This is a genomic window from Flavobacterium hercynium (genome assembly GCF_002217285.1).
Taxonomy (GTDB): domain Bacteria; phylum Bacteroidota; class Bacteroidia; order Flavobacteriales; family Flavobacteriaceae; genus Flavobacterium; species Flavobacterium hercynium.
This window is the reverse complement of record NZ_MUGW01000026.1, coordinates 115,344-230,686: the sequence shown is the minus strand read 5'-3', so window position 1 is coordinate 230,686 and position 115,343 is coordinate 115,344. Positions and strand designations below refer to the sequence as shown.

85 protein-coding genes (2 of these 85 cut by a window edge) are annotated in these 115,343 nt (G+C 34.7%); 24 read left to right on the top strand and 61 right to left on the bottom strand.

Going from position 1 to position 115,343, the window contains the following annotated elements; genetic code table 11:
- The 4 genes in view from B0A66_RS13800 to B0A66_RS13785 are tightly spaced (at most 32 nt apart) and all read right to left on the bottom strand, a layout consistent with a single transcriptional unit that may run on beyond the window.
- Nucleotides 1-177: the start of an alpha/beta hydrolase gene (locus B0A66_RS13800; RefSeq protein WP_089050429.1), read on the bottom strand. 909 nt of this gene lie to the left of the window's left edge; 177 of the gene's 1,086 nt are visible here — the first part of the coding sequence; it begins with the start codon at nt 175-177; its stop codon lies beyond the left edge, outside the window.
- A 17-nt stretch (nt 178-194) separates the two neighbouring features.
- Nucleotides 195-638, bottom strand: a complete 444-nt coding sequence (locus B0A66_RS13795) for a nuclear transport factor 2 family protein (protein WP_089050428.1) — start codon at nt 636-638, stop codon at nt 195-197.
- A gap of 30 nt (nt 639-668) precedes the next feature.
- A complete protein-coding gene (locus B0A66_RS13790; protein ID WP_089050427.1) occupies nt 669-1,652 on the bottom strand; it encodes an aldo/keto reductase in 984 nt (327 codons plus the stop codon).
- Between the two features lie 32 nt (nt 1,653-1,684).
- The gene (locus B0A66_RS13785; RefSeq protein ID WP_089050426.1) at nt 1,685-2,536 is read right to left on the bottom strand and encodes an aldo/keto reductase; all 852 of its coding nucleotides are present in this window, start codon (nt 2,534-2,536) and stop codon (nt 1,685-1,687) included.
- Nucleotides 2,537-2,687: 151 nt separating this feature from the next.
- Here B0A66_RS13785 and B0A66_RS13780 point away from each other — a divergent pair, with 151 nt between their 5' ends.
- Nucleotides 2,688-3,584 carry a helix-turn-helix domain-containing protein gene (locus B0A66_RS13780; protein ID WP_089050425.1) on the top strand — a complete coding sequence of 299 codons (897 nt, stop codon included), beginning with the start codon at nt 2,688-2,690 and terminating at the stop codon, nt 3,582-3,584.
- Here B0A66_RS13780 and B0A66_RS13775 read toward each other — a convergent pair.
- From B0A66_RS13775 to B0A66_RS13765, 3 genes are read right to left on the bottom strand one after another with little or no spacing between them, the layout of a single operon-like run.
- Entirely contained in the window at nt 3,574-4,152 is a 579-nt protein-coding gene (locus B0A66_RS13775; protein WP_089050424.1) for an NAD(P)H-binding protein, read from the bottom strand. The two genes, B0A66_RS13780 and B0A66_RS13775, sit on opposite strands and share 11 nt — an antisense overlap.
- A 52-nt stretch (nt 4,153-4,204) precedes the next feature.
- Nucleotides 4,205-4,585: a nuclear transport factor 2 family protein gene (locus B0A66_RS13770; RefSeq protein WP_089050423.1), complete on the bottom strand. Its 381-nt coding sequence runs from the start codon at nt 4,583-4,585 to the stop codon at nt 4,205-4,207.
- A 14-nt stretch (nt 4,586-4,599) separates the two neighbouring features.
- Nucleotides 4,600-5,577: an aldo/keto reductase gene (locus B0A66_RS13765; protein ID WP_089050422.1), complete on the bottom strand. Its 978-nt coding sequence runs from the start codon at nt 5,575-5,577 to the stop codon at nt 4,600-4,602.
- Nucleotides 5,578-5,765: 188 nt separating this feature from the next.
- On the opposite strand from B0A66_RS13765, the gene B0A66_RS13760 reads away from it, so the two are divergent.
- Nucleotides 5,766-6,662 (top strand): helix-turn-helix domain-containing protein, encoded by an 897-nt coding sequence (locus B0A66_RS13760; protein WP_089050421.1) that lies wholly within the window; start codon nt 5,766-5,768, stop codon nt 6,660-6,662.
- Between the two features lie 81 nt (nt 6,663-6,743).
- On the opposite strand, the gene B0A66_RS13755 is transcribed toward B0A66_RS13760, so the two are convergent.
- Nucleotides 6,744-7,808: an NAD(P)H-dependent flavin oxidoreductase gene (locus B0A66_RS13755; RefSeq protein WP_089050420.1), complete on the bottom strand. Its 1,065-nt coding sequence runs from the start codon at nt 7,806-7,808 to the stop codon at nt 6,744-6,746.
- A gap of 149 nt (nt 7,809-7,957) precedes the next feature.
- On the opposite strand from B0A66_RS13755, the gene B0A66_RS13750 reads away from it, so the two are divergent.
- A complete protein-coding gene (locus tag B0A66_RS13750; RefSeq protein ID WP_089050419.1) occupies nt 7,958-8,680 on the top strand; it encodes a helix-turn-helix transcriptional regulator in 723 nt (240 codons plus the stop codon).
- Nucleotides 8,681-8,736: 56 nt separating this feature from the next.
- Complete coding sequence (locus tag B0A66_RS13745) at nt 8,737-9,276, top strand: VOC family protein (protein WP_208862584.1); 540 nt, start codon at nt 8,737-8,739, stop codon at nt 9,274-9,276.
- Between the two features lie 97 nt (nt 9,277-9,373).
- On the opposite strand, the gene B0A66_RS13740 is transcribed toward B0A66_RS13745, so the two are convergent.
- From B0A66_RS13740 to B0A66_RS13690, 11 genes are all read right to left on the bottom strand, one after another.
- The gene (locus tag B0A66_RS13740; protein ID WP_089050417.1) at nt 9,374-10,291 is read right to left on the bottom strand and encodes a helix-turn-helix domain-containing protein; all 918 of its coding nucleotides are present in this window, start codon (nt 10,289-10,291) and stop codon (nt 9,374-9,376) included.
- A gap of 48 nt (nt 10,292-10,339) precedes the next feature.
- Nucleotides 10,340-11,239, bottom strand: coding sequence for an SDR family oxidoreductase (locus tag B0A66_RS13735; protein WP_089050416.1), 900 nt, complete (start codon nt 11,237-11,239; stop codon nt 10,340-10,342).
- 133 nt (nt 11,240-11,372) lie between these two features.
- Nucleotides 11,373-12,056, bottom strand: coding sequence for a 3-keto-disaccharide hydrolase (locus tag B0A66_RS13730; protein ID WP_089050448.1), 684 nt, complete (start codon nt 12,054-12,056; stop codon nt 11,373-11,375).
- A gap of 122 nt (nt 12,057-12,178) precedes the next feature.
- Nucleotides 12,179-15,424 (bottom strand): TIM-barrel domain-containing protein, encoded by a 3,246-nt coding sequence (locus B0A66_RS13725; protein ID WP_165766618.1) that lies wholly within the window; start codon nt 15,422-15,424, stop codon nt 12,179-12,181.
- Between the two features lie 74 nt (nt 15,425-15,498).
- On the bottom strand, nt 15,499-17,628 hold the full coding sequence (locus tag B0A66_RS13720; RefSeq protein WP_089050414.1) for an RICIN domain-containing protein: 2,130 nt from the start codon (nt 17,626-17,628) through the stop codon (nt 15,499-15,501).
- 66 nt (nt 17,629-17,694) lie between these two features.
- A complete protein-coding gene (locus tag B0A66_RS13715; protein ID WP_089050413.1) occupies nt 17,695-18,858 on the bottom strand; it encodes a SusF/SusE family outer membrane protein in 1,164 nt (387 codons plus the stop codon).
- A gap of 17 nt (nt 18,859-18,875) precedes the next feature.
- Entirely contained in the window at nt 18,876-20,768 is a 1,893-nt protein-coding gene (locus B0A66_RS13710) for a RagB/SusD family nutrient uptake outer membrane protein (RefSeq protein ID WP_089050412.1), read from the bottom strand.
- 19 nt (nt 20,769-20,787) lie between these two features.
- Entirely contained in the window at nt 20,788-23,928 is a 3,141-nt protein-coding gene (locus tag B0A66_RS13705; protein ID WP_089050411.1) for a SusC/RagA family TonB-linked outer membrane protein, read from the bottom strand.
- 434 nt (nt 23,929-24,362) lie between these two features.
- Nucleotides 24,363-25,346 carry a glycoside hydrolase family 43 protein gene (locus B0A66_RS13700; RefSeq protein ID WP_089050410.1) on the bottom strand — a complete coding sequence of 328 codons (984 nt, stop codon included), beginning with the start codon at nt 25,344-25,346 and terminating at the stop codon, nt 24,363-24,365.
- A gap of 43 nt (nt 25,347-25,389) precedes the next feature.
- On the bottom strand, nt 25,390-27,747 hold the full coding sequence (locus B0A66_RS13695) for a GH92 family glycosyl hydrolase (RefSeq protein ID WP_089050409.1): 2,358 nt from the start codon (nt 27,745-27,747) through the stop codon (nt 25,390-25,392).
- A 44-nt stretch (nt 27,748-27,791) separates the two neighbouring features.
- A complete protein-coding gene (locus B0A66_RS13690; protein ID WP_089050408.1) occupies nt 27,792-29,957 on the bottom strand; it encodes a TIM-barrel domain-containing protein in 2,166 nt (721 codons plus the stop codon).
- 466 nt (nt 29,958-30,423) lie between these two features.
- Here B0A66_RS13690 and B0A66_RS13685 point away from each other — a divergent pair, with 466 nt between their 5' ends.
- A complete protein-coding gene (locus B0A66_RS13685) occupies nt 30,424-34,377 on the top strand; it encodes a hybrid sensor histidine kinase/response regulator transcription factor (RefSeq protein WP_089050407.1) in 3,954 nt (1,317 codons plus the stop codon).
- A 73-nt stretch (nt 34,378-34,450) separates the two neighbouring features.
- Here the strand turns inward: B0A66_RS13685 and B0A66_RS13680 are convergent, their stop codons facing one another.
- The 8 genes from B0A66_RS13680 to B0A66_RS13645 all read right to left on the bottom strand — a co-directional run bounded on the left by B0A66_RS13680 (nt 34,451) and on the right by B0A66_RS13645 (nt 47,990).
- Nucleotides 34,451-36,628 (bottom strand): GH92 family glycosyl hydrolase, encoded by a 2,178-nt coding sequence (locus B0A66_RS13680; RefSeq protein WP_089050406.1) that lies wholly within the window; start codon nt 36,626-36,628, stop codon nt 34,451-34,453.
- 29 nt (nt 36,629-36,657) lie between these two features.
- Entirely contained in the window at nt 36,658-38,088 is a 1,431-nt protein-coding gene (locus tag B0A66_RS13675) for a glycoside hydrolase family 125 protein (protein WP_089050405.1), read from the bottom strand.
- A gap of 164 nt (nt 38,089-38,252) precedes the next feature.
- Nucleotides 38,253-39,437, bottom strand: a complete 1,185-nt coding sequence (locus B0A66_RS13670; protein ID WP_089050404.1) for a glycoside hydrolase family 76 protein — start codon at nt 39,435-39,437, stop codon at nt 38,253-38,255.
- Between the two features lie 59 nt (nt 39,438-39,496).
- Nucleotides 39,497-40,621: a SusE domain-containing protein gene (locus B0A66_RS13665; RefSeq protein ID WP_089050403.1), complete on the bottom strand. Its 1,125-nt coding sequence runs from the start codon at nt 40,619-40,621 to the stop codon at nt 39,497-39,499.
- A gap of 30 nt (nt 40,622-40,651) precedes the next feature.
- Nucleotides 40,652-42,271, bottom strand: a complete 1,620-nt coding sequence (locus tag B0A66_RS13660) for a RagB/SusD family nutrient uptake outer membrane protein (protein ID WP_089050402.1) — start codon at nt 42,269-42,271, stop codon at nt 40,652-40,654.
- Nucleotides 42,272-42,283: 12 nt separating this feature from the next.
- Nucleotides 42,284-45,388: a SusC/RagA family TonB-linked outer membrane protein gene (locus tag B0A66_RS13655; RefSeq protein ID WP_089050401.1), complete on the bottom strand. Its 3,105-nt coding sequence runs from the start codon at nt 45,386-45,388 to the stop codon at nt 42,284-42,286.
- Nucleotides 45,389-45,881: 493 nt separating this feature from the next.
- On the bottom strand, nt 45,882-46,907 hold the full coding sequence (locus B0A66_RS13650; protein ID WP_089050400.1) for a LacI family DNA-binding transcriptional regulator: 1,026 nt from the start codon (nt 46,905-46,907) through the stop codon (nt 45,882-45,884).
- 138 nt (nt 46,908-47,045) lie between these two features.
- Nucleotides 47,046-47,990 (bottom strand): ROK family protein, encoded by a 945-nt coding sequence (locus B0A66_RS13645; protein ID WP_089050399.1) that lies wholly within the window; start codon nt 47,988-47,990, stop codon nt 47,046-47,048.
- A gap of 470 nt (nt 47,991-48,460) precedes the next feature.
- Between B0A66_RS13645 and B0A66_RS13640 the strand changes: the two genes are divergently transcribed.
- The 5 genes from B0A66_RS13640 to B0A66_RS13625 all read left to right on the top strand — a co-directional run bounded on the left by B0A66_RS13640 (nt 48,461) and on the right by B0A66_RS13625 (nt 51,204).
- A complete protein-coding gene (locus B0A66_RS13640) occupies nt 48,461-48,856 on the top strand; it encodes an ACT domain-containing protein (protein ID WP_089050398.1) in 396 nt (131 codons plus the stop codon).
- Between the two features lie 185 nt (nt 48,857-49,041).
- Nucleotides 49,042-49,623: an LOG family protein gene (locus tag B0A66_RS13635; RefSeq protein ID WP_089050397.1), complete on the top strand. Its 582-nt coding sequence runs from the start codon at nt 49,042-49,044 to the stop codon at nt 49,621-49,623.
- A gap of 6 nt (nt 49,624-49,629) precedes the next feature.
- Nucleotides 49,630-50,058 carry an NUDIX hydrolase gene (locus B0A66_RS13630; RefSeq protein ID WP_089050396.1) on the top strand — a complete coding sequence of 143 codons (429 nt, stop codon included), beginning with the start codon at nt 49,630-49,632 and terminating at the stop codon, nt 50,056-50,058.
- Between the two features lie 165 nt (nt 50,059-50,223).
- Entirely contained in the window at nt 50,224-50,394 is a 171-nt protein-coding gene (locus tag B0A66_RS22870) for a hypothetical protein (protein ID WP_165766617.1), read from the top strand.
- Nucleotides 50,395-50,397: 3 nt separating this feature from the next.
- Nucleotides 50,398-51,204 (top strand): hypothetical protein, encoded by an 807-nt coding sequence (locus B0A66_RS13625; RefSeq protein WP_089050395.1) that lies wholly within the window; start codon nt 50,398-50,400, stop codon nt 51,202-51,204.
- Nucleotides 51,205-51,268: 64 nt separating this feature from the next.
- Here B0A66_RS13625 and B0A66_RS13620 read toward each other — a convergent pair whose 3' ends face one another.
- Entirely contained in the window at nt 51,269-51,883 is a 615-nt protein-coding gene (locus tag B0A66_RS13620; RefSeq protein WP_089050394.1) for a hypothetical protein, read from the bottom strand.
- Nucleotides 51,884-52,214: 331 nt separating this feature from the next.
- On the opposite strand from B0A66_RS13620, the gene B0A66_RS13615 reads away from it, so the two are divergent.
- Together B0A66_RS13615 and B0A66_RS13610 are read left to right on the top strand one after the other, a co-directional pair.
- On the top strand, nt 52,215-53,210 hold the full coding sequence (locus B0A66_RS13615; RefSeq protein ID WP_089050393.1) for a serine hydrolase domain-containing protein: 996 nt from the start codon (nt 52,215-52,217) through the stop codon (nt 53,208-53,210).
- A gap of 159 nt (nt 53,211-53,369) precedes the next feature.
- The gene (locus B0A66_RS13610; RefSeq protein ID WP_089050392.1) at nt 53,370-54,044 is read left to right on the top strand and encodes a YceI family protein; all 675 of its coding nucleotides are present in this window, start codon (nt 53,370-53,372) and stop codon (nt 54,042-54,044) included.
- 86 nt (nt 54,045-54,130) lie between these two features.
- Here the strand turns inward: B0A66_RS13610 and B0A66_RS13605 are convergent, their stop codons facing one another.
- Together B0A66_RS13605 and B0A66_RS13600 are read right to left on the bottom strand one after the other, a co-directional pair.
- The gene (locus B0A66_RS13605) at nt 54,131-56,143 is read right to left on the bottom strand and encodes a BCCT family transporter (protein WP_089050391.1); all 2,013 of its coding nucleotides are present in this window, start codon (nt 56,141-56,143) and stop codon (nt 54,131-54,133) included.
- 293 nt (nt 56,144-56,436) lie between these two features.
- Entirely contained in the window at nt 56,437-56,802 is a 366-nt protein-coding gene (locus B0A66_RS13600; RefSeq protein ID WP_089050390.1) for a winged helix-turn-helix transcriptional regulator, read from the bottom strand.
- A 289-nt stretch (nt 56,803-57,091) separates the two neighbouring features.
- Here B0A66_RS13600 and B0A66_RS13595 point away from each other — a divergent pair, with 289 nt between their 5' ends.
- Complete coding sequence (locus tag B0A66_RS13595) at nt 57,092-58,009, top strand: ClpXP adapter SpxH family protein (RefSeq protein ID WP_089050447.1); 918 nt, start codon at nt 57,092-57,094, stop codon at nt 58,007-58,009.
- Between the two features lie 43 nt (nt 58,010-58,052).
- On the opposite strand, the gene B0A66_RS13590 is transcribed toward B0A66_RS13595, so the two are convergent.
- On the bottom strand, nt 58,053-58,379 hold the full coding sequence (locus B0A66_RS13590) for a winged helix-turn-helix transcriptional regulator (RefSeq protein ID WP_244283485.1): 327 nt from the start codon (nt 58,377-58,379) through the stop codon (nt 58,053-58,055).
- A 96-nt stretch (nt 58,380-58,475) separates the two neighbouring features.
- On the opposite strand from B0A66_RS13590, the gene B0A66_RS13585 reads away from it, so the two are divergent.
- Nucleotides 58,476-59,423 (top strand): MBL fold metallo-hydrolase, encoded by a 948-nt coding sequence (locus B0A66_RS13585; RefSeq protein ID WP_089050388.1) that lies wholly within the window; start codon nt 58,476-58,478, stop codon nt 59,421-59,423.
- A gap of 15 nt (nt 59,424-59,438) precedes the next feature.
- Here B0A66_RS13585 and B0A66_RS13580 read toward each other — a convergent pair whose 3' ends face one another.
- Nucleotides 59,439-59,999, bottom strand: coding sequence for a TetR/AcrR family transcriptional regulator (locus B0A66_RS13580; protein WP_089050387.1), 561 nt, complete (start codon nt 59,997-59,999; stop codon nt 59,439-59,441).
- 131 nt (nt 60,000-60,130) lie between these two features.
- On the opposite strand from B0A66_RS13580, the gene B0A66_RS13575 reads away from it, so the two are divergent.
- Nucleotides 60,131-60,670 (top strand): NAD(P)H-dependent oxidoreductase, encoded by a 540-nt coding sequence (locus B0A66_RS13575; protein WP_089050386.1) that lies wholly within the window; start codon nt 60,131-60,133, stop codon nt 60,668-60,670.
- Between the two features lie 229 nt (nt 60,671-60,899).
- On the opposite strand, the gene B0A66_RS13570 is transcribed toward B0A66_RS13575, so the two are convergent.
- The 10 genes from B0A66_RS13570 to B0A66_RS13525 form a co-directional block, all read right to left on the bottom strand.
- Entirely contained in the window at nt 60,900-61,205 is a 306-nt protein-coding gene (locus tag B0A66_RS13570) for a hypothetical protein (RefSeq protein ID WP_244283484.1), read from the bottom strand.
- A gap of 25 nt (nt 61,206-61,230) precedes the next feature.
- Nucleotides 61,231-62,589 carry a S41 family peptidase gene (locus B0A66_RS13565; protein WP_089050385.1) on the bottom strand — a complete coding sequence of 453 codons (1,359 nt, stop codon included), beginning with the start codon at nt 62,587-62,589 and terminating at the stop codon, nt 61,231-61,233.
- Nucleotides 62,590-62,644: 55 nt separating this feature from the next.
- On the bottom strand, nt 62,645-63,439 hold the full coding sequence (locus tag B0A66_RS13560) for a hypothetical protein (protein WP_089050384.1): 795 nt from the start codon (nt 63,437-63,439) through the stop codon (nt 62,645-62,647).
- Nucleotides 63,440-63,496: 57 nt separating this feature from the next.
- On the bottom strand, nt 63,497-64,357 hold the full coding sequence (locus tag B0A66_RS13555) for a T9SS-dependent choice-of-anchor J family protein (protein WP_089050383.1): 861 nt from the start codon (nt 64,355-64,357) through the stop codon (nt 63,497-63,499).
- Between the two features lie 68 nt (nt 64,358-64,425).
- Nucleotides 64,426-65,727: a hypothetical protein gene (locus B0A66_RS13550; protein ID WP_089050382.1), complete on the bottom strand. Its 1,302-nt coding sequence runs from the start codon at nt 65,725-65,727 to the stop codon at nt 64,426-64,428.
- A 431-nt stretch (nt 65,728-66,158) separates the two neighbouring features.
- Nucleotides 66,159-69,401 (bottom strand): TonB-dependent receptor, encoded by a 3,243-nt coding sequence (locus tag B0A66_RS13545; RefSeq protein ID WP_089050381.1) that lies wholly within the window; start codon nt 69,399-69,401, stop codon nt 66,159-66,161.
- A 129-nt stretch (nt 69,402-69,530) separates the two neighbouring features.
- The gene (locus B0A66_RS13540; RefSeq protein ID WP_089050380.1) at nt 69,531-70,385 is read right to left on the bottom strand and encodes a FecR family protein; all 855 of its coding nucleotides are present in this window, start codon (nt 70,383-70,385) and stop codon (nt 69,531-69,533) included.
- Between the two features lie 216 nt (nt 70,386-70,601).
- Entirely contained in the window at nt 70,602-71,180 is a 579-nt protein-coding gene (locus B0A66_RS13535) for an RNA polymerase sigma factor (RefSeq protein WP_089050379.1), read from the bottom strand.
- Between the two features lie 231 nt (nt 71,181-71,411).
- On the bottom strand, nt 71,412-73,670 hold the full coding sequence (locus B0A66_RS13530; protein WP_089050378.1) for a hypothetical protein: 2,259 nt from the start codon (nt 73,668-73,670) through the stop codon (nt 71,412-71,414).
- A 71-nt stretch (nt 73,671-73,741) separates the two neighbouring features.
- Nucleotides 73,742-74,149, bottom strand: coding sequence for an aegerolysin family protein (locus B0A66_RS13525; RefSeq protein WP_123868241.1), 408 nt, complete (start codon nt 74,147-74,149; stop codon nt 73,742-73,744).
- 361 nt (nt 74,150-74,510) lie between these two features.
- On the opposite strand from B0A66_RS13525, the gene B0A66_RS13520 reads away from it, so the two are divergent.
- A complete protein-coding gene (locus tag B0A66_RS13520) occupies nt 74,511-74,912 on the top strand; it encodes an acyl-CoA thioesterase (protein WP_089050376.1) in 402 nt (133 codons plus the stop codon).
- A 74-nt stretch (nt 74,913-74,986) separates the two neighbouring features.
- Here B0A66_RS13520 and B0A66_RS13515 read toward each other — a convergent pair whose 3' ends face one another.
- Complete coding sequence (locus B0A66_RS13515) at nt 74,987-75,172, bottom strand: hypothetical protein (RefSeq protein ID WP_089050375.1); 186 nt, start codon at nt 75,170-75,172, stop codon at nt 74,987-74,989.
- A gap of 412 nt (nt 75,173-75,584) precedes the next feature.
- Between B0A66_RS13515 and B0A66_RS13510 the strand changes: the two genes are divergently transcribed.
- From B0A66_RS13510 to B0A66_RS13495, 4 genes are all read left to right on the top strand, one after another.
- On the top strand, nt 75,585-78,899 hold the full coding sequence (locus B0A66_RS13510) for a TonB-dependent receptor (RefSeq protein WP_089050374.1): 3,315 nt from the start codon (nt 75,585-75,587) through the stop codon (nt 78,897-78,899).
- 607 nt (nt 78,900-79,506) lie between these two features.
- Nucleotides 79,507-80,334: a phosphatase PAP2 family protein gene (locus tag B0A66_RS13505; RefSeq protein WP_089050373.1), complete on the top strand. Its 828-nt coding sequence runs from the start codon at nt 79,507-79,509 to the stop codon at nt 80,332-80,334.
- On the top strand, nt 80,321-81,841 hold the full coding sequence (eptA, locus tag B0A66_RS13500) for a phosphoethanolamine--lipid A transferase EptA (RefSeq protein WP_089050372.1): 1,521 nt from the start codon (nt 80,321-80,323) through the stop codon (nt 81,839-81,841). Before B0A66_RS13505 ends, eptA begins: the two co-directional genes overlap by 14 nt.
- 274 nt (nt 81,842-82,115) lie before the next feature.
- Complete coding sequence (locus B0A66_RS13495) at nt 82,116-83,429, top strand: hypothetical protein (RefSeq protein WP_089050371.1); 1,314 nt, start codon at nt 82,116-82,118, stop codon at nt 83,427-83,429.
- A 94-nt stretch (nt 83,430-83,523) separates the two neighbouring features.
- Here the strand turns inward: B0A66_RS13495 and B0A66_RS13490 are convergent, their stop codons facing one another.
- From B0A66_RS13490 to B0A66_RS13460, 7 genes are all read right to left on the bottom strand, one after another.
- Complete coding sequence (locus B0A66_RS13490) at nt 83,524-84,933, bottom strand: efflux transporter outer membrane subunit (protein ID WP_089050370.1); 1,410 nt, start codon at nt 84,931-84,933, stop codon at nt 83,524-83,526.
- 2 nt (nt 84,934-84,935) lie between these two features.
- Complete coding sequence (locus B0A66_RS13485) at nt 84,936-88,091, bottom strand: efflux RND transporter permease subunit (protein ID WP_089050369.1); 3,156 nt, start codon at nt 88,089-88,091, stop codon at nt 84,936-84,938.
- Nucleotides 88,092-88,120: 29 nt separating this feature from the next.
- Nucleotides 88,121-89,260: an efflux RND transporter periplasmic adaptor subunit gene (locus B0A66_RS13480; RefSeq protein WP_089050368.1), complete on the bottom strand. Its 1,140-nt coding sequence runs from the start codon at nt 89,258-89,260 to the stop codon at nt 88,121-88,123.
- Between the two features lie 121 nt (nt 89,261-89,381).
- Entirely contained in the window at nt 89,382-90,137 is a 756-nt protein-coding gene (locus tag B0A66_RS13475; protein WP_089050367.1) for a LytR/AlgR family response regulator transcription factor, read from the bottom strand.
- 6 nt (nt 90,138-90,143) lie between these two features.
- Nucleotides 90,144-91,238, bottom strand: coding sequence for a sensor histidine kinase (locus tag B0A66_RS13470; RefSeq protein WP_089050366.1), 1,095 nt, complete (start codon nt 91,236-91,238; stop codon nt 90,144-90,146).
- A gap of 80 nt (nt 91,239-91,318) precedes the next feature.
- Complete coding sequence (locus B0A66_RS13465) at nt 91,319-92,365, bottom strand: beta-ketoacyl-ACP synthase III (RefSeq protein WP_089050365.1); 1,047 nt, start codon at nt 92,363-92,365, stop codon at nt 91,319-91,321.
- Nucleotides 92,366-92,537: 172 nt separating this feature from the next.
- Nucleotides 92,538-93,371: a universal stress protein gene (locus B0A66_RS13460; protein ID WP_089050364.1), complete on the bottom strand. Its 834-nt coding sequence runs from the start codon at nt 93,369-93,371 to the stop codon at nt 92,538-92,540.
- A gap of 1,319 nt (nt 93,372-94,690) precedes the next feature.
- On the opposite strand from B0A66_RS13460, the gene B0A66_RS13455 reads away from it, so the two are divergent.
- On the top strand, nt 94,691-95,512 hold the full coding sequence (locus tag B0A66_RS13455) for a helix-turn-helix domain-containing protein (RefSeq protein ID WP_089050363.1): 822 nt from the start codon (nt 94,691-94,693) through the stop codon (nt 95,510-95,512).
- Nucleotides 95,513-95,588: 76 nt separating this feature from the next.
- Nucleotides 95,589-96,794 (top strand): multidrug effflux MFS transporter, encoded by a 1,206-nt coding sequence (locus B0A66_RS13450; protein ID WP_089050362.1) that lies wholly within the window; start codon nt 95,589-95,591, stop codon nt 96,792-96,794.
- Nucleotides 96,795-96,802: 8 nt separating this feature from the next.
- Here the strand turns inward: B0A66_RS13450 and B0A66_RS13445 are convergent, their stop codons facing one another.
- The 6 genes from B0A66_RS13445 to B0A66_RS13425 all read right to left on the bottom strand — a co-directional run bounded on the left by B0A66_RS13445 (nt 96,803) and on the right by B0A66_RS13425 (nt 106,095).
- A complete protein-coding gene (locus B0A66_RS13445) occupies nt 96,803-98,755 on the bottom strand; it encodes a heavy metal translocating P-type ATPase (protein WP_089050361.1) in 1,953 nt (650 codons plus the stop codon).
- 54 nt (nt 98,756-98,809) lie between these two features.
- Entirely contained in the window at nt 98,810-99,229 is a 420-nt protein-coding gene (locus B0A66_RS13440) for a Fur family transcriptional regulator (protein WP_089050445.1), read from the bottom strand.
- A 126-nt stretch (nt 99,230-99,355) separates the two neighbouring features.
- Nucleotides 99,356-100,630 (bottom strand): efflux RND transporter periplasmic adaptor subunit, encoded by a 1,275-nt coding sequence (locus B0A66_RS13435; protein WP_089050360.1) that lies wholly within the window; start codon nt 100,628-100,630, stop codon nt 99,356-99,358.
- An 84-nt stretch (nt 100,631-100,714) separates the two neighbouring features.
- The gene (locus B0A66_RS13430; RefSeq protein WP_089050359.1) at nt 100,715-105,031 is read right to left on the bottom strand and encodes a CusA/CzcA family heavy metal efflux RND transporter; all 4,317 of its coding nucleotides are present in this window, start codon (nt 105,029-105,031) and stop codon (nt 100,715-100,717) included.
- A gap of 175 nt (nt 105,032-105,206) precedes the next feature.
- On the bottom strand, nt 105,207-105,530 hold the full coding sequence (locus B0A66_RS22735; protein WP_123868240.1) for a DUF6660 family protein: 324 nt from the start codon (nt 105,528-105,530) through the stop codon (nt 105,207-105,209).
- A 286-nt stretch (nt 105,531-105,816) separates the two neighbouring features.
- Nucleotides 105,817-106,095, bottom strand: coding sequence for a hypothetical protein (locus B0A66_RS13425; RefSeq protein ID WP_089050358.1), 279 nt, complete (start codon nt 106,093-106,095; stop codon nt 105,817-105,819).
- Between the two features lie 424 nt (nt 106,096-106,519).
- Here B0A66_RS13425 and B0A66_RS13420 point away from each other — a divergent pair, with 424 nt between their 5' ends.
- Nucleotides 106,520-106,762, top strand: coding sequence for a helix-turn-helix domain-containing protein (locus B0A66_RS13420; protein ID WP_089050357.1), 243 nt, complete (start codon nt 106,520-106,522; stop codon nt 106,760-106,762).
- A 5-nt stretch (nt 106,763-106,767) separates the two neighbouring features.
- On the opposite strand, the gene B0A66_RS13415 is transcribed toward B0A66_RS13420, so the two are convergent.
- Both B0A66_RS13415 and B0A66_RS13410 read right to left on the bottom strand, forming a co-directional pair.
- Nucleotides 106,768-108,618: an ATP-binding protein gene (locus B0A66_RS13415; protein ID WP_244283483.1), complete on the bottom strand. Its 1,851-nt coding sequence runs from the start codon at nt 108,616-108,618 to the stop codon at nt 106,768-106,770.
- A 260-nt stretch (nt 108,619-108,878) separates the two neighbouring features.
- On the bottom strand, nt 108,879-109,088 hold the full coding sequence (locus B0A66_RS13410) for a hypothetical protein (RefSeq protein ID WP_208862583.1): 210 nt from the start codon (nt 109,086-109,088) through the stop codon (nt 108,879-108,881).
- A 141-nt stretch (nt 109,089-109,229) separates the two neighbouring features.
- Here B0A66_RS13410 and B0A66_RS13405 point away from each other — a divergent pair, with 141 nt between their 5' ends.
- Entirely contained in the window at nt 109,230-109,898 is a 669-nt protein-coding gene (locus B0A66_RS13405; RefSeq protein ID WP_089050354.1) for a response regulator, read from the top strand.
- Nucleotides 109,899-109,991: 93 nt separating this feature from the next.
- Here the strand turns inward: B0A66_RS13405 and B0A66_RS13400 are convergent, their stop codons facing one another.
- The 3 genes in view from B0A66_RS13400 to B0A66_RS13390 are tightly spaced (at most 11 nt apart) and all read right to left on the bottom strand, a layout consistent with a single transcriptional unit that may run on beyond the window.
- Nucleotides 109,992-111,944: an alpha/beta fold hydrolase gene (locus B0A66_RS13400; protein ID WP_089050353.1), complete on the bottom strand. Its 1,953-nt coding sequence runs from the start codon at nt 111,942-111,944 to the stop codon at nt 109,992-109,994.
- An 11-nt stretch (nt 111,945-111,955) separates the two neighbouring features.
- Nucleotides 111,956-112,636: a 4'-phosphopantetheinyl transferase family protein gene (locus B0A66_RS13395; RefSeq protein WP_244283482.1), complete on the bottom strand. Its 681-nt coding sequence runs from the start codon at nt 112,634-112,636 to the stop codon at nt 111,956-111,958.
- Nucleotides 112,620-115,343 carry the 3' portion of a non-ribosomal peptide synthetase gene (locus B0A66_RS13390; RefSeq protein ID WP_089050352.1) on the bottom strand. Its footprint extends 1,734 nt past the window's final position, so only the last 2,724 of its 4,458 coding nucleotides appear in the window; its start codon lies beyond the right edge, outside the window; its stop codon occupies nt 112,620-112,622. Before B0A66_RS13390 ends, B0A66_RS13395 begins: the two co-directional genes overlap by 17 nt.

Here is a 115,343-nt window from a genome sequence, read left to right as displayed (position 1 = left end):
GTTATACGGATCAAATGTGCCTGGGTTCTCAATCATAGTTCCTCCCACAGCAAAGCTTCCCTGTTCTTCAATAATGAGTGGCTTTTGCTTTACTTTTTTTTGTGCTGAAAGTGATGAACTTGTCATAATCAGTGACAGGCATAAAACAGTCCAGCAAGTAATGATTTTATTATTCATCTTATTTTTTTTTAATTTTATTGTCCTGGTGTTATTAATTTAGTGAATGACAATGAACCTAGTTTCCAGTCATTATCACGCTTTATGTATACTTCTGTTACTATAAACGGATTGGTAACTTCATTGCCTCCTACTACAGCTAAAAGTGTGATTTTATTCAAAAGTATAGCCGTGTTATCCATAATGTTTACGGAAACTTCATGAATGTCAGCTTTCTTGTAATGAATTCCTCCACTTTTAATCACATTGATTTCCTGAGTCTTTCCCCAACTTCCGCCCATATGAACAAACACAGCTTTATCATCAAACAATGGTGTAAGTTTATTTACATTTTTATCAGCCATCCATTCCCATTTTTGCTTTGAAAGCTGAATTACTTCCTGTTCTGCAACAGTCTTTTGGGCAAAAGAATTGCTTGCGGCCAACATGAGTATAAGTAGTTTTGGAAATATCTTTTTCATAATGATAGTCGTTTTCAATTAGTATATTTTTTATTTACCAACTCTGTCTTGCAATTGCTGAGGATAACGTGCACCAACAATTTCTATATTTTTAAGTGCCAAATCAATATTACTTAGTTCTTCTTTGCTTAAATGAACTTTTGCTCCACCAATATTTTCTGTTAGACGATTCAACTTTGTAGTTCCTGGGATTGGAACGATCCAGGACTTTTGAGCCAATAACCAGGCTAAAGCAATTTGTGAAGCTGCCGCTCCTTTTTCTCCAGCAATTGATTTTACTAAATCTACCAATGTCTGATTGGCTTTTCTGTTTTCTTCAGAAAATCTTGGAACAATATTTCTAAAATCAGAAGCTTCAAATTTAGTTTCTTCGTTTATTGCTCCCGTCAGAAATCCTTTTCCTAAAGGACTAAAAGGGACAAAACCAATTCCCAATTCTTCTAAAGTTGGAATAATTTCTTTTTCTGGTTCACGGTAAAATAAAGAATATTCACTTTGCAATGCCGAAACATGTTGCACGCTGTGGGCTCTGCGAATGGTTTCTGCACTTGCTTCTGAAAGACCAAAGTATTTTACCTTACCTTCTTGTATTAAATCCTTTACGGTTCCGGCAACTTCTTCAATGGGTACATTAGGATCAACTCGATGCTGATAAAGCAAATCAATAGAATCTGTTCTTAATCTTTTAAGTGAAGCTTCAACTACTGCTCTGATTCTTGCAGGACTGCTATCTAAACCTTTTGTAGAATCTCCGTCCTGAAAACCAAATTTGGTTGCAATAATCACTTCTTTACGAAATGGTTCGAGTGCTTCTCCTACTACTTCTTCATTTACAAACGGACCGTAACATTCTGCAGTATCAAAAAAAGTAATACCTTGTTCAAATGCTGCTCTGATTAATGCAATTGCTTCACTTTTTTCCGTTGGCTTACCATAGCCAAAACTCAATCCCATGCAGCCTAACCCTAATGCAGATACTTCTAATCCTTTATTTCCTAAAACTCTCTTTTCCATTTTCTTAATTTTTAATAATTAAAATATATTTTTTACCTGCTTATTTTATATTCACTTAACCACTTCACCATATTTGGATCTCTGTGATCGAAAAAGAGACTCGCATTGGTATCTAAAGTTTGAACTGTGGTCATGTCTTCGTTTGATAGTTCAAAATCAAATATGTTGAAATTTTCTGCCATTCTTTCTTTACGAACCGTTTTCGGAATAACAACAACTCCTCTTTGAGTCAGCCATCTAAGAATAATCTGTGCTGTAGATTTATTGTGTTTTTGAGCAATTGCTTTTAAAATTTCATTCTGAAAAATTTCATTCTTTCCTTCAGCGAAAGGCCCCCATGATTCAATTTGAATATTATGCTCCTGAAGGAATTTTTGTGTTTCATTCTGCTGGTGAAAAGGATGCGTCTCTATTTGGTTTACCGCTGGAGCAAAACCAGTATTGGCAACTAAGTCCATTACTCTGTCAGGATGAAAGTTAGAAACGCCTATTGCTTTTATTTTTCCTTCGTGATACAATTCCTGCATGGCACGCCATGATCCGTAAACATCTCCATAAGGCTGATGAATCAGATACAAATCCAGATAATCTAATTGCAGAAGGTCTAAAGATTTTTGAAAAGCAGCTTTAGTATTTTCATAACCTGCATCACTTATCCAAAGTTTTGTGGTTACAAACATTTGTTCTCTTGCAATACCACTTTTTATAATAGCTTTTCCAACTGCTTCTTCATTCATATAAGAAGCCGCAGTATCAATTAATCTGTAACCCGTTTCAATTGCATCTAAAACAGCCTGCTCACATTCTGCCGCATCCTGCATTTGAAAGACACCAAACCCTAAAATGGGCATTTCTACACCATTGTTTAATTTTATATTGTACATTGTATATGATTTATAATTTTTGTATTACAAATTTCCGAACTTAATATGACGGTACTGGTATACAGATTACGGAATCTCCTACCAAGATTACTGATTCGAAACCTACTGGTTTTTTAAATAGCTAAATTTGTAGCATAAATAATGAAAAGATATGGAACAGGTATTTAACTTCGAAACTATTAGTGAATACAATGATTTTAATAATCATGAAACTTTGCATCCATTAGTTAGTATAATTGATTTTTCTAAAGCTAAACCAAGAACAGGTTCTAAAATGAATTTTGAACTTTATTGCATATTCCTAAAACAGGTAAAATGCGGGGATTTAAAATACGGTCGTAATTATTATGATTATCAGGAAGGAACCTTAGTTTTTGTATCACCAGGTCAGACGATCGATGTAGAAAATAAGATAGATTATTATCAGCCGGCAGGTCATGGGCTAGTTTTTCACTCCGATTTAATCCGCGGTACATCACTGGCAAAAAGTATTAGTGAATATAGTTTTTTCAGTTACAATACCAGTGAAGCGCTGCACCTATCAGAAAAAGAAAGACAACTTGTCCTGGACTGCTTCGCCAAAATCGAAATTGAATTAAAACAATCTATCGACAAACACAGCAAAAAACTTATAGCGTCTAATATTGAGCTGTTTTTTAATTACTGCGAAAGATTCTACGATAGGCAATTTATTACCAGAGATACTACCAATAAAAGCATTGTTGCCAAATTTGAAGAACTCTTAAACAGTTATTTTTCTTCTGAAAAACCTAATACAATAGGATTACCTTCCGTTGCTTACTATGCCGGTGAACTTAATTTATCACCTAATTATTTTGGTGACCTGATTAAAAAAGAAACCGGAAAATCTGCTCAGGAATACATTCAAAATAAAATTATTGATACTGCCAAAAACAAAATTTTTGATTCTTCAAAAACCATTAATGAGATCGCGTATGAATTAGGCTTTAAATATCCGCAGCATTTTACTCGTTTTTTCAAACAGCATGTTGGTAATACTCCTAATGAATACAGGATTATGAACTAGGTTTACTAATTCCTAAATTTTCATTTTTGTGTAAATCAGGCTGATCAATAATTTTAGAAATAAACAATGCAATACTTTTTCTGGAAATGGCTGATCCAGTTTCCGGAGTTCCTTTCTGCGTTAGCGCATAATCGATTTCATTTGTATTGGTAAACCAATCAGGTCGCAGAATAGTATACTCTAATCCGGAATTTTCAATAACATCTGCTAATTTTCTATACGGTACTAAAACAGGCTTTAAAGGTGTTTCGTAAATACCTATTGAACTTATTGCGATGATACGCCTAACATCATTTTCCTGCATTGATCTGACAATGTTTTTTATCATAGGTTCTAAATTTCCCGCAAGGTTTACATATACTACATCTTGTCCAGCAATAGCTTTTTTAACATCGTCGTACTTCATTGCATCACCTTCGATAATAGTGCAGTTCTCTGATTCATTTTTTGACAAACGGTTACTGCTTCTCAAAAATAAAGTTAGTTCAATGTTCCCAAGTTCTTTTATTGCTCCTATAACATACTTGGCGAGACTTCCTCCCGCCCCTATAATAATTACTTTTCTCATAAATACTTGTTTAATTAGTACTCCATTTTAATTTTTGGTACGAGATTATTATTTAAAATGTTGTTGCCACAGACTTCAGAATAATCCACTTATCATTCCTCTTTTCAAGTTGCATTGTTTGTTGCAAGCGCCAATTGTTCTGCATGCCCCAAATTTTGGCATCCAGCAGATTTTGACCAATAAATACAGCCTTTGCTCCATCAATTTTTACTGAAGTAGTAATTTCAGAAAACGAATAATATCTCATTGTTTCATTTTCAATTTCTGAAAACCATTCTTCCTTCGACTGAACATAACCAGTAATATGCGTCAGCGTAAAATTTCCATCTAAGATCTTACTCATTTCAACTGTATTTTTGTCAATCATTGACTGTGTCAGTTGGCGGGTCAGATCAAGAATTTTCTCGATATCATCTTCTACTTTATTAAACATATCTCTGGTTTTTATTATTCTTCAGATAAACCAAGTAAGCCTTCGTTTAGTCTCGCTCCCTGAAAAGTAATATTTGTAAGTCCATCTTCAATTTCCTGTAAATCTTTAATTGAAAGTTCTACCCCAACCGATTTGATATTATCCTCTAAAAATTCGATTTTATCCATTCCCGGAATCGGTACTATAAACGATTTTTGAGCTAAAAGCCAAGCCAATGCTATTTGAACAGGCGTAGCGTTTTTACGATTTGCAATTCTTGTTAGTAATTCAATGACAGGCATGTTGGCTCTAATCGCTTCTGGTGTAAAACGCGGAAAAGCAGCACGGAGATCAGTATCAGTATCAAATTTGGTATCGGGTGTAATTTTACCAGTTAAAAAACCGGTTCCTATTGGCGCCCAAGGCACAAAACCAATTCCTAATGTTTCACAAAGTGGCAAAACACTGGCTTCCGGTTCTCTTGTCCAGATTGAATACTGGTTCTGAACAGCAGAGACAGGCTGAATACTATGAGCACGCTGAATCGTATTAGCACCAGCTTCTGACAGTCCAAAATATTTTACTTTTCCTTCCTGAATTAAATCTTTAATTGTTCCTGCCACATCTTCAATAGGAACTTTTGGATCAACTCTATGCTGATACAACAAATCAATATAATCTGTTTGCAATCTTTTTAGAGAAGCTTCAACCACTTTACGGATATGCTGTGGTTGACTGTTTATTCCTGTTTCTGAGATCATTCCAAATTTTGTGGCAATAATAACATCTTTACGAAAGGGTTTCAGTGCTTCTCCAACGAGTTCTTCATTTGTAAAAGGACCGTAAGCTTCAGCGGTATCAAAAAAAGTAATCCCTTTTTCATAAGCAGATCGAATTACTTTAATTCCATCATTTACTGCAACTGCTTTTCCTGTTCCAAAACTTAAATTCATACATCCCATTCCTAATGCAGAAACTTCTAAACCTTGTGTACCTAATATTCTTGTCTTCATTTGATAAATTTGATAAATTTTTGTGTAGTAGTTTGTTAATTTTTGATGGTACAAAGTTCTTTTAATAGCGCTTTTGAAACAGTATACATATTACTGCTATTGCTACCATTTTTACTGTTTTGAATGTTTAGCCTAACTAATTAGCACACTGCGTAGTATATTTGTACTTTATTTTAAATGAAGGCAAGATGGAGCAAATTATAAAAATTGAACAAATCGCAAAGTACAATGATCTTAAAGGTGTTGAAACCAAGCATCCGCTAATCAGTGTGTTTAATAATTCAGATACAAAAGCATTGCCTAATAACAGTCGCCTGCATTTTGATTTTTACGCCATTTTTTTGAAAGCCGGAAATTGCGGTGAACTAAAATACGGTCGCAACAATTATGATTATGATGACGGAACTATGGTTTTTATTGCACCGGGACAAGTAATAGAAGTTAACAATCCTATTGATTACAAACCTACCGGAATGGCATTGCTTTTTCATCCTGATTTAATAAAGGGAACTGCTTTAGGAAAGCAAATGAATCAATATTCCTTCTTTTCTTATGATTCGAATGAAGGGCTTCATTTGTCATTGAAGGAGCAACAAATCATTAGGGACTTATTTTCTAAATTAGAATATGAACTAAGTCAGTCTATAGATAAACACAGTAAAAATATTATAACAAACAATATTGAATTGCTGTTAAATTATTGTGTTCGTTTTTATGACAGGCAATTCATAACCCGGGAAAATATTAATACTGATATTTTATCAAAATTTGAAAATCTGCTAAATGACTATTTTCAATCAGAAAACGCGCAGGATACAGGTTTGCCTTTAGTTGGTTACTTTGCTAATCTTTTAAATCTTTCTCCTAATTATTTTGGTGACTTAATAAAAAAAGAAACAGGGAAATCTGCTCAGGAACACATTCAATTGAAATTGATTAGCTTAGCCAAAGAAAGGATTTTTGACACCACCAAATCTATTAGTCAGATTGCATTTGAACTAGGATTTAAGTATCCACAGCATTTTAATCGAATGTTTAAAAAAAATACGGGATATACTCCTGTTGAGTATCGAAATTTAAATTAAAAACAACTGCTCAATTCTTTCTACCACTGATTCTATTGATCTATAAATCAACATCTTTAATGGATTAAACTTTTATTTTAGCTACGCATTCTTTTCTGTATCAGCAATTAGCCTCAAAAATATGTCTTTTGTAGTATCGCCACTATAGCCGTTTATAGACTGACCTGTCCAAATACCCACAAAATCAGCATTTTTATGGGCTTTTGCTTCTTTTCGCAATTCAGCTGTAAGCTTATTTTGGTACGGATAAGGCAATATATGTGGCGTTGCCTCTATTAATCGTGAAAATTCTGTAACGAGACCTCTGGCGTAACGTCCGGAATAACTTTTGGAAAGTATGATATCTTTTTCTGAAGATTGTCTTAGTTTTTGCTTTTCAAATTCTAAAAGTGCACTTTCAGCAGATCCCAAAAGCAGACTTCCAACCTGAAATCCCTGAGCGCCCAAAGTTTTCATGGCAAGCAAAGTTTTTCCGTTGTAAATTCCGCCTCCGTAAATCAAAGGTACTTTTACGCTTTCATAAACTTGTGATAAAAGCGATAATCCACCAATTTGCGGTATAATTTCGGTCTCAAAACTTCCTCTGTGACCGCCAGCTTCTATTCCCTGTACGCAAATTACATCGATTCCTGCTGCTTCAAGTAATTTAGCCTCACGAACAGAGGTGCAAGTACCTACAAGAATAACATTATTTCGCTTTAGTTTTTCGATACTGTTATCATCAAGCTGACCAAAAATAAAACTTAAGATTTTACAATTCTCCCCTATAGCAGCATCAACCTGATCTCTGTAATCTGTAATTTGTAAAGTATCAAGATCGTGAAGTTTGACTTCTAAATTTTTGCTTCTTGCCAAATCCTCGATATAGGACTTAGTCTGATTATACTTTTCTATTAAGTCTGGTGTAATAGCGGGATATTCATAAACAAATAAATTTACTGCAAAAGGTTTATCAGTAAGCTTTCTGGTCGTTCGGATCAGTTCGATACATTTTTCGGGAGGCAAATCACCTAAAGGAAGCGAGCCTAAAACATTTGCATCTGTAGCTGATTTTACCATTTCAGGTGTTGCCACGCCAAACATAGGAGCTTGTACGATGGGATATTTTGTTTTAAACAAGTTTGTTATTTCGTTTGCCCATTTCATATTTTGAATTTTAATAGTGCTAAAATTAGCTGTCTTTCTATCAAAATTACAAATCAATGTTGGTAAAACCAAAGTTGTTATTAAAAGAAAATTTGCTTAATTATTTTATCTTTACTTTTGAAAAAATGTATCTCTTAAAATAAAATTTAATGTCTGATATTGAGACTTCAAGGCTTTCAAGATTAATTACCTTATTGACATTACTTCAAACAAAAAGATTGTTCACTGCGTCTGACTTTGCCCGAAAATTTGAAGTAAGTACCAGAACTATTTATCGTGACCTACAAACTTTAGAAAAAGCAGGAATTCCAATTTTAATGGAAGAAGGTAAAGGTTATACTTTAATGGATGGCTATAAATTGCCTCCGGTTATGTTTACTGAAGAGGAAGCAAATGCTTTAATAACCGCCGAAAAGCTTGTTTCAATAAATAAAGATGTTTCATTGAGTAAAAATTACAGCGAAGCCATTATAAAAATAAAGTCTGTATTACGTTATCATACTAAAGACAAAGTCAATCTTCTATCGAATCGCGTTGAATTTTGGCAGGATCCTACTGTTATTTTTGAATTTAGTAATTTACTTTCTTCTATTCAAAATTCAATTACCAATTTTAATGTACTTGAAATTGAATATCAAGGTGCTCAAAAGGATGAAACCACTAAAAGGTGTGTCGAACCTTTTGCTGTCATCAATAAAGTTGGAGAAAATTGGTATTTAATTGCATTGTGTCGTACCCGAAAAGACTTTAGGCTTTTTAGATTTGACAGAATAAAAAAATTACAAACCCTGGAGGATAATTTTACTCCTCATAAAATCAGTCTTAAAGAATATCTTGAAAAATACAGACAAGATACTTTTTCAAACCCTTGACATAAGGCTGTCACAACACAGATTAATTTTGCTACATAATCAAAACAATCAGTATTATGTACAACAAAAAAAGCAAAATTAAAACAGTTCCGGAAAACTATTCAACTGTTACGCCTTGGATTATATCTAAATCTACGGAAAAATTGATCGAATTTCTTAAGAATGCATTTAATGCTATAGAAGTTCCAAACAGTGTGATAAAAAACGAAAATGGTATCGTAATCCATGCAGTGGTAAAAATTGGTGATTCCATGTTGCTACTTTTTGATTCAAGAAAAGGATGGGTTCCAACGCCCGGTTTTCTAAATTTATATGTAGAAGATATCGAAAAATCGCATGAAAAAGCATTAGCGTTTGGAGGAACATCGGTAACAGATATTACTAAGCTATGGTTTGGTGAAAAGGTTTGCAGAATTTTAGATCCTTTTGGAAATCTTTGGTGGATTAACGAGCGTATCGAAGAATTTGATTTTACCAATCCTGATGAGGCTCAAAAAAGAGCGTCTGCTCCAGATGCAATAGAAAACATTTCGTATATTCAAAAATCGCTGGATGAAGCTATTAATGCTCAAAAACAATTTTTCCAAAAGAAATAATAGTTTGAATATTCTTAAATCATTATACCGCAAAAGACAATCCTACTTATAAATAGGATTGCCTTTTGTTTTTGGAATTATTATAATATTAGACACTCTAATTAAACCCCGCCCGAAACTCCATTGGGGTTTGTTTGGTATATTTTTTAAATAGTTTGCTGAAAGACTGCGGAAACTCAAAACCGAGTTCATACGCAATTTCACCCACAGATAAAGTGGTGGTGCTCAGTTTTTCTTTTGCTTTTTCTATCAGTTTACTGTGAATGTATTCCTGAGGCGTTTTACCGATTAGATTTTTCAATAAACTTCTTAGATAGCTGGGCGAAATATGAAGTTCATCGCATAAAAATTGTACTGTGATACTGCCTTTTTCTGCTAATTCAGCAGAATGAATCCGTTGATTCAAAAGCTGGTCTATTTGACTCAAAATCGTATGATTTACTTTTTTGCGGGTAATAAACTGTCTTTGGTAATAGCGTTGTGAATAGTTCAGTAATGTTTCTATTTGAGAAATAATGATATTCTGGCTGAACTGATCGATCGCTGCTTCATATTCCTTTTTGATATTTTGAAGCAATAAAATCATATTTTGCTCTTCATCTTCAGATAAAAACAAGGCTTCATTAACCGAATATTCAAAAAAATCATTCTGATGTATGGTAGTAGCTAAAGACGTATTCCAAATAAAATCAGGATGTATCATGAGCATCCAGCCCGATGGACGTACCCCATTTACAGGAGCTTTAACTTTGAGCACCTGATTGGGAGCCATAAAAAACACGGTACCATTATTAAAGTCAAATTCGTATTCCTGTTCACCATATTTGTATTTATGATCCATTCCTTTCTTGACAGAAATGGTGTAAAATGAAAATGACAACTGGATATCATGTTGTTGTGGTGAACTATATTTAACATCTGCAAAATTGATGAGGCTAATCAGCGGATGCTTTGGTTTTGGCAAACCACGCAACTCGTGAAATTCTGTAATGGTTTTAATAAACTGTACTGCCATTTGCTGTAGTTTTTGAAGATTAAATATACTGTTTTATAAATATTGTCTTTAGTCTTCTTTGAAATAAACATTGCCCTCTAGATCCTCAAGTAGCTCAGGATGTTGTGGTTTCCAATTTAGTTCTTGCTGCGTCCAGGCGCCGGAAGAAGGATTATCAAACATTGCAAAATGAGTAAACCATGTAAAATAAGCTGCTGCTTCCTCTTCTTTAATGCGTTTAAATGGCAATTTTAAATGATCTGAAATAGCCCCCGCAATGGCATCCATTTTAACACCCTGCTCTGCTACTGCATGATAACGTGTACCTGGTTCAGGATTTTTTTCTATTGCCAGACGAAATACTCTGGCAGCATCTAAGCGGTGAATTGCAGGCCAGACATTCATTCCTTCATTAATCACAGCCACAATGCCTTTTTCTTTTGCTATTCTGATTAAAATTGGTACAAACCCACCTATATCTCCATCACCGTGAACAGACGGCGGAAAACGAACTACTGAAGCACGAATTCCTTTTGCAGCAAGTGCATTGACCGCTAATTCTGTCGCGGTACGCGGATTTGGTGTTTCAACTACTACGTCACTTTCTAAAGCAATTCCTTGCTTTCTCAAAATTCCTGTTCCAGAAGTAACGATAAAAGGTTTTTCAGTTCCAATTAATACTGAACCGACTGTTTCAATTGCTTTTCTGTCTACTTCGCACATTTCTGCGAAACGGGTAAAGTCATGAATAAATCCCAAATGAGCAACGGCATCTGCTGCTAGCGCTCCTTTTTTAAGACTTTCTAAATCGGTCAAATCACCGTAAAGTGGTTCTACCCCAACACTCTTAAGTTTTTCAGCGGCAGCTTCTGATCGTGCCAATCCTAAAACCTGATGTCCATTTGCTATTAATTCATTAACAACTGCCGATCCAATAAATCCCGTTGCTCCCGTTACAAATACTTTCATTGTTTCTAAATTTTAAATTCAGTTACAAAGTTGCGGACAAATCACAGCTTGTTTGGGTTCAAATCGACTATTCTTGTAGCCCAAAGTGCCTTATTTTGAAAATCTATAACAGACTAATCTGTTTTATTTTCTTTTACTTTAATTCTTTTATCACAACATTACGGTACCAAACTTTGTTTCCGTGATCCTGTAACGCTATTTTTCCTTTTTTGAATGTTCCAAAACCTGGCCAGTTGGCAAACTTACTTTGAGCTATTAATGTATTAAAATTATCATCCCAAAGTGTTGTTTCTACAACGACAACTCCATTTAAAATAAAGGTTAATTTACCTTTCACGCTTATGATTTCTGCTGTATTCCATTCTCCGACTTTTTTCACCGGTTCTGATTTACTTTGAATCAAATCGTATAAATCGCCTGCACGGTGTTTTGTTATTTTTCCGTCAGGATGTCCTTCATTGTCCAGAACCTGCATTTCTAAACCTGTATTGTATGTGTTTTCATATTTTTGAGGATCTTCATTTACATAAAAAATAATACCGCTATTACCATTTTCGGAGATTTTCCAATCTAATTTTAAATGGAAATTTTCAAATGGTGCATCCGTCACTAAATCTCCTCCTTGCCCATTTTTAGCTGCTTCGGGATCAAAATACAAAACACCTTTTTCCGCTTTCCAACCAGCTCCGGCGTTGTTTTTCCCGTAGGTATGCCAGCCCTTTGTTGTTTTGCCATCAAAAAGCGCTTTAAAATCTTTCTGCGCATTTATTATTTGAGTAAAAGATAAAATCAATATCGCTGTTATAACTTTGGTCATCTGTTGTATTTTTAAGGTTAAAATAAAAATGAACCTGACTTTCAATTTTAGTTTAAAAATCAGGTTCATACAGTAAATTTATGTAAAAAATTATAAATCGTTGTGGCTAATCTGTCTTCAGATTAAATCGAAGGAAAAAGACTTGTTCTGATCATTTTCTCTGATGAAAACTCAACCGAAAGTCCTTCGCCATAGTTCTCCTGAAAATATTCTAAACGAATTGGTAAAAGTCCTTTCTTTAAAATTATTTCAGATTTCTTCTCATCAAAACCATGTAAACCATCATTATCGATAACTAGTTTGTCATTGATGTAAAGTTTACTGCCATCGTCTGAAGCTAGGTAAAAAGTATATTTTCCATCTTCTGGAATGTTGATGTACCCGTTATAAAGCAATCCGTAATTGTTGCTGTCATGTTTGATTTTATTCAAATCAAAATCAGGTGCATATCCTTTCTCAACTGGTGTAAGTTTGCTAAAATCAGGAATTTTACTCCATTTGCCTTTGTACAGATTATAATTTAATCCCGTTTTCTTATTGTAAAATATCTTGGAGATCACAGAGCTGCAAGAACCATCTCCCGCAGGGCAGGCTATCGCATTTACACGTGCCGGTACTGCGACTTCAAATGCTTTTGTGTAAAGCTGTGAACTGCGCGTTGGTACAGAACCATCTGTGGTGTAATAGATTTTGTCAGTGCCTTTCTGAATGAACTCTACCTTTGTTTTTGTTGTAGATTCTACTTCCTGATCTTTAGCAAATTCAGGTCTTTCTGCAATTTTTCCAAACATTTTAAGAAATTCATAGTAAGGCTTGTACACTTTATTGGTTTCACTGGCAGATTGAATCGTTAATAATGCTGCATTCCATCGATTAGAGAATCCATCAACCTCTTTTTTAATAGCTGCAATATTATATTCGATGTTTTGACCAAACTGCGTCAGAGACATTATTTCAAATGGACTGTTTAATCCGTCATTCCAATCGTTTAAAAGTCGGAATGTTTCAAAATTTTTCAAGTATTTAATTTGTCCTTTTTTACCTGAAAGAAGCTGCTGATCGTAATCCGGAAATTGCAACTCAACAGCAACTTTTGTGTTGGTTGGCATTTCTGATAAGTAAACTCTTGTTTCAAAATCATTTCCTTTGTATGTCCAGCTTCCTGCTTTATCTTCTTCGCTGTATGGAATTTTCTGCCCGTTTACTGAAACCGCTGTTGGAGGAAATGAACAAGGAAAACGAAGTTCATAACCTCTTGAAGTTAGCATTCCTGTAAAAGAGCCTTCTGCAGGTGCTATTACAATATTCATTTTATTCCCTGTTTGTTCTGAAGTTACAGGTGTGTAGGTAAAAGCATTCTTCTTGAAATTGTTATTATTTCCTTCGTCTTCATACAATTTCAGAGTTCCTTTTTTCCCAGGATAAAAAGAAAGAATTAGCGGGTTCAGTGGTTTCTCGTCTGTTCTTTCTACTTTTGACTGCATCGGAATGATAGCGCCTTCTTTTACAAAAACAGGAATATCACCAAAAGTAAAAGGCATTACAACTTTTTTACCGCCATTTATGATACTTCCGGTACTGGTTTCGAACCATTTCCCTTCCGGTAACCAGGTTTCGTGTGATAAAAAGATACTTTCTTTATCGATTGGTTTCGTAATGGGATGCACAATCATATCTCGTCCAAACATGTATTGGTTTGGCATAGCATACGCATTTTCATCTTTTGGGTAATCATAATACATAGGATGAACTGTAGAAACACCGGTTTCATACGTATTACGTGCTTCATTATACAAATAAGGGATCAAAGCATATCTCGTTTGGTATGCTTCTCGCATGATTAAAAAATTGTCGAGCGGATACGCCCAAATTCGTCTTTCGTGCTGTGGTGAAGCGGTAGCATGCGTTCTAAATATCGGACTAAAAACACCCCATTGAATCCATCTTGTGTACAATTCAGCTGTTCCTGCATCGCCCTGGTGCCCTCCAATGTCATGACTCCAATATCCGAATCCTACGTTTGCAGCAGTGGACGTAAAATAAGGCTGATAATTGAGTGATTCCCAAGTGACATGTGTATCTCCCGAAAATCCGATTTGATACCTGTGATTTCCGAGTCCTCCCCAACGGTGAAAAATAAGTGGTCGTACTTTATTTTGACGTTCCATATCGCTGTAATGCACATAATTTAAGTAAATGGTTGGATTTACTCCCGGAATATTCGTACTTCCCCATTGTTGCCAGTCCAGCCACCAAAAATCTACACCTGCTTTTTCTATAGGATGCAACACAAGGTTCATGTAGTTTGTTGCAAATTTTTTATCGGTTATATCAAAAGGTACATATTTTTTTGTTGCAGGATCAATTCCCATTGCTTTTGCCATTTCCGGATATACTTCTTCAAATGGTTGTATTCCTGAAGCAGGATGAAGATTTAAACACGTTTTAAGGTGCTGTTCATTTGTCCATTTTAAGAATTTTTCCGGTGAGGGAAACAAATTTTTATTCCATGTAAAACCAGTCCATCCGGCATCTTCTCCCGCCTGATCTCTTTGTCTTTGTCCGTTTTTAAAAAATTCAGGCAATGATTTTACATGCCAGTCCATGTCAATTACAAATACATCCAAAGGCACATCGTGCATTTTGAATTCCCCCACAAGATCACGAAATTCAGTATCAGAGTATTCTCTGTAGCGTGACCACCAGGCACCAAAAGCAAATCTCGGAGGCATGGCTATCTTTCCTGCAATATCTGTATAATCTTTTAAAGCCGCTTTATAATCAGAATCATAAGCAAAAAGGTATAAATCCTGCGGTTTATCTCCCGGACGCGCCATAACCCAAGGCCACTCCGAATTATCAAAAAGAGGTCGCTCGCTGTCGTCTATTAAATACCAGCCATCACGGGAGATGATTCCTTTTTCCAGTTCCTTAGCAGGGCCGTCGACTCCATCTAAGGTGCGTGTAGTTCCTAACAAGTTTTTAGTATTCGCTAAACCCGGTTTCCATGTTGTTGGTTTACCATTTACGATGAACTCTACACTTAAATTTTTGTCATTAAAATTACCTGATTCTTTTTTATATTTAAGTTTTACTACATCGGTTGCAATTTGCAGTATACCATTGTTTTCTTTTTTGGTAAACGATGGTACAGGAAGGTTTCGGTTTACAAATGTCAGTGAAGCATTGTCTGTAAACTTACCATCTGAACTCCATTCCATACGAATTACACGCGGAGAAAGTACTGTAAATCGAGCATTGCCTGATACCACAACTGCCTTTGAATTGGCTTCTGACTTATATTCCTGAGCTGCTAAAGCTCCGAAAGTAAGGCAAAGGATTGCGACTAAAAATTGTTTTGTTTTCATATTGTATTTTAAAATTAATCTTAAAAACATACTTACCCAATATCTAAGGTAAGTATGTAATTTTTATGCTGCTCTTATTCTTTTATAAATTGTTTTGTGATTTTGGTGTTGTCTTTTTCAAATACCGCAAAGTAAATTCCTGATGTAAGACCTGATACGTCTACACTATTATCTATATTTCGCTGTACTTTTACCAAACTTCCTGTTTGAGAAAAAATACTAATCTTCATGTCTTTGATTTCAGAATTAATGAAAAGTCTGTTTTTTACCGGATTTGGATAAATAGTAACCGTGTTTGCTAAAGCTTCATCTTGATTTCCTACTATAGATTTTGATGACTTTGCTGTACTTGAAGGAGTTACAGGTTTTATCAAATCAAGTTTCCAGCGTTGTGCATCGTTATTATTATCTGTCCATTGGTGTACATTTGTTCCTGGTTCAGCTGAGTTATTTGCTACATCCAGACATTGATTGGTTCCTTTGTGTGTTAGTTTAAAATAACCATCACTCATCAGTTCGATTTTCCAACGCTGCGCATCGGTGCCAAGATCTGACCATTGCTGTACATTAGCTCCCGGCTGGCTACTATTGTTATCAACATCTAAACATTGGTTGGTTCCTTTATGCGTTAATTTATAAAAACCATCGGATTCTTTTGTAATAACCCAACGCTGAGCGTCAGTATCATTGCCTGTATATTGCTGTACATTTGCCCCTTGCTGGGTGCTTCCGTCGCTTACGTCCAGACATTGGTTTGTTCCTTTATGGGTTAACTTATAAACTCCTCCGGAAACAATTGGAACTTCAATTAAATCCAGTTTCCATCGTTGCGCATCTGTACCAAGATCTGTCCATTGCTGTACGTTAGCACCAGACTGATTACTGTTGTCTTTTACATCTAAACATTGATTTGTTCCCTTGTGGGTAAGCTTGCAATAACCATCTGACATCAATTCGATTTTCCAGCGTTGGGCATCGTTATTATTGTCAACCCATTGCTGTACATTGGCTCCAGGCTGATTACTATTGTTCGCAACATCTAAACATTGATTAGTTCCTTTGTGCGTTAGTTTATAATAACCATCAGCTTCAAGCGTAATAACCCAGCGTTGCGCATCATTGCCATTGTCTGTACTTTGCTGCACGTTTATTCCTGACTGGCTTGCATTATTAACTACATCAAGACATTGATTGGTTCCTTTGTGCGTTAGTTTATAAATACCTCCGGAAGTAATGTTTTGTGTAGGGCAAGATTGATCCGGTACTCTTGGTGCAACACCATAATTGGTCATATTAACAGGTTCTATGAGATCATTGGAGTTGAAATACATTCTGTCTATTGCAATTTTCCTTTCTCCCGAAGTGCCATTTTCGTAACGATGGTACACCATATAATATTCATCGCAGTTTCCTATTTTTAGCACTCCATGATGACCAGGGCCTTTATCTTCTGCATTTGAACTTAGTACTTTGCCTCTGTAAGTCCAAGGTCCCATAGGAGAATTAGATGTAGAATATTGTACATTATAAGAATCATTAAACCAAGCACCGTTTGAATACATCATGTAGTAAATTCCTTTTCTCTTTACCATATAAGGTCCTTCAGTATAATTTTGAGGTGTTATATCAGTAGGTCCGGTTGCCAGAGAAATCATGTCTGCATTTAATTTGCGAACAACCATTCTGCTTTTGCCTGATCCTCCGTAATAAATATAAGCTTGTCCGTCATCATCGATAAAAACATTGGCATCTATGATATCATCGGTGTAAGGATCGGTTGCAATAAGCGGTGCGCCAATATCTGTAAAAGGACCAATGGGTGTATTACCAACTGCCAAACCTATTTTGGTTTCGGCAGTATAGTAAAAGTAATATTTGTTATTTCGAAAAACGACTGCGGGAGCCCAACCATTGTATTGCGCCCAGGGACTATCGGGAAAAAGATCAAAAATTAATCCTTCATCATGCCAGTTGGTCAAATCATTTGAAGAATAAGCATGAAACTGCGTCCCGTAAATAGCCGTAGTATAGATATAATACTTATTGTTAAAGTAATGAATTTCAGGATCGGCTCCTGTAAAAAGAGGATTGCCGCTTAATTGTGCATGTGCAGGAATTACTATTCCGATCAGCATTAAAAATACTGCAATACGTAATCTCAATTTATTACTAAGACTACAGCTATTTATTTCGACTCTTATCATATCTTTTTTCTTTAAATCTATTCGTACTAAATTCTAAGTTCGTCAATGAATGCTTTTTATTTTTTCTTATAGTTTTTTCAATGCAATAGTCATTTTAGCAGGGTTTACGGTAAGTTCATATTCACCTGAAGTTTCAATAACCCATTTATTATCCGGCTGGCCATTTGGCATTAAGAGCATTACAGGATCATCTGTTGCTTCTCCTTTGAGTATGACACCATTTGTAGAAGGCATTAAATTTTTACCGCCCCAATTACCCAATTCTAATGGAAGTTTAAATTCACCTGCATCAAATTGTCCTGTATAAACAAATACTTCCGGATTCTTAGAATCCCATGTCATTGGTTTGGCTTTTCCAATATCCCAGCCTATTCCTGTTATGGCGTTTCCAACCATGTAAACATTCTCATAAGGCGCATAACCCAACACATAAGTTCCCTGATCTATATCGAGGTAGAAAGAATGACGGCCTGCCTGTTCTACTTTAAAAACATTTTCAGCTGTTTTTGGATTGGTTTCGTTGTAAATAATTTTGTTATCTTCTACAGGATCATAAGAAGGCAGCTCATTGCCTGGTTTTTCAATAACTTTGAATGAACCTACTGAAAAATCTCCTATAAAATGGTAAATTGTTCTTTCTGTTTTTTCAGGTAAGCTTTTGCCTGCATTGTAATCCCAGCCACCACTTATAGCATCTCCAACCATAAAAAGCGGTAATGGTCCCGGACTAAAGCTTGTTACAGAAAAACTAGACACTGCTACTTCCGGAAGCTGAAATTGCGTTGCATTTTCTACTCTTGCTATTATTTGTACTTCCAGTTTTGTAACGGTTCCCCCCAGACGTTTAAAGTTTTTTAGCAATAAAGAATTTAATTCTTCTACGGTATACGATTTGGTAAAAACACCTGCCGGAATTTCTTCTGTGATCGTTGTAATGGTTCCGGGTGCGGCATCTTCTCCAAAATTATTTCCGGCTATGTCCATTCGGAAAAAATAGGTTAAACTCGTTCCGGCTCCTCTGTCGTTTGCTGGTGTCCAGGTAAACGTTATTGCGTTTGCTTCTTCATTATCTTTACTCAATACGATTTCTTCACCTGAAAGTGTAATCTTCAAAGGATTCGTAAAAGTGGGTTCTTGTAACCAATCTACATTTTCAAGTCCGTGGTCTTCACAGGAAACAAAAACCAAACTCATTATGATAAAGGAGATAATACTTTTTATATTTTTCATTTTGCTATGATTTTTAGTTATTTATCCCAGAAAGGTGCCTGAATTAAATTTGGATTCTTTTCGATTTCTGCTACGTAGATCGGAAACCAGTAAAAAGATTTTCTGTAAACTCTGGTCTGATATGCTGTTCTTTGATAAAACTCAGCTGCATTTTTACCGTTGAAGTTCATTCCGTAAAAAGGACCGTTCAAAACGGTTTCTGCTAATTTCCATCTTCTTAAATCATCGTAGCGAATTCCTTCGGTACAGAGTTCGACCCTGCGTTCCATCCTGATGATCTTTCTGATACTTTCCTGATCATTGTCTACATGTATGTTTTCAGCATCAGTTCCTCCAGTTGTGTAGGTTCTAACTCCTGCTCTTTCTCTAATTTTATTCAAGTAAAATAAAGCTTCGGGATTTCCGGGATCTGATTCGTTCAGTGCTTCAGCATAATTAAGATAGGCTTCTCCCAATCGGTATAAAATTCCGTGACGCGGTGCAAAATAATCTATGACTGGATTTCTTGAAGGATCTGTTCTTTTTCTTGCCAAATAACCATTTTGCGGTGCATCGTGTTTATTGTTGTTGTCTTTTTTACCGTTAAAAAATTCCAGCTTTCTGCCTTTGTCTTTTCCTGCATTATCTCCATCTGTATACCATGCTCCATCAAAATTTACCGCCAGATAAAATCTTGGTTCACGATTGCAATACATATTGTAAGTATCCGCAAGCGTTACCAAACCGGGACTTTTGACTTCATTAAATTTTGTTACTCCATTCGTCCAAAATCCATCCTGAGTAGAAAATCCCGTTTCTACATATCCTGAATTAGGATCGCTTATCGGAAGACCATTTGCGGTAAAAAAAGCATCTACTAATGATTGTGTCACACCATAACCTCCTGCTCCTCCGCTTCCGCCTGGTGCCGTATGTCTGTCGTACTCTTTGGACTCTACATTGGGACGTGCAAACAATACTTCTGTATTTCCTCTGCTGGCTTCGATTAAGTGTAAATTTTGGCAAGATAAAAAGGGATCAATTTTGCCTACAGCATTCATTTCGGTATATAACTTATGTCCTGCTGCTTCTGCGCTTAGAATTAAATCTTTACTTGCCTCTGCTGCTATTTTCCACTTATTGGCATCATACGCACTATTAAATAGCGTTTTACCGTCTTTAGTAATATGACCGGCATATTCTGCATTGTCATTTACAAGCGGACTTGCAGCAAAAAGCAGCATTCTGGCTCTAACAGCTTTGCACATGATTGAAGTTGCACGGCCAAATTTTCTGCCGTCTGAATACGAAGGAGGTAAAATCTTTTCTACCTCTTTCAGTTCCTTATCAATCCAGCTTACGATTTCATCATACGGAGTTTGTCCTATTTGTAAATCGGAAAGATTATAATCTACGGGTGTAATTTCATCGGGACTAAAAGGAATTGGGCCATAAGTATTTAGCAGCAATGAGTAATAGTAAGCTTTTAAAAAACGGCATTCTCCAATCATCAAACGAACTTCGTCTTCGTTTAAATTTTGATCCTGTAATGGCTTAACATTTTTGATAAGCAGGTTACACTCTCGTATTCTCTGTGGAAGATTATTCCAATAACCGGGACTCCATTGCGAACCTACTGACCAGTCACCTAAAGCAAAGGGAATTACCTGCCAGTCGTATTGGCGCCATCTTTCAGATGGTGTCATATCATCGCCCAAAATCTCCCATCCCAAACTGCGGGTATAGCCCCAGGTTGGATCCGGAATTCGGGAATAACAAGATGCAAGCCAGTTTTCTGTTTTTGTTTTACTCACAAAAACACCATCCAAAGAAAGTTCGGTATCCGTTTCTTTATCTAAATAATCAGAGCAGGATGACGATAGTACTATTCCTAAAAAGAGAATAATTGATCTAATGTATATCTTTTTCATTTTTAAAATCTTTTTAAATTTATAGTCCTATTGATAAGCCAAAAAGGACTGATCTTGTTGATGGATATTTTAAACCTGTGGCTGTAGACAACTCGGGATCCCAAAGTTTAAAATTAGAGGCATACCACAAATTATTCCCGCTGATGTAAATTCTTAATCCTTGGAGATAAAGCTTTTCTACCGTCTTTTTGTTTAATGTATAACCTACTTCCATTGTTTTTAAACGACCAAAACTCATGTCTTTTTTCCACCATGTAGATGGAACAGAATTATTAGCATTAGGACCATAGCTCAATCTTGGCCAAAACACATCCTGGCTCGGATTTTCTTCTGTCCATCGATCGTTGTAGTTTGAATAAATATTTCCTAATGTTCCTGTACCGCTTCCCGGTATAAAATTAGAACCGCCAATAATGCGTTCTGATTTGGCTACACCCTGAAAGAAAAAGCTAAAATCAAATTGTTTGTACTTTAAGTTGTTTCCAAAGCCGTAAATAATCTGAGGGTCATTTGTACCGCCAATAAAACCTTCATCTAAACCGCTGATTATTCCGTCTCCATTTCTGTCCTCGTATTTGATATCTCCCGGTCGTAACGCTGTCCCAAATGTGGGTACTGCCAATCCCGGTGCTAAAACGCCCGGTGCTGTAAAATCTTCACTGGTATACAATCCGGTTGCTTTATATCCATACAATGTATTGTTTTGAATTCCTGTTCCGGAACGGTAAGTACCTTTTACTGCGTCTGCTTCATCTCTTTCGGTTACTTTATTTTCAACAAAAGTAAAAGTGGCACGCCAGCTCATAAAGAAATCCGGAGTTACTTGTTTGTTTAGATTCAAAGCTACCTCGATACCTTTATTTTCCATTTTTCCAAAATTGGCCCAAGGCGCGTTAATAAATCCGGCCTGAGTTGGTACTGTATTACGTTCTACAAAAATGTCTTTCCTTTTTTCCTGAAATACATCTACTGTTAAATCGATCATATTAAATAATCCAAGCTCGATACCGATATCGGCTTTTGCTACTTTTTCCCACGTTAGATCGCTTACTCCAATCTGACCTTCTTCAATTCCTTCGAACTTTACTCCCTGCCCGGTACCAAACCAGTAGTCTGAATTATTATCGTCGCTAATGGTAGTCAGGTAGGCAAATCTTCTGTTTCCTCCAATGTTATCATTTCCAACTAATCCGTAAGAACCGCGAAGCTTAATTTTATTGAAAATATGGGTTACAGGCTCCATAAATTTTTCTTCTGATACGATCCAGCCCATGGCTACAGACGGAAAAAATCCGAATCGTTTTCCTTTGGCGAAATTCTCCGATCCGTTGTACCCAAAGTTAAATTCACCTATATACCTTCTATCAAATGTGTATGACGTTCTTCCTGCCAGACCTTGATGTTTAAAAGCCTGAGGAGCTGTTCCATCATTAAAACTGTCCTGATTGTACAATAAAAGTCCGCTTAGATCATGTTTCCCAAAAGAACGGTTATAGTTTGTGTTGGCTTCCAGATACACACGTCTGTTGCCAAACTCCGGTTTTTTTTCATATCCCAGATAAGCCTGACCATACGCCTGAACAGTTCCGTGTATTAAACTCCCGTCGAGATCACGATCTGTAGCTACATGATAATAGTCTGGTGATTTGCCACGTACAATTCTGTTTTCAGAATAAGAATCAAACGAATAGGTAAACTTTGCTTTTAGTCCGGGTGTAATGGCTTTAAAATCCTGTTCTAGTGATACCAGACTTTCTATCTTACTGCCACCTTGTTTGTAATATCCTTGTTGTGTACTCATCGCCCACGGGTTTTGACGTCCAAAAATTCTCGGAATAGTACCATCTGAATATATTGCCGGATGAACAAAAGGAGTTGTTTCGAAGGCTTTATCGAACAATTCATCCGTATTACTGTTTCCTTTGTCTATATTTTGTAAAAAACCTCCAATATTTACTCGTAACAATGTTGATTTCGAAAGATTGACGTCTACGTTTGTACGTATGTTGGTTCTGTTTAATTTTGTTTCTGAATCATACGTTTGTTTTGGATCTGCGGCGAGTATTCCTTTTTCACTATAATAAGAAGCTGTTAAAGCATATCTTAAAATTTCTGATCCTCCTGCAACGTTTAAATTGGTTCTGGACGTAAATGCATAATCTTTGGTAATTGCGCCTACCCAATCTACATCAGGATATAAATCAGGATCGTATCGGTTTGTCGTTTTTGTAATGCGGTCTTCAGAAAAGAGAACTCCTTTGCCCTGCTCGGCTGCTAATTCATTTAACAATCTCATATAAGGTGCGGCAGTAATGAATTCCGGTAATTTAGTAGGCTGCTGAATGGAGTATTCTGTTCTAACCTGTATTGTCGGAGTACCTACGAAACCTCTTTTTGTATTAATTAAAATAACACCATTCGCCCCTCGAACACCATAAACAGCACTTGCGGCAGCATCTTTTAAAACGGAGAAAGATTCAATTTCTGAGGGATCAAGGTCATTCAAATTTCTTTCAATTCCATCTACTAATACGAGCGGATTGGTTGATCCTTTGAATGTGGAGATTCCACGAATCTTTATATCCGACTGATCGTAACCTGGTTCTCCTGATCGCTGAACAGCCATTACTCCCGCAATTTGACCTGCCAGGTTATTTCCTAAGGTTCGGGAAGTTCCTACTTGCAATAAAGAAGGTTTTATTGTGCTTATCGCGCCCACAACTGAAGCCTTTTTCTGGGTACCGTATCCTACTACAACAACTGCCTGAAGATCATTGGTTTCATCTTCCATAGTTACGGTTACTTTTGTAGCATTATTCAAAGCCATTTCCGTTTCTTTCATTCCAATAAACTTAAAAACAAGAATCGCCTGCGGAGAAGAAACGGTAATAGTAAAGCTACCATCAAAATCAGTACTTGTGGCATTTTTTGTGCCTTTCTCGAGCACTGTAGCACTAGGCAAGGATAAGCCTTTTGAGTCTACTACAGTTCCTGTTACTTTTACTGCGCTTTGTCCATTGGTGTTCTGCGCATAATTATTTACAGAACAGAGCAAAAGAAACGAAAGGTAAATTAGTCCTGTCTCACTAAACTTTAATTTACGCCAGGCAAATAAGCTCAGAGAAATAGACGAAAATTTCCAGATTGGTTTAATTTTCATTTCGGTTAATTTTTGGTTGGTTACTTAGTTAGTTTTTTAAATCAAATTTGATTTTTAGAAGGATTACTATTGCTAGTTATAAGATTAAAAAATCAAGAGCGTAAAAAGTATTCATTACGCTCTGATTTTAACACATCTCAAAAAATTACTACCTATTTTTATAGATATCGTAATTTAAACCTAAAAAAAATATCATTTAATTCGTGACCAAATTAGCGCATTAACCACCCATTTTTTATCCCATTTCGTTTCAAAATTGTGTTCAAACGTCCCATACATCCTTCGAAAACACTGAACGTTAGTGATCTGACACAAATCATATAGAATATGACCAGATAAAAAGTTTGTTTTTTTAAAGAGGGCATCAGAATAAAAAACAAGACAAAAAAATAACGCAGTAATGCGTTATCTTTTATCTTTTACAATCTTATATTTTATTTAATCACCTTCGCCGATACTCCTTCGTTTGTTATAATTACGGGTTTGATAAAACCTTTTTCATCAAAATGCATTTCTTCTATGCAGGTTTCTCTGGAATTTGCGTGTGTTTCGTTAATTGGTCTTCTGTGGTACACAATATAATATTTCTCCTCGTTTGGTATTTTTATAACCGAATGATGTCCTGCACCTACAGCAATTTTAGCGTCTTGTTCTAAGATTTTCCCAATTCTTTTAAAGGGGCCTAAAGGTGAATCTGCAATTGCATAAGCCACACAATAGTCTGGTCCTGTCCAGCCTCCTTCTGACCACATAAAATAGTATTTATTATTTCGAATAAACATAAAAGGACCTTCAACGTAGTTTTCGGGTGTCACTTCTTTAAAAACAGTCTTATCTTCAAAAGGTACAAAGCCGGTAAAGTCAGCTTTTAGTTTCGCTACATTACAATGTTTCCATCCTCCGTAAAACAAATAATGCTGTCCGTCTTTGTCCCTAAATACAAACTGATCAATTGGCTGTGCTCCATTGTAAAATTTATCAACTAATGGTTTTCCTAAATAATCTTTGTATGGTCCTTCCGGTTTTGATGCTACTGCTATACCTATTCCTCCAATTTCATTATCACTCTGAATATCATTTGCTCCAAAAAACAAAAAGTATTTGTTTTTATTTTTGATAATTGAAGGCGCCCAAATAGCTTTTTTTGCCCATTTTACTGCCGTTGTATCTAAAATCCTCGAATGTTTTGTCCAATGAACTAAATCTTTTGATGAAAAAGCATTTAATAAAATCTGATCTTCGTAGCGAGCAGAAAAAGTGGGATACACCCAATACGTTTTATCAAAAATGATCGCTTCCGGATCAGCATACCAGCCTTTAAAAATCGGATTATTGCTTTTTAGCTGATTAGAAACACTTGCTTGTGCCATTGTTTTTGAACAAGATAAAATCAGAAATAAATAAAATACTTGCTTCATAATGTTTCGTTTTGGTTAAAGGATTACTGTACGATTGTAACTTTTAATTGTCCCATGTTGTTACCGGCTTTGAATCTACTTTCATGTTTAATGTACCTCCTTTTTTAATGGCTTCCAGATCAATTGAAAGTTCCCTTACGTTCGTATCATTCAGTTTTACTTCCTGCAGATAGACATTGCTTTTTGTATTATTTTTTACATTAATAGTGAAATTAGCATTACGTGCTTTTCCTAATTTCTTAATTGTAATTTTATCAAACAATGGGCTTCCTATTTGAAACGAAGGATTTATATCCGTTAATCCTTTTACATCAAACAAACCAATTGACGACATAACATACCAGGCTCCCAATTGTCCCTGATCTTCGTCCTGACCGTAACCGTATCCGTGAATTCCTTCTGTTCCGTAAAATTCGTCGCAGATTGCATGAACCCATTTTTGTGTCAGCGCTGGTTTTCCTGAGAAATTAAAAAGCCATGAAATATGCAAGTTCGGTTGATTTCCATGATTGTAAAAACCTGATAAACCAGCAAATGCATCAATGGTAGTACCTCCGCCAAAGACATTCTTTTGTGATTTCGTAAAAATAGTATTCAAACGCTCGTTAAAAGTATCTTTTCCTAAAACCGATACTAATTCCGGAACATTGTGCGGAACATAAAAAGTATATTGCCATGCGTTACCTTCCTGAAAACCTCGCCACGGCTGCGATGGATCAAAATTTTTTATAAATTCTCCATTAGCATATTTAGGGCGTATAAATGCTGTTTCTTTATCATAAATCAGTTTCCATCCATCAGCTAATTTTATCAGCTTCTCGTAGTCTTTTGTTTTACCTAAAGCCTTTGCAAATTGGGCTACAGCATAAGCACTAAATGAATATTCTAAAGTATGCGAAGCTGAAAATCCTGAGCCTTCTGTATTGGTTTTAAAATCCATATTATCCAGATATGGAGAATAGCCCAATGCTACAAACTGTTTCACATCCATTTTACCTGCGCCTTGTATCCGGTCCTTCCATTCTAATTCATTTTTTAGCGCTGCCTCATATCCTTTTTCTACATCGAAATTGTGAATCCCGGAATTATAAGCGGAAGCTATAGCAAGCCCTGTAAAGTTCGTTCCTACACCGGATACATATTTACTATTTGCAATACCATCACCCAGCCATCCGGCATCTTTGTACACCAACAATTGTCCTTGTACCCAGTCTGCATAATATTCAGGATAAGCGAGTGCCCACAATTGGGTCAGGTTCCAAAAGCCTCCCCAAATGGCATCGGTATTGTAGTAATTGTGCTGAGGTTGTCCTTTTGCATCTAATGGTATCTGTCCAACTTTTCCGTTATTCATAGGATAAGCACCATTTACATCACTTCCCAGTCCGCGTCCTAATAATGCATGATATAATCCTGTGTAAAATTTAATCTTATCCTTTTCATTTTTACCTTCTACAGCTATCCTTCCAAGATACTCGTTCCAAGTTGTCTGACTTTGTTTTTTTGCTGCTGCAAAATCTAAATTCTTTGCTTCAGTATCTAAATTAAGTCTGGCATTGGCTATTGAAGTATACGACAATCCTATTTTTACGGTCACCATTTCATTTTCTTTAGTATCAAAAGTTAAATAAACTCCGGCACCTTCTCCTGTAATTTCCTTTACACTTGCCTGAACTCCTTGTTTATTGAATGTTCCGAAGCTTGTTGGCTTTTTGTCTAAAACCGCCGAGAAATACATGGCAACATCGGCTCCTGCCTGATAAATTTTCACATATTCCGGCATCGTAATCACATAACCTTCTATTCTTCCATCTTCTGTGATCGTAACTTTAGACTCCTTTACAGCTCCACTTTCTCCTTGTCTGTTTCCAATGTCAAAAATTATATTAGACTGAGATGATTTCGGAAACGTATAACGCTGAAAACCTACTCTTTTTGTTGCGGTAAGTTCTGCTTTCACTTTATAATCTTTCAGCAATACAGAATAATAACCTGCTGTGGCATACTCGTCTTTTCGATCAAATCTCGATCTGTACCCTTCTTCCGGTTTATCAAGACTTCCTGGTATAGTCTGCAGTTTACCAACAGAAGGTGCCAGTACGATACCACCAACCTGAAACTCATGCAAACACGCAAAACCTTCTATAGATGTATCTCTGTCATCATAACCGGTGGCCTCCCAACCTTGTACATTCCCAAGATGGCCGTTAGTCGATGGTCCCAGTTTTGCAAGTCCAAATGGCATTGCTCCCGGAGTATAAAAAAACCAACGGCTGTGTGCTGTTCCTATATTGGGTTTTACATAATCGGACCATTTTTTAGCTGACTGCTGACCAAAAGTCATCATACTCGCCAAAAAAAGCATTGCCATACAAGTGAATCTTACTAAAATCTTTTTCATATCTAAATCTAATTATTCTGTTTGCTATTGTAACGTTATGGAATTTATTTTAAATCTATTGTAATTCCATCTTTAAAAGTTCCGTTTCCTGAATAGGCTTTACCATTCCAAAACACACTTGCATTTATTTTGTTTATTTCTTTACTATTTCTTTTACCAACTACATCAGAAACTTTAATTATAAGGGAATTATCTTTCTTTTCAGCTTTAAAAGTTACTAAAGCATAATCTTGTTTCTCAAAGCCAAAACCATCTCCATCGTCAAGATACAAGTTGCCAATCGCTTTACCATTTTTGTCCAGACCTACGAAAAGACTTAACGGATCGAACGAGTTTTCGCCTGCATTCTGGATAATTTTTCCTGCCGGAATAATACTGCCGCCTTTTATAAGCAGCTTAGCCTGATACTTATCTTGCTTTTCTCCTTCTACAAGATTAATCTCTTCCCATATTCCGGATGGTAAAACAGGATCTTTAGCAAATGCAGGAACTACCAAAAGATTTTCTCCTAATAGAAAAGCTTGTTCTTCGGTTCTTAGACGCAAATCTTTACTATCTGCAAAAAATACGGGAGCCATAACTGGCATTCCTGTTTTAGAAGATTCATAAAAAAGTGTATACAAATAAGGCAATAAGCGATAACGTCTTTCTAATGCAATTCGCGATGTTTTTTCTATTTCTGCTCCGTAAGCCCAAGGTTCTTTGTCATTCGTTCCTGCACAGGCATGTCCGCGTGCAAAAGGCATTAATGCGCCAAAGCCAAGCCAGCTAGCCCATAAATCGCCATCTGTATTTCCTAAAAATCCTCCAATATCAGGTCCATTAAACGGCTGACCCGATAATCCTAATGTAAGTGACATGGGCACAGAAAGTTTTAAATGTTCCCAACTCGCATAGTTATCACCTGTCCAGGTTGCTGCGTAACGCTGTCCGCCCATCAAATTGGAACGTGTGAGAAGGAAAGGACGTTTGGATGGATTTGTTTTTAAGATTCCTTCATAAGAAGCTTCCACCATTAAACGTCCGTAAGCATTGTGATAAAGCAAATGAGAACCCTGAGGTAAATTTCCTCCACCTTTGTGTGGCGTATCATAAGGCATTGTTCCCAAACGTTGTGCTTCAGGAAAATCATTGTCGTTTACAGCAGGTTCATTCATATCATTCCAGACACCATCAATTCCGGTACTCATGAAATCTTTATAAAGTCCTGCCCACCAATTTCTGGTTTTTGGAGACGTAAAATCTGGAAATGCACAATCTCCCGGCCATACTTTTCCGTGGTATTCTTCTCCGTTAGGTTTCTTTACCCAGACATCATTTTGTGTGCCTGACTTATATATTGCATATTCCTTATCTACTTTTACTCCTGGATCGATCATATACACGGCACGAAAACCTTTTTTGTGCAGGTTATCATTTAATATTTTTGGATTGCGGAATCGAATACTGTCAAAAGTAAATACTCTGTAACCTTGCATATAATCAATATCCATCCAGATTACGTCGCATGGAATTTTCTTTTCTCTAAAAGTATCCGCAATTTCCATTACCCGTTTTTCACTGTCGTAAGAGAACCTACATTGATGATATCCCAACGCCCAACGTGGCGGTAATTTTATGGTACCTGTTAATTCTGATAGCCCTTTTATAACTTCCTGTGGTGATTTTCGATCAATAATATAAACTCTAAATAAGGCGCCTTCTGAATTGTAAATGATCTGATCGGAGTTGGTTATTAACTCCGCTTTCCAAGTGCTGTCAAATATGATTCCGAATGCAGAACCATCAGCTCGAACACCCATAACCCACGGATGTGTCTGATACAATCTTTTGCCGCCTTCAACACTATAAGCTCCGGTATCGGTATTCCATAATTTTATAGCTTGTCCATTGCGTAAAAGAGGTCCGGTAACTTCTCCTCCTCCGTAGAGGCTTATTTCTCCTTTGAGGTTAAGAACGGCACTTGCTTTATTATTGTTGAATGAAAATTGCGGAATCAAAGACCAATCTGCCGGTAGTTTTCCGCTAGATTTCGGTTCAGAAGAAAGTATTAACGATGGTGTTTTGTTTTTATCAAATCCTTTAGGTATAAATTCTGCAATTCCGTTACCTACAAGTGACGATTTTGATAAGGCTATTTCCTGAGCAGTTGATGTGGTTATTCCTGCTGAAGAAAAAAAAAGGGTAAGTAAGATAGATTTTAAATTCATGTTAGAAATTTAAATGTTATAAACTATAATGAATTGGTAAATGCTAATATACTAAAACGTTTTAGTATATCTGTCACATAATGAAATATTTTGTTTGTTTTAAAATGTTAATCGTTTCTGTTTTGTTTTTTTAGCTGTTATTAGGGATTAATAAGTTTTTCAAATTTCGTTTTGTTTTACTAAAAATATAACTAATATTGCAATCACTTTAACGATGCTTATTTTGAGTCCTTTCAAAATATTTTACTTATTTTTTAGCAATACCATAATTTATATATTAAAAAAATATCAATTTAATTTTTGACCAAAGTAGCGTATTGCTACTGTTATTTTAATGTCATTTTGTTTCACAATTGTGTCGAAATGGTTCAGAATCCTTTTAAACATCACTAAATACAGGATAAAAACCAAATTGAATACTGATGACACAGACGAAGCAATTATTTTATAAATTAAAAACATATACATGCAGCATTTTTTAAAAATTGGAACTTTATTGTATCTTCTCTTTTTCTCGACTTCCATTTTTAGTCAGGAGTATTATTTTAAACATTATAAGGTAGAAAATGGTATGTCTAATAATACTGTTTTGGCTTCTATTCAGGATCAAGACGGATTTCTATGGTTTGGAACTAAAGATGGATTGAATCGTTTCGACGGCTATCATTTTAAAACATTTAGAAGTGGTACTGATCCCAGAACTTCATTGGGAATAAACTATATTCAGTCTTTGCATGAATTTAAAAACTATATCTGGGTAGGAACTGATAAGGGACTTTATTCGTATGATAAAAAGCTCGAGAAATTTACCTTTATAAACGAGGCAATCAATAATCGTATTAATGATATTGACAATGATTTGAAAAATAACTTATGGTTTATATCTATCGGAACTTTAATTAAATACAATGTCGATACCAAAGAAACAAGAATGTTTGATGGCGCTAATTCTTTTTTTGCCACTTCGATAACCTGCGATAAAAATGGTGTCATTTGGGTATCGTCGTATGATGATTTATACCGTTACTCCGAAGCTACTCAGAGTTTTGATAAAATTAAGGTACAACTGCCAAACAATACCTTTTCAATTTCTGCAATCTATTCCTTAGATACTAATTCTGTTTTAATTGGTACCCGCGATCATGGTGTTTATAAGTATGATGTATCAAGCGGAAAGACAACCCCATTCATGACCGAAAAACCTATTTTTGTCCGACAATTCAAGAGAGACAAAAATGAATTGTGGATTACCAGCGAATCAGGTGTTTACATTTACAATCTCGAACATAAAACGGTTAGAAATTTACGAAAAAGCCCTAGCGATCCTTATGCTATTTCAGATAATGCAGCATATTGCATTACTATTGATAAAGAAAATGGCGTCTGGATTGGAACTTATTTTGGCGGTGTAAATTATCATCAAAAGCAATACGATCAGTTTAAGAAATACTTTCCGCGAAAAAGTGAAAATGCGATTGTAGGCAATGCTGTTCGCGAAATTCAGAAGGATGATAAGGGAAATCTCTGGATTGGTACTGAAGATGCAGGAATCAACAAATTTAATCTGGAGACCAAAAAATTCGTAAACTTTCAGCCGGACAAGACAAAAGCAGGACTTTCATTTTATAATATCCACGGCGTTTTACCTAGAGGAAATCAAATCTGGATAGGAACTTTTGAACATGGTCTGGACATTATGGATGCTGCTTCAGGAAAAATTGTAAAGCATTATGACCATACAAACAGTACTTTTAAAAGTGATTTTATTGTTTCGTTTTATGAAACGCCAAAAAAGGAATTATATGTCATAACTTCTGTTGGTATTTATTTGTATGATGAAAAAAAGGAAAACTTTACCATTTCAAATTATTTTTCAGAAAGCACGCATTTTACCTGCATGTTCAATGACAGGCATGGAAATTTATGGGCGGGATCGTATCGCGACGGACTGTTTTATTATAATCCAAAAACAAAAGAAAAAGTAGTTTACCGCCATGACTTTAAAAATGATAAAAGTATTAGTAATGATTTTATCACTTCGATTTTTCAGGACAAACAAAATAACTTGTGGATTGCAACTGAAAATGGTTTGAATTTATTTGATCCCCGAACCAAAGCATTTAAAAAATTCACCACTAAAGATGGTTTCCCAAGTAGTGTTATTTATTCTATTTTACAGGATGAGCAACAAAATTTATGCATCACGACTTCAAAAGGGCTCGTTAAATTTAATTACAAAACAAAGGCTGTAAAAATCTTTACGACTGCAAACGGCTTACTGAGTGATCAGTTTAATTACAGTTCTGCTTTTAAGGATTCTAATGGAGATATGTATTTTGGAAATCTTAACGGAATGATTAGTTTTAATCCTAAGAACTTCACGACGTATAAATATAATCCTCCCATTTTTATAACGGGGCTTCAAATCAACAATCAGGATGTGATTGTAAATGATGAAGATTCGCCATTGGATGAATCTGTTTCTTATATCAAAAAGATTACTTTAAAAAATTATCAATCTAATTTTAATATTGATTTTGCTGCTTTAAGTTATACCGCTCCTGAGCTGACACAATATTGGTATAAACTGGATGGAATAAGCGATGATTGGGTTTATCTGAATAAAAACAATAAAGTTTTCTTTACGGAACTTCCCTCGGGTGATTATAAATTTAGAGTAAAATCTTTAAGCGCAAGCGGTATCTGGAGTAAAGAAGCTATTGTGGGTATTACGATTTTACCTCCTTTTTGGGCTAGCAGTTATGCTTTTGTCTTTTATTTTTTATTAATCGCTGGATGTCTGTACTGGCTTTTACGCCGCTATCATCATATAACTATTAAAGAGAATAATCAAAAAATTGAAAAGCTTAATAACGAGAAAGAAAAAGAAATTTATCACGCTAAAATTGAATTCTTCACCAACGTTGCCCATGAAATTCGAACGCCGCTTACTTTGATTAAAAGTCCTCTGGAAAGTTTGCTGAAAAAGAATTATGAATCTCCTGAAATCATACCAAGTTTGTCTCTGATGGAGAAAAATACCTCCCGCTTACTGAATTTAGTGAATGAATTACTGGATTTTAGAAAAACAGAAATGGAAGGTCTTGGACTTACTTTTGTGGAAACCAATATTTCTTCCTTAGTAAAACAATTACAATCGGAATTTACGCCGCTTATTGAAGAAAAGAAAATTCAGGTACAATGGGAATTGGGCGAAAAAAACATCTATGCCTTTGTGGATGAAGAAGCGATTCGAAAAATACTAAGCAACTTAATAAGTAATGCTGTTAAATACACTAAAAACGAAGTGATTATAACGCTTTTTAGAGATGAAACCTTTTTGGAATTTATAGTTAAGAATGATGGAAATTTAATTCCGAAGAGTCTTAAAAGTAAAATCTTTGAACCGTTTTTCAGAATCTTAGGTTCTGAAACGCAAACCGGAACCGGAATTGGATTATCTCTTGCGCATTCTTTAACGGAACTGCACAACGGAACGCTAAAACTGCAATTCTTAGATGATTCTATGAATACGTTTGTACTGCGTTTACCACTTCGTCAGCAAAGTGAATTCCATCTTTACAAAGATGCTTCAGAAACGATGAAGGAAAATGATGAAGAGTTTGAAAATGAGATTACTGCTAAGAATACAAAAACGCAAATTCTTCTTGTAGAAGACAATCTGGAGCTGCTTAATTTTATGAGCAAAGAGATTGGAAAGGAATATAAAATCTTTAAAGCGGCTAACGGAGAAGAAGCTTTAAAAATTATTCACAATCAAAGCATTCATATTGTTATCAGCGATATCACAATGCCTGTCATGGATGGAATCGAATTATGCCGCCGCATTAAATCTAATATTGAAACCAGTCACACGCCTGTTATTTTGTTAACGGCTTTGAGTGCTGTTCAAACACGAATAAAAGGTCTTGAATCCGGTGCTGACGCTTATATTCCGAAACCATTTTCAATGGATTTTATATTGGCTCAGATCGATAATTTGTTATCGAACAGACGTCATGTTATGGAATTTTATGCAAGTTCTCCCCTGTCTCATTTAAAAACGATTGCTCATAATACTATTGACGAAGAATTCATTAAAAAACTGGATGAAATTATAGATCAGAATATGGCAGATACAAGTTTAAGTGTAGAATCATTGGCTGATATTCTGCACATGAGCCGTTCTACTTTATACCGAAAAATAAAGGACATATCGAGCTTAAGCCCTAATGAATTGATTAACAATGCGCGTCTGAAAAAAGCAGCTGAATTATTGCTTTCCGGCAAATACAAGGTTTATGAAATTGCAGAAATAGTGGGCTACAATTCGCAGTCCAGTTTTAGCAGAAACTTTCAAAAAAGTTTTTCCATGTCGCCTTCAGAATTTATAAGCAATGGAAATCAGGAAACAAAATAGTCTTAATTCATTATTTATTCTATAAAAATTGCCCAAAAAAAGTCAGTTACTTTTTGGGGGCAATTGTATTTTGTTATTTAGTTATAACTTGTATTTCACCCCCATTTTTAAATAAATCGTGGGAGATATAATAACTGTTTATTTTCGAACCATTTACTTTTATAGCTTCCAAATCTCTCTTTCCGTTAGGATTTTTTATCGTTACTTTTTTTCCTTCCGGTGTGGTCCATGCCACTTCTTTAAAAATAGGAACAGTCACAATATATTCAGGATCAGCCGGCGATAATGGATAAAGACCTAAAGCTCCAAACACATACCACGAAGACATTTCGCCCGCATCATCCATACCGCTCATCGCCAGTTTTTCAGGGCCAATTCCGTACATCGTATCTAAAATCTCATCGATTATTTTTTGTGATTTTTCAGGTTTGTTTACAAAATAATAGGAAAATGGCGCTTCGTGATCCGGCTGGTTTCCGTGACAATATTGTCCAATAAATCCGGAAATATTCCAGGCAATGTATTCCGGGTTCCATGGTTTTGTAAAAAACGTATCCAGTTTATCTTCAAAAGGTTTTTTACCTCCATAAAGTTGTACTAATCCCGGCATATCATGTGGTACGAAAAAGGAAAGCTGCCAAGCATTTGCTTCTCTGTACATGTATTCATAATACGGAAACTCAGGATTAAAGGGCGTAACCCATTTACGATCTGCAAGTCGTCCTCTCATAAAAGCCGATTCTTTATCGAAGACGTTTGCATAATTTTTAGAACGTTTTACCAAATCATTATAATGTTTGGTGTCATTGAGTTCTTTGGCTAATAAAGAAAGTGCATGATCGTCGTAAGCATATTCTAAGGTTTTTGTAACTCCGGCATTGGCTACTGTTTCTACCACAGGATTTTTAATATCTTGCTCGGGAACGTATCCTTTTTCGATATAATCCGCAATATGAGGTCTTGTTCCTCCTTCTTTGTAAGCGTTATTTAGTAATAATTCGTAGGCTTTTTTAACATCATACTTTCGAATTCCTCTCATATAAGATCCTGCAATAAAGGAAGCGGCATGATCTCCGTGAAAAAATGTTGGAATGAAACCTTTTATTTCTCCTTCATTGATAATCGAACTAATGACATCGCTGGTTACATCTGGTGAAAAAATGCTTAATAAAACCAGTTTATTTCTATAATCATCCCATAAAGAAGGAAGTGTGTAATAGTGGTAATTTTCTTTGCGTACTTTTCCGGCTTCATCTATAAACTGTCCGTTGACATCGCTTCGTAAAGCTGGCCACAGAAATGATCTGTACAACATACTGTAGAACATTACATTTTGCTGTTCATTTCCTCCTTTTACCTGAATTTTAGAAAGCAGTTTTTCCCACTCTTTACTTCCTTGTTCAAAAATGGCAGTGAAATTTTTATTTCCTGTTTCAGCTTTTAAATTATCGACGGCATTTTCAACACTCACAAAAGATAACGCTATTTTAACGGTTACAGATTTAGTGTCTCCGTCTTTGATATTCACCAAAGTATAACCGCCGCTCTTTGCAATATCTTTAGAATCTAATTTTTCTATTGGACTGCTAAAAGTGGCGTAAAAGTATATTTTTTCGCCTCCGGTTCTTTGAAATCCGCTCACAGCGTTGGCTCCTTCTTGCTTGATCTGCCAATCATCCACATTATTATTGGCTTTGCCAAGATCAAAAAGAACTTTTCTTTGTTTATTATTTTTGAAAGTGTATTCGTGAATACCACAACGTAAGGTCGAAGTTAGTTTCACCTGAACATCATAATCCTTTAGATATACTTCATAATATGCCGGACTTGCTTTTTCCTGATCGTGACTAAATGCTGATTTGTACGGAAAAGAAGCCCCTTGCGAAACGGGCAAAAGCGGAATATGGCATAGGTTCCAATGTCCTTTGTTGGTGTGTGTAAAACCCAGAATTTCTGTGTCTTCATATTCATATCCAGCTCCGGATTTGTATTTCGTCATTGGACTCAGCTGCACCATTGCATTGGGTACAGAAGAACCCGGAAAAACCAAACCAGCCCAAACGCGCATGTCTTTTGGCGGTGTATAACCAATTATTTTTGTATCTAATAAAGGAGCGGTTCCAATAAAGGGATTTACTAACACGGTATATTTTCCTTTTGCAGCGCCTCCACCCGATTTTTGAGCAATAGCATTCTGGCTCGTGAAAGACACTGTTAGTGCTACGAGTATTATTTTATTTCTTAATTTCATAATTTTAAAAAATTAGAATCGGTTACAGCTTATAACTCAAGCAATTTTGGATTGGTTTTATAGGTGTCCCACAACAGTTCTCCAAATAAGGTGTTTGTCCAAGCAAACCATGATCTGGTGAAATTTTTGGCATCGTCTTTATGAAAGGATTCGTGCATAAAACCAGTATCTCCGTGTGAAGCTTTAAGCATTCTGATACAATTTTTAATTTCATTTCCATCAGAAGTTGTATAAGCTCTCATAACTAGCGACATAGGCCAGATCATATCCATGCCTACGTGAGGACCTCCAACACCTTCGGCTACTTTTCCTTTAAAGAAAAATGGGTTATCTTCTGAAAGGATAAATTTTCTTGTATTTTGATAAATCGGATCTTTTACATCAATCGCATCTAAGTACGGCAAGCTCAATAAACTTGGTACATTCGAATCATCCATTAGTAAATGACCTCCAAAACCATCTACTTCAAAAGCAAAAATATCGCCATATTTAGGGTGTTTTACAATTCCATGTTCTTTGATTGCTTTGGCCACTTCAGTCCCTAAATCTCTTAACTCTTTTGCAGTACTATTGTCTTTTTTAATGGTTTCTAACATTTCAGCAGCCTGATTCATACTGGCTACAATAAAAAAGTTGGAAGGAATAAGGAAAGAAAAAACAGTAGCGTCATCACTCGGTCTGAAAGCAGAACAAACTAATCCCACAGGTTTAACCGGATATCCGTACCCTTTCAGAGGTCGCGTATCTGTAGCAAATTGTGTTGTTCTCTGAAAATTGTATGGATTGGTACCGTCTTTTTGCTGCTGATCTTTAAATACTTTTAAAGTTGCTTTAATGGCTTTTACCCAATTTTCATCAAATGGTGCTGTGTCACCGGTATTTTTCCAATAGTTATACGATAATCTGATGGGGTAACAAAGCGAATCGATTTCATATTTTCTTTCGTGAACGCCTGGTTTCATATCAGTGTGATCTGTTGTCCACTCGCCTTTTTTATTGGGATCATTGTAAAACGCGTTCGCATACGGGTCTTTCAAAATATATTCGGTCTGTCTGTTTATAACACCTGCAATCAGATTTTTAAGCTTTTGATCTTTGCCTGCAAAAGCCATATACGGCCAAACCTGCGCTGAACTGTCTCTTAACCACATGGCATCGATGTCACCTGTAATAACATAAGTATCGGGTCTTCCATTTTTTTGTGAATACGTTACCGTTGTATCCAGCGTGTTCGGAAAACAGTTATTGAATAACCAGCCTAATTCTTTGTCTTTTACATTCTTTTGAAATTCTGCTATTGTTTTTTCAATAAAATCACTTTCAAAATTTCTCTTTTGTTTAGCAACCCTAACGACTGGGAAATCTTTTTCGACTTTAGTTCCGGCAAAAATTTCGATTGGATTGATCAGTGCCAAACTTCCAAATAATGCTGTGTTCTGTATAAATTTTCTTCTTTGCATGCTTATTATATTTTATTTTGAGGCAAAAAATTGCCCTAATTATTACTTATTAGATAGAATAAATTCTTTTTTTTGCTTAGCTAACTAAAGATACTATAAAACCTGAAGGATTTTGATTTCCTTCAGGCGTTACAGAAATTACTAAAAAAACTACTCAAACTATATTAATTAAAAAATCCGTCTTTATCCAGCTTTGCAGCTGCTTCAATCAACATCACGCCGCTTAACTGAGTGGTAAGATCTACATTTGCACCCGCTTTTGGAGCCGTCATCCAGTTGTTTCCGGAAAGCATTGTTGGTCTTAGTATTCCTTTGCTGTAAAATGACTGCGCATTAAATTTTAAAAAAGCAGCAAATTTCTCTGAATCTGTAGCGTTGATAGTTGGCTGTTCGATTAACTCTGTAAAATAGCGTACTAAAATACCTTTAAACAATCCACCGTCTCCCTGACCTTCATCTCTAAGCAGACCTTCTGAAACTAATTTTGGACTTGTTAAAACTGTTCTTCCGGATTTTACAGCATCATCCAGATAAGTCTGCTCTTTTGTTGTTTCATACAATCTTAATCCAGCCCCAATCCAGGTTCCCATGTTATAGGTAAAAACCCAGTCTTTGTTTGTCGTAACTACACCATTTGTTTCTGAAATATTATCCCAAACTGCACCTGAAACGGGATCAACAAGATTATTCTTTTGCCACTCATAAATTTTCTTAGCCCAGTCCAGATCATCCGGATTCTTGTCTATTGCATAAAGTCTCATCGCAAGAATTACAGCGGGTGCATTTGATACAGCATTTTTTTGTCTTGGTGTATCTTGTTTCCACGTAATACCGCCGCCAAAAACGTTATCACTCCAGCTCAATTTGATTCTTTCCCATAAAAAGTCGGCAACATCTTTATAATCCTGATCCTGTGTAGCATCAAAAGCGCGAAGGCAGGAATTGGCAAGCCAGAGCATATCATCATTAAAAACGTTGTCATACGTATTTCCGTTTTTAATTTTAATTCCTTGTACCAAAGCTTTCATTTTGGTTTTGTAATTCTCATTTCCGGTTCTTAAAAATCCGTCTACAAGTACATCGAGAACATGTGCATTTGGCCAATAATGAAACGTGCTGTTTCCAGTATTGTTTTCTACAAATGTGGCATTAGCCCCTAAATAATTGTTATATGTGGCAAGTTGCAAAGAGTCTGCTGTTTGAGCCCAGGTATATTTGAATGCTGTTCCGCCTCCTGAATTGGGATCACGCAACGGTATAGCATCATCATCACAGGAAACGGTTAATAACCCTAATCCGGCCACGCATAACAATGTGATGTAATAACGTGTTGAAAATAATTTTTTCATAATCTATTTCATTTAATAAACGTCTCTTAAAGACGATCTTCAAGAGACGTCAGGGTTATTTATAAAATTGTAAAACTATGTGTGTATGCTGGTGAAGCTGCACTAAAGTTAATTTCTGCATTTACACTTTTGTTATCTACTTCTGATGCAAACTTGAAACTGTTTTTCCAGAAATCATTAGTTACCGGAACCATATACCAGAATGATGCAGGTGTTTTTGGGTCATCCGGACGATTGTTGTCACCATTTACACTTCCGTACCATTCTTCGCTTGTAGTTGATCCGTTTACGACTGTGAATTTAAATTTATAACGCTCATCTCTACCCCAACTTTCTTGTTTGAAACTTATAGCTTTGTTATCTGCTTTCCAAATACCGCCACCTGAGTACGTATATTCGAATAAGTAAGCGCTTAAAGGAGGAAACCACAATTCTATCTTTTGAATTTCTGTCATTGTTGTAGAACCATCGCTGAAATCAACTTTAATTTTATATACTTTACTATCCCCTTCGTAAGTAGTTGCACCGTCTTGTTTTATCTTATCATCACCGATATAGAAAACTTCCGGAGTTCCATTTTTTCTGGTAATGAATTTATACGTACCGGCACTTAGTTTGGTGTAAATTTCAAATGTCGTAGCTCCTGTTTTCTTAAAAGCCTGTGCATCAGAAACGGTTTCTCCTTTTTCCGAGCCTGAACCAGTAATAAAGAGCTGATCCGGAGTTGGGAATCCACTAGGGCGCTGTACTTCAATGATATTAGATACTGTTGATTTTTGTACATTGATACCTTTAGAAGAATAAACAGTCCACTTTAGTTTTCCAATTGCTTCCGCCTCTATTCCTGCTAAAGTGGCAATTTTATTTAATTCTGAAAATGAAAGATTTAATATTTTCTGAAATCCGTTTCCATCAGAAGGCATTACATAAACAGGTTTAGAAAAATCACCGTCTTCGCGGTCAAAAAGTACATCGTAAAGTATAGCGCCATTGTCTTCTGCTTTTGCGCCTTCCCATTCGAAAACAGCAGAGCTCTGAGCTGCCAGATCATAAAATTTATTATTTGCAGGAGAATATAATGTGCTGACTGCGCTTACATTTGTATGACTCAATTCGTCATTGTCACAGCTTACAATAAATACTGCGCATAGTATCAATAATAATGTTGAATATAGACTTTTCATGTTTTTATGTTTTAGGTTAGTTAGTTCGTATTACCAGTTAGGATTTTGAGATAAGTTGGTGTTAATCAAACGCTCATCTCTTGGTATTGGCCATAAATAATGTTTATCAGGATCAAAAGTTCTTAAGTTTACTCTCAAATATCCGTTGTCTACAGATTGTATTCCGAATTTTGCTCCGTGTGCATAGCCATTCAAAACATTCTCTGCTATTTTCCATCTTCTGATATCAAATATTCTTAAACCTTCCATCCCAAATTCTGTTCGGCGTTCATTTCTTATTACTTCTTTAAGTCCTGCCTGACCTAATGTAGCGTCAAATACTAAAGCTGCCGGATCCGTAAAACCCGCACGAACTCTCAGTGCTCCAACAGTCTGATCCCAAACGGAACTATTCATCTGTCCAAGCTCATTTTTAGCTTCTGCATACATCAATAATACATCGGCATAGCGAATTAGCATTAAATTTAAACCTGATTGTAAAGAGGTTAAATGTTTTGTATCGTAATATTTTCTCGTGTAATAGCCTGTTGGTGTTGCAGAAGATCCTTGTACAAATTCATCAGCTGTATTTCCTCCGGAACCAGGCTTGATCGTAATAACACGTGTACTGCCATCAGCTTCTTTCCAATTGTACTGATCATAAACTACTGTAGCTGTAAGTCTTGGATCTCTATTTGTGTAAGGATCATTTTCGTCGTATAATGATCCTGCTTCGTTAATTTTCTTTCCGTTGAGCATCAAATAACTGTCAACCAATTCTTGTGTAGGAGCCAATGCATTCAATCGTGCACCGGCAGACAATGGAGCCATGTCAAAAAACTCTCCCCACATTCTAAATTGTGGTACGTATTGAATGCTTAGGATATCTTCGTTGCTGTATTCATTCTGAGTTTCAAAAAGACCTTCGTAAGACGGAAACAAACTGTATTGTCCGTAAGTCGATGCCATTAACTGTTCTGTTACCTGTACTACTTCTGCCCATCTTCCTTCATACAAAAGAACTCTTGCTTTTAATGCTGCTGCGGCACCTGAAGTTACTTTTCCTCTGTCTGCATCAGCATACTGTATATTTTTTGGAAGAACTGGAATTACAGCATCAAGTTCGCTTAATATAAACTGAACAACTTCTGCATGAGAGGTTCTGCTTATAGTTGTTGCTTCCTGGAGTGATGGATCTTTTACCAAAAGCGGAATATCACCGAACCAAGTTGTTAACTGAAAATGCTGAAACGCTCTTAGAAAACGAGTTTCGGCTTTCATTTTCTCAATTACAGCAGGATCTGCATTTGGAATACGGTCAATGTTCTCTAATATAAGATTACATGTTTTAATTCCTGCGTATCGATCATTCCATTCTTGTTTAATTCTGGGTAAAGAAGGATCATAAATTCCGGCACCAATTGATGCCGCGCCCGCGTTATCTCCTCTACCATTAAAAGCATTATCTGACAATGCCTCGTTGTAAAAGAAATATTCACTTTTCTGCATTTGTGAATATGCTGTATTTAGAAAAGTCTGAGCTTTATCTATTCTTGTCCAGTAAGTTGCATCTGTAAATTGATTTTCAGGAGCAAGCTCAAGGTCTTCGCAACTTACAAAAAGCAATAGCAAAGCCGGTATAAATTTTAGATGTTTATATATGTTTTTCATTTTGATTTTATTTTAGAAGCTAATATCAAGTCCCATTCCGTAATACACCTGTGTAGGATAAGCTCTTCCGCTGTTTGCTCCTGTCGTAGACATATTATTATTGAATTCAGAAAGCTCCGGATCTACAAATTTTACTTTTGATAATGTCAGCAGGTTCTGGCCGGAAATGTATACGCGAAAACTGCTCATTCCTAAATTTTGAACTACATCACTTGGTAAAGAATATCCTAACTGTATGTTTTTAAGTCTGGCGTAGGCACCATCATACAGGTACATGTCTGAACCTCTTCTAAAATTATTTGTATTAGATTGTGTTCCGTTGTTTGCCAGTCTTGGGTATCTTGCATCAGGATTTTGAGGTGTCCAGTAATCCAACTGATGCGTGTACATGGTCATACCATAATTGTAGTGAAACGGCTCTACCATTTCTCCTCTGATCATCATCGTTCTTTTCCCCACACCTTGTAAAAAGATGCTCAAATCGAAGTTTTTATAATCTACATTATACGTTACTCCGAAAGTATATCTCGGAAAAGGGTTTCCGAAAATGAATTTATCATTGTCATCGATTTTTCCGTCTTTGTTAGCATCTACATATCTATTATCACCGGGCTGAACTGTAATTCCTGCAGGAACCGCTGCGCCCTGAATTTGCTCTGCATTTTGGAAATATCCGTCTCTTTTTAAACCTACGTACGAATTAAAAGGAAGTCCTTCGCGAAGAATAACCTGTAGTTCTTCTACTCCTGTTAATCTTTCCTGTCCGTTAAAATCAAGTACTTTATTCTTTGAATCACCAAAATTTACCGTAACACTTTGGTTCAATGCTTTTCCTTTGTGTCTGTATGTAGCACTAATTTCCCATCCTCTGTTCCCTACTTTTCCTGCGTTGAAATCAGGAAGGTTCGTACCGTAAACTCCCGGTACCTGAGGTGCTACTAAAATGTCTGACGTTACTTTATCAAAGAAATCGAATGAAAAAGACAATGCTCCTTTGAAGAAATCGGCATCGATTCCGGCATTAAAGATGGCTGCTTTCTCCCATCGAATATCAGGATTTGCAAAGTTATATCCCGTTCCGCTTACGCCTGAATTATTAAAACCATAAGCATTTTGGAAAGTAAAATACGTCGTCTGATATTGGTAGTTACCCACATTTTGATTCCCAAGAATTCCGTATGAAGAGCGGAGTTTTATGTTCCCTACATTGTTGTTGTAGCTTTCCATAAAACTTTCTTTTGTTAAAGCATAACCAACGGTTGCAGAAGGAAAGAATCCCCATCTTACATCATCTCTGAATTTTGATGAACCATCGTATCTAAAACTAAACTCTGCAAAATATTTATCATTGTAATCGTAAGACAAACGTCCGAAAAGTGAATTAAGGCTATTTTTGAAAGAAGCCGGATTTCCATCAGGATCAGTTCCGTTTGAGTTATATGAATCCTCACCAATCACGGTTTCACTTGTTGGAGTTCCTAAATCCTCATCCGTAAATTTTTTGTAAATACCAGTACGGCGTTCTGAGTGATTCTCATTAGAAACTCCTACCAAAGCCCCCACATTGTGATTACTAAATGACTTTGTATACTCTAGCATAAACTGCGTATTCAAATCCAGACTTTTTTTAGATTCATCTCTGGTATCTCTGTCTGCACCATAAATACCTTGTGGAAAAAAATTAACCATCTTAGTACGGCTGTATAAATTTCCTGACCATAAACGCCCTCCAAATACTCCTTTTACTTTTAAGGCATCACTTAGTTTGTATTCGGCATTAAATGATCCAAAAATATCGTCATTATCATATTTTCTAAAACCACCCTGCTCCAGAACTCCCAATGAATTAAACTGCTGTAGTACATCGTTTGTCAGGAAGTTACCGTTTTCATCTTTCTGATTGTAATATAGCGGCACTCTGAAGGCATCTACCATTAAAGTGCTGGTACTCGAGGAATGGTCGCTGATTTTTTGTTTTGAATAGGCCAATGAAGATATTAATTTGAACTTACCATATTCATTCGAAAGGTTTATTCTGAAATTGTAACGCTCCATTCCTTTTTTAGGACCTACGAAATTACTTTCCTGATCTAAATAACCCAAAGAAACTAAATAAGTTGAATTTTCGTTTCCGCCCGAAATAGAGAGATTTTGATTTAGCTGAACGGCCGGTCTTACAATTTCTTCTGCAAACCATTTAGTATCGCCATTTGCTTTTAATTCAGCAATTTTTTCACCAGTAAATACAGCTGTGGTTTCACCGGAATTAAAAGCAGCTTCGTTTCTTAACATCGCATTTTCATATCCATGTACAGGCTGCGTAAAGAATTTCGGTGTATTGTATCCCGTAAGACTGCTGTACTGAATAGACATTGGTTTCCCTTTACTTCCTTTTTTTGTGGTAATAAGGACCACTCCATTGCTGGCTCTCGAACCGTAAATTGCAGCACTACCCGCGTCTTTTAGCACTGTAACGCTGTCTATGTCAGCTGGGTTTAAGGCATTAATATCGCCTCCTACTATACCGTCTATAACAATAAGAGGGCTATTATTTCCTAACGTACTAACACCTCTAATGTTTAAGTTAAGACCTGCTCCAGGCTCTGAGTTCGTCTGTTGAATTGTTAAACTTGGGGCTTTTCCTTGTAATGCAAGTGTTGTATTAACGTTTGGTCTTCCTTTAAAAGCTTCGTTATTGACCTGATCAACAGCTCCAACAACTTTTCTTTTCTTTTGAGTTCCGTATCCTACAACGACTACTTCGTCTAGTGCAGATACATCGAGATCCATAGCTACATTAATAGTGGCTCTGTTATTTACTTTTATTTCCACTGGTTTAAATCCCAGCATCGTGAACTTCAAACTTCCGTTACCATTTTTTAATTTTATTGTATAACGGCCATCAAAATCTGCATTTACTGCATTTCTGGGATCACTTGTATCTACAATAGTAACACCAGGAAGCGATAAATTATCTGATATTGAAGTAACAACTCCCGAAACCTGAGTTGTTTGGTCTTGTGCGGCGGCGTACTGATACCCACCGCAAATGAAGAGAATTGTGAGAAAAAAATGCAGTCTGCGCATTCTTTTCCTTCTGCAGTTTAATGATTTCATGTTAAAAAATTAGGTTAGTTAGTTACACTAGATTGATAACAAAAATTAGAGAAGCGATTTAAAAGCACTTTCCAGTGGTTATTAGTATTGATGTGATTTAATTAAAAGGTCCGGAATCTTTTAATTTTGAAAATCTAAATACTATGTTAAATTATCAACCGAAACAAACTTACTAAAACGTTTTAGTATAAAAAACATTTTTTTCATTAAATATAATTTTATTGTTAATTTTATAAATTATGAATTAATTTAAGGCCTTATATTAATTTTTTATCAATAAAAACCAACGAAAACGTTATAATAATTGTTAAAACTAAAGAATAAAAAAAGTAGTTCTTATCTCAGTAAATCAAATTATATCTGCAAATGAGACAAAATGAGTATAAATTGAGACAAAATGGGTACAAAAAAAATCTGATAATCAACGAATAAGTTGAAAATCAGATTATTTATATTTTTTTATGTTGTTTTTTTTTTAAAACAGTCAGGTATACTATTTCGCTAATGATGATTCGCGTATTAATAACTCTGTTTTTAGAACTACTTTTTGAGGTATTTCGCTTCCCTCTTTTTTCTTTAAAAGCGGTAACATAAGTTCCATTAATTTTATACTGATTTCTACTAAAGGCTGAGCAACAGAAGTAATAGCGGGATCGTATATTTTAAACATATCATTGTCATCAAAAGCTATTATTCCCAAATCTTTAATGAGTTTTTGATTTTTTTCTTTTAGAACTTCTAATCCGCTTTGCGCCAGGTAATTTGTGGCAAAAAACATAGCATCGAGCTCAGGATGATTATTTAAAAAATTATGAACATACGCCTTGCCTCTTCCTTTTATAATTTCGTTAAACGGAATTTGAAGCGTATGCGGTTTTAAACCATTTGTTTTAATCGCATTTTCATAACCGGACAAACGTCCTCCCATTTGACTTTGGTTAGTAGCTGTGGTAACAAAACCAATATTTTTGAATTTATTATCTATTAAATGCTGTGTAGCATCAAAAGAAGCCTGAGCATTATCAATCACGACACTGCAACAATCCAATTCTTCAAAAAATCTATCCAGAAGAACAACAGGTACATTATCTTTTACTAATTCTTCAATTGTATCTTTAAGTCCCGGAGAGGGAACAATAATAAAACCATCTACTTGTCTGAAATTAAACAGTGTGATAAGCTCAATTGATTTTTCATCATTATTTTCATTAGAACAAAAAATAACTTTATATCCTTTCTCGTATGCTATGTCTTCAAAAATACGGGCAAGTTTAGAGAAAAAACTATTTGAAATATCTTCGACCATAAAAACCAATAATTTTGATTTTCCGGTTCGAAGACTTTGCGCAATTTGATTGGGTCTGTAGTTTATTAATTTGGCGTAATCTAAAACCTTCTTGGTAAGTTCTTTAGAAATATGTTTTTCTTTTGCCTTACCGTTTAAAACAAATGATACTGTAGTTACAGATATATTAAGTTCACTAGCAATATGTTTTATAGAAACAGGTTTCTTTTTCATTTGTAATTATTTTAGACCAAGCCGTCATTTGCGTTCAAATATACTAAAAGTTATAGTTGTGTTTTACATCTCTCTTCAACTATAACTTTTACAATATATTCTATACCAAAACTGTGATCTCTCTACAATTTTATTACATTAAAACTTTGGAAGATTGTTTTTTATTTTATCCCAAAATGTTTCATCAAAAAGACAAGAAGCACCAATGATACCGGTTTCTTCTGTATTTTCTATCGTACAAATTTGCAGTTCGATTCCCTTCTTTCTAAAATTGCTTTCCAAATGGGGTAAAAATAAGCGACTGGATTTGGTTATATTCCCTCCGATTATAAGCACATCTGCTTTAAAATCTGAGATATACGGCGCTAAGAATTCACTTAAGTTAAGAGCAAAATCCTCAAAAATCACCATTGCGGTTTCATCATTCAGATTGGCTAATTCTTTAACTCCATCTTTTAAAATGGTTCCTGTTCGACTTTCGTATTGATTAATAAACCACCTGGTAGAAAAGTAATTATCAGCCAGATCGCCATTGAATTCCTTATCCCACAAAGATCCATTCTCCGGAACATTTTCGCCATTGGTAATGGGCAAATTGTTTTCCAGAAAGGCGGCTCCAAAACCTGTCCCCAATGTTATAGCTAAAATTTTCTGAGAAGCTGCTTCTTTTGTGTGCATAAAAGCACCTCCAATACCAAAGCAGGAGGCATCATTAAGAAATCTGAAGCTTGTATTTTCTGTATTTAAGTATTTTAAAAGTTCATCACCAACACAAACATTATACAAAGACTGGTATTTGTCATTTCCCTCAAACATTGCAATTCCGGTACTGTAATCAAACGGTCCGGGCATTGAAAATGCTATTCCAATATTCTGTTTTCCATTGACTTCTGCTGCGTCCTGTGCGATCTGTATCGTTTGATTTATTACCGCTGCCCAATTTTTTAAAATAAGTTCTTTAGAAGCTTTAGAATCAATAGGACCACAACGATATGTGTTTTCAATTATTTTAAGTTCTTTATTATGAATTGCCGCACTGCTGATATGGCTTCCTCCTATATCCACACCTATTGTTATAGACATCTAATCCTGTTTTTAAGTTATTAATTTAGTTCGAAATCTGATTTTCAAATTCATATTACCTTTAGTACGATTCCGGCTCAAACCTAAATAAAATGAATTAAAAACTGCGATACTTTATTATCAAAAGAAGGTACTATTTACTGTTGTAGACATTACAATAGATTTTTCTTAACCAAGCGTCAAAAACCTTCAATACTACTTATGCTATAATATTTTAACTATTGAAAACATTTATTAGCAACATCTACCCCTCATTACAGACAATAATTTTGTCTTGTAGTATAAAAGCAAATATACTAAAACGTTTTAGCAAACAAAATTTAAAGATTGCTTTTTTTTAACAAAAGCGAGATGCAGAAATGAATTATTATATCAGTTAATGATCATACTGCATAAATTTTCATTAATAATAGCTGTTATTTATTTATTTTTGATTGGTAAATAAACTATTATAATATAAACCCACTGAAATGAATACAGGAGAAAAAGATTTAAATATTTTATTGAAATCGATGAAACCCATATTGAATGATGGAGAATATGTTTTTTACTCAACCAAAGATACAGACGAAATAAAAAGCAGTGATATTATCTCTCTTTTTCATGAGAAAGAAGGAATAAGTTTAATTCTGGCAAAAGAAACAGCCGATAATCTTAAATTGAATTATAATTATGTGGCAAGCTGGATTACACTTGAAATTCATTCTTCGTTAGAAGCCGTAGGATTGACCGCCGCATTTTCTAAAGCATTATCCGAAGAAAACATCAGCTGCAATGTTGTAGCGGCTTTTTACCACGACCATATTTTTGTAGCCAAAGAAGATGCAGAAAAAGCAATGACTATTTTATTAGCATTTTTAAAATAGAAAACATCCAATACCGCTAATCACAGGTTTGTTTGCATTAATTTATTTTAAAAAATTAAAAAAGCACAAATCATTAAGAATTAAAAATTAGTAAACCTGCCTCCTATTCTATAAATAAAAGATTCCGATTCGCTGTTGTAATTTCATTAGAACATTATCTTTGCAAAAAATTATTAGAAAAAAATATGAAAGCAATCACTGTATTTTGCGGATCAAGTTTTGGAAGTTTAAAAATATTTGAAGAGCAAGCCTACTTACTTGGAAAAAAATTAGCGGAAAGAAACATCGATTTAATTTACGGAGGAGCAAATGTGGGGCTCATGGGAGCTGTTGCGAATGGTGCCGTTGAAAACAAAGGAAAAGTTATTGGTGTTTTGCCTAATTTTTTGAAGGGAAAAGAAATCGCGCACGAGCATTTAAGCGAGTTGATTATCGTAGAAACGATGCACGAGCGAAAAACCAAAATGAATGAACTGTCTGATGGGGTAATTACGTTGCCGGGCGGTTATGGTACATTAGAAGAGTTTTTTGAAATGCTAACCTGGGCGCAATTGGGACTACACAAAAAACCAATAGCAATTTTGAATATTGATGGCTTTTATGATGAGCTTTTGTCTTTGGTTCAGACTATGGTTGATAAAGGTTTTTTAAAAGAAATAAACCAGCAAATGCTTTTAGTTAGCGACAATATAGAGGAACTGCTAAATAAAATGGCTGAATACAAAGCGCCATTAGCCGAAAAATGGGTTACTAAACAGACTGTTTAAATTGATATGAAAGATACATCACTTGTCACTTTACCAACTGTTGGATTATTGATCATCAATGATAACAAGCTTCTTTTAGCGTATAGCAAAAATAAAAAAGCCTGGTATCTGCCGGGAGGTAAAGTTGATTCTGGTGAAACATCGTTAGAATCTTTACAAAGGGAAATAAGAGAAGAATTAAATATAATACTCGAGCCTTCTTTAATCACTTATTATTGTCATATTCAGGCACCCGCCTTTGGAGAAGAAAGCAATATAATAATGGAACAGGATTGTTATCTCTATACATTTGATCAGGAAATTACGCCTAGCAATGAAATTGAAGCTGTACAATACTTTGATTTAAAAACCTATTTAAAAGAACCACAACAAGTTGTTGGTGTACTTGAAGTTTTTAAAAACCTGACTAATGATAAGCTTTTAGTAAATCAATAAATTTAATTGTTTACTTACGATTCTTTCCATATATCTAACACCAACAGATTAGCAGAATTGAGCATAAGAACATCAAGTACAGTTTATTAGAAAATAAAAAAAAATCCAACACGAAAATAGTAATCAAATTTTATTGTATATTTGGTGTATCAAATTCAATGTATCATGAGTAAAATAGAACAACCTAAAGAAAAGGCTTCAATTAAAGCATCTTACAGAGCTCCTGAAATTGGAAGCGGCTTAGTTAGAATTGCTCATAAAATAAGCTCTATTAGTTCTGAACCACAAGTTGTGCGAATTGGCGACAGGTATTTTAGAGTTAGAGAGCTGGGCTAATATATGAATATTGCATTCACTACAATTTTACTTTTTATTATTCTTGCACCTGGCTTTACTGCCAGAAATGCTTACAATTCCTCTAAATTAAGTATTATTGACCGTAATAGAAATCTTGTAAATGATTTAACGTGGTCTATAATTCCATCACTGGCTTTACATACTTTTTTTATTGTTATACTTCACAATACAACTAATTACTATATTGACTTCGAACAGCTTGGAAATTTAATTCTGGGTGTTGCAAATAAATCAGAAGCTAGTTTCAGACAACTCGGTGATTATAAATATGCTATTTTCATTTATAATTTAATACTGTTTACAACATCATTTTTTGCCGGTTTTTTAATTAAAGAAACCGTTCGAAAATTTAATCTCGATAGAAAAATCAGGTACTTCCGATTTTCTAATAAATGGCATTATATTTTTACTGGTGAATGTTTGGATTTTCCTGATGTTCCGGATCATTACGAAGAAATAACAGATAAAATTATAAATGTGCTTTGCAAAGTCAATGGTAGAAACATTTTATATACCGGCGAATATTTCAATTATTATATTGACAGCAAAGGCGATCTGGAAGCGGTTCATCTTAGAAACCCAATTAGAAGATATTTAGAAAATGACGAAGTTTCAGATCAAAAATACTATGTTATTTCGAGCAGATATTTAGTTATTCCGAACTCGGACATCATAAATATCAATTTTAGATATCTGGCTATGCAGGAAATAGACGAAGCAGATATTACACCATCTGAAAGAGAAAACATAATTGAATTTGATTCTGATCAAGATCCGTTATACATTTAATTTATCACCATAAACAGAAAAAGCTAAATCTTCCGATTTAGCTTTTTCTGTTTATAAATAATTTTTAATTGCCATTAACCACATCCATATAAGGAAGATTAAAAACGCCATCTGTAATTTCTATTGCTTTTCCCGAATCCATATTTCGAACCTTTCCTGAGAATGTACCTTTGATACCTTTTTTACTAATCGATTCTATTTTTACTGTAAAAACATCATCTGCTGTCCTTGTACTATAAAGTATCGTTCCATTTGACGTTTGAATAGCGTATCGGGAAACCATTTCTTGATCAACAGGTGTTGAATATGCTCCTGCTTTAATGTCTCCTCCTAATTTCCATATTTCGAAATCTAACGATGGTGGCATCAGTTCCCCTGCTTTAGTAGGATGTGGTCCTTCAAATCCACCAACTGTGACATGTTCAAAGCGATTGTCATTGCCTCCACCCTGAAAGTTTACCGTTTTAAAGTCTATTTTTCGTCCATCCAGATTTGCTCTGAAATAATAATCTGATCCTGAATCCGGTTCTGAATCTGATCCTCCACCGTCGCTTGAACAGGCCGAAGAAAATAACACAAGAAGCAATCCTAAAAAAAATTGTTTTACTAAACCTGTGTTTTTATTTTTAAAAAATGTCGATTTTAGTATTAATAACGAATTACTAAATTTGTTTATCATTGTAAGTGTTTTTTAGTTTACAACAAATTTAACAGCAGCAATTACGAAAAACAATACCTGATTTCATGGTTATTTTAGCTGAGAAAAAGCATATCTAGTGATATATTAGAAAAGACCTATTCAAAAATGTTATATGTCAAAAGAGCACTTCTTTTACACATATATTTCATTAATCGAACAGGCCTTTTTTCTTTAAAACTATTTCCTGTAACAAACTTAGCAGAGTTCCGTCTAATAAAATTGGACGGAAGTCAGAAATATAGTAATGAACATTATATTTATTAAAACAATCTATTCAACTCGTACTATTTAACTCTTAAAAACCACCTCGATGCTTAGAAAAATCGCTTTTTTTATTATTTCACTTGTATTTGTAAATTGTTATAGCCAATCTGGTACAATAGAACCAAAATTAGATGCTCTATTCCATAATTTGAATACTACTAAAGCTTTTAATGGAAACGTTCTGATTGCGCAAAAAGGGAAAATAGTATACGAAAAAGCTTTTGGACAGGCCGATGCGAATAAATCAAGTGAATTAACTACAAAATATCGCTTTCATATCGGTTCGATCGCAAAAGAGTTCAGCGCTGTTGGAATAATGATGCTAAAGGAACAAAAAAAATTAAATCTGGATGATTCTGTTTCTAAATTTCTACCCGAGCTTCCTTCATGGGCTAATAAAATTAAGATTATTCATTTGCTGCAATATACAAGTGGTCTTCCGCAAATAAAATGGAATCAGGTTAATCAGGATTCGGATAATATGGCATTTCTAAAAAAAACTTTAAATCTTGATTTTAAACCGGGAACAAAATATGATTACAACAACAACAATATATTTCTGCAAAGAAGAATTATTGAGAAAATAACGAATATGCCCTTTAACTCTTTTGTCATAAAAAAAGTACTTGCTCCTATTGGTATAAAAAATGCACTTGTGGATCCTGATGAAAATGAAAAAGATTTTGCAAAATCATTTAATAATAAAGGAGTACAGGATGCACTAAAATATAACATTTCAGGCTGGACTGCTGTTAACCTAAAAGATTTTTATAAATGGTCAGAAGCTATAAACTCGTTTAAACTTATTTCTCCTGAATCTACTCAACAACTTTTTATCCCTTTTTCTGAGGGAAGCCAAACAGGTCTTGGAGAGGGAATTATTGAACAAGGAAAGGTTATTGGTCATATACATGATGGAGCTGCTTTTAATTATCAGTCATTGTTAGTAAGCGATACTAAGTTTACCATTATCCTGATGTCTAATAACAAACAAGGTAATTTGGAAGAAATCAGCGATTCAATACAAGTAATACTTAGATAAAATTCAGCAAATTAATGTTTGTTTAAGGGCATTGACAAAGAAGGAATAACAATTTCTTTAAAAAAAATTAGTACCAGGAAGGCTAAATAGTGAGAACTTTTTCATAATTTCAACTTTTAAAATTCATTTAGAACTAATTATTAATCAAAAACAATACAAATGAAAAAATTAAGCGTATTATCATTAGCTGTAGTTACTTTATTTTTAACGTCTTGCGGAAAAAAAACTTCTGAAGAAACAACAACTGCTGAAGAGCAACAGGTTGCTGAAAAAACAGGTGAAGTATTAGCTGTTAATTTAGAAACTTCTAAAGTAGACTGGAAAGCATTTCACAAAGGTGGTTTTGCTCCACGTTGGGGAACTCTTTCTCTTACATCAGGTGAAGTATCTGTAGAAGGTGAAGAACTTACTGCCGGTGATTTTGTAATCGATATGAAATCTATTAAAGTAGATCCTGCTTCTGTTACAGAAAAAGATAAAAAACCTGCTGATTTAGAAGCACACTTAAAAAATGCTGACTTTTTTGATGTAGAGAAAAACCCAACTGCTGCTTTCAAAATTACTAAAGTTGCTGCTTTAGATGCTACTGCAACCGGAGCTATTGAAGGTGCTAATAAAACTGTAAGCGGTAATCTAACTTTAAAAGGAAAATCATTAAATGTTACTTTCCCTGCAAAAGTTATTGTTGCAAACGGAACTGCTTCTATTCAAGCTAAATTTACTGTTAACCGTACTGACTGGGATATCAAATTTGGTACTTCTGAGGCTGATCCTGCAGAATGGATGATTAGTAAAGATATTGAAATTGGTATCAATGTAAACGCTGCTAAATAATAGCATACTTTTCATTACACATAAGAAAGCCCCTTTTCAGGGGCTTTTTCAGTTTATATCGTTTTTCAGTAAACCTGCTTTATACTTTATTTTAGTTTTTGATTGGCATCACTACTGATAAAGATGGCATTTTTATGCTCAGAGATTATTTCAATGAACCTTTCGTAATGTTTTAACACATCGCTTATAAGCTCGTTTTTTGTGAATAAACGCACATCATATCCTTCACGTGCATCTCCAAAATAAGATTCCGGATAAAAGGTATTATTATGCTCATAATCCGGTAAGTTTCCTTCTTTTACTAAATATTCAGAAACTGATCTTGACTGTGTTTTTACGCCATACACAAAATTATTCACGACATCGTACTGGATTTCAATTTCAATTTTCTTGGGATCGGTAAAATAATTTACTTTTGCTTCAATGCCATGATCTGCAAACTCTTTTTCTAATTCTTCCAAAGCGGCTTTTACGGTATCATCTATAAAATTGTCAATTGAGGTTCGATCATTAAAAGAAACTATTCGGCGTAATCGTTCTTTCCAAAACTCCCCTGACCAAGGAACGGTCGTAGCCGAAAATTCACGATCATAATAGTCCTTATCGATAATTAATGCTTTAGCCAGACTCACAATAAATAAAATTATAATGAGCGAAAAAGGGAGCGCTGTAATCAATGTCATGCTTTGCAGTGCATTTAGTCCTCCGGCATTTAAAACCATCAATGCCAAGGCTGCTAAAAGTATTCCCCATCCTACTGTTTGCCATTTTGGTGAAACTTTTGCGTTTCTTGTTGCAATACCATTCATTACAAAAATCCCGGAATCTGCAGAAGTAACAAAGAAAATGATAATAATTAGAATCACCATAATACTCACCAAACTTGATAACGGGAGATAATCTAAAAATCGAAACATCAATACATCCGGATTTCCTGCAAGTGCGCTTAAAGCTCCTCCTGCGGTATTTTTATCAAACCATATCGCACTGCTGCCAAATACGGACATCCAAATAAAATTAAAAATGGTAGGCAATATCAATACAGCTGCAATAAATTCACGTATTGTACGCCCTTTTGAAATTTTAGCAATAAAAAGACCAACATAAGGTGACCATGAAATCCACCATGCCCAATACAAGATTGTCCATTTATAGAACCACGGCAAGGTTTCTTCTTCATAAACGTGAGTACCGAATGTCAGGTTAAAGAAGTTATTAAAATAGTTTCCCAATCCTTCTGTAAAACTTCCTATAATGTAAACAGTTGGTCCAATAAAGAGAACAAAAAGCATTAATGTAATGGCTGCAAGAATATTAACATTACTTAAAATACGAACTCCTTTGTCTACTCCGCTCACGGCTGAAAAAATAGAAATAGAGACTAAAACACAAACAATTATAACCTGGTAACCAAAACTGGTTTCGGGAACTATATTCAGAATTTTTAATCCCGAATTAATCTGCACCACACCAAAACCCAATGTTGTTGTAATTCCGAAAAAAGTACTGCAGAGTGCAAAAACATCTATGGCGTTTCCCCACCTGCCATTAATCTTATCTTTAAGTATGGGATACAAACAGCTTCTAAGGGACAAAGGCAATCTGTAACGATACGAAAAATAAGCCAGAGATAACCCCACAATTCCATAAATGGCCCACGCATGTATGCCCCAATGGAAAAAAGTATAGAGCTGTGCATTTTTTGCCCTGTTAATATGATGTCCGCCCTCAAATATTTCATTAGAATAATGTTGTATCGGTTCGGCCACGCTAAAATACATCAGCCCAATCCCCATTCCTGCAGCAAAAAGCATCGAAATCCAGGAGAAAAAAGAATATTCCGGTCTGCTGTCATTTCTTCCCAACCTGATGTTTCCGTACCTGCTAAACATAAGATAAACCAAGAAAATAACGAAGATCGTAACGGACCAGACATAAATCCAGTTTAGATTAATGAAGATGTAACCTTTTATAGAATCTAACAGGTTTTCAGTCAATTGAGGAAATACAGCAGAAAGTACACAGACTCCAATTATAAAAATTAAACTAGGTACTGTAACTCCTGCGCTAAATGTGTGTTTTATATATTTTTTAATCATACAGAGTTGTTTAAACGGCCTTAAAATAGATTTTACGGTATAAAAAAACTATTGTTTTTGGAGAGGAAAGCCAGAAGCTTTAAAAATAGAATTGCTTAGCAGCAGCAGGCGGCGTTTTTACAAATATACGAAGTATTTTTTATTCGATTTAGGAGATAGATTGTTGCTCTACATAAAGCAAAATTCCAAAATCAACATAAATAACTAAAAATCAAACAATTAAACCAAAATCAACATCGAAAAATGGAAGACAGATGGCGAAAAAATGTCTTAAAATAATACGAATCAGACAATTAATCGGTCTTATTATGAAGAGCGTTTCTATATCCTGCTCCCCATTTTGCAATTTCGTCAATAATAGGTTCTAGAGTTCTGCCGTAATCTGTAATTTCATATTCTACTGTTACGGGTTTTGTATTAAGTACGGTACGGCTTATTAAATGATTCATTTCCATATCCTGTAATTCTTTTGAAAGCATTTTCGATCCTATACCGTCAACTTCCCTTAACAAATCCATAAAGCGAAGTTTACCACCTTGCATAATAGTACCCAAAATATGGAATTTCCATTTTCCTGAAAGGATTTCCATCGTGTCTTTAATGGCTAATATTCTGCCTTTGCAAATTAGTGTATTATTGATAATAGGTTCTTTTTTCATTTTTATAAATTTAATTGGAACTGTTATTTTACGAAGATAAAAAATACTGTTATAGTTTCCTAAAGGAAAGCACTTCCCAAAAGGAAACTAATAGCATATATAAATTCAATTCACTTTAGATTTGCATTATTCTATTAAAAGAAAAAATTAAAAAGAAAAAAAGTATGAATTTAGATTTTGGCTTAAAAAAAATTAAATGAATTCGACTAAAACATTATTACTATTGTTCTTTGTTAGTTGGTTTTACAGCTGTAACGGACAAGCAAAAAACACTAAAAGAGATACTAAAATGACAAAAGAAGCAACCAACACTAATCCGTTATTATGTGATCCTGCTGAAGGTATTTGTGGAATTCCGGATAATTCAGCGCAATCAAATGTAAAAGTTCAGCATACAGAAAAAACAGTTAAAGTAATTTACTTTACGGATCCTATTTGTTCTTCTTGCTGGGGTATTGAACCACAGCTAAGAAAATTAAAACTAGAATATGGAAACAATATTGAAATTGAATATCGCATGGGAGGTTTATTACCGGATTGGAGTTACAACAGCGGTGGTATTAGCAAACCTTCGGATGTTGCGCATCACTGGGATGAAGCAAGCCAATATTATGATATGCCAATTGATGGTGATGTATGGCTTGAAGATCCGTTAGACTCTTCTTACCCGCCTTCAATAGCATTTAAAGCTGCTGAAATTCAAAGTGACGACAAAGCCATTTTATTTTTAAGAGCCTTACGTGAACTGGTATTTCTAAAGAAAAAAAACATTGCCAAATGGGAAAACATTGCAGACGCCGCAAAAAAAGCAGGACTTGATGTTAACCAGCTAAAAACGGATTATGAAGGTCAGGCAAAAACTTTATTTCAAAACGATTTAAAACTGGCCAAGGAATTTGGTGTGCGAGGATTTCCAACCATGATTTTTGTTGACAATAATGGCGCAAAAGAAACGGTTTATGGTTCTAAACCTTATCCTTTTTATGAAACTGCTATATTGACGATAAACCCTAAAATTGTTAAACAGGAATACAATAAAAACTGGGAAGCTTTATTCTCCAAATACAATTCCCTTTCGGCAAAAGAGTTTGCTGAATTATCCGGCAACAACAGAGCTGAAAGCGAAAAAACGTTAAATGAATTAGTCACAAATGGAAAGTTAGAAAAACTTACTACTAAAAATGGCGCTTTGTGGACGCTGAAATAAACCCCAAATCTACCGTCTTAAAATAAAATTTGAGGCGGTTTTTTTATTCCTGTTCTGAGTATTTTGCATTCCACAAAGTCATAAGATTTAGTATAGGAAGAAGTTCTAAACCTTTCTCTGTCAAATGATACTCTACTCTTGGCGGAATTTCCTTGTACGCTATTCTGTTAATGATGCCATCTTCTTCCAATTCTTTGAGCTGGTCGGTCAATACTTTTTTTGATATTATCTCGATACGCACTAATATCTGACCAAAACGCAGCGTGCGTTCTCCTAACGCATAAATAATAATAGGTTTCCATTTAGAACCTATAGTTGCCATAGTTCTTGTCATAGGACAATTACTGCAGGTAAAAAAATCTTTATTCATTAGTGGTTACTTTATTGTTACCAGTATCGGATTACATTAGTTACAAAAATAAACTATTTTTAGTCTCTTTGCAGTACTAATTTAAAATAGAATAAAATGAAACGTAATTTTTTGTATCTCTTCTTAGTCTTAGCAAGCTTTAACAATGTTTCTGCTCAGCAAAAAAAATATACTGCGGGATATTATACCATCAAAACAGGAGAATTTACTGTTACCGCATTACTCGATGGAACAGTACCTGTAGACGCTCATAAATTATTAGATTATGGCAATAGCAAACAAGTAGATCAGCTTTTGGAAGAATCAGACATACATAATCCTGTTGAAACCTCTATAAATGCTTACTTAATCAAAGCAAATGATAAACTTATATTGGTTGATACCGGCGCGGGAGAATTGTTTAAAAATCCTGCTTCAGGTAATGTAACAGAAAGTATCAAAAATGCAGGTTACACACCTGAACAAATTACAGATATACTGTTAACTCATATTCATGTCGATCATTCCGGAGGTTTAACAAAAGGCGGAATTATTCAGTTTCCTAACGCTGTTGTACACCTTGATAAAAAGGAAATTGACTTTTGGTCACAACATGAAAAACCAATAAAAGACGAACCTTTGGGCTATACTTCTAACCGTCCGGCTTATTTGGCTTTAAAACCTTATCTCGAAAAAGGAAGCGTTAAAACTTTTGAAGGAGCTGCTTCTTTATTTCCGGGTATTAGTGCTGTTCCGTATTACGGGCATACTTATGGACACTGTGTATATATAATAGAAAGTAATAACGAAAAACTTGTTTTTATTGGTGACCTGGTTCATATTGGTGCCGTTCAGTTTCGAGTTCCTCTGGCGGCGAACGGATTTGATTTTGATAAAGTTAAAGCAGCTGAACAACGAAAAAAGATTTATGAAGAAGCTTCTACTGAACATTATCTTATCGCTGCTGATCATATTCCGTTTCCGGGATTAGGCAGATTAAAAAAAGGAGACAATAGTTATGATTGGCTTCCTGTTAACTTTAGCAGTATTGGAAATACTAAATAGTTATTTTTAGGAGAGCTATAAATCCAGAATAATTTTTACTAACATTTGAATTACATTTTCCTTATTGAGCGGAAGGACATTACTCACTATTGAGTATCCTTCTGCGTAAGGAACAAGCAGACTTACAACAACTTCCGGTTTTTCAGAGAATGTAGCAATAAGACTCACCATCCAGTTGCAGTAATTCTTATAATACGTTTCTACGGCGATCTCCAGTTCTTTATTTCTTGATGAAAGTGCCCAGATTTCCTGAAACATCATCAGATGCGCATTAGATTTGCCATTTAGAAGCAATAAATCTAATAGTTTTTCTAAGAAGGTTTTAATTGAAGGTTCACTTTCTATTTGCAATTGATTTAATTCGGCTGTTAATTCTTCTTTACAGCTTTCAAAATAATGTTTTACAGTAGCGAACAACAACGTATCTTTATCTTTATAGTAATATTGAAGATTGCTCAAAGAAAGAGCTGCAGACTTTGCTACTTTTCGCATAGAAAGCTTTTCGGCACCTTCGCTACTCAGTATCGTTATCGTTGCCTGCAAAATTTGATTCAGTCGCTCCTCTTTCTTATCCATTTCACTATATTTTTCAAGTAAAAGTAAAAAAAATATTTTTAGCGCTATTTTTTAGGTCAATTGACCTATCTTTGCATTATTAGGTCAGTCGACCTATTTTTAAAATTTTCACTTTTAAAATTTAAATAGATATGGTTTCATCAAAAATATTGATTATCGTAATTCATCCTGATCTTGAAAACTCTGTTGTAAACAAGCGCTGGATCAACGAACTCAAAAAATATCCTGAAAAATATGTGGTTCATAATTTGTACAACGTGTATCCTAACGGTCAGATCGATGTGAAAAAAGAACAAGAACTTGTAGAAGGTTTTGATAAAATAATTTTCCAATTTCCGTTTTTCTGGTTCAATTGTCCGCCTTTATTTAAGCAATGGCTTGATGAAGTATTACTTTACGGATGGGCTTTTGGTTCTAATAGTGGTTACAAATTGGGCAGTAAAAAAATTGCATTGGCGATTAGTGCAGCTATTGACAAAGACGATTATCATCCGTCTGGTAAATACAAATATACAATGGAACACCTTCTTGCTCCTTTTGAACTGACTTTTGATTATATCAAAGCTGACTATCGACCTGCTTTTATTCTTTACGGATTGGAATTTCATGCTACTGAAGAACGAATTGAAAACAGTGCTCAGCAATATCTCGACTATCTTTCGACTTTTTAGTTTGCAGCAAATTATTGTATTAAGCGTAGATGACTTCTTCCAAAGGCTTCTACGCTTTTTTCATTCTTTAAAATCAAATTAAAAAAAAGCCCATAAAAATTTACAAATTGTAAATATTTACAGGCCAATAGAATTAAAACAAATTAAGAAGCAAAAAAATATACAATCTAAACTATAGATTTCTGTGCATAGCTACTCACAACTACGCACAAAACAAAAAAACAATATTCTAATGTAATGAAGCATTTTCTTCTTGTACCTTCTTAACTAAGATTCTAATTCTTTTATGAATTAAACTTCGTGTCGCTCTTTTTTTGAGTTCATAATTTCTGCCGCAGGTTTCTAGTTCTGCAAGTAATGACTTAAATTTCATGTACAATACGGAAAGATCTTCCATCTCTTTTTGAATCTTGAAATCTTCATCAGACATGACGTTGCTTTTGGCAATGATGGACATTTGCTCATATTTAAAAAATACATCCAGTAAATTACGATGTTCTCTATTGTCAATTCCTTGCATAATTATAGTACTCAATATCATCAATAAAAATAAAACCGGATTACGGTTTTACGAAAAGTAAAGGATCAACAGATGCATTTGTAACAGCTAGCGGTAACGATTGTACTACCGGTGTTGCTTGTTTTACTGTATTTCCCAGTATAGTATTTAATGCTGTTTTTAATAAAATTTCTGAACGGTCACCAAGTGCAAAAACGGCAGGACTTTGAATTTCGTTAGTATACAGTATTGGATTAATTCCCTTTGCATAATCCCCTTCTCCCTTGGCATTAAAAAGTTTATAAATTGCAGGATACAAAATCCAGCCTTTTTTACCCGCAATCCGATCATCTTCGATAGGAAAACTGGCTACATCCTTACCAAATGTTTTTTCTCCTATGGTAATAACATCCATATAAGGTTTTAGATTGTTAATGATAAGTTCTGAAGCTGAAGCTGTGTGATTTCCACATAAAACATATACTCTGTTTATTGCCGGATGGACGCTTCGTAATGCTTCAAAACTTACTTTGGCTTCATTACTTTTTAATGCTTCTAAAAAGGTTTGGTTTACATTTCCTCCATTGGCATTTCCTTCAAATTTTATAAACAAATCGCCTGACTGGATATTTGGTGCCAAAATGATACTCAACGCTGTTGTGCTTGCAATATCTCCTCCTCCATTGTATCTTAAATCTAAAACCAGATCAGTAATCGCTTTACTTTTTAATTCCTGAAAAATGTGCAGAAATGATTGTGCCATACCAACATCAAAATGTGGTATTTCTACATATCCAATTTTTCTGTTCTGCTCTTCGATGATTTGAGATGAAATAGGCTGCAGGAATGTAAAGCCTCGTAAAACAGAAACTTCTTTTATGCCAGAAAAACCAAATTGTGTTGAATAAGACGTTATCCCTAAATTGACTTGAGAAGAAGTAATCATACTTTGATACAATTGATCATAATTAGATTTAGTTACAACTGTTCCGTCTATTTTGGTAATAAACTGACCTCTTTTTAGACCATTTCGTTGTGCCGGTGAATCTGCTAAAACATACAGAATTGTTCCATACGCTTTTCCTTCAAATTCAAAAAAAGAAACATCAAAGCCAAATTTTCCTCTAAGCGTTTGTGGTGCCGTTTCCGGTAATTCGGGATGTATTGCATAAGAATAGATATCTTCTTTTTGTAACAATCCTGTAAAATACTCTTTTGAATTAATGGTCAAATTGGTTTTCTTGGGCATTGTTGTGTTCCAGCGATAATATCTTTTCATTTGCTGGTACATCCAATCGTTAACGTATTCATTTGAACCTTCTTCATAAACAGGAACTTTAGCATCTTCCGTAGTACACGAAACAATACTAAACAGTACAGAAAACAAGCAGAAGATAAAAACAGAAGAATATTTCTTCATTTGATGCATTTGAAATTTATAAATCCGAGCTTTAATTTTAAAATGATAGAAAATATTATTTGTACGTAAAGTAATCTGCTAAATTCAGGGTTCCTTCTACTCCAGTAAAATTACCGGCAGCATCTTCTTTTTCTTGCAATATAATCAGCTTCGATTTATTAACAGACATGGTTATGTTTACTCGTACACGCTTGCCGGGAACATACGATTCTGTGGTGCCATGTTTTACAATATCTAAAAAGATGGTTGGAGGTGAACTGTATGGAAATTCGATAAAGTCGCTGTATTCTGTCGTATTTATATTTTCTACGACTCCCAAAATCTGACCGTTAATCCTGCGTACAATTCCGTCTAGTTTTCCGTTGTAATCGGTTTTTGAATACAGATTAAAGGTTGGAAAAACAAATCTAAATCCGTTGTAACTCGGTTGTTTTAAAACTCCGGGCTTTAATGATACTACTTTATCTAACCAAATATTCTCTTCGGAAAAGAAAGAAAGTGTATCCTTTGTTTTTTTCGCATCAAAATGATACGTTCGCAATACCTGATTGGTTGTTTTACTGGTAATTTCAAAAGTTTTCTCCTCGTCACCGTGGTATACAAATTCATAATCTAATTCGACTTTTTTGGCAAAAGAAGAACGCTTTTCTTTTCCTACTTCTATTTCTATTGGCTTTTTATTTACCATTATTTGAATCGAATCACTTAATCCGCTGTATCCTATAACAACTACTTTTCCAGGCTGATTTTTTTCAGTTCCGTAAAGTGGTGTAAGTTCATCATTGGCGCACGATGCCAAAAAAGCAATGATAAGCGAAAAAACGAAAACTCTTGTCAATATATTCTTCATATTAATTTATTTGTATTGCAATAACTGGTTGATAGGAAATTGTAAAACTTGGTAATTTTATTTTTTAATAAATTTTAATTTTCTTGTAATGCTTTTATCTGCTACTAAAAGGAAATAAACACCTTGTCTTAGCTCGCTTACGCTTACGTCATCTTTTTTATAAAGTGTTTCTTTTACTAATGCTCCATTAGTATTATAAATTTTCAGTGTAGTTTCATCACTTTGAAATTGTGCTCCTAAGTCTAAATCTAAGTAGTCCTGAACAGGATTTTGATTCAGCTTGCATACTTGCGAAATTGGCTCGTTATCTTCTAATCCTAAACCAATTAATGATTCTGCGCTTACCGAAATTTTATCTATTTCATAACCAATGAAATTATATTCTTTGTTATTTCCTAACGCTATGTATAAGTTTGTTTGTCCTAAAAACTGTGAAATATCTAAGGTGTAATTCTTGAATTCAATATCTTCAGCTGTTGCTCTTTCTAAAGTAATTTTACCAATTTGTACAAAAGATGCAGGATCAGTTGAAGTTGATCCATAAACATATAAATCCTGATTTGCATCATAAATAGAAGGTTGTGCATTTATAACCAATGAAACTTTTCCTGCATAAAATGACAAATCAATAACCGGTGATATTGCTAAATTATTTTCTAATGTTGTAATAGCCGATCCTGTTGTCAGATCAATATTATAAGTTCCTAAAATATTATAAGTTCCATTAGCTATCAATCCTGTATTGGTATCAAATCTGATATTTTTTCTGGGATGCCAATTACTTCCGTTTCCATCTTGATCCAGTAAAATCCAGTCAGAAGCTTCTGCATCATCAAAATCATCTTCCCAAACTGTAAATTGTGCTGACGATACAGCTGAAACCATCATAACTAATAATAAAAGTAGATTTTTTTTCATTTTTTTTAAATTTTAAAAACATGGACAGAAATATTCTGCCCCATGCTCTTTATTAACAATTAACCTAATTAAAAATTTGTAAACTTTGTCCAGTTAGCTACCCAATTAGCCTCTGTTTTAAATGCTCCGGTATTTCCTGCGAAGTTTAATGGACCATCATTAAAGAATGGCTGTGTAATTGACCATTTTTCAGCTGGGTTTGCTGTTGATACAGAATTACCTATACCTCCTAAAACAGTACCAGATGGGTAAGTTGGATCTGTAAAAGCGTGAGCCCATACTCTTGTTGTAACAGAGTTTGTTGGTAAAGATGGAGAATCCCATCTTAATCCTGTTTTATATCCTGATATAGTAACATCAGTCAACGATATTCTACCAGCTCTACGTACGTGAATAGCATTTTCGTATAAAGCAGCTACTGTTGAAGAATTAACACCAATGATTGATAATTGAGATATAACTGGTCTTGTAATAATTGTAGTTACTGTTCCTCCTGCATTGTTATCTAACTCAATACCGTTAGAATCAGGGCTTCCTCCACTTAAACTGTGCGTAGAATTAGCATCCGCAATAGCAATTGCTTTTGTAATTGTACCAGTATAACCAAGATCAAAATCAAAATTATCATCATCTGCAGCAAATGATACTAAATGCGTTGCGTTTACTGTACCTCCAAAAAATTCATAAGAATCGTCTCTTCCGTAAGAAACCTGAATGTGGTTTACAACAGTTCCGTTACCAACTCCACCAAATGTTAATCCGTTGATCTCAACATCTGTATCTAAAATACGTCCAGCGTACTCGATACGAACGTAAGTCAATGAACCTGCGTTATGAGCATTGTTTGTACCTCCATAGTAGAATTCTTCAAAATTAGACTGATCGTCTAGTCCTTCCACTATATTTGTAGTCAAACCATTGTTTACTTGAGCATTACCTAATAAAACAACACCTCCAAAATCTCCAGGTGCTCCTACAGTATTTGCATTACCATCTAATAGATTATAACTTGTGAAAACTACTGGTGCAGCTGCTGTTCCCTGTGCATCTATCTGACCTGTTTTTGTAATTACAAGTACTCCTGTTGCTACTCCTGGAGCTAACGGTTTTGCTTTGATAAAAGTTCCTGCCTGAATAGTAAGTTTAGCACCATTTTTTACAGTAATAACACCATCAATTTCCCAAACTTTATCACTTGTCCATGTAGTATTGGTTGTTATAGCACCGCTTACTGTTTGAACAGCTGCAGGATATCCTGTATAATCAGCACCTGAAGCTTTCATAGAAAAAGATGAATCTGCAGTAACATCATCATTTTGGCAAGAGCTCACTAAAAGAGCTACCATTGCGAATACAAAAAATTTTTTCATATTAATTTAATTATTGCTATATTTGCCGCTATTACAATTGGGCCTTTGGAGAGAGCAGCAAAATATCTTTCCTTGGGTCTTTCTCTTTTTTAGTAAAGATTCTTTTTCAATAAAAGATTCCGCTTTACCATCGGTGTTTGTACCTAAAACCTATCTTTCACTCTTAGGTTTTCTTTTCTCGCAGTGAAGATTCACTTTCCATTCTTTTACAACTTCATATAAAATGAGCAACATTTTTATTTCAATTTTAAAAGACCTTCTGAAAGTATTTTTCTTCATTTCTATTTAATGCACTAAACAAAAAAGAAATCTAATACTTACATCTACATACATTAGATTTTGAAAACTTAAAATATCATCCCTATTTTTTATTGTTAACGGTTTCTTAATATCTACACCTTCTAAGTAGCTTTTTATTAATATACTGCCCCTTAAAATGTATAATTAAGAGAAAATGATAGTGTTCTTCCTGTGAATGCTTTAAATACGACCTGATCAATATTTTCATCGTATTTCTTGCTGGCATTAGCTCCTAAGCTGTAGCGGTCTCTAGGGTTGGAACCGTATTCTACATCTTCGATATGCGAATAACTGTTGACGTTGTTATACGTTTCGATACCAGCATCAAACATATTTTTGACACTAAACTTTAGTTCAAGATTTCTTTCTTTAAAAAATTTATAACTTACCTGAGCATCGGTTAAAGCATACGGCATTCTGATTTCTTCTGATTCATAGGCATATCCAACCAAAATATACTGATCTCCGATAGCATTATATCTCAAACTGAATCCTAGTCGTTCGCCTACATAATCTAATCCTAAGTTATACGTATAAGGCGACTGTCCGTATAAAGGTCTGTTGGCTTCGTAAAGTCCTCCACTTCCGTCAAGGTTTACATAAGAAGTCACTTTTGTATCATTAAAAGAAGCATTTCCGTAAGTAAATATCTTTTTCAAAGTTTCTCCTTCTCCTAAAAATGATAAACTCTTGTAGAACTCCATTTCAACGCCCCATAATTTGGCATTATTAGAGTTAAGGTTATAAATGTTTCTGATTCTTGAAGGCGTATAATTACCAACCGATTCTATAGGATTGTCGATGTCTTTATGGTACACACCAAAAGATAAAATTTCTCCTCCGGACGGGAACCATTCTGCTTTGAAATCATAATTGTTAGCAACACTCGAAACCATTCCGTTTGAATAGTTATAAATTTTTGCAGATCGAATTGGATCAAAATAAGGAATACTTAAGCGTTCTGCAAATTGTGGTCGTAAAACGGATTTATTGTAACCTAAACGAAAATTTACTTTATTCGTAGGACTATAAACAAAACTTGCTGAAGGTAAAAATTGCCATTGTTTATCGTCTTTTTGCTCTATGATAAAATCACTTGCAGATTCTGCCTGACTTGCAATCTGAGTGTAGATATAACTTTCTGCACGTAGACCCCAAACAAATCTAAAAGAGTTACTGAACTTGTTATCCAGCATTAAATAAGGAGAATGTATTTTGACATCACCTTCGTATTTATCTCCAAAACGCCCGTAATTTCTCCATCCAAATCCTCCGTAATAGTATTTTGAACCATCAAATAATTCAGAAAGCGGTCCATAAATATCAGCACGATCTACAGTGGCTCCTTGTCCTACTACAACCAGTGCGTTTGAAGTTTGCTGATTGGTTGCTTTTTTATACGTACCAAAATAACCTGCTTTGATGGTATTGGTAAAAGTATCGCTAAAATCAAAAGGATGACTTAGGTTAATCGCCCAGTTATAATCATTTTCATCGTTCTTATAATTGTCTCTACTGATTGGAAATTTACTTGTACTGTTGTAGACCTGATGGTATTCTAATTCATCATCGCCTACTTTTTTGCGGTACAAATCTATAAAAGTAGCGTCTTTAGTATCTTTATTCACACTTCCGTAAGCTGCATACCAATCAACTTGCAGTTTATTAAACTGATGATTTCCTTCTAATTTAGTTTGAATAAAAGTTTGAAAAACCGGATAACTGGTCTCAGATGTAAAAGGAAGTGCTGTACCGTTTATAATTTCCTCATTCCCAACATTATCTCTCCAACCTGTTATTTGAGTTAATTGATTATTGTAGGTATGCATAGCGGTGTTACGCAAGGTAATTTTATGATCGCCTAACTGAATTGCGGTATTAAACATTCCGCCCAAAGTAGAATTGAACGTATAACTGGCACCACTATTTTTAAAACCGTATTTTTCAAAAATAGAATATTCTCTATTTTCTTCTCCTTCCTGTACAAATTGAGAATTACTCATAAAGTTTCCTCTTTCTGTATGTTCGATATCTAATTTTTCCTGAGTATTCTTAAAAATCAAAGAACCAACAAATCCCCATTTGTTATTGTCTTTCAATTTATACGAACGTCCTAACGCAAACTGAAGCGTTGTTCCAGGTGCAGCATACGTTTTATAAGTAGAAAAATTATCTTGTGTAAATCGTTTAGACTGCTCGATAAAAGGTCCAGAATCTGCTTCGTTTATTGGAATATCTAAAGGTGCAAGATTAGATGGATAACTGCGCTTTCCGTCATCAAAGCCTAAATAATCGTACTCGCCTTCTTGTTTGGTAAGCCTTTCTTTGAATACGCTTCGGCTGTTATAAGAGGAACTTACAGAAATGCTTGTAAAATCTTCTTTAGGAATATCTTTGGTTTTGATTTCTACAAATCCTCCCGCAAAATTCGCGTACATATCCGGAGTTGCTGTTTTGCTAACCACAATACTTTCTACCATTGCGGTAGGAATGATATCGAAAGAAAAATTTTGCTGATACGCATCTGTACTTGGAAGGGTAATTCCGTCCATTACCGCCTGATTCCAGCGTTCTCCCATCGAACGAACTACCACGTATTTGTTATCGATTGTGGTGACTCCTGTAATACGCTTAAGCGAACTTGCCACATCTCTGTCCGGTGTTCTGGCAATTTGTTCTGCCGAAATTCCATCAGAAAACTGTGCTGCTTTTTTTTGCTGTAACAACATTCCTTGTACTGAAGCGGTTGCCTGTTTGTAATTCTGAACAATTACTACCTCTTTTAGCGATTGAGCATCCTCTTTTAAAGATACAACCAATGGCGTTTCAGCACCTTCCAACACTTTAACACCTGTAATTTTTTGTGTTTGAAAAGAGATAACGCTAATTTCTACAGTATAATCACCTGATTCTAATTCCAGTACATAATTACCATCGATATCAGATTGTGTACCAAAACCTCCTTCGGCTATTATTACGTTTGCTCCCGGTAACGAAAGTCCGTTGATATCTACGACTTTACCTGTAATTTTTCCTTTCTTTTTTTTTTTGCCGGGATCTTTACTATTTACGGCTATATTATTCTCATTTCTTCTAAAATTTAAGTGGCTTTGGTTTTCTAAATCACTTAAAATTTCATCGATAGAAACATTGTCTTTTTTAAGTGTAATTAAAGGCACACTTAAATCCAAATCTTTTTGATATACAAATTGATAAGGGGTACGGGATTTTAAGTTATCAATAATTTTTTGAGGCGATGCGTTCTTGTAATCAACTGATACGGTTCCGGTTTGCGAATACATCGCATTTATTCCGCAGAAAAAGCCAAAAAATAAAATCCAAAAGGCAAATTGCCTGGAAAAGTCATTGTTCATAATTGATGATTGTTAGTTTGTTGTAATTGATTTTAATGTGATTATTTTGGATGAATAATTTTGAATTAATGCAATAGAAAGCCTGTCGCTAATAAGCGATACAATGGTTTTCAGAAAAAATAGGATGTTCTATCTGCTAATCAGATAAGTGTTGTTGCCCGTTACCCTTATTTTTATTTCGAGAGCAAATGCAATGGTTTGCAGCATTTCATACAAACCTTGCCTCGAATCCAGCGTTCCCTGAATGGTTAGGTCTTTTAAATCGCCTTCTAAATACGTTACCTCAAACTTATGATCTGCCTTTAGTTTTGTTAGTGCCTGATCTAATGTTAATCCGTCTACATAAATTAAAACCTTCTTCCATTCGGGTTCTGATACGGTTGCTTTCTGCTTTTGCAGCAATGCCGTTTTTGCTCCATAAACGGCCATGTATCCTTTTTCAAGTATTACTTTATTCTGTATGCTTTCCACTTTAACTTTACCGGAACTTACATTTACCTCTGGTTTATCATTATTGTATGCTTTAACATTAAAAGAGGTTCCCAAAACAGTCGTTTTTATCTCTCCCGAAGTAATGATAAAAGGTCTTGAAGGATCACGCTTTACCTCAAAAAAGGCTTCTCCTTTTAGGTTCACGGTTCTTTCATGTTTCAAAAATTTGACAGGATATTCAATTTCAGAATTTTCGTTTAGCCACACACGCGTTCCGTCTGACAAACACAAAAGTCGTACGTCATCATTAAATGTTTTGGTACTTGCAATTTCAACATTATCTTTATCTCTGTTAATTTGCGTGAAAATCTGATAACTTGTAATAGAAAATATAAAAAGGATACAAGCAACGGCTGTCCAATTGTAAAGACTTTTGTATTTATCAATTGTAGCTTCACATATATTGTCCCACATACGTGATTTAGCCTCATTTGGAAGAATCCCTCTATTGGGTATTGCGTTCCATTCTTCTCTTAATTTTCTAGATCCCATTTACATTTACTATTTAAAAAAATCAGGTATACATTTTTTAGATTCAACTACATTAGATTTCTGATCTATTAAATGTCACGGGCTAACATTACTATTAACGTTTTGTTAATCTAAGAGCCGATTATCATAACATTGATTTTGGTGCTAAAAATGTGTTTACATTATTAAATCCGGTGCAAAATGACTTAAAATATAAAAGTGATACTAAAAATACTATTACGACACCAGCTCTGACTGGCTGATAAAGAATAAGGCAAACCAATAAAGTTCATGATTTTTTACGGCATTCTTTTTAAGGAATTGCAAGGTCTTCGAAATTTGATTCGCCACAGCACTTTGCGACATGTTCATTTCTTCGGCAATCTCTTTGTAACTGCGGTCTTCGAATTTGTGCAGGCTAAAAATCTTTCTTCGTTTTTCTGGTATTTTATTTAGGAGATATTCTATTTCTTTTAATTTTGAAGTAATGTCTTCTTCTACTTCTGCTGCGGTATCCAGCTCTTTTATTAACTGATCATTCTCAAATGAAAAAATTCTGTTTTGTTTTTTATACCACCTTGAAATTTCCTGCTTTGAACTTTTAAATAAAATAGCTTCCAAATCGGTTCCTGAATCTAGTTTTGTTCTGTATTTCCAGAGATGGATAAAGACATTTTGGGTCACATCTTCTGCATCTGCAAGTTGTGAGGTATATTTTTTTACAAAACAAAAAACTTTAAAATGATACAAATCATAAATTTCTTTAAAGCTGGAATCATCTCCGGCGCGTAAGCTAATTAGCAAATTAGAATTCATAAAACTACTGTTGATATATTAGAGAAGACCCTTACAAAAGTATAATAAACCGTATTCCATAATTTCATCAATCTGCGATTTAATAATTTATTAATATTGCAATTTGTGTACGAACCAACAAATAATAATATTGATTTTAAATTAAAATCTACCTTGTTTTTAGATACAAAAAAAAGCTAAATCAAATGATTTAGCTTTTTCTATAAATTTCACTAATTGAAAAATTAATTATTAAAAAACATTGTGTAATTCTTCTACAATACCAATGTATTGTTTTTTGATGGCACTAAAGCTGTAATAATCTTCAGGTTTCCAATCTGGTTTCCAGTTGCTGCTGCTAAAACTGTAAACATTTAAATCTTTCATTGCTTTAATCGCATTATCAAGGTGTTGGTTTATATTTTTAATAGCTCCCACGTTGGTGCTTATACTTTGCCCTACCCAAGAAGAAGGAATGTCTTTGGCAGCATCAAAACGAATCGGATAAAGAATCACATCACCTTTTTTCAATACACGTTTTTCTTTATCTACCGTTAGTTTAGCGGCAATTAGGGGATTTTTAGAAAATATTGCTCCATCATCGTTAATTTGATTAAGCAGCATTTGAGAAGGTCCAAAAGCATACACATCCCCATTTGGTGTTATAAACGGAATTACTTTTAAAAAATCACTAAATGCACTGTAATTTTTAGGTAAAAAAGAGCAATTATCAGTCTTGTACCACACTTTTGTATAAGTTGAATGCTCTGTTTTTATAACAGTACCGGTTACAGACTTTTTACCTTCATACATAATACCTAAACCTAATTCTGCACTACGTAAAAATTTAATATCATTCCATTTTGTATAAATTTTCTGAGCCTCAATACTTAATTCATCAAAGGCATTTTTTATCACATTCTCGGCATCAAAATTATCTCGTATATATCCAGCTTGCTTACTAAAAGAAACTGCAATTTGAGTAAAAGAATCCATATTAAAATCGTTATGAGAAATTCCACTCGCATCAAGCATAAAATAGGTTTTTCCTAAGGTAAGGAAATCCTGAATCATACATTGTTTTTTAATAATTGCTTGTGTCGAGCTTACATCATCTATAGCATTTAAATAACCTGTAGCCATCCATGGAAATAAATCAGACCAATTACTAATCCATACTCCCAGTACAGTATAATTATCATCTTTCTTTTCCAATGTAGGTTCTTCAGCAATACTATTTTCAGGCAATCCAATTGTTTTAAAACTTATAGAATGGTTTGCAATTGATTGTATCACTTTATTTGGCTCTACATCTAAATCATTAGCATTAACCTTATCTTTAAGATCATTAACCTGCTTAGGATTTGCCTTTTCTGCAGCACGTCTTAAAAATTCATCTAATGTTAAATCTTTCTCTGTTTGCTTCGCTTTCTCGTAAGCAGCTGCTTTAGCAAATGCCTCTAAACCACTCAAGTCGCTTATTTCTTTTATTTTATCCGTAACCTTCGAATCTTTTGCTGGTGTTTTAAATTCTGGTACTTTTGGAGGGTCTTTTACTGCACTAAGTTGAGGGGCTTTTTCTAACAGACTAATCGAACTAATATCATTAAAAGCCTTACCTTCTACAATTTCACTCCACTTTTTAACTTGATCTGCAACACAGCCACCACTAGAATAGGAAGTTGTACTAACATCTACCTCTGATTCTCTTTTAGCATTACTTCCGTCGTAAGCCGCTTCTACAGTTATAGCTTTTCCAACTCCTGAATACGTAAAATTACCTTTTGTACCGTATTTCCAGCTGCTTTCGCCAGATTTGCTTATCATCTCTAAAGAAACCGTTCCCATACCTCCCCACACTACACCAAGAACAATTCCATCTCCATGATCTCTAAAAAACAGTTGAACAGATTTTACCCATTCCTCAACCATTTCAATAACTTCTGGATTGTCCTTCGGATTTTGCATAATGGTTAGCAAATCAGTTTTACCAATTTTCTTGATCAATTGATTATAATTATCTAATGCTCTCAATGCCATTTGTTTTGGATTTGCCTGTAGAGAATTAATTAAATCCGCTGTATTCAAATCGTTAAGGTTGATATATTCAACACCAGATAACATTTGCACATTGTAATTGACCGCTACTTTCTTGGTAAGCTTAGCTACAGAATTACCTGCATATACTGATAATCCAGCATTAATATTTGCAAGTCCCGAAATCCCGTAAGAACCTGAAACACCAACAGATCCTTGATTTAAGCTATCAGTGTAGGCATAAGAGCTGCTTCCTGTCATGGTTTGCTTTACTTCTTTATCCGGAATCATTCTCGTAATAGCACCTTTTATTATAGATGCCTGAAAACGTCCGATATCGCCTCGTATAACACTTCCAACCTCGACTGCATAAAAAGGATTAGCAACACCGTTTTTCTCATTTACACTATTCTTTGTGTCATTTACGGTATTATTCTCCGTGCTAATTAATGTATTACTCTCTATATTTTCCATATTATTTGTAATTATTTAATGTGTAGAAATTAGGTTGTTTTTTAAACTAATCTTTTATATAATTCGTTACACTATATTTTAACACATGTAATGGTAATATTTCCAATTGCCCCAGAATCCTTATTACCACCTTCCATATTTGTACTATAGGTTTTCTTAGTAGCCTCTACCTGAGTCCAATTAAAGTGATTCGTCTTTTTCCAATATGGACAATCCCAGCCAAACTCTCCAATTTTGGTATCTCCTTCGAAAAGCTCAAAACGACCTTCAGTACCTGTAGAAGAACCAGAACGTCCACACGAACATACATAATCAATCTTACCGGAAGCGATCGTTATTTTATTAATATCAGCAATACTAATAGTATGGTCTTTATTGTCTTTTTTATAAAACTTCCCATAATCTAATTTCGCGTTTTGCACTTTTAAAGTCATGTTTTCTGATACAATTTTTACCACAACCCATTGAGAATATGCCATAATTTCTAATAATTTAGTTCGTTTTTTAAGGTGGGATCTGCTCCACTCTATATACAATTTTTGATTGTTTTTGTTACACAAGTATTAACCTGTACTATAACAAAATGATTTAGCGATTATAAATGTATATGAAATGAAAATCTATATCTGATAAACTGTCATGAGTAGTCGTTTTTCAGGTATGAACTAATGAATTAAGTGTCATTAAAAAAAGAATAATTTATTATAAGTCTCTTTAAGAATACCTGAATGCTTCTATAAAAAAATTAAAGAATGGTAAAAGACAAATTGTGTAGCCAATGTTGAGAAAAACCTAATTTAATAGTACTTTTGAAATAACAACATTAAAAACTATCCTATAATGGAAAACAAAATTTTCAAGTATGAACTTACTATTAAAGAATTTCATCTTGACACTTTCGGTCACGTAAATAATGCTACTTACCTTCAAATCTATGAAGAAGCCCGTTGGGAGTTTATCAGCGAAAACGGTTATGGTTTAGATACCATTAAAAACACAGGATTGGGGCCTGTAATCTTAGAAATCAAACTTAGATTTATAAAAGAACTTAAACTTAGAAAAAAAATAATCATTCACTCTCAAACTGGCGAATACTCAGGAAAAATCGGCACCATCAAACAATGGATTACCGATAGTGATAATAATGTGTACTCTGACGTAGAAATGAAAATTGGTTTGTTTGATACTAAGGAGCGAAAATTGGTTGCTCCAACAGAGCAATGGCTAAATGCTATCAAATAACATACACTCCTTATAATATCCTTCAATTTGATTAGCACTTTCCCAAATTGAAGGATGTTATTTTATTCTAAATATTAGCTCAATGACTTCTCTATCATATCTACTATTGTTTCAAGGGTGAAAATGGTTTTTAATCGGGTACCACAACTTAAATGTATCCATGTACCCAAAGATTCTTCTACCGGAAACATACACGTAATTTGATCGATATTAACTGTATACTGCGTCAGATCATCGGTTCTAAATTGAATTGTTTTCATATATAAAAAATGTAGATGGCTAATATATTCAAGTCAAAGTTATTTAGGATCATTTGATTATAATGACAAATAGTTTTAAATTAACATCAATCTTATTATGATTATTTTAGTGTTTTGTAAACTGTAACTTTTTTTATTGTGAAGTTATAGTCTTACAATCTTATTTCTTTCCAAAACATTTTTTTTGAACTAAATACTTTTTATTGGAAAACCGCATAAATACAGCTAATTCGCTCTTGAGTTACTTCTGTAAGAAAAATAATTCTCTTACTCCATTTGCCGTTTCCATTTTACAATTAGATTACAAAAATCGGTTATTAAGGTTTATCTTAACATAACATTTATTTAACATGCAAGCTTTTAAATGTTATAATTTTGCTAAAAATAAACAAACTTAATATTGTAAAAAAAAATGAGAAAAATTATTTTAATTTTTATTCTTTTTCTATCTGCTTTAGGTCATGCTCAGGTTACGACTTCGGCCATGTCTGGAATTGTTAGATCAAACAAAGGAGAAGCTCTTCCTGGTGCAACAGTAGAAATTGTGCACAAGCCAACAGGAACGAAATACTTCACCACATCTGATTTTGACGGAGGTTACGCCGTTCAGGGATTAAGACCAGGTGGTCCTTACTCCGTAAAAGTAACCTACATTGGTTTCAAAACAACTGAAATCACTGACATCAACGTAGGTTTAGGAAACAACCTTACTGTAAATGTTAAAATCGAAGAAGATGCTAATGCACTTCAAGAAGTTGTTGTTACAACTAAATCAAGCGGAAACTTTAACAAAGGAAGAACTGGAGCTTCGCAACAGTTTTCAAACAGAGAAATTGCAGCTGTTCCTGTTTTAGGATCACGTTCTGTAACTGCTGTAACAAAATATAATGCAAATGCTGGTGCAAACGGAACGTTTGGTGGTCAGGATTCAAGACTAAATAACTTTACTATCGACGGATCTGTTTTTAATAACGGATTTGGTTTAGGTTCAGAGTCACAAGCAGGTGGTAGAACAGGTTCTACTGCTATCTCACTTGATGCGATTGAGCAAATTCAGGTAAATATTGCGCCTTACGATGTACGTCAGTCCGGATTTTTAGGATCTGGAATTAATGCGGTAACACGAAGCGGAACAAACGATGTTGAAGGATCTGTTTATAATTCTTTTAGAAGCAATAAATCTAGCTTTATAGGAACACACCCAGGAAAAGATGTTACTATCGTTCCAGGAAAATTTGATGAAAAAATTTGGGGAGCTCGTCTTGGAGCACCAATCATCAAAGACAAATTATTCTTCTTTGGTAACTTTGAAACTATCGAAAATACAAGCCCTGCTACTACATGGACTTCTACAGGATCTCCAAACGGAGGTGCTCAGGTTTCTGAACCAACTTATCAGGAAATGGAAACGCTTTCTAATTTCATGAAAGAAAAATTCAACTACACTACTGGTCCTTGGGAAGGGTATGATGCACCAAAAACATCTAAAAAATTCTTAACCAGAATTGACTGGAACATTAACGATAATCACAAACTTACTGCTCGTTACGTACACCACAACTCATCTTCTTCTGAATTAACTTCAAACTCAAACTCATTAGGTTTTGGTAACAGAAGAACAAGTACTTTGGCAATGTCTTTCCAAAATAGTGGTTATACTATCTTAGACAATACGAGATCTATCGTAGTAGAATTAAACAGTAAATTTGGTCCATGGTACAACAACTTCATTGCTGGTTACGACAAGCAAATTGAAGACAGAGGTTTACAAGGTGGTGGATTATTCCCTACAATTGATATCAAAAAAGGAACTGCAACTTATATTTCAGTAGGTTTAGATCCTTTTACACAAGGAAATAAACTTTCTTATTCTACATTACACTTTACAGACAACGTAACAAGAACTATTGGAAAACATTCACTTGTTTTAGGTGCTAACTTTGAGTACTTCAAATCAAGTAACTTATTCTTCTCAGGTTCAAACGGAGTTTATGTATTCAACTCTTTGGCTGATTTTTATGCTGCTGCTAACGAATCTGCTGCTAATGGTGGTGCTCCATCAAGTACAACAGCTACTTCACCAGCTCGTTTTCAGTACAGATATTCAGCTTTACCGGGAGCTGCTGAACCAATACAAATCTTAAAAACAAATAAATTAGATTTATACGCTCAGGACGAAATTAAAGTAAGTGATCAATTTAAAGTATCTGTTGGTCTTAGAGCTTCTAGAGTTTGGTATGCAAATACTGGTTTAGAGAACCCTGCAGTTACAGCTATGACTTTTGCTAATGGTGAACAATTCAACACAGCAAAATTACCGGACGCACAATATTTATTTGAGCCAAGAGTTGGTTTCAACTTAGACTTAAATGCAGATGCTGCAACAATTATTCGTGGAGGTTCAGGAATTTTCACAGGTAGAGCTCCTTCTGTATACTTATCGAACCAAATTGGAAACAATGGTGTTCTTACTGGTTTCGTAGATGCTAGTGGTGCTGCTATCACTGCCGGAGGATATGGTTTTACACCAAGACCTGCTGAGTATTTTACTCCTACAACTCCAACATTACCTTCTACATTTGACTTAGCTTTTACAGATAAGAATTTCAAATACCCACAAGTATGGAAAACAACCATGGCAGTTGATCAAAAACTTCCATTCGGATTTACAGGTACTGTTGAAGGTGTAATTCAGAAAAACATCAACGCAATCAATTATTACAATGCGAACTTTGATGCTCCTGTTGGAACTTTCGAAGGAACAGATAACAGACCAAGATATTCTCGTAATGATGCAGGAACAAGAATTAATGACAACGTTTCAAACGGAATCGTTTTAACAAATTCTGATAAAGGATATTACTACTCTACTACATTCAAATTAGAATATCCTTACCAAAATGGTTTATGGGGATCATTTGCTTATACACACTCTCAAGCAACTGATTTAATTTCTCCGGGATCTATTGCTTCTGGTTCATGGACTGGTGCAAGATCGGTAAACGGAAACAATGATTTAGATGTTTCTTTATCAAATAACAATACACCTCACCGTTTGGTTGGAGTTGTTGGATACAGAATTGAATACGGAAAAGGTTTAGGTGGAGCAACTTCAATTAACTTAGGATACATTGGAGAAACAGCAAATCCTTTTACTTATGCTTACAGTGGAGATATGAACGGAGACAGAGTTAACGGAAACGACCTTCTTTATGTACCAAACAGTGCAAATGAAATAAGTTTTGCTCCAGTTACAGTATCAAGCGTAGTAAACGGTGTTACAACAAATAGAACGTATACAGAAGCTGAACAAAGAACTGCTTTTGATGCTTATATCGATCAAGACAAGTACTTACGTACAAGAAGAGGTCAATATGCTGAAAGAAATGGTGCTATTTTACCAATGCTACACAGATTAGATTTATCTATCACTCAAGATATTAACATCAAAATCGCTGGTAAAAAGAACTCTTTCCAATTTAGAGCTGATATCTTAAACTTTACGAATATGATCAATAAAGATTGGGGAATTACGCAAAGAGCAACTAATCCAAACGTATTAGCATATTCTACAACATCAACGTCTAATGTACCGGTTTATACTTTGGCTACTCAGACAGATCCTAATGGAAACAGATATTTAATTAAAGACACTTTCCAAAAGAACGGTTCTACGTTTGATGTATGGCAGGCACAATTTACAATTAGATACATCTTTGGTAAATAATTGATAAAAAAACAGGTTACAAAAACGGCATTGACTTTTAGTTAATGCCGTTTTTTTTTTTGCTCTGAACAATTAAATAGGTTTAAAAAAGATCCTAAAAACATAGATGAGCAAGACGTGGATCATAAAATAATTAAAAACTCAGCCTCTTCTTCCAAGAGGCTTTTTTACGTATAAAAATTGTAAATAAATTAAAAATGTAATCCATTAAATTTTAACAATAATAATACACATATCTCTATTTATTATAATTATTATTAAATTATTTTGCTATTATTACTATTTAGACTACATTTGAAATGTTAATTTTTAACATAATATTTTTTTACAATATCATCATATATAACTGCAGCATGATTATTATGATGATCACATATAGTTACAACACACTTTTTGGCATGTGTAATTACGCATTTCTTATAGAAAAAAACAGGTTCTTTTACTACCAAAAATATGTCTTAATCTGACACACTTTGAATTTAATAAGACTTGATAGGGATTTAAATTTGTAAACATAAATTAATGATCAAGAGTAGTCAATAATACTCTTTTGGACTCAATATTAATCTGTCTACCTTTTTTTAGGGCGATCTCAAAAAGAAACGGAATGAATTCATTTATTACTTGCAATTGTTCAAAGATTAAATTATCTGTGGTTTGTTTACCACTACTTTTAATTATTTCAATTGTATTGTTCCTTTATGTTCAGGATGCCCTTTGTGCCGAGTCATATATACAAATTCAAAAAGATTATTTCTTTTTTATAAATGCTAAATTATCTCAATATCCAAGCACACAGAATAACCTTACCCAATTTGGCAACGCACTGATCATCCTCTCATTTTTGAGTATTTTCGTTGTATATGCACCTAAAATTTGGGAGTATTTAGCTTCATCATTACTTATTTCACTTATTTTTTGTTGCCTGTTAAAAAAGACATTTGCAGTACCAAGACCTGCTGCAGTATATGATCACAGCAGTTTTTCGATTATAGGAGAAACATTAACAGGTCATAACAGCACGCCTTCCGGGCATTCTTTAACGGTCTTTGCCGTAATTTCTGTTTTGTTATTTGCTTTCATGCCAAAAAAACGTATTAATCAAATTTTTTGGTCCGCTTTTATTCTTATGATTGGATTATTAATCGTATTTACAAGAGTAGGTGTCGGGGCACATCATCCTCTAGATGTAGTTTTAGGCAGTGCAATTGGCTTTATTATTGGAGTCATCGGAATTCTCATTAATCAAAAATATAATATTTGGATCTGGATTAATAACAAAAAATATTATCCCTTTTTTATGCTTGCCTTTTTAATGTCTGGTTTTGCATTGATAATGAAAATTATAAATGAAAATTTAATCATATTTTATATATCTTTAATCATTCTTATCGTATCCTTATACAAAATCACTACTGTGTATGTTAAAAAATAAGCTTCAAACAATTCATTTTGCATTATTGCTAAGTTTTTTCAATTTTTTATTCTTTCATTTTCCTTTCTTTCGTTTTGTCTTTGATAATCTTGACTATAAAAGTTTTAATGGTATTTTGACGATTGTTAGTTTGGTTATTCTAATGCTTGTTCTAAATTTTTTAGTCTTTTATATCTTTCTGTTTATTTCCAATTTTGTTGCGCGGTTATTGTTTGTACTGTTTTTTCTTATCAATGCAGTTTCCGTTTATTTCATTAATACCTATAGCGTTATTATAGACGAAAGTATGATTGGTAACATACTCAATACCAATTATGACGAGTCCAGCAGTTTTTTTTCTATTAAGTTGATAGTGTACTTAATATTGTTCGGAATCATTCCAAGTATTTTTATTATCAAAATAAAAACGGTTAAAGCAACAGGCAAACAGTTTTTAACTACTTGTTCACTTACTTTATTATTTGTATTGATTTTGGTTTTTGTAAATGCCAGTAACTGGTTATGGATCGATAAAAATTCAAAAACTTTAGGCGGACTTGCTATGCCCTGGTCCTATTCAGTAAATACTTCCCTATTCTATATTCACCAACATAAGAAGAATGAAAAAGAAATTTTACTGCCTGATGCCGTAATAAAAGACAATAAAAAATCGGTAGTTGTTTTAGTAATTGGCGAATCTGCACGAAGCCAGAATTTCTCTTTGTACGGATATAAGAAAGACACCAATCCGTATCTTTCTCAAACAGAAAATTTATCTCATTTTAATGCTGTATCTTCTGCAACTTACACTACTGCAGGTGTAAAAGCTATTTTAGAACACAAGCAAACCAATGATTTATATGAAATTCTACCTAACTATTTGTACCGAAATAATGTAGAAGTAATATGGAGAACCACAAACTGGGGAGAACCTCCTGTTCATATAAAAAATTATCAGGACAGAACGGCCTTAATGCAAAATTGTAAAGGTGTAGGCTGTGATTATGATGAAATTTTACTCACCCGACTTAAAGAACAAATTCTGGCAAGTACCAAAAATAAAATATTAATCGTCCTGCATACCAGTACTAGCCACGGACCTACATACAGCAAGAAATATCCTTCTCCATTTGGAACTTTTAGACCTGTTTGTAATAGTGTCGAATTAGGGAATTGTTCACAAGAAGAGTTATTAAATGCTTATGACAATACAATTGTGTATACCGATTACATTCTTCACAGTGTAATTGAAAACCTGAAACAATTAAAAGACTATAATAGTACCATGCTTTTTGTTTCTGATCACGGTGAATCATTAGGCGAAAAAAATCTGTACATGCATGGACTTCCTATGAGCATTGCTCCTAAAGAACAGTATGAAATCCCTTTTATTGTTTGGGTATCTGATAATTCTAAACAATTGAAAAAGAAAGAAGTGCTATCACAAGGTCATGTTTTTCATAGTGTTTTAAAATTCCTGAATATTCAAAGTCCAATCTATAACGAAGAATTGAATATTTTTAAATAGTCACAAAATCAAATAGAATAACCTGAAATCTCCTTTATCATAAAAATTGATAAGGGAGATTTTTTTGTTAATAATTTATTTTTCTAAAATAGGCGATATAAAACATTAAAAACAACACTACAGTACTATATTTCAACATGTTAAGCTCTAACCCGCAACTATCTCCAATTCAGTCATAATAACCAGATATATCCTGTTATATAATAAAATTAAATAAAATCTGTTTATAAAAAACATACCAAATATTAACAATAAAAATTATACCAAAATTTTGATGAAAAATCTACAAGAAGCGTCTGAACGTTGGAAAAACGAAGGACACGAATACAAAACCGCTATTAATGAATGGCTGGATATTATCTATATTAATAAAGAAAATCCAACAACAGAATGTCCGGAAGAAACCAGAAGAGATATGGCAGAATATGTCCTGGAGGAACTTATCGAACATAATAAAAACGGTAAACATAAAGAATTTCGCGAATTATTTCCAGCTGATAATGATCCCTTATTTAATCTTCTAGATGATGCAACGTGGCAAAAAGTTCGAAAAGTAGCAATACTCCAAGACAATCGTATAGTTGCTAAAATTGGAGATTATTATGACTGGCAAGGTGTTTACATCATCAAAGACGATGAAATAACACTGGTAGATGGTTTAATTGGATATGGCTTTTCTGACGACAAGAAATATTTTGCAAAAGTTCATCTCACAAAAATTGATGTGCACGAAGGTTGGGATGGGCCAATTGTATCAACATTTAGTATACCATACGGTACTACTTTTGAAGAACACCAATATGAAAGTATTGAGGTTTTCTCTACAGGAAAACAAGTAGTATTAGTTACTTACGGAGAAATTTTTATACTTAATGAAGATGGTTTCGAAGTAATACATGCCTATCCCAAAGATGAAAATGAGGAAGAAGAAGATGAGGACGAGGAAGAAGAAGAAATGTTTCTTCATTATCCAAATGCCGCAGTTTCACCTGACGACAAATATATTGTAGTTGGATCGCAAAGTTCCTATCATATTGTACTTAAGAATGAAAATGGAAAATGGGTAGAAACGGCTAATATAGAACCACGCTCTTCTTATCCTCATAAAGTTTGTTTCAATTACAGAACTAACCAACCTTTACTTGCCTTAAGCTCTTGTCATTTTTCGCATAGTTCAACTTTAGGCGTATTCGTTAATGATATTGAAGGTTTGCAAGCTTCCGGTTATAGTATGGATAGCGAGAAAATTTTTGTTGTTGATGACAGAAGATGGATATTTAGTATTTATCCATCAGCTCGAGGATTCTATCTTGGTTCAAATGATGGTTATTTGTGGTTAAAAATTACAGATCAAGAAGCATCTTATGTACATCTTGGTGGTACAATCATGTCGATAGATGTTGCTCCTGACAGACAGCATATTGTTGTTGGTACATTTTCAGGACAAATAATCTTACTACGTTGGCAAGATGTGGTACCTGTTGAAGGCAAAAACATGCGTGTTGACCCTTACCTTATTACAAATTTACCAGTTATTGATGAAAAAAGATACCTGTTTAGAACTGATAATGAACCGTTAATTTGGTAAAAGAAGTTATCTTCATTATTATAAATAAAAAATCCACCAGCAATGCGATCTGCAAAACTGGTGGATTTTTAACTTTCAACGATTAAGATGACGATTACTCTACCCCGCCGCCTAAAGCGCGATACAGATTTATCGCTGCATTTAATTTTTCAAGTTTTATCGTTACGACATCAAGATCATTTTGAAGTGAACTGTTCTGAGCCGTTATAACTTCCAGATAATTTGCCATTCCGCTTTTGTAAAGCAAAGAAGCATCTGAAGTTGCTTTTTCTAATGATGCTGCTTTTTCTTTGGCTAAAACAATACGTTCATCTGCATATTTTACTCGTACCATCGCATCGTTTACTTCACCAACAGCCGTAATAAAAGACTGTTTAAATTGAACAACTGCTTTTTCCTGTTCCAAGACCGCTACTTGATAAGCTGTTCTTAATGCTTTTTTTCTAAAAATAGGCTGTGCCAGATTCGCCGCAATTGTTTTGGTAACAGAACCAGGGAAATTAAACCAATTGTCAAATTCAAATGAGTTTACACCAACCGAAGGACTTAAACTCAAAGTCGGATACATCGTTGCTTTTGCCAGTCCGGTTTTTGCAGTGGCAGACATTACTGCGTATTCACTAGCTTTTACATCAGGTCTTCTGCTTAAAAGCGAAACAGGAACTCCGGCCGAAAATTCAACAGAAATTTCAGCAGCATCTATATTCCCGGAACGTTCAATACGATCCGGATATTCACCACATAAAATCTGCAAGGCGTTTTCCTGAATAGCGATATTTGTTTTAGCTAAAGGCACTAATAATTCAGCCGTTTTCTTTTGTGCTTCGGTCTGATTGACAGCCAGAGAACTAACGGAACCTGAATTATACTGCAACTGTGTCATCGTTAACGTATTGCTGGTTAATTCGATGTTTTTCTCTGCTATTTTCAGCTGTTCGTCTAAACCTAAAAGATTGTAGTAAGCCTGAGCAACCTGAACAATAATTCGCGTTTTTAAAGCCGAAAGATTTTCTTTTTGAGCAAAATAAGCCGCTTTAGCATCTCTTTTCTGCATTGTCGCCTTACCCCAAATATCAACTTCCCACGACATGCGCAGATTAGCATTATAGTCATCCATATAATCCTTACCAATAAACTGCGCACTTAATGAGCCATTTAAGGAATTTTTAGATTGATACGATCGGCTTGCTCCAGCATCAAAATCAAGTGTTGGTAGCAAACCTAACTTTGCTTGTTTGTAACTAAGATCAAGCTGCTCCATACTTTTCATGGCAATGACAACTTCATTATTTTTAACCAACGCTTTTTCAATAAGGCTAACCAAAAGAGGATCTTTGTAATAACTTTTCCACGGCATTATAACCGTATCTCCAGTAACTGCAATTTCTTCTCGAAATTTTTCCGGAGCATTTAATTCTGTACGGGAATATTTTTTTCCTACCACGCACGATGTCATCATCGTTCCGGTAAGCAAAACCATTCCTATTTTATATAGTGATTTCATTATTATTCTTTTATTGTTTGAACTTGAACTGCGATTTTTTTACCTGATACTTTTTCCTGTAAATACTGAAATACAATAAAAAGCAACGGAATAACAAAAATCCCTAAAACAACCCCACTAAACATTCCGATCGATGCGCTGACACTGATTGATCGGTTACCAACTGCTGTTCCTCCTGAAGCAAACATTAACGGAATCATACCTACAATAAAGGCCAAGGAAGTCATGATAATTGGTCGTAACCTTGATCTTGCTCCTTCAATCGCAGCTTCAACAATACTTAATCCGGCAAGGCGTCTTTGCAATGCAAATTCTACAATAAGAATCGCATTCTTGGCGAGAAGCCCGACAAGCATAATTAATCCGACCTGAACATAAATGTTGTTGTCTAATCCAACCGCTTTAATTCCTGCAAAGGCACCCAAAATTCCTGTTGGTATTGAAAGCAATACAGCAAGAGGCAACAAATAACTTTCGTATTGAGCAGCCAATAAAAAGAATACAAACAGTAAACACAATCCAAAGATGGCGACAGTCTGACTTCCTCCCGCTTTTTCCTCTAAACTTAAACCTGTCCATTCGTAACTGTAATCAGATGGAAGTTTATTTAAAACATTTTCTAAATTATCCATAATCTGTCCATTACTATAACCAGGCAAAGCCATTGCTGTAATATTTACAGAATTATAAAGGTTATAACGATTTACTGATTCAGGTCCATAAACTTTATGCAGTTTTACAATTGATTTTACAGGAACCATTTGCATATCAGCGTTTCTAACAAATATTTCATTAAAAGCATCCTGATCCATTCTAAAAACACCATCAGCTTTTACATTGACTCTGTAAAATTTACCAAATCTTGAAAAATCTGCTGATTGATCTCCGGCAAAATACGTTTGAATATTTCCTAAAAGCTCTCGCATATTTACGCCCATCTGACGTGCTTTATCTTCGTCAACTTCTAATTCTAACTGCGGATAATCTGCTCTGAAAGTTGTGTAAGCATATTGTACTCCGGGTTGTTGCATAAGCTGACCAATTACTTTATCAGACATTGCTTTTAGCTTTTCCGGACTTCTCGACATTCTGTCCTGCAATACAATTTCGGCACCACTTGTTACTCCAAAACCTTCAACCGGAGGCATTCTGAATACCATGATTGATCCTTCTTTTATAAAAGCTAATTTGCCATTTACGATATTCATGATTTCATCAATATCCTTAACAGCTCCTCTGTCTTTTTTAGGTTTTAATTTTATAAATCCTAAACCATAAGCAGGACTGGCACTGTTGCTCAAAATATTAAAACCAGTAATACTTGTATTATTATCAATTGCTTCTACTGTACCAAGTACGGCTTCCATTTTTGTAACTACTTCAGTCGTTCTGTCCAGTGCAGTTCCAGGAGGCATCGATAAACTGTACACCATAAATCCGTCGTCTTCCAGCGGCACGAAACTTTTTGGTGTAGACATCATCATATAAATGGCAATAGCTGTAATTCCGGTAACTAATCCTGCGGCAAGCCATTTTCTTCCTATTAAGAAACGAACTCCTTTAATGTATTTACCCGTTAGATTATCAAAACCTTTATTGAAACCTATAAAGAAACGTTGCTTAAAAGTCGATTTATCTTCGTGATCTCCATGTTTTGCTCCATGATTCTTTAACAAAAGCGCACACAATGCCGGAGTAAGCGTAAGGGCATTTACTGCGGAAATGATAATGGCGATTGCCAATGTATAAGCAAATTGTTTGTAGAAAATCCCCGAAGATCCGGTCATAAAACCAATTGGAATAAATACTGCCGACATTACTAACGTAATCGAAACTACTGCTCCTGTAATTTCTGCCATAGCACTGTGTGTGGCTTCTTTAGCCGAAATCCCTGCATCTTCTTCCATTTTACTGTGTACGGCTTCTACAACCACAATAGCATCATCGACCACAATTCCGATGGCAAGAACCAAGGCAAAAAGCGTCAAAATATTGATCGTAAAACCAAATACTAAAAGAAAGAAAAATGTTCCTACAATCGCTACCGGAACGGCAATTGCCGGAATGATCGTCGAGCGAATATCCTGAAGGAAAATAAATACTACGATAAATACCAGAATAAAAGCTTCAAATAGAGTCGATTTTACCTGTCCTGTCGCTTCATCCAATCTTTCTTTAGTACTCATAACGTTGACATACTTTATTCCCGGAGGAAAAGATTTTGACAGTCTTTCTACTTCATTATTAATTCCAATTTCAATATCGTTTGCATTAGAACCCGAAGTTTGCAAAATCGCCATTGTTACAGCATTTTTTCCACTTGACTTATTGTCACCGCTATACGAAATCGAACCAAATTCTACGCGGGCAACGTCTTTTAATCTTAAAACATTGCTTCCGTTATTTTTAACGACAATATTTTCATATTGTTCCGGTTTGTTCTTTTTCCCTTTGTACCGAATTACATATTCTAAAGCTGCTGTAGATTCTTCACCCAGTTTCCCCGGAGCCGATTCTAAACTTTGTTCTGCTATCGCCTGTGTAACATCTGAAGGAATTAATCCTGCACTTGCCATTTTTCGGGGATCTAACCAAATTCGCATGGAATAGTCCTTCTGTCCAAAAATCTGAACTTGCCCTACTCCTGATACACGTTTTAACTGCGGAACCAGGTTGATGTTGGCATAATTCTGCAAAAACAATTCATCGTATTTTTTGTTATCTTCTGTGTATAAGTTAAAGATAACAATCATACTATTTTGTTGCTTAGAAGTCGTAAGTCCCATTCGGATAACTTCCTGCGGTAATTTTGGTGTTGCCTGCTGTACTCTGTTTTGTACGTTAACCGCAGCCTGATCAGGATCAACACCTTGTTTAAAAATTACACTAATCGAAAAAGTTCCATCATTACTGGCAGTAGATTTTATGTACTGCATATTCTCTACTCCGTTTATCTGTTCTTCTAATGGCGTAACCACAGAACGAATAACGGTTTCACTGTTTCCTCCCGGATATGAACCACTTACCATAACAGTTGGCGGTGAAATATCAGGAAATCTCGTTACGGATAATCTGGTAAGACCTATGATCCCCAATATCACCAGAACAATGGAGATAACCGTAGCCAATACTGGCCTGTCTATTATTTTCTTTAACATGGAAATGTTATTTTATATTATATCTAAAATTATTTGCTGCTTACTTTATTAGCAGCAGTTTTTGGAACAACCTCCATACTATCATAAAGTACATCGATAGAATTTAAGGCTACTTTGTCTCCTGGTTTTAAACCTGATTTTACGAAGTAATCAGATCCTGCGCTTCCTGCAATTTCGATAGGAACCATGGAAACTTTATTTCCTTCTCCTAAAACAAAAACAAAAAATTTATCCTGAATGTCTTTTACGCTCGCCATTGGAATGGTTATTACCGAAGACAAACTTTTGTTCAGAATCACACGTGCTGAACCACCGGAACGCAATTGTTTTTTTGGATTTGAGAAAATAGCTTTTAAAGCAATTGTTCCTGTTGCACGATCGATATTTCCACTCGCAACTTCCAGCTTTCCTTTTTGCTCGTATTCGCTGTCATCTGCCATAATTAAACTTACGGACTGATTTGATTTTGAATCTTTGGAGAAAGCAAGATAATCGGCTTCTGTTAGTGAGAAGTATACAAAAACAGTATTGATATCTGATAAAACGGTCAACGGTACAGCATCTGTTGGGGTAACTAAATTTCCAACACGATTTGGGATTCTGCTGATGTAACCGCTCACAGGAGCTTTAATCAAAGAAAAGTCAGCATTTAATTGGGAAGAACCTAAGGCTGCTTTTGCCTGCGCCACCTGAGCTGTTGCCGCTTCGTAACTTGCCTGTGCTGTTTTTAACTGCATATCAGAGAAAACTTTACCGTCTACCAGCGGTTTAATTTTTTCTACTTCCAGTTTTGCATTGGCCTGATTAGCTAAAGCACTTTTATATGATGCACGGCTATTATTAACCTGCTCCACATATACATCACCTTTAATTTTAAATAGCGATTGCCCTTTGGTTACATAATCTCCTTCTTTTACATAAATCGCTTCAAGATATCCTGATACTTGTGCTTTAATATCTACGTTTACAGTTCCTTCTACTGTTCCGGGATATTTTTTTTCTACTTCGCCGGTTACAGCATTCGTTTGTAAAAAGTCAACTTCTGGTTTTGGAGCTGCCATTGCCTGCGCATCTGCCCCATTCTTTCCACAGGAAGAGAAAGAAATCATTATCAATAAAACTGCAATCTTGCCAATTGCTTTGTTATTTTGAAAAAACTGTTTTGTCATTTTATATCATTTTAGATGAATACATCAAATTTGACGGCAAAATAACAGCTGAAAACAGCTATAATATGGGATAAAGTTACCCAAACGGAATATTTCGATACCGAAACGAGAGGTGCTTCTCTTACCTATCCATCCACTGTTTAAAAAACGGAGCTTTTTCCCTACTAATAAGAACTTCGCGCTCGGGATCGGCTTTAAGTTGAATTTTTAGTTTTGCATTAAAGTAATTAGAAATTGATTTTATACTCTCTGCACGAATAAAGAATTGTCGGTTTGCACGGAAAAATAAGTTTGGATCAAGTTCCTGTTCCAATTCTTCCATTGTCTGTGGAATAGCAATAATAATACCGGATTCCAGAAATAAATTCGTGGTTTTAAATTCGGAGTAAATGAAGTCAATATCAGCAACATCAACACTTTTATAACCATCACGATACGTTACTAAAAAACGTAAACGGTATTTTGGCTTGTGGATCAGTTCTTTTAAAATTCCAGTAATATTGGTAACATCGGTTTCTGTTTTTGCCAAAGATTTAAATTTTGACAAAGCATATTCGAGTTCGTTCTTTTCGATAGGTTTCATCAAATAATCGATGCTGTTTACCTTAAAAGCGCGAATTGCATATTCATCATAAGCGGTGGTAAAAATAATGGGACACGTAATGGTTGTTTCTTCAAAAATAGAAAAACTTAATCCGTCTGCTAATCGAATATCCATCGTAATTAAATCGGGAGTTGGATTCGATTTCAACCATGCAACTGTATCTACAACAGTATCAATAATTTCTAAAATCTCGCAATCCGGTTCTAATTCTTCCAATAGTCTTTTAAGACGACTGGCATTTATGCTTTCGTCTTCTACAATTAAAATCTTCATGTTCTTTTAAATTAAGGGCAGACGTACGTAATAATATTCCTTTGATGTACTAAAAACCGGCATTCGGTCGCATAATATTTTATATCGAAATTCTATATTTTTATTTCCAATTCCATTAGAAAGTAAACTCTTTCCCGCTGTTGCCTGCAAATTGTTTCTCACCACAATATCTCCTAAATCAGAGTAAATAGCAATTATCAACGGATTCGATAAGGTTGCCATATTATGTTTTATTGCATTCTCGACCAATAACTGCAACGTTAAAGGTGGTAAATGAAGTGACATACAGGATTCGTCGACAAATATTTTTAGTTCGATCTTTTCACCAAGTCTTTTCTTTAAAAGATAAAAATAAGCGTTCAAAAATTCTAATTCTTCTTTTACATTGATTGTATCTTTATTCAGGTTAGAAATCATATAGCGATACACTCTTGTAATATTTTCCAGAAAAGAGGCCGCTTCTTTTTGATCTTCATAGATTAACTCTGTCAAAGTACTAAAGTTATTAAACACAAAATGAGGATCGAGCTGCAGTTTCAACGATTCTAACTGGGATCTGGTTACCGCTTCCTGAAGTTCTGATGCTTTGATTTTGAGTTCTGCTGCTTCTACAGATGTTAGACGCCATCTGTTTAATAAAAAAATAGCGGTGTGAATAGAACTGATAAATAGTGTTAATATTGCAGCTACAATATTAGACTGCCAGATAATAACAAGTTCGCTTTCTTTTATGGCAACTCCGGGATAAAAGTAATCCCATATATTAGAAAAAATAGAGTTTAAAAGAATATTTCCGGCAATCAGACATATAAATTGTGCCAAAGCCCTAAAAAATGGATTTTGCTCCCAACTTATATAATAATTCAGCTTTCTGCCTACAAATAAACTTAGTTCTGTAAGGGTAGCACAATAGACCAAAAGAATCACAAAATCGAAATACTTATCTAAACAAAGTAAACCTTCTTTTTCGTAAATGAGAGACGGATTCAAAAAATAATACGAAGAAATATAAACTATAAAAACAACCGGAATTACTATAAACCTGTAGTATTTATATAAAAAATTCTTTCCGGATGTTTTATTTTGATTACGTAACCTCATTTACGAATAACTGTTTTATTGTCTGTTCTAATGGCCTATTCTAAATTTAACGTAATTTAAGAATGAAGCCTGTTATAAAACTAGTGCGCTACTAAAACGCTCTCTTTTCTATTACTTGTCTGTACTGATTTTACAGTTCGTTTTTCGCGCATTACACCCCATTTTAAACAAGTTGCTCCCCATGAAAATCCGGCACCAAAGGTTGTGATAAGAAGGTTTTGTCCTTCTTTAAAATCATCTTTGAAATCCCATAAACATAACGGAATTGTTGCCGATGTTGTATTACCATAACGCTCGATGTTCACTTTTACTTTATCTGATTCAATGCCCAGACTATCGCCCACCGCATTTATGATACGCAGATTAGCCTGATGCGGAACTACCCAGTCAATTTCGTTTGTGTGTAATTCATTTTTAACTAATACTTCCTGCGAAACTTTACTCATCGAAGAAACAGCTTTTTTGAAAACAAATGATCCGTCTTGTTTTAAGTAATGCATTCTATGCAAAAGACTTGGCATCGTAGCTGGAGTTTTAGAACCTCCTGCGGGTACCACTAGTGATTCAATACCACTTCCGTCTGTATGTAAAATGCTTTTCATTAATCCGTAGCTTGATTCTGTTTTTTCTAATAAAACAGCTCCTGCTCCATCACCAAAAAGAATACAGGTATTGCGGTCTTCGTAATCTACGATTGAACTCATTTTATCTGCGCCTACTACGATTATTCTCTCGTAACGTCCGCTTTCGATCATACTTGTCGCCGTTTCAAGCGCATATAAGAATCCGCTGCAAGCGGCATTTAAATCTACTCCAAAAGCATTTTTAAGACCCGCATTTTCGCATACTTTACTGGCTGTTGGTGCCAAAATATGATCCGGAGTTGCTGTCGCCAAAACTAAGGCCTGAATCTCTAAAGGATCTACCTTAAAATTTCTGATAAGATCATCAATAGCAGCACTCGCAAGATCAGATGTTGCCACATCATCAGCTGCGATTCTACGTTCTTTGATTCCCGTTCTTTTTACAATCCATTCATCAGAAGTATCTACTGTTTCAGATATCTGTTTATTGGTTAGAATTGATGGCGGAACGAATCCACCTATGGCTGTTATGACTGCATTCATTTTTTTTGTTTTTTGACCTTTTATTTTCCAACCGCAAGTAAATAATTTTTCCTCTTATTTTATTTCATTTTATGATATAATTATCACAAATACGGGAAATAACACCTCGATTAATACATAATTTTCAAAAGATCAATTTTAGAAAATATTTTGGGTAAAATATAACTTAGGATTAATAACCCGGAAATGACAATAACGGTATGTCAAGACCTGTTGCCATAATCCTTGTTTTGCTTTTATGAACCAATGAATCCCAGAATCCATATTTCTGCGGAACCATGATAAGCATATCAGCATTATAGTTTTTTATTTCTTCTTTTATCTCGTTTATAACAGCGTTTGATCGTACTGTTTTATACAAATATTTCACGTTCTCAAATTCTTTCTCTATTGATGAATGTAAAAAGATTTCATTTTGTTGTTTCTTTAAATCATCCAGCTTTTCATCTACACTAAAAAATTCTACTTCCGCTTCCAGACTGCTAACTGTTTGTTTTAGCCAGCTCAGTCTTTTAATTGAAGTAAAATTCAAAGTATCACACGCATAAAGTATTTTCTTTATTCCTTGAAAACGAGCATTTTCAGGAACTGCCAATACTGGAATATCCACGTTTTTTATAACCAAAGTTGTTGCATTACCTAATAATTCCTGCTCAAAAGAGCGCTCTGCCATTCCCATTACTACTAAGCTCGCTTCTGTATTCTTTATTATAGAATCTAATTCCACTTCTAAAAGCGAATAACTACAGAATGAATCTACCTCTATTTTAAACATTGATGATAATTCTGACCCAAGCGTTTCAAGTCTAGACGTTGCCTTTGTGATCTGCTTTTGCATTGCATCAGCCGTGATAAGCGAATTGGCACTGTGCACACTCAAAGAAAATGAATTAAATAAAACTAATTTTGCTCCTGTTGCTTTTGCAAGCGCGGCAGCATAATTAACCGCATTATTGGCTATAGGAGAAAAATTCGTAGCAGCTATTATAGTTAGTGGTGAAGTCATAAAAGTATGAATTAGCAGATTTTGCTGTAAAATTCACCAATTAACTGTTATAAAATATTTTAAAATAACCGAAGTATCATTATTTACTCCTCAACCGTAAAAATTGGATTCTGAAAATAGGTTTTAATAAAAAATAATATCGTTTTTTAGGAAATAGAACGTGCGTTCTAGTTTTAGAAATGATTCAATAGATTAGTTCCGTTAACGAAATAGTTATTGTTATATAAAATTATTTACTACATCTTAAATAAAGAGATTTAATTTAAAGCCTAAAGTTCTATTATGAAAAGTTCCGTAGGAACGACACATTTTGCAGCAACGGATTTTAATCCACTGATTAGATAGCGATTATACTAAGAGTTCAATAGGAACGGTACATTTTTTTTGCTTTGCGTATGAGATATCGGCCGATCCTATGGATCTTTTCTTTCTGTTGTCTATAATAAAGCCGGATTAAAATCCGGCTCTACAATATCGTTCGAGCCGATGGCTCTTTTAAAATGATTATTAATTATTTGGAAAAAATAATAATGATACTAGCGAAATATTTCGGTTTGTTTGCTATATAACGATTATAACTAAAGTTCCGTAGGAACGACACATTTTGCAGCAACGGATTTTAATCCACTGATTAGATAGCGATTATATTAAGAGTTCAATAGGAACGGTACATTTTTTTTGCTTTGCGTATGAGATATCGGCCGATCCTATGGATCTTTTCTTTCTGTTGTCTATAATAAAGCCGGATTAAAATCCGGCTCTACAATATCGTTCGAGCCGATGGCTCTTTTAAATTCATTATTAATTATTTCGAAAAAATAATAATGATAATAGCGAAATATTTCGGTTTGTTTTCTATATAACGATTGCAACTAAAGTTCCGTAGGAACGATGTATTTTGTAGCAACGGATTTTAATCCGTTGATTAAATAACGATTATATGAAAGTTCCATAGTAACGGTACATTTTTTTTGCTTTGCGTTTGATATCGGCCGATCCTATGGATCTTTTCTTTCTGTTGTCTATAATAAAACCGGATTAAAATCCGGCTCTACAATATCGGTCGAGCCGATGGCTCTTTACCACATTATTCTGACTTTGATTGATTCTTACCAAATATTAATTAGATTTGAAAAAAAACTGGTTGAGTAAAATATAAAAAGAGGGTCATTTACATAAAAAAACAGCTTGCAAATCTATTGTTTTTTTTCATATAATTAAAATCTTACAAAAATAACAAAACAGCTGTTTTCGAACAAACAACAAACAACAAACAACAAACAATAAACAATAAACAATAAACAATAAACACAATATCAATGAACAACAACAGCATTCCAACACATTATTTAAGTCGATCTTCCTTTTGCTTTCTTGCGATTGAAGATGCAGATGATGATACTTTTGATGGATTGCATCGGCATGATTTTTTTGAATTAATTTGGTTTACAAAAGCAGGCAATGATAGTGTTGTTGAGATCGATTTTAAGCACTATTCCATTAACGATAATACCATTTGTATCATTACTCCCGGTCAGGTTACTAATTTTGATCGTACGCTGGAAGAAGGGCATGTTTTGGCTTTCTCTAAAGAACTGTTTAATGAATTAATGGTTGAAACATCTGCTTACAAGGCTGGAATGTTACCACAAAATCTTACTGAGACTTCGCTGGAACCCATGCGCATTTTAACCACACTTATTAAGCAGGAACAAGATGCTGAGAATCGTTTTCAATTGATGAAGGCTTACCTTACTTCGTTTCTTATTCATGCTATGTCGTCGGTAATCGAAACGAAAACAGATGATGAAGATCGTATTAACAAACTAGCGAGCGTTATTGAGCAGCATTATCTTGAACATAAAGAAATTGCATTTTATGCTTCTTATTTTAATATCAGTGCGAAACGGCTTAACGAAATATCAAAAAAAGTTCGTGGTCTGACTGTGAAAGAGCTTATTACGGAGCGTATATTACTTGAAGCAAAACGGGAAATTCATTTTGGAAAATTGACTTTCAAAGAAATTGCCTATAAACTTGGCTTTTCTGATGCAGCTTACTTTTCAAGATTCTTCAAATCCCAAACAGGATTAACTGCGGCTCAATTTAAGGAGTCAACTTCGAGCTTTAAAATTAATTGAAGCTTGGGTAAATTTGTCCAAGCTGACCGGCACTTTGTCCATTGTTAAAGTTCTACTGCGTGTATAGCTTTGCAGTATGAAAACAAACCAATACATCGTTCCGATACTTGCTATTATTACGGCACTTGAATCTCTTAGCATTGATTTATACCTTCCTGCGTTTACTCATATTACTCAAGATTTACAAACTACAATGGGAAATGTTCAGATTTCTGTATCACTTTTTCTATGTGGATTTGCAACGGGACAGTTACTTTGGGGGCCATTATCGGATAAGTACGGAAGAAAACCAATATTACTAATTGGATTGGTCGTTTTTGTATTGAGTTCTGCTGCAATACCTTTTGCTGATTATATTGAACTTTTATGGATTTTACGTTTTATGCAGGCGTTTGGCGGATGTGCGGGAATTGTGATGTCGAGGGCTGTTGTTGCAGATTTATTTTCTAAAGAAGCCGCTATTAAAATATTTTCTACACAATCGCAAATTAGTGGTATTGCGCCTATCATTGCACCAATAATGGGAAGTGTACTTCTTAATCTTTGGGGCTGGAGAAGCATTTTTTTCTTTTTAGCATTATTAGGAACATTGTCGATTGGAACGGTTTTAAAATGGATTCCGGAAACTCACGCTCGTTCACGAAATGATAAACGTACTTCAAAATCATCTTTAAAAGAAAATGTAGTCGCTTTATCGAAAAACAAATCGTTTTTGCTTTTTACGCTTATTGGTGCAATGGCATATAGCGCACTTATGATTTACATTTCGAGCGCACCATTTGTACTTATTACTAAAGCTGGTTTAAGCGAAACCGAATTTGGTCTGGCATTTGGGTTCAATTCTGTTGCTTTGATCTTTGCTGCCTACATTACGCCAAAACTTTACAAATTCATGCCTATCAAAACTTTAGTTAAAACTGCTACAATTGCACTTGTCTTATTTTGCACTGCTTCTTTACTATTTTCTCTTGCTAATGCATCGGTTATTATTACGATTGCAACGTTGTTTTTATCGTTAATTCCACTCGGAATATTATTTCCTATTACGACCGCTTTGGCTTTAGAGACTATCGAAGACGGAAAAGGAACAGCCGCCGCCGTAATGGGATTTTCTCAATTAATGATTTCTTTTTTACTTTCTGCGATAACCGGATTAGTGCAAAATAATGAAGTATGGCCCATCGAAGTTATTCGATTGGGTGTTAGTCTTTTTGCTGTTGTACTGGCTATGTCGGGAATTCGTAGTCGAAAGTTTACTCCATTGGCTTCTAAAACTATGTAATCTTTGGTTTAGAATTTCATTCTTTGAATTCGTACGGCATTAAGAATGGCAATTAGAGCTACGCCAACATCTGCAAAAACAGCTTCCCACATGATCGCTAAACCTCCGGCACCCAAAATAAGCACAACCGCTTTTACTATAAATGCAAAAGTGATATTCTGCCAAACGATTTTTTTTGTTTGCCTTCCAATAGCAATCGCCATTGGAATTTTAGATGGTTTGTCGTCTTGTATTACCACATCGGCGGTTTCAATTGTTACATCGCTGCCTAATCCTCCCATTGCTATTCCTACGTCACTCAAAGCTACTACAGGTGCATCGTTGACTCCGTCACCAACAAAAGCTACTGTTCCTCTTTGCGCTTTAATTTCTTTTACTTTATTGACTTTATCTTCAGGAAGCAAATCTCCAAATGCATTTTCTATTCCTAATTGGTCTGCAACGAACTTTACGACACTGCTTTTGTCTCCGCTAAGCATTGTTACTTTTATATTTAGCTTGTGCAAAAGATTGATTGTTTGCTGTGCATCTTCTTTAATCTGGTCGGCGATTGTTATGTAGCCTACGTACTTTTTATCATAACTTATTGCAATTGTTGTGTAAATTATAGCAGAAGGATTAAAATCATAAGTAATTCCAAACTTGTCCATCAATTTAAAATTACCTGCCAATAACTCTTTTCCGTTAATAATTGCTTTTAATCCATGTCCTGCAATTTCTTGGTTGGTATCCATTATTACAGTGCTGTCTACCTTCCCTACATATTCACGTATTGCAGTTGCTACAGGGTGCGAACTAAGATTTTCAATTGCATTGACCATTCTTAATATTTCTGCCTTATCAAACTCATGTTTAAAAACGGTTTCCTTAACTTTGAAAACGCCTTCGGTCATGGTTCCAGTTTTATCCATCACTACATTTTGGATAGAAGCCATTACATCTAAAAAATTACTTCCTTTAAACAAAATTCCGTTTCGGCTTGCTGCTCCTATACCTCCAAAATAACCAAGCGGAATCGATATTACTAAAGCACAAGGACAAGAAATTACCAAAAACACTAATGCTCTGTACAACCAATCGTTAAAATCATAATTTTCCACAATTAAGAACGGAATAAAGCAAATTGCTATAGCGAGGAACACCACGATGGGTGTATATATTTTTGCGAACTTGCGTATAAATAGCTCTGTTGGTGCTTTTTGCGCAGTGGCATTTTGTACGAGTTCTAAAATTCGGCTTAGTTTACTATCGGCATAAGCTGCTGTTACTTTTACTTGTGCTGCACTATTCAAATTAATCATTCCTGCCAAAACCGTTTCGCCTTTTCCTTTTGTATCTGGTTTACTTTCTCCCGTAAGAGCAGCGGTATTAAAGGATGCACCATCCGTTAACAGTTCTCCGTCAAGACCTAATTTTTCTCCTGGTTTTAATTGTATTATAGTGCCAATCTCAGCATCTTCTGCTTTAATGATTTTGGTTTTTCCATCTACTAAAATTGTAACTTCATCCGGCCTTTGATCTAAAAGACTTTTTATATTGCGCTGCGCTCTTGAAACAGCAAGCGTCTGAAAAACTTCACCTACGGCATAAAACAGCATTACTGCAACCGCTTCCGGATATTCTCCTATGGCAAATGCTCCAATAGTAGCAATTCCCATCAAAAGAAACTCTGAAAATACATCGCCTCTGATAATACTATTTACTGCATCTTTAATTACTTCTAAACCAACAATTAAATACGCTACAAAATACCATATAAACCTACAGGTTCCGATAAACCAGATCTGCTCCACCCAATTGTCTAAAATGATCGCTCCCAATAAAAGAATTAAAGCCAAAATGGAAGGCAAAAACATTTTAAGCCTACTTCCATCTACATTGCTGTGATCATGACCGTCATGATCGTGGTGGTTATGATTATGATTATGATTATGTTCGTCGTGGTTATGTTTATGTTCCATGTTTATTATTTTATGAATTATCTAATAAGCAATGTCAGTACAATTCAAGTTGTATTACAAACTCAATCTTAGACATTTGTCGCATATTCCTTTTGCCAATATTTGTATTTCATCAATCTGAAGCTGGTTATCCATACTTTCAGGAAAAATTATTTCTTCTCTGCAAGTTGTCTCTTTACAATTTTTACAGTAAAAATGTAAATGACGATCATTGTGATTTTCCTCAGCGCAGGTTTCTGCACAAAGCTTATATTTAACGACGTTTTCATCTGTAATTTTATGAACCAGACCCTTTTCCTGAAATGTTTGGAGCGTTCTGTAAATCGTTACTTTGTCGGCTTTGTGAAAGAATTTTTCAATGTCAGATAACGAAAGGGCTGCTGTAACGGTTTCTAAATATTCATAAATAAGAATACGCATTGTAGTCAGGCGGATATTCTTGCCCGCGAAGGCATCTTCTGTTGCTTTCTTCATATCAATCATAGTTTACAAAATAAAATCATCTGACTTCACTGTATCAAATACTAGTAAATTTACGAAGCTTTGTTTGAACTTTAGCTTGTTGATTCTTATTGTAATTTATTCTTTTATATAAATTTATTAATGTTCGTGCCCTCCGGAATTACTCAATGTGGCATTTACGAAAAAAGTACCTTTAGTCACGATTTTTGTTCCTTCCGGAATTTTCTTAACTGTCGTAATAGCTGTATATCCAACTTCTGAAACACCTTTTGAAACTTCTATTTTTTCAAAATTCATAGTAGCGGCTTCTGCTTTCTTTTCTTCCCCTTCGTTGTGTTTTTCTTCTCCTTCAGCACCATGTCCGTGTTCTGCTTCAGGTTTCTTTTCTGTTTGCGCAAAAATGTAGAATTTTCCATCTGCTTCTGCAATAGCTGCATTGGGTACAGCAGCTGTCAAAGCACTTCCAACACTTACCATTGCGGTAATATTCATACCATCGATTAATCCGCTTTTATTTCCGGTCACTGTACAATGAACCGCCACTGTTTTACTTTCATTTTCAAACGAAGATCCAATATTGAATACTTTAGCGGTATACGATATAGCAGGATTATTAGTCAAAGTGAAATTTACTACTTGTCCAATTTTGATCATAGGTAGGTCTTTTTCAAAAATCTGTAGATCAAGATGGATTAATCCGTTATCTACAATTTCTACAACTGGTGAAGAAACATCAACATAACTTCCAATTTTTGCAAACTCACTGCTTACCGTTCCACTTACCGGACTGGTCACTGTCAAAGCTGATTTTAAATTTGAATAAGTGATTCCGCCTGGATTAATTCCCATAAGCTGAATCTGTTTTTGAAGGGATGCTTTACGCCCTCTAAGTGCATTCATTTCTGCTGTAGCACTTTGCAAATTCTTTAATGCTCCTGCATTTCCTTCTTGCAGTTCTTGTTGACGTCTTAGTTCCTGATCGGCTAATATAATCTTGCTTCCAATCGTCAGATACTCTTCCTGCAATTGTATAAATTGTGGATTTTCGATCGTAGCAATGACTTGTCCTTTTTTTACATAATCACCAAGCTGTACTTTTAGTGTTTTTATAACGCCTCCGTACAATGATGTGGCATTGGCTTTATTGTTATTCGGAACCCGTAAAGCACCATTTGCTTTTATAACCGCAGTAAGATTTTTGTTTTCAATCGTACCCAGTGTAATTCCAACGGCTTTCATTTGATCCTGCGTTAACTCTGCAATAGAAGAAGTTTCTTCTCCGTGTTCTTCTTTTCCTGCTTCCGTTTTTTCAGATGCCACTTCTTTAGTATCTCCTTCGTTGTTCTTTTGCCCACAACCGATCAACGTCAGCAGGGATAAAGCAACTACTACTATTTTAATTTTGACTTTCATTTTTTTTATTTTTAAAAATTACACCATAAAATCTGTCTTTTAAACTTTGATTTTCAAGACAGAAAACAAAGGAATTTGTGCCTGTTATTTATTATTAAAATAATTAAACTGAACTGCTGACAGATTATACTGGTTTAGAACATCTAAGTAATTCTGACGTATTCCTACCGCCTGACTTAAAAACTGACCCAATTCAGCAAAACTAATTTCTCCTGATCTGTAACTTAATGTCGCTGCTTTTATAATTTCTTCTGATTGTTTTAATCCTGATGTTTCATAAAAATTCAGTAACGAAAGATTCTTCTCGATATCTGCAATAGCCGATGCTTTTTGAGTCTGCAGCTGTTGCGTTTGATAGGTCAGATTCTTTTCCTGCACGTCTTTTTCAGCTGCCGCTGCCTTTACTTTATTGTGTGCTGATCCTGCTCCAAAAAGAGGGAAAGAAGCTGTAGCAGAAAATCCGGTATAGGGATCATTTGCTCCCCAAAGACGCTGGCTAAAAACTCTTCCTGAGAATTCGGGCATGTTGGTATTTCGTTGTACGGAAACATTGGATGTTGCAATTTTTACATTTTGTTCCTGCAATACCAACAAAGGATGAAGTCCATTTGTTTCAGATAACACGACATCAGCCTTTCCTAACGGAGCTTCTACAGGAAGCAACCATGTATTCTGATTTAATAACAGCATCAATTGTTGTTGCTGCACGGTCATATCTTTTTTATTCTGATCTGAAAAAGCTTTTAACTCGTACAATTTTGCTTCGGCTGCAATTCTGTCCAGTTTTGCTACGTCACCAGCTTTTAAACGAACTTCCGCTGTCTTAAAAAGTAAGGTATAAATACTGTCTAAACGTGTGTACAATAATTGTTTATCCTGCAAATACCAAAGTTTGTAATACGCAGTTCGCACTTCTCTTTTTATTGTCGCATTTAAAACTCCCGTATTTAATTCTGCGTGCTTTAACTGTTCTTTAAAATATGTTTTTCTGGCTGCATACAATCCAGGCCATGCAACACTTTGTGAGATACCAATCTTTAATATCCCAACATTATCAGTCGGACGAAGGTCTTCGTTTTCCGCAAATATTCCGGTTTTTGGTATATCAATGGCAGTTTTTACATTAAATCCCGCACTTCGAATTTCAGCTTCATTGATGTCTAATTGCTGATTGTTTTGCAAAGCAGTTTCAACGGCCTGATCCATAGAGATTCTTTCCTGAGCGTTAACAGATCCCAGACCAGCCAAACAAAACAGTACAATTAAGGTTGCATTTTTCATCTTGAATTTACCTGTAAAATTGAATTTAGAATTAAAAATAATATACAGCAAAGGCAGTACAAACAAGGTAAGGAATGTCGCTGTAATCAAACCTCCTATTACTACTGTTGCCAGCGGTTTTTGTACCTCTGCTCCTGCACTGCTGCTAATGGCCATTGGTAAAAAACCTAATGAAGCAACAGTTGCTGTCATTAATACAGGACGAAGCCTTGTCATCGTTCCTTCTTTTACTCTTTGTAAAATATCTGTTATACCTTCTTTTTCAAGCTGGTTAAAAGTTCCAATCAAAACAATACCGTTTAGGACTGCTACACCAAACAAGGCAATAAATCCAATTCCGGCACTGATACTAAAGGGCATTCCTCTTAGCATCAAAGCAAAAATACCTCCGATTGCACTCATTGGAATGGCGGTGAATATTAAAATAGCCTGTTTAAAAGAACGAAATGTAAAATACAACAAACCAAAAATTAATAACAGCGATACCGGAACGGCAACCAGTAAACGGGCGCTTGCTTGTTGCAGGTTCTCAAACTGACCTCCATACGTAAAATAATAACCCGGAGGCAATTTTACTTTTTCTGACAATTTCTCCTGAATATCTTCTACCACACTTTGAACATCGCGTCCCGCTACGTTAAATCCTACTACAATTCTGCGTTTTCCTGCTTCTCTGCTTATTTGCGCGGGACCTAGTTTATAGTCTATATTGGCTACTTGTGATAACGGAATTTGATTTCCGGTATTGGTTGGAATCATAAGGTTGCTTACATCATCGATACTGCTTCTGTGAATGCTGTCTAAACGAACAACTAAATCAAAACGTCTTTCGTTTTCATATACCTGACCTGCACTTTTTCCGGCAAAAGCGGTACTTACAACATCATTTACGTCTTCTATTGTTAATCCGTAATTGGCGATGCGGGTCCTGTCGTATTCGATATTTATTTGAGGCAATCCGCTTACTCTTTCTACCTGTGGTGAAGTTGCACCGGGAACGCTTTTAATAACCTCACTGACTTCTTTGGCATATTGCGAAAGTGTGTTCAGATTTTCTCCAAATATTTTTACGGCAACATCTTGTCGGATTCCTGTCATCAATTCGTTAAACCTCATTTGAATAGGCTGATTCTTTTCGAAGAAAACGCCGGGAATAACTTCTAATTTTTCTATAATTGCGTCTGCAAGTTCATTGTAAGTTCGTCCTGATTTCCATTCGCTTTGGGGTTTAAGCACTACCATTAAATCTGTTGCTTCGGGCGGCATTGGATCTGTTGGTACTTCGGCAGCTCCAGTTTTTCCTACCACCATTTTAACTTCATCAAATTCTTTGATTATTCTCGAAGCCTGCATAGAGGTTTCGATACTCTGATTCAAGGAACTTCCTTGTGGCAAAATACAATGAAATGCATAATCGCCTTCTTGTAACTGAGGAATAAACTCACCTCCCATTCTGGTAAAAAAGATAATCGAAACTACAAATAATAAACCTGTAAAACCTACGACAGCATACTTAACATTGATTACTTTTTGAAGTAAAGGCTGGTAAATATTTTGCAGTTTTTGCATCATTTTATCACTAAAATTCTCTTTATGATTGGGTTTCTTGGATAAGAACAATGCACACATCATCGGAATGTAAGTCAGTGACAAAATCAGTGCTCCAAAAATGGCAAAACCTACAGTCTGCGCCATCGGACGAAACATTTTTCCTTCTACGCCCACAAGTGTCAGAATTGGAATGTAAACAATTAAAATTATGATTTCACCAAATGCAGCACTTGTACGTATTTTAGAGGCCGACTGAAAAACTTCTTCGTCCATTTCGTCTTGGGTAAGACTTCGGAGTGTTTTTCGCATTCCTAAATGATGTAAAGTCGCTTCTACTACAATAACGGCACCGTCGACAATAAGTCCAAAATCGATAGCGCCAAGCGACATTAAATTAGCACTTACGCCAAAAACGTTCATCATTCCCAAAGCAAAAAGCATCGCAAGCGGAATAGCGGAAGCAACGATTAGTCCGGCACGAAGATTTCCCAGAAACAATACCAGTACAAAAATTACGATCAAAGCACCTTCGACAAGGTTTTTTTCTACGGTACTTATGGCTCTTCCTACCAAATCTGTACGGTCTAAATAGGGTTCGATTACAACATCATTCGGAAGTGATTTTTGAATCGTAGGCAGTTTTTCCTTAATTCGTTTTACTACTTCGTTGCTGTTCTCGCCTTTTAGCATCATGACAACACCACCAACGGCATCAACTTCGCCATTGTAGGTCAAAGCGCCATATCGAACGGCTTGTCCAAATCGTACATTAGCAACATCGCTAACATAAATTGGTGCTGCTCCTGTATTTTTTACGACGATCTTTTTAATGTCTTCTAAGGAAGTTACTAAACCAATTCCCCTTATAAAATAAGCATTTGGCTTCTTATCAATATAAGCACCTCCCGTATTCTGATTGTTCTTTTGCAAAGCAGTAAAAATATCAGGAATACTCACACCCATTGCTTTCAATCGGTCCGGATTTACGGCCACTTCGTATTGTTTGAGTTCTCCTCCAAAGCTGTTTACCTCTGCAATTCCGGGTGTTCCGTACAATTGTCTGGCCACAATCCAGTCCTGCATGGTGCGCAAATCTTTGGCATTATATTTATTCTTACTTCCTTTTTTAGGATGAATAATATACTGATACACTTCTCCAAGTCCTGTGCTTACTGGAGCCATTTCCGGAGTTCCTGCACCTTGTGGAATTTTATCCTGAGCTTCTTTCAATCTTTCATTGATAAGCTGTCGGGCAAAATAAATATCGGTTTCATCGTCAAACACAACGGTAATTACCGAAAGTCCAAATCTTGAAATACTTCTGATTTCCTGAATTTTTGGAACTGTTGCTATACTTTGTTCTATCGGAAATGTTACGAGCTGTTCTACTTCCTGTGCGGCAAGTGTAGGACTGCTGGTAAAGATCTGTACCTGATTGTTGGTGATGTCAGGCACGGCATCTATGGGCAATTTGGTAGCGCTCCAGGCACCCCAAATAATAAGAAGCAATGTCATTAAACCAATAATGATTTTGTTCTTAATGCTGAATTTAATTATATTATCTAACACGATGTAACTAATTTAAAGTTTAGAAAATAGTTTCTTTCACCATATAAAATGAAGAAAATTAGAATGTGCGCGCAGAAAAGACCTGTGATTACAGGAATTTAAGATACATCACGATACTGGTGATTTATCCAAAGAAAAATTACCATGTGAGTAAAGCACAATTCAAAAATAAATTCTAGACGAAAAGTTTAGGCGGTTGCCATATATTTCCGGAGTAACGGGAAATAACCTGACAGTCTCTTAATACTACATTTCTAACACTGATTAGTTGTTGTGGAAGATTAAATTCCGGTAGTTTAAAAGTAAATTTAAGAGCTGAAACACTACAGCAGGAACATTGGCAAAAAGGTGTGCAATGATCATCATTGTCGTCGCTGTGACTGTGAGTCAGTTCTGTTTGGCTGGATGAAGAATCTTCGCAACTATTATATACATCACTGCACGGAACTGCAAGAAGTCCTAGTATGTAAATTAATAATATTGTTGTTTTCCATCTCATATAGTACAAATGTATGAAATAATTTATGCAATCAGATTGCAAAGTTAGTCGTGATAATGTAATACCTATGATTCTGATACTTTCTTAAAAGCTTATTTTTATAGTGCATTACATTAATTTACTTTACAGTTATTCCAGCTTAACAAAGCAAAACAAAACTTTCGTAAAAATACCTTTAAATTATAATAGAATAGGACATAATTTTAGAATCAAAAAAAGCGAACTGTATATAATTCGCTTTTCCATTTTATTACTATCTCTAAACCGAGTGAAAGGTTTTATTCCTCTAGATTGGATACAACAAAATTGTTGCAGAATACCTTCCTTTTGTTTTGGTTTTTATAATGGTATTTAACTTAGTAGCAGCATGTGCAGTATATTCATCTGTTAAAACCAAAATATGAAAATGAGTATGTTCTGCATACGATTCCATGTCATGGGAAGACGGATTTTTAATATTTTTGATTTCCCTTCTTTCCAAAAAACAATGTATTTTTTTGGTACTAATACTTTCCTTAATAATTTTACTTACTATCTGCAATCCTGCACTGTCAATCACCTTCATAATTTTTATTAGTTATTTAATTTATCTACACGAAAAACTTATTTTCCGTCTAATATGGCGCAAGTAAGCTATTGATTTTCTAGTACGGTACTATACGGATAGTACCGTACTAAACGGTTTTATTTTTGTACCAAGTGCTTTTAAACACCACGAACAGCTTAATAACAACAACTTACACAATCTTGTCATTTCGACGAAGGAGAAATCTTCGTTGCAAAGTCGACAAAGATTGCACTCTCTTTGTGGAGTCACTTACGAAGATTTCTCCTTCGTCGAAATGACATACAATGACAAATACCTTTATCCAATAATTATGTTAATCATTTTAGCATCCATATATTCTTGAACAAAAATAATAAAAAATTCGACTTATAAGTCGAATTTAATTTTAAAAATGCTGATTTGACTTCTTTTTCTTTGTTAAATGAAGCACATTGAAAAATTAGAGTCCGAATTAGTCGAAAGAATTTATAATTTATTCCTTGTAAAATATGAAGGAAATAAAAGTTCTTTTGCCAGAGATAGCAACTGTACTGAAACTACGATTCGAAGAATTCTCCGAAACGAACAAGGTATCACTATAAATTTACTAATAAGAATTGCAAATGCACTGGATACAACTCCAAGTGAACTTTTAAAAGGTGTGCAATTGAAAAAGGACGAATAACTTCACTACAACCAATCAAGTGTAAAAGTAACCTCGATTTTTGTTCCGGAATTAACGCTGGAAACCACAATAAACTTTCCGTTGAGAGAACTTACTCTGTCTCTCATATTGCTTAAACCAATTCCTGCTTTTCTGTTTTTCACATCAAATCCAACGCCATCATCGGTTATGGTAAGTTTTAGAATGTTGTGTTTCTTTTTATAAATCTTTACTTCGCAACTTTTGGCATTTGCATATTTATTGACATTCAGAATGGCCTCCTGAATTATTCTGTAGAGGTTTATTTTGTAAATAATTTGAATGCTTCTCCAGTCGATCGTTTCATTATCTGTGTAAACAAACTTGGTATCGCTTATCTCTTTTTGATGATCTACTAAAGTTAATAGCAAATTATTGAAATCGTTATGTTCTAAGAAAGCGCTGTTACTTAAACCGTGTGAAATCGTGCGGACTTCTGTTTCAATATGTTGTAATTCGGTTATGTAGTATTTTCTTTTTTCTACAATCTCGTTACCGTTTTGCGAATTAAAAAAACCTAAATTCATTCTGACACTATAAATTTTATTCATAATGCCGTCATGTAATTCCTTGGCTATTTTGGTTTTTTCGTTTTCTCGCGCGGTGGTTATTTTCTCATGCTGATCCATCAATAATTGATAAATCACTTCATTTGCCTGTTGCTCTTTTTTAAAGAACTTCATTTCCAGATTTTTATATTTTAATCCTCTAAAAAGCGTAAAGATTAATAAAGCTAAGATTAAAACAAATGATGAAATTAAGATGTAAAAGTTTTTCTTAGTTAAAATTTTATTCTCGTCCTCGATTCTTGAAGTTTCGTATTCGATTCGCGAATATTTATCATGAGCATTTTTTTGCACTGCATTGATGCTATCACTAAGTTTGATGTATTCTTTGGTGTAGAACAGCATCTTTTTTTTATCTGTTTTATACAGAAATCGCAATGTCGTTAAAATCTCATTACTGCTGTTTAACGTTACTGCCAGATGATTTGCTTCTTCTAAAGTACTAATAGCATTTAGAGTATCTTTTTGAGACAGATAATATTCTCCTATTCGAATTTTTTTATATAAAATATCTGGACCTAAACCTATGCTATCGACTATTTTTAGTGACTCGAGCAACATTGGTTTTACATTTTCATAGTCTTTATTTTTCATCTTTGAGTACGCCAGATTACTCATGACATTGGCGTACAATCGCGGCCATTTTTTTCTTAAGTCGGGAGTTAAAAGTGGTTCTAGTATTTTTGCCGATTTTGCATACTCACCTTGTAAATCATACAGATTACAGACATTTATTATAGAACTGACATTGTACTTATTAATATCATCTTTACCTGTGAATTTCATTTTGCCCAACACCTCCAAAGCGGTAGCATGGTACTGTAAAGCCTGATCGTATTTAACTAATTTTTCGAGGCAATTGCCCATTAACGTATTACAACTATAGATTAGTTCGTAATCTTTAGATCCTTTTAAATAACTTAAAGCTTTAGAAATTTCAACACTGCATTCTACGTAATTACCATCATAAAATAAAACATAGCCTTTGCTAAAAAGCATCCTGGCAACATTGTCATAATCCTGAAGTTTATGATATAATTTCTCAGCCTGCAGATAATAAAAATAGGCACTGTCTTTTCGTGTATTTTCATAACAATCTCCCACAAAATAAGACGCCTTTGCCATTCTGATACTATCATTGGCACGTTTTGAAAGTTCTAAAGCTTTTAAGCTTACCGCTAACGATTTTTTAGAACTATTGATATAATAATACTCTGATGCTATTTCAAGATAGACATCCCGCAGTTCTGCATTATTCCGGATCTTCTTCAAAAGATAAAGGCTGGAATCTAAATATTCCTCCTTTTTTTGATTCTCTAAACTAGTCGCGTAATTTTTATCAAATAGATGTGTTACGCTGTTTTTATAATTCGTCGAATCATTTTTTTTACAAGAAAAAAAAATGAGAACAATAAAGATGTAAAAAAATCGAGTTTGAATAGTCAAGTTAAAAATGGTATTTTTATTACAACAAATATATCATTTTGAAATAAATCAGAACATAATACTATTAATAATCGCTAAATAAATGCCTAGCGTCTAGGTGGTTTAGGATTACTTGGATCTCCATAAACATTTTCACCTCCATTGTCCGGCAATGGCTGTGCTCCCACAATGATCGAATCTGGTTTTTGAGTCGCCAACTCATTCCGTTTTTCAAATTTAACGCCTTTAACATCTTGATTTTCAAGTTCATCAGTTGAACAAGAAAATACTGAAAGAGAAATAAAGACAAGCCCCAAAATGTACAATTTACTTTTCATAAGATAATATTTTTTTTAGTTATTATGAATTATCCGTAAAAGAAAAACATTATTTTTTTTAAATTGTACGGGATTTCCGTAGTATTTTAACTATATTTGGTTCAAATTGAATTTTAATTTATGAGTTTAAACATTTTTATCGTTGATGATCATCCTATGACTGTTGACAGTTACATTAATTTATTATCATATAATGGGCTTAAAGAACAGGATTTGCATTTTATCAAAAGTTATAATGGTGAAGAAGCATTCAATAAAATAGAACTTTACGAAAAACAAAAAACTTCAATACATTTTGCTTTATTAGATATCAGCATTCCGCCTTATAAAGCTCAGAATATCAATAATGGGGTTGATTTAGCTATACTTCTTAGAAAAAAATTTCCTTCCTGCAAAGTAGTTCTTCTTACTATGCATAGCGAACCTTTGACTGTTGACAAGATCATTAAAGAAATAAAACCGGAAGGATTTATTGCAAAAAGCGATATAAACTTCGAACTATTTCCGGTAATCTGTCAAAAAATTCTAAATGGTGAATTTTTTAAAAGCCAGACTATAAAAGATTCTCAAAGAGAATTGTTCAAAAAAAATATCAATTGGGACAATCATGATAGTCAAATTTTAATATTATTATCAGAAGGTGTCAAAACTGTTAATCTTCCCAATTACATTCCGCTTTCTATGAGCGCCATCGAAAAACGTAAAGCCAATATCAAAGACCAAATCCTCGATACCAAAGGCGGTGATAAAGACCTGATTGATAAAGCGAGGAAACTCGGACTTTTATAATGGTGAATTTTGAATGGTGAATTGTAAATGTTGAATCGTTGATTTGTTTAATCGATAATTCGTTTAACTTCTATAACTCACCATTTACCATTCTCAAAAAAATCCCCAATACAGGAAATATACATTTATCAGTACAAAAGAAAACAGGATCGTTGAGATTACGCCTCCGTTTGAAACCGATTTAATTCTTAGTGCAAAATAAAGTACTGAGAATATGGTTAAGGCAACAAATATCCATTGTATAACGAATAAATAATCGAAGGTATGCGACAAGCCAAAAGCTAATATGTAAAAATTGTCTTGTACTGTGCTTAATAATGCCATAACAAATCCAACAATGGCAAACAAACCTAAGATCGAGGTTATTACAATTAAACCTTTCATCAGTTTATTTTGTTTTACATCTTTTTTATTTCTGATTAATGTATAAACAAAATTGAAAATTGCAACAATCAGAATTAACATTGCAATAATAAAAGGAGCAAAAAACAGCCAATTCAGCTCTCCTACACTATTCGCAAAATTGGAAACTCCACCGTTAATTTTTACATTCGTAACAAAACTGACTTTTTGATCGGCATCGAGTTTTTTAGTACTTGGCTTTTGAGTTGGATTCTTAAGAAAATCAGCCACAATTTCAAATCCTTCTATTGAAAAGCTTGGTCCGTGTCCTGAAACGGGAGCACTTACTAAATAGGCTTTTTTGAAAATATCAGTGGTTTTTGTTCCGTTTTCTGTTGGTGTAACAGGATCATATTTTCCTGAGAGCACTAAAACTGGTGCACTTAACGAAGCCAGATTCGATAAATCACTTGGTGTCGTTGCTGTTGCGGTAATTCCCTGATTCCATTTATCACATACCAAAAAATCAGATTTATAAAAAGACAATCCGCCTTTTAGTTTATTGTTTTTCTGAGCATCTTTATTGAAAGCTTCAAACGAATTATACGGCAAAGCTTCGTCGCAAATTGTACAATAAAACAATCCATAATCTAAACTTAAAGCTCCTGAGAAAGCCGCCACCAAAGAACTCAGCGTATTTTTGTTTTCTTTATTGAATTCTGTAATTAGTAAAGGAATTACCTGAATTAGTTCTTTTCTGTAAAGAGATTGCTGAATGCAAACCTTAAAATCTTCTGTGTTATAGGTAAATTCACCCGTAGGAATTATTTTTTTATCTACCTTAACCGTAATTGGTTTTTTATCTAATTTATCTATTATTTCATAATATGCTTTTTCAAGATTTGGGTATTGTTCATTGCAATTAGGATCATTTTTACAGGCATCAAAAACTTTTTCTAAACTGCTTATGTAATTTGTAGTGTTTTGATTATAATATGATTTTGAAATATCCGGAATCGAAGAATCTAAAATTAATGTTTTAACATCTTGCGGAAAATCATTAGCATATACCTGAGCTGTGTAGGTACCGTATGAAACACTGTAAACATTCCAATTTTCATATTGCAACGCTTTTTTTAAGGCATTCAAATCTTTAGCAATCGATTTGCTGTTGTATGCTTTGAGGTCGATATCTCTTTTTACCAAATCTTGCTTACAATCCATTGCAGCGAGTACTTTTTGCTGTTCGTCTTCGCTCTTGCTTTGATTTTTGGATAGAATTTCTAAAAACTTTGTTCCTAATTCAGGACAAAATTTAGGGAAAGAAAATCCAACTCCGCGTAAGTCAACCAAAACAATATCACTTTGCTCTCGAATTGGGTTTTGCAGCCATGTCCAGATGCCGCGAATTTCTCCGGCTCCAGGTCCGCCTTCTACAAAAAGAACTGGATTTGAACTCCCTTTTTTTGAAGTGCTTTTTAGAATCGCAACAGCCAGTTTAATGGTTTTTCCCTGAGGTTTGTCCCAGTTTTCCGGAACAGTCAGGTACTTCCATTCGATATTGTCGTCATTTATCATTTTTTCATCAGGAAAAAACGATGCAGTTTTTTCAAGCTTAACATTTGCTGTCTGAGCATGCAAGCAAGTGGTGAACAGACTTAGAAATAAAAAAAATCCGGTTAGTTTTTTTAGGTTGTATTTCATTTTGGTTTTAATTAAAGTATTTCGTTATGGTTAAATTCTTTTATTGTTATACTGCTGTTATTCGTTTTTAAGGCGAGGTAACATTTGTATTTTTCATTAATATTGAGCTGTTGCAAATAATATTCTTCATTATGAATTGTGGTTGTATTGTCCACAATTTCAAATGAGGTTAGCGGAATTGATAATCCATGACCGTGTGTTTTTATAACCGCTTCTTTTTGAGCCCAATACTCAAAAAAAGAATGATTTGCATTAGCTGCTAAAGCAATCTTTTGCCACTCGTTTTCAGTAAGCTGTGATCTGAAATCGGCTATTTTAATGTCGGATACAATTTCAATATCAATTCCTATTTCTTGTTCATCACTTAAGGCGCAAACTACTATTTCTCCTGAGTGCGAGATATTAAACTGAATTTTATCATTATCAAAATAAGGCTTGTTGTATTCGGTATGCTTAATTATTTTGGTATGAGGATTCTGTTTATAAATTTCTTCTACTCCTTTGTACAATAATATTCGTCCTAAAAGCGATAATTGTGCATCTTCCCATCGTCTAAAGCGTTTAATTTTCTCCTGATAATCAACTGGAAACTTATGCAAATACTGTTTCAACAGCTTCTCATGATTTTCATAGGATAAATACGCAAAATAGATGTGAACTAAAGCTTCCGGTTTTCTAGAAATTGAATTCAAAGTCGAATGCTGTATTTTTTTCAAATCCTAAACTGGCATCAATTCCCCCTACTTCTATCGATGGATTGCTTATTGCCTGCTCTAAAATTTTGCTGAATTTTTGTGTAATAATTTCTATCGTGTTTTCATCAAATAAATCAGCATTGTAATCTACAATTGCTTTTAGTTTATGATCGCTTTCAAAAAAGTTAAACACAACCGACAATCTACTGTACTTGTTATCAATAGGATAAGTCGTTAATTTAAAGCCTTTTAAATCTTCAATATCTCCAAATGAAAACTCAGGATTCTGATACACTAACAGTACATCAAAAACGGATTTTGAAAATGTCGTAAGCGGAACATCCTGATATTCATTTACTTCTAATAAATTATCTTGCGTATTTTTTAACAACGTTACAAAAGTTTGCTCAGGTTCAATTTTAGTTCGTAGCACCATTGTTTTAGCAAACATTCCGATTTGATTGTTCAATTCCGGAATTGTTCTGCCTGAATTTACCGTTCCGATGCAAATATCATTATGGTTGGAGAATTTGTAAATCAAGACATTCAGCGCTGCCATTAAAATGGTATATAAGGTGACTTGCTCTTTTAGTGCTGTTTCTTTTAATGCTAAAGTATCTTCTGTTGTTAATTCAAAAAGAAACTTACCCCCATTTTGATGATCGTTTGCACTACTGGAATCGTGATCAAAAGAAGGTTCAGGACGATAATCTTCAAGATAATTTTCCCAAAACAACTCGTTTTTAACCGCTTGCTCTTCTGCAATTCTATTGAACCATTCGGAGTAATCTTTGAACTGAAACTGCAAATGATCTTCGGTACTTATTGCTAGATTCTCGCTGCTATTGTAATTTTGAATAAATGCTTCAATAAAGATTTCCAGAGACAAACCATCCATAACTATGTGATGCGTAGCAAAAAGCAATACAAATTGATCGTTTTCTAATTGAAGTACATTTACTCTAAGCAATACAGCTGTTTCCAGATCGAATGCTGTATTTAGTAACTGTTCTATTTTTTGATCAATATTTTCGCTTTTGACCTGATCAATAGCTATGTTAAATTGAATAGCATCAATCGGATTGATTTTTTGAAACGGAAGTCCGTCGATTTCTATAAAATTCGTTCTTAGAATTTCATACTTACTGATAATCTTCTTTATTGCGTCTTCAATTCCTTGTACATTAAGAGTTCCTGTAACATGGTAGGCAGCAGACATATTATAGGCAATCGATCCTTTTTCTTGTTGCGATGCCAGCCAGATGTTGTACTGTGAAGGTGTTACGTTATAAAAACTTTTAGTTTCGGCTGTCGTTAATGCCATTGCCTGATCCTGTTTAAGATCCTGCAAATGATTTGCTAATGTCTCAATTGTAGGATAGTCGAAAATAGTTTTTAAGCTAATGGTAAATGAAAGCTCTTTACTCACTAATCCGATTAGTTTTACCGCATTCAGAGAATGTCCGCCCAAAGCGAAAAAATTATCGTTTACACTAATAGATTCTTTGGTATGCAGGACTTGTTTCCAATAATAGGCAAGCTTTTTTTCTAAATCAGATGTTGGTGCTGTAAAATCGGCTTCACTTATATTTTGCTGAATATCCAGTTGCAACAAGGCTTTTCTGTCTACTTTTTGATTCGGCGTAAGCGGAAATTTTTCTAAGGTAATAATGCTATGCGGAATCATATAATACGGAAGATTCGCCTTCAATATCGTATTGATTTTTTGTTCTTCGGGATTGTTATCATTTTTAAGAATAAACGCTACCAAAAAAGCTTCTTGCTGATTTCCTTTTTTAGCCAGTACAACAGCATTTTCAATACCCTCGATCTGATTTAATTGCGTTTCGATATCACCAAGTTCAATTCGATATCCTCTAATTTTTACCTGATTGTCATTTCTTCCTAAAAATTCTATTTCACCTTCACTGTTCCATTTCCCAACATCGCCCGTTTCATATAGTAAACTTGCATTGCTAAACGGATTTGCAATAAACTTTTCTTTGCTTAGTTCTTCATTTTTATAATATCCTTTTGCCAATCCGTCTCCAGCGATGTAAATGGCTCCTGTAGTTCCAATTGGTTTAGGATTCAGAAATTGATCTAAAATATAAAACTGCGTGTTGTTTATGGGTTTACCAATGTTTGATGCTTGATTTGGCTGTTCTATTTTCTTTTGGCTTGACCAGATGGTCGTTTCGGTTGGTCCGTACATATTCCAGATTTCTAAACAATTGTCTACCAGTTTTTCTGCCAGCGTTTCGCTTAGCAAATCGCCTCCACACAGTACTTTCAATCGTTTGTCTCCTTGCCAGTCTGCATGAAACAACATTTGATAAAAACTTGGCGTTGCCTGAATAACGGTAGGCTGCACTTCTTTTAGTTTTTCTATGACCAAATACGGATCTGAAAGTACTTCGTGATTCGCCATATACAAAGTAGCGCCTGCAATCAAGGGTGTAAAGAATTCTAAAATTGAAATATCAAATGAATAGGTTGTAACAGAAAAGAACAAATCTTTTGCGCTTACTCCCGGCTCAATCTGAATACTGGTCAGGAAATTAAGCAACGATTGATGCCCAATTTCAACTCCTTTAGGATTTCCTGTTGATCCCGATGTATAAATTATATAAGCGGTATTGTTTGGAGAAACGGGTTTTCCCGAAGCACCTTTGAAACTGTCTAGAATTTCAAAAATACTTTC

What these genes read in the sequence shown, in the direction of transcription:
- B0A66_RS13795 (WP_089050428.1), bottom strand. Translation starts at nt 638, where the DNA reads ATGAAAAAGATATTTCCAAAACTACTTATACTCATGTTGGCCGCAAGC.
- B0A66_RS13790 (WP_089050427.1), bottom strand. Translation starts at nt 1,652, where the DNA reads ATGGAAAAGAGAGTTTTAGGAAATAAAGGATTAGAAGTATCTGCATTA.
- B0A66_RS13785 (WP_089050426.1), bottom strand. Translation starts at nt 2,536, where the DNA reads ATGTACAATATAAAATTAAACAATGGTGTAGAAATGCCCATTTTAGGG.
- B0A66_RS13780 (WP_089050425.1), top strand. Translation starts at nt 2,688, where the DNA reads ATGGAACAGGTATTTAACTTCGAAACTATTAGTGAATACAATGATTTT.
- B0A66_RS13775 (WP_089050424.1), bottom strand. Translation starts at nt 4,152, where the DNA reads ATGAGAAAAGTAATTATTATAGGGGCGGGAGGAAGTCTCGCCAAGTAT.
- B0A66_RS13770 (WP_089050423.1), bottom strand. Translation starts at nt 4,585, where the DNA reads ATGTTTAATAAAGTAGAAGATGATATCGAGAAAATTCTTGATCTGACC.
- B0A66_RS13765 (WP_089050422.1), bottom strand. Translation starts at nt 5,577, where the DNA reads ATGAAGACAAGAATATTAGGTACACAAGGTTTAGAAGTTTCTGCATTA.
- B0A66_RS13760 (WP_089050421.1), top strand. Translation starts at nt 5,766, where the DNA reads ATGGAGCAAATTATAAAAATTGAACAAATCGCAAAGTACAATGATCTT.
- B0A66_RS13755 (WP_089050420.1), bottom strand. Translation starts at nt 7,808, where the DNA reads ATGAAATGGGCAAACGAAATAACAAACTTGTTTAAAACAAAATATCCC.
- B0A66_RS13750 (WP_089050419.1), top strand. Translation starts at nt 7,958, where the DNA reads ATGTCTGATATTGAGACTTCAAGGCTTTCAAGATTAATTACCTTATTG.
- B0A66_RS13745 (WP_208862584.1), top strand. Translation starts at nt 8,737, where the DNA reads ATGTACAACAAAAAAAGCAAAATTAAAACAGTTCCGGAAAACTATTCA.
- B0A66_RS13740 (WP_089050417.1), bottom strand. Translation starts at nt 10,291, where the DNA reads ATGGCAGTACAGTTTATTAAAACCATTACAGAATTTCACGAGTTGCGT.
- B0A66_RS13735 (WP_089050416.1), bottom strand. Translation starts at nt 11,239, where the DNA reads ATGAAAGTATTTGTAACGGGAGCAACGGGATTTATTGGATCGGCAGTT.
- B0A66_RS13730 (WP_089050448.1), bottom strand. Translation starts at nt 12,056, where the DNA reads ATGACCAAAGTTATAACAGCGATATTGATTTTATCTTTTACTCAAATA.
- B0A66_RS13725 (WP_165766618.1), bottom strand. Translation starts at nt 15,424, where the DNA reads ATGAAAACAAAACAATTTTTAGTCGCAATCCTTTGCCTTACTTTCGGA.
- B0A66_RS13720 (WP_089050414.1), bottom strand. Translation starts at nt 17,628, where the DNA reads ATGATAAGAGTCGAAATAAATAGCTGTAGTCTTAGTAATAAATTGAGA.
- B0A66_RS13715 (WP_089050413.1), bottom strand. Translation starts at nt 18,858, where the DNA reads ATGAAAAATATAAAAAGTATTATCTCCTTTATCATAATGAGTTTGGTT.
- B0A66_RS13710 (WP_089050412.1), bottom strand. Translation starts at nt 20,768, where the DNA reads ATGAAAAAGATATACATTAGATCAATTATTCTCTTTTTAGGAATAGTA.
- B0A66_RS13705 (WP_089050411.1), bottom strand. Translation starts at nt 23,928, where the DNA reads ATGAAAATTAAACCAATCTGGAAATTTTCGTCTATTTCTCTGAGCTTA.
- B0A66_RS13700 (WP_089050410.1), bottom strand. Translation starts at nt 25,346, where the DNA reads ATGAAGCAAGTATTTTATTTATTTCTGATTTTATCTTGTTCAAAAACA.
- B0A66_RS13695 (WP_089050409.1), bottom strand. Translation starts at nt 27,747, where the DNA reads ATGAAAAAGATTTTAGTAAGATTCACTTGTATGGCAATGCTTTTTTTG.
- B0A66_RS13690 (WP_089050408.1), bottom strand. Translation starts at nt 29,957, where the DNA reads ATGAATTTAAAATCTATCTTACTTACCCTTTTTTTTTCTTCAGCAGGA.
- B0A66_RS13685 (WP_089050407.1), top strand. Translation starts at nt 30,424, where the DNA reads ATGCAGCATTTTTTAAAAATTGGAACTTTATTGTATCTTCTCTTTTTC.
- B0A66_RS13680 (WP_089050406.1), bottom strand. Translation starts at nt 36,628, where the DNA reads ATGAAATTAAGAAATAAAATAATACTCGTAGCACTAACAGTGTCTTTC.
- B0A66_RS13675 (WP_089050405.1), bottom strand. Translation starts at nt 38,088, where the DNA reads ATGCAAAGAAGAAAATTTATACAGAACACAGCATTATTTGGAAGTTTG.
- B0A66_RS13670 (WP_089050404.1), bottom strand. Translation starts at nt 39,437, where the DNA reads ATGAAAAAATTATTTTCAACACGTTATTACATCACATTGTTATGCGTG.
- B0A66_RS13665 (WP_089050403.1), bottom strand. Translation starts at nt 40,621, where the DNA reads ATGAAAAGTCTATATTCAACATTATTATTGATACTATGCGCAGTATTT.
- B0A66_RS13660 (WP_089050402.1), bottom strand. Translation starts at nt 42,271, where the DNA reads ATGAAAAACATATATAAACATCTAAAATTTATACCGGCTTTGCTATTG.
- B0A66_RS13655 (WP_089050401.1), bottom strand. Translation starts at nt 45,388, where the DNA reads ATGAAATCATTAAACTGCAGAAGGAAAAGAATGCGCAGACTGCATTTT.
- B0A66_RS13650 (WP_089050400.1), bottom strand. Translation starts at nt 46,907, where the DNA reads ATGAAAAAGAAACCTGTTTCTATAAAACATATTGCTAGTGAACTTAAT.
- B0A66_RS13645 (WP_089050399.1), bottom strand. Translation starts at nt 47,990, where the DNA reads ATGTCTATAACAATAGGTGTGGATATAGGAGGAAGCCATATCAGCAGT.
- B0A66_RS13640 (WP_089050398.1), top strand. Translation starts at nt 48,461, where the DNA reads ATGAATACAGGAGAAAAAGATTTAAATATTTTATTGAAATCGATGAAA.
- B0A66_RS13635 (WP_089050397.1), top strand. Translation starts at nt 49,042, where the DNA reads ATGAAAGCAATCACTGTATTTTGCGGATCAAGTTTTGGAAGTTTAAAA.
- B0A66_RS13630 (WP_089050396.1), top strand. Translation starts at nt 49,630, where the DNA reads ATGAAAGATACATCACTTGTCACTTTACCAACTGTTGGATTATTGATC.
- B0A66_RS22870 (WP_165766617.1), top strand. Translation starts at nt 50,224, where the DNA reads ATGAGTAAAATAGAACAACCTAAAGAAAAGGCTTCAATTAAAGCATCT.
- B0A66_RS13625 (WP_089050395.1), top strand. Translation starts at nt 50,398, where the DNA reads ATGAATATTGCATTCACTACAATTTTACTTTTTATTATTCTTGCACCT.
- B0A66_RS13620 (WP_089050394.1), bottom strand. Translation starts at nt 51,883, where the DNA reads ATGATAAACAAATTTAGTAATTCGTTATTAATACTAAAATCGACATTT.
- B0A66_RS13615 (WP_089050393.1), top strand. Translation starts at nt 52,215, where the DNA reads ATGCTTAGAAAAATCGCTTTTTTTATTATTTCACTTGTATTTGTAAAT.
- B0A66_RS13610 (WP_089050392.1), top strand. Translation starts at nt 53,370, where the DNA reads ATGAAAAAATTAAGCGTATTATCATTAGCTGTAGTTACTTTATTTTTA.
- B0A66_RS13605 (WP_089050391.1), bottom strand. Translation starts at nt 56,143, where the DNA reads ATGATTAAAAAATATATAAAACACACATTTAGCGCAGGAGTTACAGTA.
- B0A66_RS13600 (WP_089050390.1), bottom strand. Translation starts at nt 56,802, where the DNA reads ATGAAAAAAGAACCTATTATCAATAATACACTAATTTGCAAAGGCAGA.
- B0A66_RS13595 (WP_089050447.1), top strand. Translation starts at nt 57,092, where the DNA reads ATGACAAAAGAAGCAACCAACACTAATCCGTTATTATGTGATCCTGCT.
- B0A66_RS13590 (WP_244283485.1), bottom strand. Translation starts at nt 58,379, where the DNA reads ATGAATAAAGATTTTTTTACCTGCAGTAATTGTCCTATGACAAGAACT.
- B0A66_RS13585 (WP_089050388.1), top strand. Translation starts at nt 58,476, where the DNA reads ATGAAACGTAATTTTTTGTATCTCTTCTTAGTCTTAGCAAGCTTTAAC.
- B0A66_RS13580 (WP_089050387.1), bottom strand. Translation starts at nt 59,999, where the DNA reads ATGGATAAGAAAGAGGAGCGACTGAATCAAATTTTGCAGGCAACGATA.
- B0A66_RS13575 (WP_089050386.1), top strand. Translation starts at nt 60,131, where the DNA reads ATGGTTTCATCAAAAATATTGATTATCGTAATTCATCCTGATCTTGAA.
- B0A66_RS13565 (WP_089050385.1), bottom strand. Translation starts at nt 62,589, where the DNA reads ATGAAGAAATATTCTTCTGTTTTTATCTTCTGCTTGTTTTCTGTACTG.
- B0A66_RS13560 (WP_089050384.1), bottom strand. Translation starts at nt 63,439, where the DNA reads ATGAAGAATATATTGACAAGAGTTTTCGTTTTTTCGCTTATCATTGCT.
- B0A66_RS13555 (WP_089050383.1), bottom strand. Translation starts at nt 64,357, where the DNA reads ATGAAAAAAAATCTACTTTTATTATTAGTTATGATGGTTTCAGCTGTA.
- B0A66_RS13550 (WP_089050382.1), bottom strand. Translation starts at nt 65,727, where the DNA reads ATGAAAAAATTTTTTGTATTCGCAATGGTAGCTCTTTTAGTGAGCTCT.
- B0A66_RS13545 (WP_089050381.1), bottom strand. Translation starts at nt 69,401, where the DNA reads ATGAACAATGACTTTTCCAGGCAATTTGCCTTTTGGATTTTATTTTTT.
- B0A66_RS13540 (WP_089050380.1), bottom strand. Translation starts at nt 70,385, where the DNA reads ATGGGATCTAGAAAATTAAGAGAAGAATGGAACGCAATACCCAATAGA.
- B0A66_RS13535 (WP_089050379.1), bottom strand. Translation starts at nt 71,180, where the DNA reads ATGAATTCTAATTTGCTAATTAGCTTACGCGCCGGAGATGATTCCAGC.
- B0A66_RS13530 (WP_089050378.1), bottom strand. Translation starts at nt 73,670, where the DNA reads ATGGAAAATATAGAGAGTAATACATTAATTAGCACGGAGAATAATACC.
- B0A66_RS13525 (WP_123868241.1), bottom strand. Translation starts at nt 74,149, where the DNA reads ATGGCATATTCTCAATGGGTTGTGGTAAAAATTGTATCAGAAAACATG.
- B0A66_RS13520 (WP_089050376.1), top strand. Translation starts at nt 74,511, where the DNA reads ATGGAAAACAAAATTTTCAAGTATGAACTTACTATTAAAGAATTTCAT.
- B0A66_RS13515 (WP_089050375.1), bottom strand. Translation starts at nt 75,172, where the DNA reads ATGAAAACAATTCAATTTAGAACCGATGATCTGACGCAGTATACAGTT.
- B0A66_RS13510 (WP_089050374.1), top strand. Translation starts at nt 75,585, where the DNA reads ATGAGAAAAATTATTTTAATTTTTATTCTTTTTCTATCTGCTTTAGGT.
- B0A66_RS13505 (WP_089050373.1), top strand. Translation starts at nt 79,507, where the DNA reads ATGAATTCATTTATTACTTGCAATTGTTCAAAGATTAAATTATCTGTG.
- eptA (WP_089050372.1), top strand. Translation starts at nt 80,321, where the DNA reads ATGTTAAAAAATAAGCTTCAAACAATTCATTTTGCATTATTGCTAAGT.
- B0A66_RS13495 (WP_089050371.1), top strand. Translation starts at nt 82,116, where the DNA reads ATGAAAAATCTACAAGAAGCGTCTGAACGTTGGAAAAACGAAGGACAC.
- B0A66_RS13490 (WP_089050370.1), bottom strand. Translation starts at nt 84,933, where the DNA reads ATGAAATCACTATATAAAATAGGAATGGTTTTGCTTACCGGAACGATG.
- B0A66_RS13485 (WP_089050369.1), bottom strand. Translation starts at nt 88,091, where the DNA reads ATGTTAAAGAAAATAATAGACAGGCCAGTATTGGCTACGGTTATCTCC.
- B0A66_RS13480 (WP_089050368.1), bottom strand. Translation starts at nt 89,260, where the DNA reads ATGACAAAACAGTTTTTTCAAAATAACAAAGCAATTGGCAAGATTGCA.
- B0A66_RS13475 (WP_089050367.1), bottom strand. Translation starts at nt 90,137, where the DNA reads ATGAAGATTTTAATTGTAGAAGACGAAAGCATAAATGCCAGTCGTCTT.
- B0A66_RS13470 (WP_089050366.1), bottom strand. Translation starts at nt 91,238, where the DNA reads ATGAGGTTACGTAATCAAAATAAAACATCCGGAAAGAATTTTTTATAT.
- B0A66_RS13465 (WP_089050365.1), bottom strand. Translation starts at nt 92,365, where the DNA reads ATGAATGCAGTCATAACAGCCATAGGTGGATTCGTTCCGCCATCAATT.
- B0A66_RS13460 (WP_089050364.1), bottom strand. Translation starts at nt 93,371, where the DNA reads ATGACTTCACCACTAACTATAATAGCTGCTACGAATTTTTCTCCTATA.
- B0A66_RS13455 (WP_089050363.1), top strand. Translation starts at nt 94,691, where the DNA reads ATGAACAACAACAGCATTCCAACACATTATTTAAGTCGATCTTCCTTT.
- B0A66_RS13450 (WP_089050362.1), top strand. Translation starts at nt 95,589, where the DNA reads ATGAAAACAAACCAATACATCGTTCCGATACTTGCTATTATTACGGCA.
- B0A66_RS13445 (WP_089050361.1), bottom strand. Translation starts at nt 98,755, where the DNA reads ATGGAACATAAACATAACCACGACGAACATAATCATAATCATAATCAT.
- B0A66_RS13440 (WP_089050445.1), bottom strand. Translation starts at nt 99,229, where the DNA reads ATGAAGAAAGCAACAGAAGATGCCTTCGCGGGCAAGAATATCCGCCTG.
- B0A66_RS13435 (WP_089050360.1), bottom strand. Translation starts at nt 100,630, where the DNA reads ATGAAAGTCAAAATTAAAATAGTAGTAGTTGCTTTATCCCTGCTGACG.
- B0A66_RS22735 (WP_123868240.1), bottom strand. Translation starts at nt 105,530, where the DNA reads ATGAGATGGAAAACAACAATATTATTAATTTACATACTAGGACTTCTT.
- B0A66_RS13425 (WP_089050358.1), bottom strand. Translation starts at nt 106,095, where the DNA reads ATGAAGGTGATTGACAGTGCAGGATTGCAGATAGTAAGTAAAATTATT.
- B0A66_RS13420 (WP_089050357.1), top strand. Translation starts at nt 106,520, where the DNA reads ATGAAGCACATTGAAAAATTAGAGTCCGAATTAGTCGAAAGAATTTAT.
- B0A66_RS13405 (WP_089050354.1), top strand. Translation starts at nt 109,230, where the DNA reads ATGAGTTTAAACATTTTTATCGTTGATGATCATCCTATGACTGTTGAC.
- B0A66_RS13400 (WP_089050353.1), bottom strand. Translation starts at nt 111,944, where the DNA reads ATGAAATACAACCTAAAAAAACTAACCGGATTTTTTTTATTTCTAAGT.